Raw genomic sequence first — 115,343 nt, forward strand, 5'->3', positions numbered from 1 at the left:
TATAAAGTGGGTTGGGCTTTTTTTATTATTTACGTCCGCTGTAATTTTTTTCTAATGAATAAACGAGCAGACTGCCAACTAAAATATTAGCGAAATATACCAGTAAGGCAGAATTATCGAGAAAAAAATTTGATACTAAAAAAGTAGCGACAATTAGAAAAGTAAAAATAAGTGTTTTTTTAAAGCTAGACTACGTTTTATGCAAGTGTATAAAAACAAGCAGCTACCAATAAAAGCAAGTGTAACCCAGACAGATTTTGCAAGATCAGATAGGGTGACAAAACCTATATTAGAGCCGAGGATTAAGATAATACTTATGACCAACAAATTTCTATTCTTCAATAATATCCCTCAATCTATTTTAAAATGTACTGCTTCAATAGCTTTAACTTCAATCATGTATTGTTCGATGTTGTGACATTTAATTTCTTCAATCTTTTTTGAAAAGTGTATAGCTGTTTTTTTGCGATACTATTCGTCAGGTCTAAGATCTCAAAGTAAAGACCATCAACAATTAAAATAATCTGTTGATGTAGTTAGATATTAACTAATTCGTTGATCATAGGAAGATCGTTCAGTTCTTCCTCAATCAATCACTGTAACAGCAATCAATCGTTTTACTTGTTCTGAATCACCGGTTGGAATAGGAACGACGGTTGCTCGATCAAGAATATTCTGTGTCAATGCACGAATCGCTTCTGGATCATTTGCTTTATCCGCAGGCATTTGCCAGTGTGAAGGTGTGGGGTAACGTGTAACCGTTCCATCATGATTACTTGCATAAACAACAAGTCCCTGATACGAATATTTCCCAGAAAGAGTAACTGTTTCAGTTGGATAAGTAAGACTTCCATTGTCATAAGGGTCAATTGGCTGACCTGCTGGACTAAGGTGAACATGTAATTCAAAATCATCTGGCATAGCAGCACCCATGAACGTTAACCAAACACGTGCGTACTCAATTTGCAAGTCAGAATAACCAGCTAGAGGATCCGCTTGAGTTACTTGGGAAGAGCTTGTGTCAGTGAATGGTTGTTCACTAGGATTAGTTGAAGTAATTGCTGGTTCATTCGTTTGAGACTCTACCAGAGAAGAAGTCACTTGAGTAGAGGAACTACTTGTTGTTGAGGTGTTGGAATTTTGTGCTGTGCTGACCATAGTGCTTGAAGAAACAGCTGAACTTATAGTTGTGGTTGATAAATTAGGATTGCTTGTAGCTTTTTTAGTATGTTTTTTTTTAGGACTGCAGCCAACTAAAAGCAAGGCCAAGGCAGCAGAAAGCAAAATAGGACTTATTTTTTTCATAAAATCATCTCCAAATTTATGTTATTAAAAGTATAACATAATAGATCATATTTCGTATCAAGTGTCTGAATTTGCTTAGGTCATGTTACGAAAAAAAATAATATATAGTCAGTTTTTGTTCACAAAGCAACGGTAAATGTTGAGAGAAAGATTTCGTGTTTATAGAATAAAATAGAAACGAAAGGATGGATGAAGATGTTGTTGATAGATAGATTTAATGTAAAGGGAGTTAATCAAAATGAATAAAAAAATAATTGATTGCTTAATAAAGGAAAGAGGCTAATTTTTAATTAGTAGATTCATAATATAAGTAGCTTGGTATATTTTGTTGGCGGAGTCCATTCGTTGTATGAGGTGAAAAAACGTTCATTATTGAATTTTGTTAAAAATGAATACTGATAGAAAAATGATTTAGAGTCAAATCTTCATTTAGAAAAAAGTGATCCAAGAAGTCGATTCTTGGATTTTTTAGTGGATTTGTTCCCCAATTACAGTTAGTATGCTTTTATAAGAGTGGTCGAAAAGAAGGTCGAAAAATGGTACGACTTTTCGATGTAAGGAGAAAGAAAATTAATGAATGAAACAACTAATTCCGCAGAACACAAAACTTCTGCGTATATCCATATTCCATTTTGCGAGCATATCTGCTATTACTGTGACTTCAATAAAGTTTTTTTAGAGGGACAACCAGTTGATGAGTATGTCGAAATGTTACTAAAAGAGATGGAATTGATGATGGAGAAACATCCTATAGCTGATTTAGAAACACTTTATATTGGTGGGGGCACACCAACTTCACTGTCTGCACAACAATTAGATCGTTTGTTAGCAGGTGCCCGCGATATTTTACCTTTTCGATCTGGAAAGGAATTTACTGTTGAAGCGAATCCAGGTGATTTAACTCGTGAAAAACTACAAGTCATGAAAAATTATGATGTGAACCGTTTATCTATGGGAGTCCAAACATTTGATAATCGTTTGTTAAAGAAAATTGGTAGGAAACATACTGCAGAAGATGTATACCAAACAATGTCATTTTTAGAAGCAGAAAACTTCTCTAATGTAAGTATCGATTTGATTTATGCTTTGCCTGGACAAACACTTGAAAATTATCGTGATACATTGGAGAAAGCACTAGCGCTAGATTTACCGCATTATTCTTTATACTCATTGATTTTGGAAAACAAAACGATGTTCATGAATTGGGTGAGACAAGGGCGATTGGAGTTGCCTGATCAAGAAACAGAAACGCAGATGTTTGAGGAAACGATTGAAGCAATGGAACAACATGGTCGTCATCAATATGAAATCAGTAATTTTGGGCTGACTGGTCATGAATCACAACACAATCTAATGTACTGGAACAATGATCATTACTTTGGTTTTGGTGCAGGGGCAAGTGGTTATCTAGATCAAACACGTTATCGAAATAAAGGACCAATCCAACATTATTTACGTCCGCTGCGTGAAGGAAATTTACCAATTTTAGAGAAAGAAAAATTATCACGAAACAATCAGATTGAAGAGGAAATGTTTTTGGGTTTACGTAAAAAATTCGGAATCAGTAAACAACATTTTTATGATCGTTATCAGCAAACGATAGAGTCACTCTACCAGTCAACGCTGGATACGTTAGTGAAAGACGACTTGTTGGTGAATACGGATGAAAGAATTTATTTAACCTCTAAAGGTACATTTTTAGGGAACGAAGTGTTTGAAAAATTTTTGTTACCAAAAACGGAAATTAATGAATAAAAATTGTTTAAATTTAATTAAATAAAAAAAAAATCACAATAATTGCGTAGTGAGAAGTCAAACAAACATTGATTTCTCGCTTTTCTTTGAATAAAACCTATCGTTAGCACTCGGGGTGAGAGAGTGCTAAAAAGTGATGTGTTTTTCTTGACAGAAAGCAGGTGGCTTGTTATATTAGTAAGTGGGTTAGCACTTAGAAGATAGGAGTGCTAATGAGAGGTGATGGAAGATGTTAACACAGCGTCAAAGTGATATTTTGCGTCTGATCATCCAAAACTATACGAGTAGTGGCGTACCCGTTGGTTCCAAAACGCTAATGGCTGAGGGAATTGAAGCAAGCTCAGCGACGATTCGTAACGATATGAAGACGCTAGAAGAAGACGGACTACTATTAAAAACTCATTCTTCCTCTGGTCGAATTCCATCTGCGGCGGGATATCGTTACTATGTGGATTATTTATTAAAACCAACTCGTGTAACAAATGATGATTTGCAAGTGATTAGGCAGTCTTTAGGGCAAGAATTTCATGAGATCAACGAAATCATTCGTCAATCAGCTGAAATTTTATCTGAACTGACAAGCTATACGACATTCTCGTTGGGACCAGAAGTGAAAGATCGCCGATTAACTGGTTTCCGAATCGTACCGTTAAACCATCGGCAAATTATTGCTATCGTGGTGACGGATAAAGGCAATGTTGAAAGCCAGGTATTTACTCTTCCAGCAAATCTGGGGAGTCAAGATTTAGAAAAAATGGTTCGGCTTGTGAACGACCGCTTGGTGGGTGATCCACTAATGACGGTTTATCAAAAATTACGAACAGAGATCCCAATGATCTTACATAAATATTTCCAATCAACGGAAGGTATCTCTTATTTATTTGAGGCTGTTTTAGGTCAAGTATTTGAAGATAAAATTTATGTGAGTGGACAAATGAATCTACTTGATTATGAACCTCATCAGGATTTGAATCAGTTTAAGTCGATGTTTTCTTTAATGAGAGATTCCGACGAACTTACTCAAATGATTGTTCCAATGGATAGTAATATCCATATTAAGATTGGCTCTGAATTAGGTAATGATTTGCTACAAAATATGAGTATGATTCAAGCAAGTTATGAAATTGATGGACATGGTCGAGGGACCATTGCTTTACTCGGACCAACAAGCATGCCTTATTCACGAATGTTTGGTTTGGTTGATGTCTATCGAAAAGAATTAGCAAATAAGCTGGCTGATTACTATCGTTTGCTTGATTTGTCTGGCTCATGATTGTAAGTCCGCATTTCTAAGATTGATAGCAGCTAATCTGATTTTTAGTATGAACAATCAAGACAGCTGACTGAATAATGAAAGGAAGACTGTATCGTGAAAGAAAACCAAGAGGAATTAGAAAAAGAATTAAAAGACATCCAGCAAGATTTGGAAGTCGATACAGAAGCTGCGGAAGACTCAGGTGTTTCAGAAGTTGAAGCGGAAAATGTTGAAATCGTCAACTTGAAAGCTGACTTAGAAGAAATGGAAGATAAATTCCTACGCGCCCGAGCTGAAATTGCCAATATGGCCAATCGCGGAAAAAATGAACGTGAACAATTGCAAAAATATCGTTCACAAGATTTAGCTAAAAAATTATTGCCTTCAATTGACAACCTAGAACGAGCACTAGCAACAGAAGTTTCAGATGAACAAGGTGCGAGTTTGAAAAAAGGTGTTGAAATGGTATTAGAAGGTGTTCGTTTTGCACTTAAAGAAGAAGGAATCGAAAAAATTCCTGCAAAAGGCGAAACATTTGACCCAATGCTTCACCAAGCAGTCCAAACTGTTCCTGCATCTGATGAGGTGCCGGCAGATACGATTGTGGAAGTTTTGCAAGAAGGATATAAATTACACGATCGCGTATTAAGACCAACGATGGTCATTGTCGCGCAGTAATTCGTGCAACTATAAAATAAATTTTATTTAATGAGGAGACGTTAATATGACTAAAATTATTGGTATTGACTTAGGTACAACAAACTCTGCAGTTGCTGTATTAGAAGGAAACGAAGCAAAAATCATCGCAAACCCAGAAGGAAACCGCACAACACCTTCTGTAGTTTCATTTAAAAATGGTGAAATCCAAGTTGGTGAAGTGGCAAAACGTCAAGCGGTAACTAACCCAAATACAATTTCATCAATCAAACGTCACATCGGCGAACCTGGATATAAAGTAGAAGTGGAAGGGAAATCTTACACACCACAAGAAATTTCTGCAATGATTCTTCAATATATCAAAGGTTTTGCTGAAGATTATTTAGGTGAAAAAGTTGAAAAAGCAGTTATTACTGTTCCTGCATACTTTAATGATGCGCAACGTCAAGCAACAAAAGATGCTGGTAAAATTGCTGGTTTGGAAGTTGAACGTATTGTCAATGAACCAACAGCAGCAGCTTTAGCTTATGGTTTAGATAAAACAGACCGCGATGAAAAAATCTTAGTATTTGACCTTGGTGGTGGTACATTTGACGTATCGATCCTTGAATTAGGTGATGGTGTCTTTGACGTATTATCAACAGCTGGTGACAACCATTTAGGTGGGGATGACTTTGATAACAAAATCATTGATTACATGGTTGCAGAATTCAAAAAAGAAAACGGCGTAGACCTTGGTCAAGACAAAATGGCTTTACAACGTTTGAAAGATGCTGCTGAAAAAGCGAAAAAAGATTTGTCAGGTGTTTCAAGCACTCAAATCAGCTTACCATTCATCACAGCTGGCGAAGCAGGACCTTTGCATTTAGAAATGACATTGACTCGTGCAAAATTTGATGAATTGACAGCTGACTTAGTTGAACGTACAAAAATTCCAGTACGCCAAGCATTAAAAGATGCTGGTTTATCACAATCTGAAATTGATGAAGTTATCTTGGTTGGTGGTTCAACTCGTATTCCTGCAGTTGTTGAAGCTGTAAGAAAAGAAACTGGTAAAGAACCAAATAAATCAGTAAACCCTGATGAAGTTGTTGCAATGGGTGCAGCAATTCAAGGTGGCGTTATTACTGGTGATGTAAAAGATGTTGTTTTACTTGACGTAACACCATTATCATTAGGTATTGAAACAATGGGTGGAGTCTTCACTAAATTGATTGATCGTAATACAACGATCCCAACAAGTAAATCACAAGTATTCTCAACGGCTGCTGATAACCAACCAGCTGTAGATATTCATGTTTTACAAGGTGAACGTCCAATGGCTGCTGATAACAAAACATTAGGAAGATTCCAATTAACTGATATTCCTGCAGCACCACGTGGTATCCCTCAAATCGAAGTTACTTTTGATATTGACAAAAACGGGATCGTCAATGTATCAGCGAAAGATCTAGGTACTTCAAAAGAACAAAAAATCACAATCAAATCTTCATCAGGTTTATCAGACGATGAAATCGAACGTATGGTAAAAGATGCTGAATCTAATGCAGAAGCTGATAAAGCTCGTAAAGAAGAAGTGGATCTTCGCAATGACGTAGATGCTTTATTATTCTCAGTTGATAAAACATTGAAAGAATTAGAAGGTAAAGTAGACGCAGAAGAAGTGCAAAAAGCAGAAGCAGCTCGCGATGAATTAAAAGCAGCAGTTGAAGCAAATAACATTGAAGAAATGAAAACAAAACGTGATACTTTGAACGAAATCGTTCAAAACTTAACAGTTAAATTATATGAACAAGCTGCACAACAACAAGCGCAAGAAAATCCTGAAGCAGCACAAGGCGGAGCAGACGATGTCGTTGATGCTGACTTTGAAGAAGTCGACGGTGACGACAAATAATTAGTTCCCTAGTGTGCTAGGAGTAGACCGGAACAGGAAAGTTGGACTTAGCTGGCATCTGTAGAGATTCAGCTAAAGTCATCTTTTCTGGACTGTCTACCTATTCGTAAAAAAGAGAAGGCTATGGGGAAAGTCGATTCGACTTTTTGCCACAGTCTTTTTCTTTTGAAAGAATGCATGTAGCAGTTTTGGTTTCAACTAAAATGTGATATGATTACAAGCGATGTGAATTTGATGTATTAGAACCAATAGGAGGAAAGCCTATGGCAACGAAACGTGATTATTATGAAGTCTTAGGAATTTCAAAAGGGGCTTCAGAAGATGAAATAAAGAAAGCTTATCGTAAACTTTCTAAGAAATATCATCCTGATATTAACAAAGAAGCAGATGCAGAAGAAAAATTTAAAGAAGTATCTGAGGCTTATGAAATTTTAAGTGATCCGCAAAAGCGGGCTGCGTATGATCAATACGGTCATGCTGGGACAGATCCAAATTATGGCGCTGGAGGCGGAGGCGGCTTCGGTGGTTTTGGCGGGTTCTCTGGAGGCGGAGGTGGCTTCGGTGGTTTTGAAGATATCTTTGACTCTTTCTTTGGAGGAGGCGGAGGTCGTTCAGTCGATCCAACGGCACCTCGCCAAGGAGCTGATTTGCAATACACAATTGATTTGAGTTTTGAGGAAGCAATCTTTGGTATTGAAAAAGAAATCAAATATAACCGTGAAGAAGTTTGCCACACTTGTCATGGAAATGGCGCAAAACCAGGTACGGAACCAATTACATGTCAAAAATGTCATGGCTCAGGAACAATCAATGTTGAACGTCAAACGCCACTAGGGCGCGTGATGAGTCGTCAAACGTGTGATGTGTGTCACGGTACCGGAAAAGAAATCAAAGAACCATGTCCAACTTGTCATGGATCAGGTCATGAAAAGAAAGCTCACTCTGTGAAAGTAAATGTACCAGCTGGTGTCGAAGAAGGACAACAAATGCGTTTAGCTGGCCAAGGTGAAGCAGGTGAAAACGGTGGGCCATTTGGTGATTTATATGTAGTCTTTCGTGTGGAAGAAAGTAATATTTTTGATCGCGATGGTTCGGAAATCTATTACGAATTACCATTAAGTTTTGTGCAAGCAGCTTTAGGAGATGAAGTTCAAGTTCCAACTGTTCACGGGGATGTTAAATTAAAAATCCCAGCAGGGACACAAACAGGAACAAACTTCCGTCTTCGCGGAAAAGGTGCACCTAAACTACGTGGTGGCGCAACAGGTGATCAACACGTGAAAGTGAAACTAATCACGCCGAAGAACTTAAATGAACAACAAAAAGAAGCGTTACGCTCATTTGCTGAAGCAGGTGGAATGAAAGTCGAAGAACAACAAGAAGATGGTTTTTTCGATAAGATGAAGGATGCTTTTGGCGGAAAAAAGCGTAAATAATAAAACGGTGAAGGAGACAAGTGGGTCCCTTCACCGTTTTATTGCTTATACGTTTCATGTCGTAAATTTTTTGAAAACAAACAAAGTTGCCGATACACTCGTAATTTCTTTGGCAATGAACAGTAAAAGTGATAAAAAGAAGAGCCCAGTAACGAGCAGTTCTTCTAAAATACGAATCAAAAAAGCATTGGCCAAATCTTGTTCAAGATTTGATCAATGCTTTTTCATGTTTTGAAACTGTTTCAAGTTCTTTTGTTAAATATCTAAAACTTTATCTAGGAAATCTTTTGTGCGTTCGTTTTGTGGATTTTCAAAAATTTGTTCAGGTGTTCCGTCTTCAAGGAAGTTTCCGCCGTCAATGAACATGACGCGATTAGCAACTTCTTTGGCAAAGCCCATTTCGTGAGTAACGATAACCATCGTCATTCCTTGTTTCGCAAGTTTTTTCATGACGTTTAAAACATCCCCGACCATCTCTGGATCAAGCGCAGAGGTTGGTTCATCAAAAAGCATGATGTCTGGGTTCATTGCTAATGCACGGGCAATCGCAACGCGTTGTTTTTGTCCGCCGGAGAGCATTTCTGGTGACATATCTTTTTTGTCAGCTAAGCCAACTGTATCTAATAACTTGATGGCTTTTTTTTCTGCTTCTTCGCGAGTTTCTTTTTTCAAATCCATTGGCGCAAGAATAATATTTTCTAAAACAGAAAGGTGAGGGAACAAGTTAAAGTGTTGGAACACCATTCCGATATGTTGACGAACAAGATTGATATTTGTGTTTTTATCCATTAAGTGAGCGCCGTCGATGATGATGTCCCCGTCCGTTGGCTCTTCTAGACGATTTAAACAGCGTAGAAAAGTACTTTTTCCTGAACCAGAAGGGCCGATGATACAAACAACATCACCTTCGTTGATTGAGACGTTGATATCGTTTAATACGGTATTGTCACCATATTTTTTTACAAGATGTTCAACTAAGATTTTTTCTGACATCTTACTTCACCTTCTTTTCTAAAACTTTCGCTAATTTTGTTAAAGCAGTAATCAAAATTAAATACATGACTGCGATAATCAAGTAAACATACGTACTTTGTGTGGTGCGAGCAACGATAATTTTACCAGCTTGTAGTAATTCGACAACTCCGATTGCAGAGATGATTGTTGTATCCTTCAAGGAGATAACAAATTGGTTAACGAATGAAGGGAGCATGATTCGAATTGCTTGTGGCAAGATGATTTTTTGCATTGTCCGGTTATAAGACAAACCTAAGCTTCTTGAAGCTTCCATTTGTCCGACAGGAACGGCATTGATACCGCCACGAACGATTTCTGCAATATAAGCACTCGCATTTAATGTCAATGTAATAACGCCTGCAATGAAATCAGGAATTGTAAATCCAACGATTCCAGGTAAGCCAAAGAAAATGAAGAAGGCAAGTACCATCATTGGAATTCCACGGATGACATCAACGTAAATGCTTGCTATCGTGCGTAGTACGCGGATAGGTGAAGCACTGAATAATCCAAAAATGACACCCACTACTAGTGCTAAAGCGAAAGAGACTAGAGCAAGAACGATTGTCATCCAAAAACCACGTAACAATGGTTTGTAATTGTTTTTGATTAAACCGATGATTGTTGATTCGTCTTTCGTTGAGTCTGCTGACTCATTTGAAGTAGCTACATATTTATCGATGATTTTGTCATAGGCGCCTGTACGCTTTAGCTCTTTAAGACCTTCATTGAACATCGTTAAAAGTTCAGGGTTTTCACCTTTTTTAACTGCGAAGGCATACTTACCACCAGATTCTTTTGGCATTGGGGTATCAATTTTTTGACCTTGTTTGATAGCATAACCAAGAACAGGATAGTCATCCATGATTGCGTCGATCGCACCAACTTTCAAACCGTCATATAATTGATCAGCAGCGTCGAAGTACTTGATTTTATAGCCATATTCTTCTTCATGATTGCTCAGAAATTCAGCACTTTCGGTTCCAACTTTGGCGCCAACTGTTTTCCCTTTTAAATCTTTGTAGGATTTGATTGATGTATCGCCTTGCTTTACGCCCAACTGGATTCCGCTATCAAAATAAGTATCAGAAAAATCGTAACTTTGCTTACGTTCATCTGTGACGGTCATTCCGGCAATCATGCCATCCGCTTGTCCAGACTCTAACGCTTGTAATGCAGCGGAAAATCCGCGATAGTCCATTTGGATATTGAAGCCTTGAAGCTCGGAAATCTGTTTCATTAACTCAACATCGATTCCTTCATACTTACCGTCCGTGTTTTGAAACTCGAATGGTGCAAAGGCAGAGTCGCTAGCAACGACGTATTTGTCTTTTTTCGGCTGAGCCATCTGCATCGACTCGGCGGTACTTGATTCCGTATTGTTTGTTTCTGCATGGGCAGGATTACTAGTTGCAAGTGTGATAAATCCTACCATTATGAAAATGAACGAGTAGAATAAATGCTTTCTTTTCATAATTACCTCCTAAATTCTCAATATCTATTTATTATAGGTGAAAAGTAATGAATCAGACAAGTTCTGAAGCTTAAAAAAATGAAAAAAACGATAAAATCTAACATCTCATGTAAGAATTTGTGACATAAGATGTTGAGGTAAAGGAGTGGCGAAAGTATGTTCGGTGTGTTATAATTTTTTAGTAAGGAATGCCTTTGCTTTCCTTTTCTTTTTGCAAGTCATAAAATGAAAAGGAATGAATGAAAAGGGGGACGAAAAATGATTGAAAGAGATACCTCTCAACAATTTGAGCTTGTCTCGAAGTACCAACCAGCAGGAGATCAACCTGAAGCAATACGCCAATTAGTGGATGGTGTGGTTGGTGGGAAAAAAGCGCAAATCTTATTAGGTGCAACCGGTACGGGGAAGACCTATACGATTTCAAATGTGATTAAGGAAGTAAATAAACCAACATTGATTATTGCACATAATAAAACTTTAGCTGGACAATTATATGGAGAATTTAAAGAATTCTTTCCAAAAAACGCGGTTGAATATTTTGTTTCTTATTATGATTACTATCAACCAGAAGCGTATGTTCCATCTAGTGATACTTATATTGAAAAAGATTCGAGTGTCAATGACGAGATTGATAAACTGCGTCATTCGGCTACGAGTTCCCTTTTAGAGCGGAACGATACAATTGTGATTGCCTCTGTTTCTTGTATTTTCGGATTAGGTTCGCCGTTTGAATATCAGAAACAAGTTGTTTCCATTCGACAAGGTGCAGAACTTGATCGTAATCAATTGATTCGGAATTTAGTCGGGATCAATTTTGAACGAAATGATATTGATTTTCAGCGCGGTCGGTTCCGAGTGCGCGGTGACGTGGTGGAAATTTTTCCGGCTTCACGTGACGAACGTGCTTTGAGAGTTGAGTTTTTTGGAGACGAAGTCGAACGAATTCGTGAAGTAGATGCGCTAACTGGCGAGGTGCTTGGAGAAACAGGGCACGTTGCTATTTTCCCTGCTACTCACTTCGTGACAAATGATGAACATATGGAACAGGCGGTTGCTAACATCAAAGCCGAACTAGAGATGCGCTTAAAAGTGTTACGAGACGATAATCAGTTACTAGAAGCGCAACGCTTAGAACAAAGAACAAACTATGATATCGAAATGATGCTGGAGATGGGTTACACTTCAGGCATTGAAAACTATTCCCGACATATGGATGGCCGAAAAGAAGGGGAGCCACCTTATACGTTACTTGATTTCTTCCCAGAAGATTTCTTGATTGTCATTGATGAATCACATGTAACGATGCCACAAATTCGTGGAATGTATAATGGTGACCGGGCGCGTAAACAAATGTTAGTTGATTATGGATTCAGATTGCCTTCAGCACTTGATAATCGACCGTTAAGATTAGAAGAATTCGAGCAACATGTCCATCAAATCATCTATGTTTCGGCTACACCGGGACCTTATGAACATGAGCAAACAGATACAGTGATCCAACAAATTATTCGTCCAACCGGTTTATTAGATCCAGTGATTGAAGTTCGTCCTATCATGGGCCAAATTGATGATTTGGTTGGTGAAATCAATGACCGAGTAGAGAAAAATGAACGTGTCTTTGTAACGACATTGACGAAAAAAATGTCTGAGGACTTGACAGATTATTTTAAAGAGCTTGGTATCAAAGTTAAATATTTGCACAGTGATATTAAAACTCTTGAACGAACGGAAATTATTCGTGACTTACGTTTAGGTGAGTTTGATGTTTTAGTAGGGATCAACTTATTGCGTGAAGGATTAGATGTTCCAGAAGTTTCATTGGTTGCTATCTTAGATGCGGATAAGGAAGGGTTCTTGAGAAGTGAGCGTTCGCTTGTCCAAACAATTGGGCGTGCAGCACGAAATTCAGAAGGAAAAGTAATCATGTATGCTGATAAAGTAACGGACTCGATGCGTTCGGCAATGGACGAAACGGCACGGAGACGTTCGATACAAGAAGCATATAATGAAGAACATGGAATCGTACCAAAAACGATTATTAAAGAAATTCGTGATTTGATTTCTATTACGAAAGAGGCAAAAGATGATGCCAAAGGAACAGTTCAAGTTTCTTATAATGAAATGAGTCGAAAAGAAAAAGCTGATTTACTGATGAAATTGGAAAAAGAAATGAAAGATGCTGCGAAAGCTTTAGATTTTGAAGCTGCCGCTAATTTACGCGATACGATTTTAGAATTGAAGGCAGCTGAGTAAAGAGCAGGAGGACAAGATGGCTAACGATAAAATTATTATTCATGGCGCCAGAGCGCACAATTTAAAAAATGTAGATGTAACAATTCCAAGAGATAAATTTGTAGTAATTACAGGGTTATCTGGTTCTGGGAAAAGCTCTTTAGCTTTCGACACACTTTATGCAGAGGGACAACGGCGTTATGTCGAAAGTCTCTCCGCTTATGCTCGTCAATTTTTGGGGCAAATGGATAAACCAGATGTTGACAGCATCGATGGCTTAAGTCCAGCGATTTCGATTGACCAAAAAACGACAAGTAAAAATCCTCGTTCGACGGTGGGAACGGTAACGGAAATCAATGATTATCTACGTTTGCTTTTTGCACGTGTGGGTCACCCAATTTGCCCTAATGATCACATTGAGATCACCAGTCAATCGGTTGAACAAATGGTAGATCAAGTGTTAGAGTTACCAGAACGGACAAAGATCCAAATTTTAGCACCAATTGTTGCAAAGAAAAAAGGACAGCATAAAAAAGTGTTTGAACGAATTCAAAAAGAAGGCTATGTCCGAGTACGAGTGGATGGGGATACTTTTGATATTACTGAGGTTCCCGAACTGGAAAAGAACAAAAAGCATGACATTGCTATCGTTATTGACCGAATTGTGGTGAAAGAAGGTATTCGCTCACGCTTGTTCGATTCTTTTGAAGCAGCATTACGCTTGGCAGATGGCTATGCACTGGTGGATGTGATTGGCGAAGAAGAAATGTTATTCAGTGAACATTACTCATGTCCTTATTGTGGGTTTACAGTTGGCGAATTGGAGCCACGATTATTTTCATTCAATGCGCCATTTGGAGCTTGTCCAGATTGTGACGGACTTGGTTTGAAACTAGAAGTTGACCAAGATTTAGTTATTCCTGATCGTGCCAAGACTTTGGCTGAAGGAGCCATTGTTCCATGGAACCCAATCAGTTCGCAATATTATCCTCAAATGTTGGCGCAGGCGTGTGAAAGTTATGGAATTGATATGAATACACCGTTTGATGAGTTACCAACAGAACATCAAGAAATTGTTTTGAATGGGACAGATGAATTATTCCATTTCCATTACGAAAATGATTTTGGTGGTGTGCGTGATGTCGAAGCATCTTTTGAGGGTGTGTTAAAGAATATTGCTCGTCGTTATCAAGAAACAAGTAGTGATTTTACGAGAGAGCAAATGCGTCAATACATGACGGAATTAACTTGTCAAACATGTAAAGGATTACGTTTGAATCCGCAAGCGTTATCTGTCAAAATCAACGGAACAAACATTGGCGAAACAAATGAATTATCCATCAAAAAAGCAGTTGATTTCTTCTCAGGGCTAACATTGTCTGAACAAGAAGCGATGATTGCTAAACCGATTTTAAAAGAAGTGAATGATCGATTATCATTTTTAGAAAATGTTGGGTTGGAATACTTAACCTTGAGTCGGGCTTCTGGAACATTATCTGGTGGGGAAGCACAACGAATCCGTTTAGCTACCCAAATTGGGTCAAATCTTTCTGGTGTTCTGTATATTTTAGATGAACCATCAATTGGGTTACATCAACGTGATAATGATCGTTTGATTGGCTCACTGAAGAAAATGAGAGATTTAGGCAATACCTTGATTGTTGTGGAACACGATGAGGATACGATGCGAGCAGCGGATTATTTGATTGACGTAGGACCAGGTGCTGGTGAGCAAGGTGGTCAAATCGTTGCAGCGGGGACACCTGCAGAAGTTGCGAAGGACCCGCATTCATTAACAGGACAATACCTATCAGGGAAAAAGAAAATTGCTGTACCAACAACACGCCGCCAAGGAAATGGGGAAGCAATTAAAATTACCGGAGCAGCAGAAAATAACTTGAAAAATGTGACAGTGAAGTTTCCGCTAGGAGAATTTGTAGCGGTCACTGGTGTCTCTGGCTCTGGGAAAAGTACCTTAGTCAATGGTATTTTGAAAAAAGCTCTTGCACAAAAATTGAATCGAAATTCAGCTAAACCGGGTAAATTCAAAACGATTTCTGGTTATGATAGTATCGAAAAAATCATTGATATCGATCAAAGCCCCATCGGTCGTACACCGAGAAGTAACCCAGCAACGTATACAAGTGTCTTTGATGATGTTCGTGATCTTTTTGCACAAACAAATGAAGCCAAAATGCGTGGCTACAAAAAGGGACGCTTTAGCTTTAACGTAAAGGGCGGCCGATGTGAGGCTTGTCGTGGTGATGGAATCATCAAAATCGAAATGCACTTTTTACCTGATGTTTATGTTCCTTGTGAAGTATGTCATGGAAAACGATACAATTCTGAAACATTAGAAGTACGGTACAAAGGGAAAAATATTGCTGATATTTTAGAAATGACTGTTGAAGATGCTGTAGAATTCTTCCAACACATTCCTAAGATTCATCGTAAATTAAAGACAATCGTGGATGTCGGATTGGGTTATATTACGATGGGGCAACCAGCGACGACATTATCCGGTGGAGAAGCGCAACGGATGAAATTGGCCAGTGAATTGCATAAAATATCCAATGGTAAGAACTTCTATATTCTCGATGAACCGACCACAGGGCTACATGCAGATGATATTGCGCGTTTGCTAGATGTTTTGCAACGTCTAGTGGATGCAGGAAATACAGTATTGGTGATCGAACATAATCTGGATGTCATCAAAACTGCGGATTATATCATTGATTTGGGACCTGAAGGAGGCGATGGTGGCGGAACGATTTTAGCCACTGGGACACCGGAAGATATTGTTAAAGTAAAAGATAGTTATACTGGACGATATCTAGAAAAAGTAATGGAAGAAAAGGTCTAAAAATTAAAAAATGGTGATATGGTTAAAAAAACTTTAAAAGATGATAAAACACTTGTTTTTTTAGATAGCATCTTCTAAAATACATTACAAGGTAGTTCTTTCTACACTGAATTGGTATAGATAAAAACTTCCTATAAGTTCAATCCGTTCAAAAAAGAATTGAGCAATCGGAGGAGTTTCCTTTGATTGCTTTTTTCTTTATGGTATGATATTCCTTGTGTAGTTAAATAAAGAATCAGTAGATTAATGAGTAAGTGAGAGATTGTGATGAATAGTAATGTAAATGAAGAATTTGTTCCTATACTATTAGGAAGTGATATGAACGTCTATGGTATGGCTCGTTCATTTAATGAAGCTTATGGAAAAGTGTGCCAAGCCTATGCTTCAAACCAACTTGCACCAACCCGCTATAGTAACATTGTGAGTGTTGAAGTGATTCCTGGTTTTGATAAGGATCCAGTTTTTATCGAAACGATGTTACGTTTGGCAAAAGAAAAATATTCAGATCAAAGCAAAAAATATTTGTTGATTGCTTGTGGAGATGGATATGCAGAGTTGATATCTCAGCATAAAGAAGAACTCTCAGCATACTTTATTTGTCCGTATATTGATTATTCATTATTCAAACGGTTAATCAATAAGGTAAGTTTCTATGAAGTTTGCGAAGAATATCAACTTCCTTATCCGAAAACATTGATTGTTAGAGAACCAATGTTAGTGGATGGTCGTTTGGAACAAGAGTTACCATTTGAATTTCCAGTTGCGTTAAAACCAGCGAATAGTGTAGAGTATCTTTCTGTTCAATTTGAAGGACGAAAAAAAGCATTTATTATCGACAATCGTGAAGAGTTTGATTTGATTTTAGGTCGAATTTACGAAGCTGGATATACGAGTGAGATGATTGTTCAAGACTTCATTCCAGGAGATGATAGCAACATGCGTGTGTTAAATGCCTATGTTGATGAAAATCATCAGGTTCGTATGATGTGCTTGGGACATCCGCTTTTGGAAGATCCAACGCCCGCGTCAATTGGTAATTATGTGGTTATTATGCCAGATTACAATGAAAAAATTTATCAGACAATCAAGAAATTTTTAGAAACAATCGAGTACACTGGCTTTGCGAATTTTGACATGAAGTATGATCCACGTGATGGTGAATATAAATTATTTGAAATTAATTTACGCCAAGGACGTAGTAGCTTCTTTGTTACGTTGAATGGGCTGAATTTAGCACGTTTTGTTACCGAAGACAGAGTATTCCATGAACCATTTACAGAAACTATTTATGGTACAAAAGATTCTGCGGATGCAAAACTGTGGATGGGCGTACCAAAAAAAATCTTTTTAACATATGCAAGAGAGAATGAAGATAAAAAAATTGCAGAAAAAATGATCCAGGAAAAACGTTTTGGCACAACTGTATTTTATGATGGCGATCGTTCATTAAAACGTTGGGTGTTAATGAAATATATGTTCCATAACTATATTCCTCGATTCAAAAAATACTTTCATGTGAAAGAAGGCTAGTCATGGAAAATTTTTTCAGTATTTTGGGCGGTATGGGAACAATGGCAACGGAAAGTTTTGTCCGCTTGATCAATCACCGCACGAATGCAACTAAGGACCAAGAATATCTAAACTATGTATTGTTCAATCATGCAACGGTACCTGATCGAACTGCTTACATTTTGGATCGTGAAAAGGAAAATCCAATTCCTTATTTGCTCGATGATATTGAAAAGCAAAACCTACTACAGCCCAATTTTATCGTATTGACTTGTAATACAGCACATTATTTTTTTGATGAGCTACAAGCAGCAACGACTATTCCTATCTTGCATATGCCAAGAGAAGCGGCCAATGAATTAGTTCGTCAACAAACGACTGGTTCAGTAGCCCTGTTGGGTACAGAAGGCAGCATGAAGGCAGGAATCTACGAGCGTGAAGTGAGACAATTAGGCTTTGACGTAGTGATCCCTGATGAGAACCTACAAGCAAAAATCAATCATTTGATTTATCATGATATCAAAGAATCAGACTACTTGAATGAAGCTTTATACTATGAAATTTTAGAAGAAGTGGTTAAGCGATTAAACTGTGAAAAAATCATTTTGGGGTGTACCGAATTATCATTGATGCAAGAATTTGTTTCGGATAATACGTACCCAGTCATTGACGCGCAATCGATTTTAGCTGATCGAACAATTGAGCTAGCAGAGAAATTTCGAGAACAGACTTCTAAATAGTAGTAACAATTAATTGAATCGCTAACGATAGAAAAACTTGGAGCAAGTATCATCATTTGTGGTATTTGGTCCAAGTTTTTTGTAACAAGAACTTATTTTTCCATGAAAATTCCATAATTAGGGAAGATATAGCTAGCGATGATACGCCCGGAATGATATAATTTAAAAGACAATTAGAGAGGGGCTCGTGAAGATGGCTGAAAATTTACAACTCGTAATTATTACAGGAATGAGCGGCGCAGGCAAAACTGTGGCGATACAAAGTTTTGAGGACATGGGATATTTTTGTATTGACAACATGCCTCCACGATTGATTCCTAAATTTTGGGAACTAATCAAAGAATCTGGAAAAGTAACAAAAATGGCATTGGGCGTTGATTTACGTTCCCGTTCATTCTTCGAAGAAATTCAAAAAATGTTGATTGAAATTGTTAATACAGATTTCATTGACACTTCGATTCTGTTCTTAGATGCTTCTGATGAAGAACTAGTAGCTCGTTACAAAGAGACTCGTCGTACCCATCCGATGGCAATGGACGGGCTAGTAACCGAAGGGATCCGTAAAGAACGTGCAATTTTAAATGAACTAAAGGTGCAAGCCTCTGTTGTGATTGATACGACAACGATGACACCACGTCAATTAAGAGAAAAAATCATTGCTACGTTCAAGACACAAGAAGATCAAGGATTTCGAATTGAATTTGTTTCTTTTGGCTTTAAATACGGATTACCAATTGATTCAGATATTGTGATGGATGTGCGCTTTTTACCAAATCCTCATTACATCCCAGAGTTGCGTCCATTAACCGGAATGGATCAACCTGTTTATGATTATGTGATGTCATTCACTGAAACAGAGGATTTTTATAGTCAATTTCTTCATCTGTTGGAGACTGTTTTGCCCGGCTATGTCAAAGAAGGAAAAAGCAGTTTAACTGTTGCGATTGGTTGTACTGGTGGACAACACCGATCAGTTGCTTTAACAGAGCGTTTATCAAAAGCGTTGAGTGAAAATTATAAAGTGAACGTTACACACCGTGACAAAGATAAACGGAAAGAGACGGTGAATCGTTCTTGAACATGAAAACCTATCGAATTAGAAAACCAAAAATTGTAGTCGTTGGAGGCGGAACTGGTCTTCCAGTTATTTTAAAAAGCTTGCGCAATCAAGGAGCTGATTTAACCGCAATTGTAACAGTGGCGGATGATGGAGGAAGTAGTGGTGCCATTCGAGAATCCATTTCAATGGCACCGCCGGGTGATTTACGAAATGTATTAGTTGCACTTTCTGATATGCCCCAATTCTATGAAGATATTTTTCAATATCGTTTTAAGAAAGAGGATCAGTTCTTAGCTAATCACAGTATTGGAAATTTGATTATTGCAGCTGTTTCAGAAATGAGAGGCAGCACTTATGATGCGATACAGTTGCTGTCAAGAATGATGCATGTAGATGGGCATATTTACCCATCCTCTGAAACACCGTTAACACTCCATGCGGTATTTAAAGATGGAACAACGGCTGTTGGTGAATCAAAAATTGCGTTAGATCGTAAAACGATTGACCATGTCTTTGTGCGAAATACAACAGATGATCAAGTAGCAAAAGCAGCACGTAAAGTTGTGAATGCTATTGTGGAAGCTGATATGGTTGTACTTGGTCCAGGAAGTCTATTTACGAGTATTTTACCAAACTTAGTTATTCCTGAAATTGGCGAAGCAATCGTTCAAACAAAGGCAGAAGTTGTTTACATTTGTAACATTATGACGCAAAAAGGTGAGACAGAACATTTCACTGATGCGGATCACATACGTGTATTGCACGAACACTTACATGAAAAATTTATTGATACGGTGTTGGTGAATACAGAAAAAGTACCAGAAGATTACATGGATCCTGAAGTCTATGATGAGTATCTTGTTCAGGTTCAGCATGATTTCAATGGGCTTAGAAATGAGGGCTGTCGTGTCATTTCAACTGATTTCTTGGAGTTGAAGAATGGCGGCGTGTTCCATGATGGCGAAAAAGTAGTTGAAGAACTTTTTCGATTAGTTTTTGGCTCGAAATATTAGATTAGGATTGTGAAAGAAAGGAGGAGAATAGAATGTCATTTGCATCTGATGTAAAAAAAGAGTTGACTGGTTTAGAAGTTCATCGTGAACATGCAAAAGCAGAACTTGCTGCTTTGTTGCGAATGAACGGCTCTTTAGGCATCGTCAATCAGCAGTTCATTTTAAATGTTCAAACAGAAAATGCTGCGATTGCCCGACGTATCTATTCTCTTTTAAAAGATCATTATAATGTTCGAAGCGAGTTACTTGTTCGAAAAAAAATGAAATTAAAAAAGAATAATGTCTATATCGTTCGCTTGAAGCAAGGGACGAAAAACGTATTGATGGACTTGGATATCATGGATGGCTTGATGTTTAATGGCCATGTGTCTGATGAAATCATGGGAAATGCACAGAAAATGCGTTCTTACTTACGTGGTGCATTTATGGCTTCGGGTTCAGTAAATAATCCAGAGACGAGCCGTTATCATTTAGAAATTTTTTCCATTTATGAACAACATAATCAAGATATTTGTGACATGTTGAATTACTATGGCTTGCATGCACGAACACTTGAAAGACGTAATGGCTATATTTCCTACTTAAAAGGAGCAGAAAAAATTGCTGACTTTTTGACATTGATTGGCGCGACAAATTCAATGTTGCGTTTTGAAGATGTTCGTATCGTTCGTGACATGAGAAATTCGGTGAATCGTTTGGTTAATTGTGAAACGGCGAATTTAAACAAGACGATTGATGCGGCTTCTAAACAGATTGAGAATATCGAGTTCATTGAAGCGAGAGTTGGTTTGCATGCTCTACCAGAAAAGTTGCAAGAAATTGCTGAATTAAGGTTACAACATCCGGAAGTTAGTTTGAAAGAATTAGGTGAGATGATACCTTCAGGAGCAATCTCAAAATCCGGAATCAATCATCGAATACGAAAGATTAATGATTTTGCTGACAAGCTGAGAGAAGAAGCTGTGTGATTGCTCTAGTAAAAAAGTATGGATTGCACAACTAATAAAAAAGGTGAACCAAGACGAAATTTCGTCTTGGTTCACCTTTTTTATTAGTTGAGTAAAGATGTTAATTCATCTAACGTGATTGCTTCGTCAAAAATAGTTTGATCGAGTAAAATCGTTGGGACAAATTGAATGTGGGCAGCATTTGCTTCATCAATAATTGCTTTTGCCCTTTCCATATCTGGCTGATAAGTTAATCCTAATTCTTGTCTTGCGTATTGCGCAACTTCTTCTAAAGAAAGATTTTTCCATTGCTCTTGTGTTTCAAAAATTTGTTTGATTTCTACTAAAGCTTTTTTGCCATCGTTCGCAGTAATATGATGGTGCATGACGTTTCCCCGTTGTAAACTTTCTTTTTCTTTATCAAATAGCTTAATTAGTCGATTCACTTTACCCTCTTGGACCCATGATTCGAGAGTTGAAAAAGATTCTTCAAACCATTTTTTACAATAAGGACAAGCAAGGTTGAGGAACTCAATCGTTGTTTTTGGCGCTGTTGTATCTCCGTAGTAGATCCCTGTTGTTTTGTTTGTTTTTGTTGCATCGATTACTGAAATATCCATAGAAACACCTCCAAACACATTTTACCGATTCAAAATCAAAAAAGATAGCGTTTTGTTTTAGAAGGATTTCACAAAATGTTTCTTATTAAAATAATGTTTTGTTGAAGTATGTGAATAAATGCTCGAAATTTATTTTTATTCCCCTCAAATTTACGGTATAATGAAGCAGATTACTCGAGAGAAACTGAACAAGGATGATGATAAATGCGAAAAATGAAAACCATGGATGGGAACACAGCCGCAGCATATATTTCCTATGCGTTTACCGAGTTAGCTGCTATCTATCCAATTACACCAAGTTCAACAATGGCAGAATTAGTCGATCAATGGTCGGCAGCAGGAAAGAAAAATCTATTTGGGCAACCAGTTAAAGTTATCGAAATGCAATCAGAAGCCGGCGCTGCTGGTGTGGTTCATGGCTCCTTAAAAACGGGTGCTTTGACGACTACTTATACAGCATCGCAAGGTTTATTATTGATGATTCCAAACATGTACAAAATAGCTGGTGAATTATTGCCAAGCGTTTTTCATGTGGCAAGTCGAGCAGTAACGACCAATGCGTTAAATATTTTTGGAGATCATGGCGATGTGATGGCTGCTAGACAAACGGGATTTGCCATGCTATCAGAAAGCAGTGTCCAAGAAGTCATGGACTTATCACCGGTTGCACACTTGGCCTCAATCGAAGCAGAAATTCCTTTCATGAATTTTTTTGATGGCTTTCGAACGAGTCATGAAATCCAAAAAATCGAAGTGTTGGAATATGATGAGTTAGCTCCGTTGATTAATCAAGAAAAATTAGCAAACTTCCGTCAACGGGCAATGAATCCAAATCATCCAACAGTTAGTGGAACCAATCAAAATCCAGATATCCATTTTCAACAACGAGAAACGATTAACCAATATTATGAAAAACTTCCGGAAATCGTTCAAAAATATATGCAAGAAATCAATCAGTTGAGAAATACCAATTATGATTTGGTTACGTATCATGGTGCGGAAGATGCGGAAGAAATCATCATTTCCATGGGATCTGTTGCTCAGACAATTGAACAGACAGTCGAATATCTAAACAAAAACGGCCGTAAAGTTGGCTTTTTGAATATTCATTTATATCGTCCTTTCCCAGTTAAAAACTTGCTGGAAAAATTACCAAATACGGTCAAATCAATTGCGGTTCTTGATCGAAGCAAAGAGCCAGGAGCTGGCGGAGAACCATTACTACTTGATGTTCAAAGTGTGATGTATGACGCAGAAATACGTCCAACAATTATTGGCGGACGTTATGGTTTGGGTTCAAAAGATGTTACTCCTGATCAAATCGTAACAGTCTTTGACGAATTACAAAAAGAAAAATCGCAAATGAAAACACGCTTTACGATTGGGATTGTTGATGATGTTACGTACACCTCACTTGAAAAACGTGACACACTTGATTTAACGAACCCAACAACGTATCAAGCAAAATTCTGGGGATTTGGCTCAGATGGAACAGTTGGCGCGAATAAATCTGCGATAAAAATCATTGGCGATCATACGAATAAGTACGCACAAGGTTATTTTCATTATGATTCTAAAAAATCAGGCGGTTTGACGGTTTCACATCTTCGTTTTGGGGATACACCAATCCGTTCGACCTATTTAGTTGAACACGCTGATTTTATCGCTTGCCATACGCCAGCATACTTGCATAGTTATGATTTGGTTAAGGGATTGAAACCTGGTGGGACGTTCTTATTGAATACGATTTGGAGCGATGCACAACTTGAAACCCATTTACCAACAAAACTAAAAAAATATTTAGCACAAAATGACATTCAGTTTTATACAATCAATGCAATGAAACTTGCACAAGAAGTAGGTCTTGGTCGCCGAATCAATACAGCAATGGAAACAGCCTTTTTTAAATTAGCCAATATTATTGATTTTGAAGAGGTCTTGCCAATTTTAAAAGAAGAAGCGCTAAAAAGTTATGGTCATAAATCAATGACGATCGTGGAAAAAAATACGCAAGCGATTGATCGAACAGTGGAACTTCTTCATAAAGTGACTGTTCCAGAAAGCTGGAAAACCCTTGAATTACCTAAAAAAGTCGCTCGTAAACAGTCAAGCTATGTAGAAGAAATTCTCGTACCTGTGAATGCGCAAGAAGGCAATGGATTGTCAGTAGGAACATTAGTGCGAAATGGAATGACAGCAGGTGAAATGCCAGTAGGAACAGGTGCTATTGAGAAGCGTGGCGTAGCGCTTGAAGTTCCTGAATGGATCAGTGATCGTTGTACCATGTGTAATGAATGTGCATTTGTTTGTCCGCATGCAGCAATTCGTCCATTCTTAGCAGATGAAGAAGAGATGGAAGAAGCACCGGAAGGGTTCATCGTTCGCGAAATGCGAGGGGCAGATGGACAGAAATATCGGATCCAAGTTTCTGTGGAAGATTGTACAGGCTGTGGACTCTGTGTTGAAGCTTGCCCTGCTAAAGGAAAAGCATTAGTGATGAAACCTTACGAAGAACAAAAAGAACAAGCGGTCAATTGGGCGTTTGCTATGACATTACGTCAAAAAGAAAATCCGGTTAAAGGAAAAAATACTGTGTTATCAACGCAATTCAACCAACCGTTATTGGAATTCTCAGGTGCTTGTTCTGGTTGTGGCGAAACACCTTATGTGAAATTATTGACTCAGATGTTTGGAGATCGAATGATGATTGCTAACGCAACAGGTTGTTCTTCGATTTGGGGTGGGGCATCGCCTGCGTCGCCGTATACGACGAATGAATGTGGTCAAGGGCCAGCTTGGTCAAATTCCTTATTAGAAGATAATGCTGAATTTGGTTATGGTATGTTATTGGCTGCGCAAACGCGACGTGAAGCTTTAGCTAAATCGATGAGTGAAGTTTTACCAAAAGTTTCGTCAGAATTACGTCGATTGATGGAAGATTGGTTGAATCATTTGTTTGATAGTGAAGGCACACAACAACGGGCGGCAAAACTTCAAGCTGCAATAGAAGAGGAACTTCAAACTGTACCAGAGCTAGCAATGATTTATCGCGAAAAAGATTTGTTTGTAAAAAATAGCCAGTGGATGATTGGTGGCGATGGTTGGGCATACGATATTGGTTTTGGCGGTATCGATCATGTGATTGCTAGCGGCGCAGATGTCAATATTTTGGTTTTGGACAATGAAGTTTACTCCAATACTGGTGGACAAACATCGAAAGCAACACCAGCTTCAGCGATTGCTAAATTTGCTGCCAGCGGGAAATATGCAGCAAAAAAAGATTTAGGTAAAATGGCGATGACTTATAATAATGTTTACGTTGCACAAATTGCCTCAGGCGCAAACCAAATGCAAACAATCAAAGCGTTCGAAGAAGCCGAAAAATTCCCTGGACCATCTCTGATTATCGCCTATACACCATGTATCACTCATGGCTTGTTTGGTGGGATGAAAGAATCTATCAAGGAAGCAAAAGAAGCTGTCTCTTCAGGTTACTGGTCATTGTATCGTTATAATCCAACTTTGTTTGAAAAAGGAAAAAATCCAATGACATTGGACTACAAAAAACCAGATTTTTCAACGATGACAGAGTTTATGCGTAAACAAGTTCGTTTTTCTTCGTTAGAAAACACAAATCCGCTAATGGCTAAAGAACTATTTGAAAAAACTGTGCATGATGCAAAAAATCGCTTTTACAGTTATGCACTGATGTCTGGTGAGTTAGAAAAAATCAAAGCGAAGTTAGAACCTGAATCGTTTTCGGATAAATCTGAGAAAGAACAAAAAGAAAAACGTGTACGGAAAGAACGGCCTGTTGATCTTGAAGCACAAGAAAGACGAGCAAAGCGACGCGAAGAACGTACGAAACGTCGGAAAGAACAAGAATGATGAAATAAAAGATTTGCTAATGACGCCTCAACGGTGAAAATTAGCAAGTCTTTTTTTGACGAGAAAATAAATTGTAACTTTCTTGAAAAAAATGTGTTTTTATCTGGAAAAACGAGGCAGAAAACTCTTTAAAGAACAAACATATGATATAATAGGAAAGAAATCTCAAAAGAGAAGAGAGGCTTTTTATGTCATTTCAAATCGGGGAACTTTTTAATTTGAATTATTGGCAGCAAATGCTTTCTGGTGATTTTTTATCACTAAACTTTTTTGTGAACATACTTGATATTCTGGTTGTCTGGTACTTAGTGTACAAGCTGATCCAGCTGCTAAGAGGAACGAAGGCCATTCAATTGCTAAAGGGAGTTGCAATTTTTATTGTGATTCGGATTTTAGCAGAAATAATTGGACTTCATACGCTATCCTGGTTGATGAATCAAGTCATTACCTATGGTGTTATCGCAGCAGTCGTCATTTTCCAACCTGAAATTCGTCGCGGATTGGAGCATCTTGGAAGAAGTTCGCTATTTAAACAAACGAAGAGTGAACAACAAGAAGATGAAAAAATGATTTTGTCATTCGATAAAGCGATCCAATATATGTCCAAGCGAAAAATTGGTGCATTGGTCACAATCGAACGTCATACAGGATTAGATGAGTACATTGAAACTGGAATTGCGTTAGATGCAGATATTACGGGGGAATTACTGATTAATATCTTCATTCCAAACACACCGCTTCATGATGGGGCCGTTATTGTAAAAGACGGTAAAATTGCAGTGGCTAGCGCATATTTACCTTTATCTGAGAGTATGTTGATCCCGAAAGAGTTTGGGACTCGTCACCGCGCAGCTGTCGGTATCAGTGAAGTCAGTGATGCGATTACGATCGTTGTCTCTGAAGAAACAGGAGATGTCAGTATCACTTTAGATAACGAATTGATTACTGGTTTATCTCAAGAAGAATATTTAGCAATCTTGCGTCGTGAATTGATTGCAGATGAAAAAACAAAGAACAGAAAAAATGTTCTTCAATCCTTCCTAGATGGCATGACTAAGGGAGGGGGTCGTAAATGATCTCAAAAGAAAAAAGAACCAGTATTCTTTATGGATTTATTGCGTTATTGTTTAGTATTGTTTTGTATTTCAATGCAAACAATCAATCAACCCAAAGTGTCTTATCTGGTTCTGAATCGTACACGCAAACTGTGAGTGACGTGCCTATTCAGTTATCTTATGATTCTGAAAAATATTATATTCACGGTTTTGTCACTACGGCAAAAGTGAAACTTACTAGCGCCAATCGCGTTCAGTTAAATGCGGAATCAAATATTGATACGCGAACGTTCCGTTTGAGCGCGGATTTAACTAAGTTAAGCGAAGGAACCCATGAAGTTTCACTAAGAGTCAGAAATCTTAGTAGCGCAGTGAATGCAAAAGTTGAACCAACTACAATCACGGTGACGATTGAAAAAAGGGTGAAAAAAGATTTTGAAGTAACAACAATCTTACCATCTGAAACGACACCTGCAGGTTATCAATTGGACACAGTTTCCGAAACACCGGAAAAAGTGACGATTACAACGGGTGATAAAACGTTAACAGAGATCAATCAAGTAGTTGCTCAAGTCAATGCATCTGACGTGACAGATGATGGTATCAATAGTAATGTAGCTGTGCAAGCTTTAAACAGTGCAGGAGAAGCGTTAAGTATCATTGCTGATCCAGTCAGTGTAAAAGTCCAAGCAGATGCAATCAAACCGACAAAAACAGTTCGACTTTACGGAACGCAACAAGGAGTTCGAGCTGAAGGTGTGAAAAGCTATGACTTTAATTTTTCGAAACTAGAAGCAGAAGTAACGGGAACAAGTGAGCTGTTGGAACAACTGGGAGATAGCATTACCGTTCCAATCGACGTGACAGGAATTACACATCGCTTGACGAGAGAGTACGAGATACCGGTCAGTGATGGGTTAAGCGTTTCGCCGGAAAAAGTGAGTGTCGAAATCACACCAGTGTTAGAAGAAACGACAAGTAGGAGTTCGTCTTCACGTTCAGAAGGTACGACAGATCGTTCGTCAACAACACAATCTGGAACAAACACAACGAGAACGACCACACCCTCGACTTCAGATACATCGACAAGTTCAGATACACAGACTTCGAGTACTGAAGAATCGACGAATGAAACGGTTGATTCAACCCAAAACTGATGGATGAAAGCGAACAATTGAATGGGAAAATTTCTTAGAAAATGAAGTTAAAGGAGCAAGTTAATCGTTATGGGTAAATATTTTGGAACGGACGGTGTCCGTGGAGAAGCAAATAAAGAGTTAACACCGGAATTAGCGTTCAAATTAGGACGTTATGGAGGATATGTTTTAAGTCAACACGAAGTTGAAGGAAAACGTCCTCGCGTTTTAGTTGGTCGTGATACTCGTATTTCTGGACAAATGCTTGAATCGGCTTTAGTCGCAGGTTTGTTATCAGTAGGGATTGAAGTCTTCCAATTAGGTGTGATCTCAACACCGGGTGTAGCTTACTTGACTCGTTTGCAAAAAGCAAGCGCTGGGGTAATGATTTCTGCATCACATAACCCTGCACAGGATAATGGCATCAAGTTCTTTGGAGCAGACGGATTCAAATTGGTTGATGATCAAGAATTAGAAATCGAAGCTTTGCTTGATGCGCCAACGGATGAGCTACCAAGACCTTCTGCTGAAGGATTAGGAACTGTCGAAGAATTTCCAGAAGGATTATTGAAGTATTCACAATTTTTAGTCCAAACAATCAATGGTGATTTATCTGGACTGACTGTTTGTGTGGATGCAGCAAATGGAGCGACAGCAACTTCTGTCAATCGTTTGTTTGCAGACTTGGAAACTGATTTCTACACAATGGGAACAAAACCAGACGGGTTGAATATCAATGATGGCGTCGGCTCAACACATCCAGAAAAATTGGCTGAGATGGTTGTTGAAAAAGGTGCAGATGTTGGTTTAGCGTTTGATGGTGATGGTGACCGAATCATTGCGGTTGATGAATTAGGAAACATTGTTGATGGCGATAAAATCATGTTTATCTGTGCGAAATATTTAGCAGAAAAAAATCGTTTGAAAAAAGATACTATCGTAACAACTGTTATGAGTAACTTAGGTTTCCATAAAGCAGTTGAAGGAATCGGTTTGAAAGATGTAATCACTCAAGTGGGTGATCGCTACGTAGTGGAAGAAATGCGTAAAAATGATTATAACTTTGGTGGCGAACAATCTGGTCACATGATTTTCCTAGATTTTAATACAACTGGTGATGGAATGTTGTCTGGGATTCAATTGTTGAATATTATGAAACAAACAGGCAAAAAATTATCAGAGCTTGCTAGCGAAGTAACGATTTATCCGCAAAAATTAGTGAACATTCGTGTCAGCGATAAAAATGGCGCAATGGATGTTCCTGCAATCAAGGCAGTGATTGATGAAGCAGAGGCTGAAATGAATGGTGAAGGTCGTATCTTAGTTCGTCCTTCAGGGACAGAACCGTTGTTGCGTGTCATGGCAGAAGCGCCAACGGATGAAAAAGTGAATTATTATGTTGATAAAATTGCTGCAGTCGTTAAAGCAGAAATTGGGATCGACTAATTGAAAAAAAGAGTCAAAGCGGATTTTCGCTTTGGCTCTTTTTCTTGCTGATGTCTTGCCTGAAAGAAACTTCTATACACAAAATGCAAAATAGTTTTGCTCTTTTGTGCATGATTATCAAAAAAGAAGTAGCCGTGAATTTTTCAGGGCTACTTCTTTTTGCGTTGATTGGGGAAGGCTAGAATTAGAATACTTTATTCAACGGTTACAGATTTTGCTAAGTTACGTGGTTTGTCCACGTCGAACCCTCGTAACAAGGTTGCATAATAAGCAAGCAATTGCGTAGGGACAACCGTTGTTAGCGGCGTGAAGAATGAATGAACGGTTGGTAAGATTAACTGATCCTTTTCTTTTGCTAACGCTTCTGTTGAAATGACTAGCGTGTTTGCACCACGGCTTTCAACTTCTTTTAAATTTCCGCGAGTGTGAGCACCAGTGATGGGATCACTAATGATTCCAATTACCGGAGTACCTTCTTCAATCAAGGCGATCGTTCCATGTTTCAATTCTCCAGCAGCAAAACCTTCTGCTTGGATATAGCTGATTTCTTTTAATTTCAATGCTGCCTCAAGAGAAACGTAATAATCAGAGCCACGTCCAATATAAAAAGCGTTTCGTGCATCATTCAAGTATACAGTAGCCAGTTGCTCCAAATATTCTTTTTGAGTGATGATTGTTTCCATCGCACTTGCTGCTAAACTTAGTTCATGAGCTACATCGAAATCCAAAGAAAGCATGTTTTTATTTTGATCACCAACAGCTTTTGCTAACAATGTTAAAACAGCGATTTGAGCAGTATAAGCTTTCGTTGAAGCAACAGCAATTTCTGGCCCAGCATGTAATAAAACAGTGAAGGAGGCTTCTCTTGATAACGTAGATCCAGCTACATTTGTAATTGTTAACGAAGGAAGCTCAAGCTGATTGATTTTCACTAATACTTGTCGACTGTCAGCGGTCTCGCCACTTTGACTTAGAAAAATGAAAAAGGGTTTTTTAGAAAGCAAAGGCATATGATAACCAAATTCACTTGCTAAATGGACTTCAACTGGTATTCCTGTCAATGTCTCTAAAGCCTGCTTTCCAGCAAGACCGGCATGGTAACTAGTACCACAAGCAACGATATAAATACGATCGCTGTCAGCAAGTGTTGTTACTAGTTCTTGGTCAAGTGCAATCTGATTTTCAGCCGTTACATACGTTTGCGCGATTTTACGCATGATAATCGGTTGTTCATCAATTTCTTTGAGCATGTAATAAGGATAGGTTCCTTTTTCGATATCAGAAGCATCAACTTGTGCTTCAAAAGAATCACGAGTGATTACGTCTCCTTGGTAATTTTGGATGATTACGTCATTTGCCGTGATAAGAACCATTTCTTGATCTTCGATTTCAACAAATGTTTTTGTTTGAGCTAGCATGGCCATTGCATCGCTGGCAATGACGTTGAAGCCGTCGCCTAAACCAATCAATAGAGGACTTTTATTTTTGGCAACATAGATGACTTCAGGTGTTGTGCGATCCACTAAACCAAATGCATAAGAACCTTTTGTTAGTTGAAGTGTTTTTAAGAAGGCTTCTTTCGTTGACAATCCATCATTAGCAAAAACTTCAATTAAATGTGCAATGATTTCTGTATCTGTTTCGCCGATAAATGTATGGTCAGCCAAATACGTTTCCTTCAGTTCTTCAAAATTTTCAATCACACCGTTGTGAACCAAAACAAAACGACCGCTTTGAGAAGTATGAGGATGGGCATTTTTTTCTGAAGGGATGCCATGAGTTGCCCAACGTGTATGACCAATCCCAATTGTCCCAGTAACTTCTGGTGTTAAGCGATTCTTTAAATTCTGGATTCGTCCTTGTGACTTAATTAAATAATCAGCAGAGTCATTTGCAACAAAAATACCGGCAGAGTCATACCCGCGATACTCTAATTTTTCTAATCCATTCACTAATCCAGGAGTAACATTTTCTAATCCAATCATTCCAACAATTCCACACATAAAAAAACATCCTACTTTCTTCAATAAATTGTCTGATGTTTCCAACTGCATGAGTATGTTTTTGTTCGATTCTCACAAATCGTTTTTTTCATACTCTGTAGAGTGCAGCTCCCTAGGGTCACCCGCCGAAACTTTCGATAAACCCTCTCCTCGTCATCTGGTTACCCAGATCTGGCGCTATCCTTAATGGTCTACTATTCTCCTTTTTCAAAAAAGTTTTGGAAACATTTAAAATAATAACTTTTATTGGTTATATTTGTCAACAAAAATCTTTTTTTGTCTAATTGGTATATATCTAATTTTCGTTTTTGGAGAAAGAGCCACCAGAATTTTATCGAAAATTGACTATTATCTTTTCCAGTAGTTCGGTACAATGGAAACAATCATAAATGTCTAATTTTTAGGAGGAGAAAATGGAAGCCAAAATAGAAATTCTTACGTTAGGTGAGTTAAAAAAACAACTGAAGGTACTCGAAGAGCTGCCAGAAGTAACAGATGAAACAAAAATTTTCTTAGATACTGGTTGGGACAGTATCCAAGAGCTAGCACCAGATGCGCTTGCTGTAGCAAAAGCACAAAAGTTTGTTGTTCATGATGAATTGACGAATGAAGCATTTGCGGGCTATGCACTAGAAGAAAAAGCGGAAAAAATGAATGCAGAAGAAGCAACAGAAACAGTAATCGTCATTAAAAACCTATATTAAAATTGTGAAGTAAGGAGAAAAAGATGAATAAAAAACGATGGATAGCTGTGGCAATTGCTGCGGGCTTGTTAGTGGTTTCGATGGTAGCTTCAAGTATGACACGACCTGTGAGTGACGAAATCCAGTTGGATAGTTTTAATCGTTTGTTGTATGGGGAAGATGATTTAACAGCAAATGTTCTTGAACCTGGTGATGAATCCGAACAGATTGTTAAGTTAACTGTTGATGGAACGATTCAAGGTGGAGGGTCTTCTGGTATTTTTGCATCCGAAGGGTATGACCATGACAATTTTATGAAACAGTTAAAAGAAATTGAAGAAGATGATACGATTAAAGGTGTTTTCTTAGAAGTGAATTCTCCTGGAGGAGGCGTTTATGAAAGTGCTGAGATTGCGAAAGAATTAAAGAAAATCCAAAGCGAACGCAAAATTCCTTTGTACGTTAGCATGAGAAGCATGGCTGCAAGTGGTGGATATTACATTTCAGCTAGCGCAGATAAAATTTATGCGACTGAAGAAACGATCACTGGTTCAATTGGTGTGATCATGTCTGGTTTAAACTATTCCGGTTTATTAGAAAAACTTGGCGTAGAAGACACGACAGTCAAAAGTGGTGCACTAAAAGATATGGGATCAAGCACTCGTCCGGAAACAGCAGAGGACCAAGCGGTATTACAAGCTTATATTGATAGTGCTTATGGTCGATTTGTTTCGGTAGTCAGCGAAGGACGCGATATGCCGGAAGCAGAAGTGAAAAAAATCGCTGATGGCCGTATTTATGATGGGGTTCAAGCGAAGGAAAATGGATTGGTTGACGAATTAGCATTTCCAGATGAAGCACTAGCAGCAATGAGAAAAGACCAGAAACTAGAAGATGCACAGCTGATCGAGTACAGTGCTTCTGGCACTGGATTTGCCAATACTTGGTTTGGTTCAAAATTAGCAGAGTTCCAAGGAATCAAGGCTTCAGAAACGAACCAAATTTTATCCGTTTTAGAAAACCTTGGTACGGCAGAATCTCCTAAAGCGATGTATTACTACGGAGGTGAATAACATGGCAGAAACTCCGGAAAAACAACCGATAAATGAACCGTCCGAAACAGTAAATGAACCAAAAGTGAATCCACAACCAGCTGTTGGACCAGATCAAGGATTTTCTCAAAAGGTACTGAACTCTTTTCGTAAAGAAGAATTGACAGAAGAACAAATCAAAGAAAAGCAAGCGGAATGGCAAGAATATACAGAGAGTCCTCCAGAAAAGAAAAAAATGAATGACTTTCCAACATATTTTTACGCTGGATTTTGGATTCGTTTCTTTGCTTTTTTGATTGATTTGCTCTGTATTGGTGCAATTACACGCTTAACTCTTGGCGTGATAAGCAATTTGGGCTGGATAACAATCAATGATTCCTATCTAAGTGTGTATGGGTTGTTAGGATTAGTGATTTATCTAAGTTATTTTGTTCTCTTGACAAAATTAAATCATGGGCAGACGTTAGGAAAAATGATTTTCGGCATTCGGGTCATCAGTTTTGATGAAATGCAATTGAGCTGGTCAACTGTTTTGGTGCGTGAAGCGGCTTGTCGATTTATTTTGAAATTTCCTTTACTCTTTATTGGATACATCCCGACGATTTTTAGTCAGAAAAAACAACATTTAGGTGACTACTTCTCAAATACAAGTGTTGTAACGGTTAATTTAATCAAAGCATTTAATCAAGAAATAAATGCTTGATTTCTAGAATTTGTTATTTTTGTTTGAGAATAGTTAAAAAGAAGAAAGGCTAGGACAAAAAATGTTCTAGTCTTTTTTTGATTAGTAGCTGCGATAAAACAGCGAGATAAAAGTATTGCTTTTGAAGATAAAATTAAAAGCTACAGAAAAATCAAAAAAATTTCTTTGAAAAATTCTTTCTTGCGTGATAATTATAATTTTGATTGTCACGCATTTTTTGTTTTGTTAAAATGGAAAAGGTTAGGAGGAGTGACATGGTTGGACCAGTTGATTTTCCAGAGAAATATGAGAATTTAATGCGTGTCGCTCAGCAAGCGCTCGCGCAACAAAATTTGGAAAAAGCAAAAGAATTGTTCACCCGCGCGTATGAATTGGAGCCAACGTTTGAAGCAAACAGTTTGCTTGTTTATTGCTTATATGAGTTAGATGAGAAGCAAGAGGCTTTGAGCCAAGCAGTGATCCATGAAGCGGAATATTTGAAGCAAGAAGAATTTGCCACTTTTTATTTTGATTTACTGATTGGTGCAAAAGATTGGTTGTATGCACGAAAATTAATTGCAGCTACGAATTTTTCCGATCAATTTGAACATGCAATGATTGAAAAAATCCAGCAAGCAGAAAACTTTTCTGGACAATTAGCGAGGCAAAAAATACGTCAAACGCATCAAAAATTGGTGAGCATCGCAGAAATGTCGCCAACGGAACAATTAACATTGATTGGTGAGCTCGAGCAATTACCCTATCACGAATTTATCCAAGTAACAAAAAAAGTATTGATCCGTACAGATATCCATTTATTTGTGCGTGCAAAACTTCTAGAGCTTCTAGTACAAGTTGGAGAAAGCAAACCAGTAGCTTTTTTGACAATTGATGAGCAACTGATTGAAGTCGTGCCACAAAATTTACCAAAACCAGCCCAACAAAAAAGCTATTGCTGTTTAAGAAACTTAGCCCAAGCTTATGAAAATCAAGATGCATTGTTGAGTGCAGGATTAAAAGAAGAGTTCATGATGCAAGCGGCAATCACGTATCCAGTTTTTGATACTTATATTGGTGAAGCTGCAAAGTGGTTTGAGGGAACGATCAATGTATATCAAGAAACAACAGAAACCTGTTTCACTGAAGCAGAAAAAGCAAAGTTTTTAGCAAAACGAGAAAAAATCTTATATTTGATGCAACAATTTCTTTAAACAAGAATGAAAAAACGTCAAAAGAAAGAAAAAAACTAGTGAAAATCAGGGATTCAGGCTATTCAATATGTTTACAATTTTAAAGCGTTAGTGTACTATTTAATGGTATGCATGAAACGCTTTTGATGTATAAAATGAATTTCAAAACTCGGAGGGAAATAAATGACTGCAACATTTGAAAAAAAAGGCACAAATGATGGTGTTTTAACATTTACGATTGCGCAACCAGAAATCCAAAAAGGACTAACAGCTGCGTTTAATAAAGTTAAAGGAAACTTAAACGTTCCTGGTTTCCGTAAAGGAAAAGTTTCTCGTCAAGTCTTCAACCGTATGTACGGAGAAGAAGCTTTGTATGAAGATGCATTGAACGCTGTATTGCCAGAAGCTTATGAAGCTGCTGTAAAAGAAGCTGGAATCGATCCAGTATCTCAACCAAAAATCGACGTTGAAAGCATGGAAAAAGGCCAAGACTGGACAATCACTGCTGAAGTAACAGTGAAACCAGAAGTTAAATTAGGTCAATACAAAGATTTAGTTGTTGAAAAACAAGACCGTGAAGTAACGGATGCTGATGTTGATGCACGTCTTAAACAAGAACAAGATGCACAAGCAGAATTAGTTATCAAAGAAGATGAAGCTGCAAAAGACGGCGACACTGTCGTAATCGATTTCGAAGGATTCATTGGTGACGAAGCATTCGAAGGCGGAAAAGGGGAAAACTACTCACTTGAATTAGGTTCTGGCTCATTCATTCCAGGATTCGAAGAACAATTAGTGGGTCACAAATCAGGCGACAGCTTAGATGTAAACGTGACTTTCCCTGCTGAATACCAAGCAGAAGACTTAGCTGGTAAAGATGCAACATTCAAAGTAACGGTTCACGAAGTAAAATCAAAAGAAGTTCCTGAACTAGACGATGAATTTGCAAAAGATGTTGATGATGAAGTTTCAACATTAGCAGAATTGAAAGAAAAAATCCGTAAAGAATTAACAGAAGCTAAAGAAAAAGCTGCTGAAGATGCAAAAGACGAAGCTGCTATTCGTTTAGCTGTTGATAATGCTGAAATCGTTGAATTACCACATGTAATGGTTCATGACGAAGTTCACCGTTCAATGGATGAATTCTTAAACAACATGCAACGTCAAGGAATCTCTCCTGAAATGTACTACCAATTAACTGGTTCTACAGAAGACGACTTGCATAAACAATTTGAAGGTGAAGCTGACTTGCGTACAAGAACAAATCTTGTAATTGAAGCAATCGCTGCTGCTGAAAACTTAGAGGCAACAGAAGAAGAAATCACTGCAGAAATCAACGAATTGGCTGAATCTTACAATATGCCAATCGAACAAATCAAACGCGTGTTGACTGAAGACATGTTAAGCCATGACGTAACAATGAAAAAAGCGATTGATTTGATTACTGGAACTGCAACAGAAGCTAAGTAATAATTATAGATGTAACAGATTTGATCCATCGGTCAAAAATGTGAAAATTTGCTGGAAAGGCTGGGACTTGATTTAGTTTTTTAAATTATGTCCCAGCTTTCCTTTTTAATAAAAGACGCAAAAAAAAAGGCTGATTTTCGGTGCTTTTGCTTTTTTTTATTTTATGTTATGATAGTTGAAGACTGCAAAGTCGCTGATAGTTTCTTGCATTTTTTTGCAAGCTAAGGGGTGAAGACCATGTATGATAATCCAAGTGGTAATGAGACCGTACGTTGTTCTTTTTGCGGCAAGACCCAAGAAGAAGTGAAAAAAATCGTAGCAGGTCCTGGGGTCTACATCTGTAATGAATGTATCGACCTATGTAAAGAAATAATTGACGAAGAATTTTATGAAGAAGCAGTACGTGAGTTCACTGAAGTACCTAAACCTCAAGAAATTCTTGATGTCTTGAATGATTATGTGATTGGGCAAGATCGTGCAAAACGATCATTAGCAGTTGCAGTTTATAATCACTATAAACGTGTCAATCAACAAGCAAGCGAGACTTCAGAAGATGTAGAATTACAAAAAAGTAATATTTGTTTAATTGGTCCAACAGGTTCTGGTAAGACATTCCTTGCACAGACATTAGCTAAAACATTGAATGTGCCATTTGCTATCGCAGATGCCACAAGTTTAACAGAAGCGGGTTATGTTGGAGAAGATGTTGAAAATATCTTACTCAAACTATTACAATCAGCTGATTACAATGTTGAGCGCGCTGAAAAAGGAATCATTTACATCGATGAAATTGATAAGATTGCACGCAAAAGTGAGAATGTTTCAATTACTCGAGATGTATCTGGTGAAGGTGTCCAACAAGCCTTGTTGAAAATTCTAGAAGGTACAGTTGCGAGCGTACCACCTCAAGGAGGGCGCAAACATCCGCATCAAGAATTTATCCAAATCGACACGACAAATGTCTTGTTTATCGTCGGTGGTGCGTTTGATGGAATCGAAACGATTGTAAAAAATCGAATGGGTGAAAAAACAATTGGTTTTGGTACCAATAATCAAAAAATCTCTGATGAAGAAAGTGTCATGCAGCATATTATCCCAGAAGATTTATTGAAATTTGGATTGATTCCAGAATTTATTGGACGTTTACCTGTGATGGCAGCGTTAGAAAAATTAACAACAGCTGATTTAGTTCGTATTTTGACAGAGCCTAAAAATGCGTTAGTTAAACAATACCAAAAACTTCTTTCTTTAGATGATACTGAATTAGAATTTGAACCAGAGGCACTACAAGCAATTGCCAACAAAGCAATTGAACGTAATACCGGCGCGCGTGGCTTGCGTTCAATCATTGAAGAAATCATGATGGACGTGATGTTCGATATTCCTTCAGACGAAACTATCGAGAAAGTGATTATCACCAAAGAAGCAGCTGAATTTACGGGTAAGCCGACAATCATTTATAAAGATACAGAGAAAAAAGCTGGATAATGTGAAAGAGGTTGGGACATAACTTTCGAGCTATGTCTCAGCTTTTTTTTAAAGGAGAGAAATTATGAAAGTTCATCAAGCCGATATCGTCATCAGTGCGGTTGCTCCGAAACAATACCCTGAAACGCAATTACCAGAAATTGCGCTAGCAGGGCGATCAAATGTTGGAAAATCTTCCTTTATCAATACACTAATTGATCGAAAAAACTTAGCTAGAACTTCAGGTAAACCAGGAAAGACACAAACGCTAAATTTTTATTTGATTGAAGATGCGTTACACTTTGTGGATGTACCTGGATATGGTTATGCGAAAGTTTCGAAAACGGAACGGGCGAAGTGGGGGAAAATGATTGAGACTTATTTAACAACGCGTGAACAATTACGAGCTGTTGTTTCTTTAGTCGATGTGCGTCACAAGCCCTCGCAAGAAGATATCCAAATGTATCAATTTTTAAAGTATTATGATATTCCTGTAATTGTAGTGGCAACTAAAGCTGACAAAATTCCAAGAGGGAAATGGAACAAACATGAGAGTGAAATCAAGAAGGCGCTTGATTTTGACCATAATGACCAATTTATTTTATTTTCTTCCGTAACAAAAAAAGGAAAAGATGAAGCCTGGAAAGCAATTGAAGATGCCATCGGCTATCAAGCATAAAAAGAACCCCCGCAACTGTTAAGTTGTGGGGGTTCTTTTCGTTCTATTTCTTCGTTTTAGTAGCTTTCTTCGCTTTATTTGAGTCAGGAGTTTCTGGTTTTAAAAAACGGTTGATATCTTCATTAGAAGCTACTTTTTTCTCTGGATCAACTGCAAATGACTCGAAAAGTTTGTCGAGATTGTCCGTACGTTCGAATTTTAGTCCCATTTCTATCACCTCATTGATAGTGTACCATGTAATTCTTAAAAATCTACTATAATTTATGAAGTCGAAAAATTTTGGATTTTGACATTTATTAGTTATAATTGGATTATAAAAAGATTTGAAAGAGGTGAGAAAAATGTTTGGCGAAGAAAAACTATTAATGACTATTCAGATGAATAACTTAAAGGAACAAGATAAATTACAGGAAATAACTGACTGGAGTATACTGGTCCGTTTATTGATTCAGCCGACATTTTTTCGACCTTTTCATGGAGCAACTGAATCCTTTCATTTAAAAAAATTCCAATTAGCGTTAGAGTTAGCTGCAGAGAATGAAAAAATCTTTTTCGTCGTGGGAGATGAAGGAAATGAATGCAGTTTTCATTATGAAAATCAGCAGTTATTGATTAAGAATGTGATCGATCGACAGGTCTTTAATGACAAAGAAACGTTAATTCGTGACTATCTTCGGATGAAAATGGCGAAGCATGGTGTGTTTGCCTATCTGCGTGCTTACGGTGAATTCTTGGCACATAATACAAAAGAACTTGATCGACGAACATTATTTGAAACACAAGAAGAAATTGCTGGTCTTCCAAAGATGAAAGGGCAACATGGAGAAGTAATCGTTGATTGTAATCATTTTGCTGGCTATGATTTGTTTTATCGTGGCTTGTGTTTCACATCTTGTTGGGAAATGTATTACAGTTCTGCTTATTACAAGGTTATTCCAAGACCAATTTTTCTTGACGTCCAGCAGGTGGAAAGTATTGCTGAACTAGAAAATCAGGTGCTGAGGATTCAGCTTTACAAAAATCCATTTAACTGGCGGAAAAAAGAAAATCTGCGTTTTCAATCTTACTATCGTGATCAACTGGGTTTTGATCACTTGGCTTGGGACAATGGTGTAGGCTTACTGAAAGAACCCTTTATTGAATACGCATACACCGATCGAGTAATCCAATCTGTTCAGTATCAAAATCAAAATATGCAACCTGTACCTAAAAAAGCAGCAACTTTTTTTGTTACAAGAAGTTATGATATCGAACAAAATCAGTATCGTGAACGTCGCGTAAAAGGAGCTTTAAATGCTCAAGCTTATTTTCCTTGGGTCGATGAAAATCGCGCACAAATGATGTGTTATAAAGTGATTGATCCGACTGTCGCAATGGACGAAGGAATTCAAGCGTATTGTTATTACATTCGGGAATATTTAGAAGTAGAAGTCCAAGATGAAAAGTATCAAGATTTTCAAGTTGTTTTGAGATTGTATATTCCGCCAGAAGCTTTAGCAAATTTACCAATTGCTGAGATGAAGAAGCAATTAGCAGATGTCAAAATAAGTCGGCAAAAAAAGAAAAAAGGAACAATCTTCTTTGACTTAAAAAAAGGAGACAATCATTTAAGAGTCGTTTTCTTGGATTATCGTAAATTAGAAGCATTAACAACTATACAGAGAGCATGAGGTGGAGAAAATGGATAAAAAATTATATTATCGTGTGATGGGACCGACAGTTGTTTTAGCCGCATTAGTTTTATTTATCCCGAATTTTTCGATTCGTTCATTGGTTGGTTTTTTGATTATGTTTTCTGGTTTGGGAACTTACTATCGACTGTCACGGAAAGTAAAAGTACAACCGATTTATATCAAGAAAGAGAAATAAAGAATAGCAATTTTAAGAGAGACATCATTAAGATGACTCTCTTTTTTTGGTTTTTCAAAAATATTTCATCCGTTGAACGTTTTAGAATTTTGTTGAATGTTTTTGGATGTTTTGTGTTGCAAGCCAATAATTAATATGTTACTATTTGTCGTGAGGAGGTTGTGGAAATGCTTACAGAAGAACGTAGACAGAAAATTTTAGACTTGTTAGATCAGCATAAAATTGTTAAGTCACAAGATCTGGTAACCTTGTTAGATGCGTCTGAATCCACTATTCGTCGTGATTTACAAGAGTTGGAAAATGAAGGCTTTTTGGAAAGAATCCATGGTGGTGCCAAAAAAGACCAACTTTTGGGCTTTGAACAAGCGATGAGTGAAAAAACGCTCAAAAACGTTCAAGAAAAACAAGAAATTGCTCGTTTAGCTGCTGATTTGATTGAAACAGATGATGTTATCTATCTTGATGCTGGCTCAACAACGTTGGAAATGATTCCATTTTTACAAGGAAAAAACGTGACAGTTGTTACCAATTCGGTCAAGCATGCTGCTAATTTAGTTGACTTACAAATACCAACAATCATTTTAGGTGGTCAAGTCAAGTTGTCAACGAATGCAGTTTTGGGTTCAAGTAGTGTGGAACAGTTGAGTGCATTTCATTTTAACAAAGCATTCATGGGAATGAACGGCGCGCATTTGGTCCAAGGCTTTACGACACCAGATCCGGAAGAAGCAGCGCTTAAACGAATTGCAATGAGACAATCCGAAGAAGCGTTTGTTTTGATTGATCAAACGAAATTTAATAAGTTATCTTTCACTTCTGTTGCTCCTTTAGCGGCAGCCACAATCGTAACCGAGCGTTGTCCATTAGAATTTGTCGCAGATTATCGCGACCTGACAACAATTAAGGAGGCTATTCAATGATTTACACAGTAACACTTAATCCATCAATTGACTTTATTGTTCGTGTGGATGGATTAAAATTAGGCGATTTGAATCGCATGACAGAAGATTTTAAATTACCAGGGGGTAAAGGCATCAACGTTTCTCGTATCTTAAAACGTATTGATTCAAATTCAACTGCACTTGGGTTTTTAGGCGGATTTACCGGCGAATTTATTTCTGATTGGTTGAAAAAAGAACAAATTCATACTTTGTTTACCAAAGTACATGAAGATACACGCATCAATATCAAATTGAAATCAGATGCTGAAACAGAAATCAATGGATTAGGTCCAGTTATCTCTAATGAAGAAATCAATGAATTGAAGCAAGCGTTAAGTACAGTTGAAGCAGGGGATATTGTCGTGTTATCTGGAAGTACACCTGCAAGTCTTAGAAAAGGTTTTTATCAAGAGTTGATTGAAATCATTCGTGACAAAGGTGCTGACTTCGTGATCGATACTACGGGAGAAGATTTAAAAAATGCTCTGTCAAAAGAACCGTTATTAATCAAACCAAATAATCATGAATTAGCAGAGCTGTATCAAACAAGTTTTGAGTCCATTGAAGACATCATTCCTTATGGTCGTAAATTATTGGCAGAAGGTGCACAAAATGTATTGATCTCAATGGCTGGTGATGGTGCATTGTTGTTTACTAAAGAAGGAGCCTATCAATCGAATGTTTTAGTGCGACCTTTGAAAAACTCAGTAGGCGCCGGAGACTCAATGATTGCTGGATTTATTGGTTCATTTAGCCAACATCAGGATGCAGTTGAAGCGTTCAAATGGGGCGTTGCTTGTGGAAGTGCAACAGCATTCTCTGATGATTTAGCATCTCGCGAAATGATTGATTCACTATTACCTGAAGTTGAAATTACAAAAATCGACTAAATTTTAAGGAGGATAACCATGAATATTAAAGATTTGATGGTCAAAGAAGCAATGATCATGGATTTGCAAGCCACTGATAAAGCAGGGGCTATTGATGAAATGGTACAAAAAATGTACGATGCTGGCCGCATATCAGATATCGACACATATAAACAAGGAATTTTAGCACGTGAAGCGCAAACATCTACAGGTTTAGGTGATGGAATCGCAATGCCACATGCAAAAAATGCTGCTGTTAAAGAAGCAACCGTTTTATTTGCAAAAAGTAAAGCAGGTGTTGACTATGAAGCACTCGATGGTCAACCAACTTATCTCTTTTTCATGATTGCTGCTCCAGAAGGCGCAAATGATACTCACTTGCAAGCTTTAGCTGCATTATCACGCTTGTTGATCAATCCAGATTTTGTGGAAAAATTAAAAGAAGTTCAAACACCTGATGAAGTGCAAGAACTTTTCCAAACAGCTGAAGACGAAAAAGAAGCAGAAGAAAAAGCAGAACAAGCTGCCCAACAAATTGAAACATTAACTGATTCAGACCGAAAATTTGTCGTAGCTGTGACAGCTTGCCCAACTGGAATTGCGCATACGTACATGGCAGAGGATGCTTTGAAGAAAAAAGCAAAAGAGATGGGTGTAGATATCAAAGTTGAAACAAATGGTTCTGAAGGAATTAAAAATCGTTTGACTGCAGAAGATATCGCACGTGCAGACGGCGTAATCGTTGCAGCAGATAAAAAAGTCGAGATGAATCGTTTTGATGGGAAAAAATTAGTGAATCGTCCAGTAAGTGATGGCATTCGTAAATCAGAAGAACTGATCAATCTTGCAGTTGAGGGAAATGCACCTGTTTTCCATGGTGATAGTAAAAATGATTCGTCAGATGAAGGAAATGCTGATGGAACAATCGGGCAACGAATCTATAAAGATTTGATGAACGGGGTTTCACATATGCTACCATTTGTAATCGGTGGTGGGATTGCGATTGCACTTTCCTTTATGATTGACCAATTTATGGGTGTGCCACAAGATCAATTGGCAAACTTAGGGAATTATAATCAAATAGCAAGCTGGTTCAATCAAATTGGGCAAGCAGCATTTGGATTTATGTTACCTGTTTTAGCTGGATTTATTGCATCAAGTATCGGTGACCGTCCTGGATTAGTTGTTGGTTTTGCTGCAGGAGCATTAGCTAATGCTGGCGGAGCTGGTTTCTTAGGTGCATTGATTGGTGGTTTCTTGGCTGGTTATGTCATTGTCTTCTTGCGTAAAGTCTTTAAGAATTTACCAAAATCATTGGATGGAATCAAAACGATTTTGTTCTATCCAGTCTTTGGGCTATTGATTACTGGGTTCTTGATGTTGATGGTCAATGTGCCAATGAAAGCAATCAATGATGGATTGAACGGTTTCTTGACAAGTATGAGTGGTTCAAATGCCGCATTACTTGGTGCTTTGTTAGCTGGAATGATGGCTGCCGATCTTGGTGGACCAATCAACAAAGCAGCTTACGTGTTTGGTACAGCAACACTTGCAACAACTGTTGCAACTGGTGGTAGTGTCGTTATGGCATCTGTTATGGCAGGTGGGATGGTTCCACCATTAGCAATTTTCGTTGCAACTGTATTATTCAGAAATAAATTTAGTAAAGCAGATCAAGATGCTGGTTTAACAAACATTGTAATGGGACTATCCTTTGTAACAGAAGGCTCAATTCCATTTGCTGCTGCTGACCCAGTTCGCGCAATTCCAAGTTTCATCGTAGGTTCTGCTTTAACTGGTGGTTTAGTTGGCGCTTTTGGTATCAAATTATTAGCACCACATGGTGGGATCTTCGTTGTCTTCTTACTTAGTCATCCTGTATTGTACTTAGTCTTTATTGCGATTGGTGCAGTTGTCTCAGGTGTGATTTATGGATTATTAAGAAAAACGCCAGAAGCTGTTGAAGCTTAATTTTAAATAGACGAATCATGGCAACTTCTTATCACTCTTTCTTAGAGAGAGTGATAAGAAGTTTTTTTGTCTGGGCAATTATTGGTTGTTTCTTCGACGGTATCTTTGAAAACCTATGGAGACGACAAAAACAACAATTCAATTGAATAAAGATTGAGAGCAGGTTTATTCAACGGAAAAAGTGGCGACTGTTTGTCATTCAGAAACGAGAATAATCGAAACCACCTCAAAAAATAAATAATAGACTAGGCATTTATTGAGGTGAACTTGGCAAAATTTTAGTTTTTAGTAATCGATATCAACTATGTATAAAAAAACGAGTGAGTATGAATAAAAAATTCATACTCACTCGTTTCAAGATGAAATGCTAATTAGATTTCATCTTGATTTCTTTTTTGATTGATACCATATTTGCTTCATCTGTCAAAATGACTAGAATATCTCCAACCTTCATTACTGTATCACCGTGTGTAATCAATTCTTTTTTTCCTCGATAAATTGAAATAAGCAGCATATTTTTAGGCCAATTAAAATCACGAACCATCATACCATCTAGTTGGCTTTCAGCTGTAACGGGAAAATCAAAAGTTGTTTTCTTCCCAGATAATTGCTTGGGTTGACTACCAATTAGTCGTTCAAGTAAAGATTCATAAATCGGATGCCCACCCAATAAATCATTTACGATATAGGCAACCAAAGAAGCAACACCAAGTGGCATCAAATGATTGAGGGAGCCAACCATTTCAGTCACAAGGATAATTGCAGTCAAAGGTGCTTTGCCGATTGCTGTAAAGTAACCTGCCATAGCAATCACAACGAAATCTTTCACAAAAACAGGATCCATTCCAAAATAAAGAACAAGCAATTGTCCATACAGACTACCAATCAGAGCGCCTAGTGTCAAAATGGGCAAGAAAATCCCTCCTGGCAAATTACCACCATATGAAACCATGGAGAAAACAAAGCGAATGATTAGTAATAAAATAATTCCTTGAAGTGGTGGCGTAATTTGTCCCAATTGGACGACGATTTGATTACCTCCACCTAAAATCGTTGGCCAAAAGTAGCCTATCGGTAAGACTAAAAGGAAAGGCACAAGTCCATGATAATACTCAGGTAAGGGGACTCTTTTATAGAATCGCGGCAAAGCGAGCAATGTTTTTTGATACATAAAACCAAGGAGTCCTAAAATAATTCCTAAAACAATCAAAGCACCATAATAATGAAAAGGTAAAGAAGGCAGTGCCCCTAAATAAAGTACAGGTTTCAGTCCAAAAAAATAAAGTGAAACAGCATTTGCGACGATTGCTGAAGTAAAAGAAGTCAGCCAAACTAAAGGCGAAAATGAATGGTGAACCTCTTCAATGACAAATAGCAATCCAGCAACAGGTGCATTAAACGCTGCGGCTAAACCAGCACTAGCACCACTTGAAATCAAAATTTTCTCTTCGGAACTAGATGAATGGAAAAGTTGACTCATGCCTTGTCCCACCGTTGCTCCTAATTGGATTGAAGGGCCTTCCCGACCCAAGAATAGACCTGATCCCACAGAAAGGATTCCGCCAACCATTTTTTTCCACAAAACAGAAAACCAATGATAGGTTAATTCACCTTGTAATTGTCCCTCGACTTGGGGAATCCCACTTCCTTTGATTGCAGGTTCACGCTTGATCAATTGACCAACTAAAAAAGCAGCAACCACTGAAAAAAGTAATAAGCCAAAGAGAATGCTGGGTGTTTTCTGACTTTGTTGATATAAAAATTGGATTTTTTTGCTTAGTGTTTCAATCCCTAATCGAAACAAACTAACCACGAGACCCGCAAATAAACCGACAAGTATCCCTTTTAAAATGAAAAGAATACGTGTGTCATCGAATGTTATTCGTTTAAAGCTTTTTTCCATAGTAAACTTATCCCTCACTTTCCTTTACTTTAGCATGAAATTGGTGCTCTGACGAGCCGCAAAAAAATTGTTTCAGAAATTCTGATGATTTTCAGCTAGCTAGTTTAATGAAGAGTGGTAAAATGCTATAATTGATGAGATTGATAAAAGAAAGGATGTTGTGAATGTCATCCAAGCAAGAATTATTACAGGGGATGAATCCTCGCCAAAAAGAGGCTGTTCTTCATACGGAAGGACCACTGTTATTGATGGCGGGTGCAGGAAGTGGGAAGACCCGCGTACTTACGCATCGAATTGCCTATTTAATTGAAGAAAAAGAAGTGAATCCTTGGAATATCCTAGCGATTACTTTTACCAATAAAGCCGCAAAAGAAATGAAAGAGCGTGTGAACGCAATTTTGGAATTTGGTGGCGAAGATGTCTGGGTTTCAACATTTCACTCAATGTGTGTGCGTATTTTGAGAAGAGATGTTGATTTTATTGGGTACAATCGAAATTTTACGATTATTGATTCTTCCGAGCAGCTTACCTTGATGAAACGTATTTTAAAAGAACTTAATATTGACCCAAAAAAATACGATCCCCGTGGAATCTTGGGGACTGTTTCTCAAGCCAAAAACAAGTTGCAAATGCCTGAAGACTTTGAAAAAATGCAAGGTAGCTATTATGAAGAAATTGCTGCTAAGTGTTATAGAGCTTATCAAAAAGAATTGCAATACAATCAATGCATGGATTTTGATGATTTGATTATGAATACGATTCGTTTGTTCAAGGAACATCCGGACTCACTAACGTATTATCAAAATAAATTCCAATATATCCACGTGGATGAATATCAAGATACCAACCATGCCCAATATACATTAGTCAATTTGCTAGCAGGACGCTTCCGTAATTTGTGTGTTGTCGGAGATGCTGATCAAAGTATCTATGGCTGGCGTGGTGCAGACATGCAAAATATTTTGGACTTCGAAAAAGATTATCCGGATGCGAGTGTGATTTTACTTGAACAAAATTATCGTTCAACCAAAACAATTTTGGATGCGGCTAATCAAGTGATTGAAAACAATACCAACCGCAAACCAAAAAATCTATGGACTGAAAACCAAGAAGGCGCTAAAATCACTTACTATCGTGGCGATAATGAACGTGATGAAACACGTTTTGTCATTGAAAAAATGCAACAGGAAATGCGTGAAAATGGTCGAGATTACGGTGACTTCGCGGTACTATACCGAACAAATGCGCAATCACGTGTAATGGAAGAAACGCTGTTAAAAGCTAATATACCTTATAAAATGGTTGGCGGACACAAATTCTATGATCGAAAAGAAATCAAAGACATTTTGGCGTATCTTAATGTGATCGCCAATCCACAAGACTCGATTAGTTTTGAACGAGTGGTCAATTCACCTAAGCGAGGAATAGGCCCTGGTTCCATTGATAAGTTGCGTCAATTTGCCTCAATTCATGAATGGGCTTTGTTAGAAGCAGCTCAAAACGTGGACTTAGCAAATATTAGTGGGAAAGCTGGTCGACAATTAGCAGAATTTGGAGCGATGATTGATGAAGTCACACAAATGGTTCCTTACTTATCTGTTACGGACTTAACGAAAGAAGTCCTGGAACGCAGTGGCTATCAAGAAGAATTGAAGATCCAAAATACACTTGAGGCACAAGCTAGACTAGAAAACTTGGAAGAATTCTTAAGTGTTACGCAAGAATTCGATAAACAATTTGAAAAACAAAATGAAGAAATGGCAGATGCACCTGAAGAAAAATTAACAGTTTTCTTAAATGATCTAGCTTTGGTTTCAGATATCGATAGTTTAGAAGAAGAGACAACCCAAGTGACTTTAATGACGTTACATGCAGCTAAAGGATTGGAATTTCCAGTAGTCTTTTTGATTGGACTGGAAGAAGGTGTCTTTCCACTTTCTCGTGCGTTGATGGAAGAAAGTGAACTTGAAGAAGAACGCCGTTTAGCTTATGTAGGGATTACTAGAGCTGAAGAAGTCTTATACTTGACCAATGCCTTTTCGAGAACGTTATATGGCCGAACGCAATATAATCGTCCTTCACGATTTATTGACGAAATTGATCAAGAGTTATTAGAGACTCAAGGAATGCGACCAACACCAAATAAAACTTCACCATTTACGACGAGAACTACTACATCTAGCTATCAACAGCCAAAAGTGACGACTGTTTCATCAAAAACAGCGACGGGTGGCGAAAATAATAGCTGGAAAGCTGGCGACAAAGTCAAACATAAGAAGTGGGGCACAGGGACAGTTGTTCGAGTAAATGGGAAAGCTGCAGATCTTGAATTGGATGTTGCTTTTCAAGGACAAGGAGTCAAACGGTTATTAGCGGCATTTGCACCAATTGAAAAAGTTTAATAGTGGAGGAAAATGATGACACAAGAGATGACGATTGATTACGCAACAAAAAGAGCAGAAGAGCTGCGTGCACAACTAAATCGTTGGTCCCGAGAATATTATGTAGAAGATCAGCCAACGGTAGAAGATTCTGTTTACGATAAAAATTATGCAGAATTAGTAGCAATCGAAGCAAATTATCCGGAACTAATCACTGTAGACTCACCAACTCAAAGAGTAGGTGGCGGTATTCTTGCGGGCTTTGAGAAAGTCACACATGATATTCCACTCTATAGTTTGAATGATGTCTTTGACAAAGAAGAATTGTTTGCCTTTGATCAACGTGTGCAAAAAGCGATTGGTCATCCTGTGGATTATTGTTGTGAGCTGAAGATTGATGGACTTTCTGTTTCTTTGCGCTATGAAAATGGCCTATTCGTTCGTGGGGCCACTCGTGGTGATGGAACTGTAGGTGAAAACATTACTGAAAATGTGAAAACAGTTCGTTCTGTACCATTACGTTTGAATGAACCGGTTTCAATCGAAGTTCGTGGTGAATGTTTTATGCCAAAAAAATCATTTGTCGAATTGAATGAAAAGCGAGAAGCTGCGGGGCATGATGTTTTTGCTAATCCGCGGAATGCTGCCGCTGGTTCATTAAGACAACTGGATTCAAAGATTGCAGCTAAACGTAACTTGGATACTTTTTTGTACACTGTAGCAGATTTTGGGCCAATGAAAGCAAAGACGCAGTACGAAGCTTTGCAAGAATTGGCGAAACTTGGTTTTCACACAAATCATGAAGCACAGTTGTGTCACTCAATTGAAGAAGTTTGGACATATATTGAAAAATTTCATGACCAACGAATTGGGTTACCTTATGAAATTGACGGAATTGTAGTGAAAGTCAATGATTTTTCACTTCAAGATCAGCTTGGTTTCACCGTCAAAGCACCACGTTGGGCGACTGCGTATAAATTTCCACCTGAGGAAGTCGAAACAATCATTGAAACAATTGAATGGACTGTGGGGAGAACAGGTGTCGTTACACCAACAGCAGTCATGACTCCTGTTCGTGTTGCGGGAACGACAGTGAGTCGGGCTAGCCTGCATAACGGGGATTACATCAAAATGAAAGATATTCGACTGCATGATACAGTATTGATTTACAAAGCAGGAGATATCATTCCAGAAGTGGCTCGAGTGGTTGAGGACAAACGACCACAAGATAGTGAACCTTATCCATTGCCAACGTATTGCCCTGAATGTGAAAGTGAGTTAGTCCATCTGGATGGAGAAGTGGCTCTTCGCTGTATCAATCCAAAATGCCCAGCGCAAATGAAAGAAGGGCTCAATCACTTTGTCTCCAGAAATGCAATGAATATCGAAGGTTTAGGTCCAAGAGTACTTGAACAAATGTATGATAAAAAGTTAGTCGCAGATGTTGCAGATCTATATAAGTTAACAGAGGAAGAATTATTGACGTTAGATAAGATCAAAGAAAAAGCAGCGAATAATATTTTAACGGCAATTGCCAATAGTAAAGAAAATTCCGTTGAACGTTTGATTTTTGGCCTGGGAATTCGACATGTCGGAGCAAAAGCGGCGAAAATTTTGGCCGAGCACTTCGGTAATTTAGAGGCAATCAGTCAAAGCAATTTTGAATCAATTGTTGCGCTTGATAGTATGGGATCTATTATTGCAGACAGCATCGTGACCTACTTTAGTAATGAAGAAGTACATGAATTGATGGATGAATTAAAGACTGCTGGGGTCAACTTTGAATATAAAGGTATTCGATTGGAACAGCTAGCTGAAGTTGAATCACCGTTTAAGGATAAAACAGTTGTCCTGACTGGAAAGTTGACTCAATTTACGCGAGAAGAAGCGAAAGCAACGATTGAAAATCTTGGTGGGAAAGTAACTGGAAGTGTCTCAAAAAAAACAGATATCGTTGTAGCAGGTGAAGAAGCTGGAAGTAAGCTGACAAAAGCAGAATCACTAGGAATTGAAATCTGGACAGAAGAGAAGATGGCAGAAGCGTTAGCTCAAAGTCATTCTGTGGAAGTCGAAAATTAAGCTTTTTCAGATAAATTTCAATAAATAATTTCAGAGGTTGCACACTTGTGGTAGAATAGAGAGCAAAGTTTTTAACTCGTTTAAGAAAGAAGGGGTAGTATGGCGATTAGTGAAGAACAAGTCAAACACGTTGCCAAATTAGCAAAACTTGCATTTGATGAAAAAGAGCTTGCAAGTTTTACAGACCAATTAGGTAAGATCATTGATATGGTGGAAATGCTTGAAGAAGTAGATACAGAAGGTGTTCCATTCACATCAAACGTGGTAGAAACAGTGAATGTAATGCGTCAAGACCGTGCACAAGCAGGTTGGAGTCGCGATGAATTATTAAAAAATGTGCCAGAATCTGAAGATGGTTTCATTAAGGTACCCGCAATTATTGATAATGGGGAGGCTGGTGCGTAATGACAGAATTATACAACCGTTCATTAGAAGAATTGCATGATATGCTTGTTTCTAAAGAAATCACTGCACAAGATCTAATGAGAGCAACATTTGAACGTATCAAAGAAACAGAACCAGAAATCGAAGCATTTATTACATTGAATGAAGAAAAAGCACTTGAATTAGCAAAAGCATTAGATGAAAAAGGGATTGATGAAAACAATGTGTTAGCAGGTATTCCAATTGGGATTAAAGACAACATTGTAACAAAAGATTTGTTAACAACAGCTGCATCAAAAATCCTTTATAATTTTGACCCAATCTATGATGCAACAGTGATGGATAAAGTATATCAAGCAGATATGATTCCTGTGGGTAAACTAAACATGGATGAATTTGCTATGGGCGGCAGTACAGAAACTTCTTACTTTAAGAAAACAAAAAATGCTTGGGATCATTCTAAAGTACCCGGTGGTTCATCAGGTGGTTCTGCAGCAGCAGTTGCTGCTGGGCAAATTCCTGTCTCTCTGGGAAGCGATACAGGTGGAAGTATTCGCCAACCGGCTGCATTTAACGGAATCGTTGGGATGAAACCGACTTATGGACGTGTTTCACGTTTTGGGTTGATTGCATTTGCTTCTTCATTAGACCAAATTGGACCAATGACAAGAACTGTTAAAGACAATGCATTAGCATTAACAGCAATCAGCGGTTATGACGAAAAAGATGGGACATCATCAGGTGTTTCTGTACCTAACTTTGCTGAAGGCTTGACTGGTGAGATCAAAGGAATGAAAATTGCTTTGCCAACAGAATATCTTGGTGAAGGTGTAGCACCTGGTGTTAAAGAAGCTGTGTTGAAAGCGGCAGAAACATTCCGTTCATTAGGCGCAACGGTCGAAGAAGTTAGCTTACCACATTCAAAATATGGCGTAGCAGTTTACTATATCATTGCTTCATCTGAAGCAAGTTCAAACTTACAACGCTTCGATGGTATTCGTTTTGGCTACCGTTCTGAAAATGTGAAAGACTTAGAAGATGTGTATGTTAACTCACGTTCAGAAGGCTTTGGTGACGAAGTGAAACGTCGGATTATGCTAGGAACATTCTCATTGAGTGCAGGATATTATGATGCTTACTTCAAGAAAGCTGGTCAAGTAAGAACGTTAATCAAACAAGACTTTGAAAAAGTTTTTGCTGATTATGATCTAATCATTGGACCGTCTTCACCAACCGTGGCATTTGGCATCGGTGAAAATATCAATGACCCAATTACGATGTACATGAGTGATATTTTAACGATTCCTGTGAACTTAGCAGGCCTTCCTGGTATGTCAATTCCGGCTGGGCTTTCAGAAGGCCTTCCTGTTGGCTTACAACTAATCGGTAATTATTTTGAAGAAAAAACAATGTATCAAGCAGCGTATGCTTTTGAACAAGCAACTGAACTTCATAAGCAACAACCTGCTATTCTAGGGGGGCAAGGCGAATGAACTTCGAAACAGTCATTGGACTTGAGGTCCACGTTGAATTAAAAACAAATTCTAAAATTTTCTCACCAGCGCCTGCGCATTTTGGAGCAGAACCTAACAGCAATACGAACGTGATTGACTGGGGTTACCCTGGTGTGCTACCAGTAATGAACAAGGCAGCTTTAGAGTTTGGAATGAAAGCAGCTTTAGCGTTGAATTGTGAAATCTCAAAAGATACACATTTTGACCGCAAAAACTATTTCTATCCTGATAATCCAAAAGCTTACCAAATTTCACAATTTGACCAACCAATCGGTCACGATGGTTGGATCGAGATTGAAGTTGAAGGACAAAAGAAAAAAATCAGAATCGAACGTGTTCATTTAGAAGAAGATGCTGGGAAAAACATGCACGGTATCGGTGGTTATTCATACGTTGACTTAAACCGTCAAGGCACACCACTAATCGAAATTGTTTCAGAAGCGGATATGCGTTCACCAGAAGAAGCATATGCTTATCTTGAAGCATTGCGCTCAATCATCCAGTTCACTGAAGTGAGTGATGTGAAAATGGAAGAAGGTTCTATGCGTTGTGATGCCAATATTTCTTTACGCCCTTATGGACAAGAAGAATTTGGAACAAAAGCAGAATTAAAAAACTTGAACTCACTTTCATTTGTGAAAAAAGGACTAGCTTTTGAGGAAAAACGTCAAGCAAAAGTTTTACTTTCTGGTGGCGAAATCCAACAAGAAACTCGCCGTTTTGATGAAACAACGAATAAAACAATTTTGATGCGTGTCAAAGAAGGATCAAGTGATTATCGTTACTTCCCAGAACCAGATATTCCAAAATTTGTGATTGATGATGAATGGATTCAACGTGTTAAAGCTACGTTGCCAGAATTACCTGCGTCACGTCGCCAACGTTACATCAGTGACTTTGGGTTACCTGAGTATGATGCAATGGTCTTAACGTTAACGAAAGAAATGTCTGACTTCTTTGAAGCAACTCTAGAAAATGGCGCAGATGCAAAACAAGCTTCTAACTGGTTGATGGGTGAAGTTTCCGCCTACTTGAATAGTGAAAAACTAGAATTAGCAGAAACACAATTGACACCAGAGAACTTGGCAGGCATGATCCGTTTGATCGCTGATGGAACAATCAGTTCAAAAATCGCGAAAAAAGTGTTCCGTGAATTGATCGCAAAAGGCGGCGACGCACAAGGAGTCGTTGAAGCTAATGGATGGATTCAGCTATCTGATCCAAGTCAATTACTGCCAATTATCAATGAAATTTTAGATAATAACGAACAATCTGTTGAAGACTTTAAAAACGGAAAGGATCGTGCAGTCGGCTTCTTAGTAGGACAAATCATGAAAGCAACAAAAGGACAAGCAAATCCAGGTGTTGTGAACAAACTACTAAAAGATGAATTGACGAAACGTTAAGAGGAAAATCATGAAAAAAGCACGTGTCATTTATAATCCAACTTCAGGTAAAGAATTGCTGAAAAAAAACCTCGCTGATATTCTTCAAGCACTGGAAGATGCAGGTTATGAAGCAAGTGCTTATGCAACAACTCCCGAAGAAAACTCTGCAAAAAACGAAGCAACAAGAGTCGGAAAACTAGGCTTTGACTTGGTTGTAGCAGCAGGTGGAGATGGAACAATCAATGAAGTTGTGAATGGAATCGCACCATTGAAGAAACGACCTAAAATGGCGATTATCCCAGCTGGAACAACGAATGATTATGCACGAGCACTAAAAATCCCTCGTGATAACATTAAGGCAGCTGCCGAAGTCATCAAAAAAAATCAGACGGTCAAAATGGACATTGGCCATGCCGAAAACAGTTACTTTATCAATATTGCAGCAGGTGGCTATTTAACGGAGTTAACTTATGAAGTACCATCTGAACTAAAAAGTATTTTTGGTTACTTGGCTTATCTCGCAAAAGGAGCAGAGATGTTACCTCGAGTGAAGCCAATCAAAATGCGTTTGAAGTATGATGAAGGGGAGTATATTGGCAATGCGTCCATGTTTTTCTTAGGATTAACGAATTCAGTCGGTGGCTTTGAGCAAATTGCTCCGGATGCAAAGCTTGACGATGGGAAATTTTCATTGATTATTGTCAAGACAGCCAATATTTTTGAAATTTTACACATTGCAGCACTGATGTTGAATGGCGGACGTCACGTCGAAGATCATCGTGTGATTTATACAAAGACAAGTGAATTGTATGTTGAAACGGAAGATGATACAAATCGTCCTGTGATGATCAACTTAGATGGTGAATATGGTGGCGATGCACCAATGCATTTCTCTAATTTACATCAACACATTGAATTTTTTGCGAATACGGACAAGATTCCCGATGCCGCTATTACGGGTGTAGAGGAAGAAGAATTCGAAGAAGTTGGCAAAGAATTCGTGAAAGAAGTCGAACGATTAACAGACGAAGATATTGACGGTGATGGTAAGATCGCTGACGAGGAAAAATAGACAGACAACCGGTACTGATACTAGGAACCTAGGTCAGTGCCGGTTTTAGTTGTTGTGAAAAACAATAATTTATAGTAGAGTCAGAACTAGAAAAGTAAGAAGCTAAAGGAGTAAATAATGAGCGAACAAACAGTGAAAAAAAATGAACGTTATACCGTAAAAATTATTGATTTGAGTTATGAAGGAATGGGCGTAGCTAAAATTGATGGCTACCCGTTGTTTATTGAAAATGCGTTGCCTGGAGAAGAAGTTGAAGTACTTGTCTTAAAGGCGGGAAATAAATTTGGCTATGCAAAAGTCGAAAAATGGTTAACAACTTCACCAGATCGTCAACCTGTTGAAGACAAAACGTTGATTCGTACAGGTATCGCTCCACTTGCACACTTGAGTTATGAAAAACAATTAGTGTTCAAACAACACCAAGTTGAAAATGTGATGGAAAAAATTGCGAAGTTACCCGAAGTACCCGTTCTACCAGTAGTAGGGATGGCTTCACCAGTTGCTTACCGAAATAAAGCACAAATTCCTGTTCGTAAAATTGATGGCCATTTGGCCACTGGTTTTTATAAGAAAAACAGCCATGATTTAGTTTCGATTACAGATTTTTATATTCAAGATCCAGAAATCGATAAAGCAATCGTTGTTGTGCGTGACATCTTAGAACGTTTCCAAGTTCGTGCGTATAATGAAGCTAAAAACGAAGGACAAATTCGTCATATCGTTATTCGTCGTGGACATTATTCACATGAAATGATGGTTGTTTTAGTGACACGTAAAGAAAAATTCTTCAAAGCAAAAGAGATTGCTAAAGTAATTCATGAAGAGTTACCAGAAGTTGTTTCAGTCATTCAAAATATCAATAAAGAGAAAACAAATGTCATCTTTGGTAAAAAAGAAGTTGTTTTATTTGGAAAAGATTACATTGAAGATCAACTATTAGGTAAGACTTTCCGAATTTCTGCGAAATCATTTTATCAAGTCAATACACAGCAAGCAGAATATCTTTATCAAACGGCGATTGATTTTGCAGGCTTGAACAAAGAAGATGTTGTAATCGATGCTTATTCAGGAATTGGTACCATTGGATTATCATTAGCTGATCGTGTGGCGGAAGTTTATGGAATGGAAATCATCTCTGAAGCGATTGAAGATGCACAGTTTAACGCACTAACTAATAAAATCGAAAACGCTCATTATGAAGTAGGAAAAGCTGAGAAAGCAATGAAGAAGTGGCAAGATAAAGGAGTTAAACCTTCTGTTATTATGGTTGACCCACCACGTAAAGGACTAGATGGAAGTTTCATTGAATCAGCAATTGAAATGAATCCTTCTCGAATCGTCTATATTTCATGTAATCCAGCAACTTTTGCGCGTGATGCAAAATTATTTGCAGAAGCAGGTTATGAAACAACAAAAGTGCAACCTGTTGATTTGTTCCCGCAAACGCATCATGTGGAGTTGGTGGCGTTACTAACAAAGAAGAAGTAGAGTAAGGTTGTAAAAGGCTTGATATAAATGTTTTTATGATAATCGAGATTTTAGGCGAGATGAGAATCTTGCTTAAAATCTCTTTTTTTGTTTGTTAGGAAATAGATCACTGATTTAAAAATGGTATACTTATAAAGTATTTGGAGGGAAGACTAATGTATTCCCTTAATAGAGGAGCTGTTACCGCTGAAATATGTTCCCACAAACTAGTAATATACAAAAATTTCTTTGGAACAATTCCTATATACTAGCAACAACCCAAAATGCCAAAAGACATCAATTTTATCATGTCAAGTTATGTGGAAGTTGGTGGCATTGTTTACTCGAGTGGCGCGTTGATATACTAATGATTTGAGCGATTCGGGATAATTCTCGAATCGCTCTTTTGTATTCTCTCAAAACTATTTGTTTGAATGGTAGTTTTGACTATTAGGAAATGACAGTGATTAGTTGGTAATGGTTCATAAAGATATCCATGTTACAATATACTTGGATTGATGAAAAAAATAGGATAAGGAGTGGCCACATGGATATAAAACAAAAGATATTAAATGCATGGATTACCATAGAGCAGTTTTCAGCAGGAGATATTGATTTAAAAAAGGGTGAAAATGTAAGGTACAATTACCACCATATTGTGAAAATTGGACCTCATTTTTTACTGAAAAGTTAAATGATCTTAAAATGTATCAAAAGAAATCCGAGAAACAATTAAGCGATGCTGGATTTACTCTTTTCTTTGATGTCTTTAAATTTGAAGAATTAATCAATGATTTGTCTGATAAATTTCATCTTGTTGATGAGTATAGAGAGGATAATAAGACAAAAAAATTTACATATTGCGTAACGTTCATGGTTAATCAAGATAGTTTTAAGCTAGTCGATCATTCATCATTTTACACAATGAGTGGATATGCGCATCGTAAAGGGAAACTCCCAGCTGACATTTCTGAAATAGAGGACCAGATAAGTAGTCACTTAGCCGAATTATTTGAACATGATTTTGAAAAGGGAATGTCTCAATTAGTGGCGCGAGAAGTACAGTGGTCTAGCCAAAACTATTATGAAATTCAGAGTGATATAACACAGAACGATCCTTTTTTACATTCTTTCTATATCGATGATTTAGAGTTGGCTAAAAGATTTGATTCGGATAACTTAAATCGATATTTATTCGGTTTTTTAGGTGAAAAAATTAATTTAGATAGCAATAAGGAATCTAAAAATTTTAATAAAGAAGAAATTGCTGAAATTCTTCAACCCAAGAATGATCCTTTGGGCCGCTTTCCATCTAATCCGGATCATCCACTCTCTTTAATGCAACAAATAGCTGTGAACGTGGCACTTAATGATAAAAATGATATTAGTGGTGTTAACGGTCCTCCAGGAACAGGGAAAACAACGCTTCTCAAGGATGTTTTTGCTGAATTAATTGTTCAACAAGCAAGTGAGATTTGTGGTTTAAAAGACAGGCATATCGAAGAAACAGAAATGTATTATAAAAAAGGCAAGATTGCAAAATTAAAAGATTGTATCGCTGATAAAAATATTGTTGTTGCGAGTTCTAATAATGGAGCAGTTCAAAACATTGTGAATGAACTGCCGCAGCAAGAAAAAATAGATAAACAATTTTTGAATGATGTTTTATCAGTCGATTATTTTACAGATATAAGTAATAATGAACCGACTGATGAAAATTGGGGCACATTTGCAACGGAGGGTGGTAAGAAAACAAATATAAAAAAAATGATTGAAATTGTTAAACAGATGTCTGATGAATTATGTTCGGAAGATTTTGTATCAAATAAAAATATATACACCGATTTTATTAAACAATATAATCTTGTTAAAACTTTGAGACAGAACGCGCAAGTGATAGCGAATACTCATAAGAAGTTTTTGAATTTACAGGAGAGGCAAAAGTCCACAGAAAAGATATTTCATGAAGAACTTCCTAAACGAGAAGTCGAGAAAGAAGAGAAAATTAAGAGGTTACAGAAAAAAATTGATTTTTTGTCAATGTCGGTTGAATTACACAATGCTAACGTAGCATCAATTAAGAATGATATGGCACTCCACGCGAAAAACATGGAATTATTAAAATTGAACATGGAGGCAGTGAAACAGCAGAAACCATTTGCATTTTGGCTGTTAAAAATCGTTCATCATCGTTCCGCCAAAGCGTATACAGAACAGTGGGCAATGATATCTAGTTCAATAACAAATTCACTCGATGAACAAAACTTTTTGAAAAAAACTTATGAGGTTGAATATAACAACGCATCAAAATTAAAAAAAGAGCAGGAAACTTATATTGTTGACAAAGAACGAATAGATATTTCATTTAATTCCTGGAAACAAGAAAATGAAGATGCCTTAAAGGATTTAAAATATAAAGTAGATTCTTTAAAAAAAGAAATAAAAGAGTCTAAATTTAAGCCGCTTGATTTATCACAGTCATATGCAGATTTACAACAAGATAATCCCTGGTTCAATAAACAATACCGTATTGAACAATCTAAATTGTTTATTGCTGCAATAGCTGTAAGAAAGCAGTTTTTATATGAAAACAGAAAAAGCTTAAAGGCTAGCGTGAATATTTGGAATAGAATGCAAGATTATACCATTCCTCAAAAGAAGTATCTTATCTCATTGGCATGGAGTTGGATAAACTTTGCTATTCCTGTGGTAAGTACTACATTTGCTAGCTTTGGTAGAATGTTTAAAGACATGGGAGTTGGCTCCATTGCAAATCTATTTATTGATGAGGCAGGGCAAGCCACACCACAATCAGCAATTGGGGCAATATTTAGAAGTCGCCGAATTATGGCAGTTGGAGATCCGGCACAGATAACACCAGTTGTATCATTGAGCACTGGTATTATCGGATTAATTGCTTCACAGTCTGCTAATTCAAAAAACATCGAAAATGTCGTGAACGGCTATTCATCTGTTCAGACTCTTGTAGATGAGGCAAGTCAGTTTGGGTATCGGAAGACAAATAATGAATGGATTGGGATTCCGCTTTGGGTTCATCGTCGTTGCTCGAATCCAATGTTCAGCATTTCAAATGAGATTTCTTATGGGGGGCAGATGGTGCTTGCAAGGGAAAAGTCTCAACTAGGTAAAGGTTGCTGGATTGATATCGTTGGGAAGTCTAATAACAAATTTGTTGAAGAACAGGCAATACGTTTGAAAAATGACATTTTAAAACGAACAGAGAACTCAGGAGAAACGAAGCCAAGCATCTATGTGATTTCTCCTTTTAAAAATATTGTAGAGCAGCTGAAGAAATATTTGAGTGGAATTAAGGACTTTAAAAAGACAAATATAGGTACAGTTCATACTTTTCAGGGGAAAGAAGCAGCTGTTGTCTACCTTGTTTTAGGTGCAAGTTTTGAAGAAAAAGGTGCTGCGAGTTGGGCTGTTTCTGAGCCTAATTTGATGAATGTAGCAGCTACACGAGCCAAGGAAGAATTCTATATAATTGGAGATAAAAAAATGTATAGATCTCTCAAGTCAGAAGTTGTAGATAAGACTTTAGCAGTTTTTGATAAACAATAAAGTAATTCGAATATCACAATTACTATGACTTACGAGCTAGAATTTATATTATCCAGGTCTTGATTTTTAAAAATCAAACGAATGCAAAAAAGAATCCACCCAAGCTGATTGCTTGAATGGATTCTAGAATTGATTTTTCAAGTTTGATACTCACTAATATCATTTGATGAAGAGCCAATCAAAAAAATATAGGTCTGCCGAGAGTCTAATTCTGAGCTAATTCTTCTTTTTTTAGTTCTAGCAGTTCAATCAAATCTTTCTTAAACTCATTTTCACTTTGTTCAGGTTTCTTTTTCATCGTTTCAATGATTTTAAATGAGAAGGCATCTTTTCCATCAGCCTTCCATTCGGCAGCTATTATCAGTGAAAATGGCTGATTCATCTTCTTCATAAACTCAAAGCGATTTTCGACTTTCAAAACATCTTGAGCGTAGTCAAGCCAGAACGTTCCAGATTTGGTATTGGAAATCTTGTAGATACCACCAATTTGCTCACGTTCTCGGTAAGCCATTTTCATTTCTTTTTTATCCATTATTTTCACAACCTCGCGATAGCTATTTCGTTTAAGTATAGCATAAAATGGAATCATGAGGTTCTAAACTTCTTTTACTTATAGAGGAAAGGGGAAATAATTTGCGTCAAGAATGTCTTTTGTACTAATTGTGGTAGTACCACGAGGTCTTATTATAAGCTGAAAATTAGTAGGGGATTGCCTGTTCTTAAGGCTAATTGTAAGAGTCACGATATGTCAGCAACACGCGTAGTTGATTGATTTGTACTTCTTTTTTTAGCCACACCAAAAAAAAGAATGATTTTACTTGTTTTTTATTGTATATTAAACAAGGAGAAAGTTGCTACTGTTGCAGGATAAATAAAGGTGGAATAAAAATGAATTCAAAAGAAAAAATGTTAGAATTGATTAAAAAGAAACAAGGCGGAGGCAGATCAGAACAAAAAGATACGCCTAAAAATGATCGCCGAAACATGCGTAAAGGACCTAAAATCTTTAATAAGTAATCGGCGAATTAAAAGGAGTTATGACAATTTAATTGTCATAACTCCTTTTTTGTATAAACAGATTGGAAACTTATTCCTTTAAAAAGTAAGTAGAATATGCTCAAAATTGGCGGAGCACTCGGCCACAAATTTTCTTACTTCTTGAAAGTACTCATTGACTCCAAATCTTTTTGAACATTCTTAATAAAGGTTGCAAAAATTTTTGGTTGTATACTCCGTTTTTTTAAGCGTGTTAATCAATTAACTGGTGGAATCAAAACCAACTCGTTCACCAACAAGCTGAATCGATAAATCAGATTGATTAGGAACCTTTTTGCTTGGGGAATGCGAAAGTCAATCCTTGGTGTAGGTGAACCAATAGCATCATCAGTGTTGGAAAGAGTAATAGAGGTTGAAGCAATTATTTGTTTCACTCTCTATATTGATTAAATGAGTGAGTTTTTTCATAAGTAAAAGAGGATTTTATTGCTCTTTAGCAACTCATTACGAAAAAATAAAATTTTGGAAAAATCCTAGAATCTGTCTGACATTTTAGCAGAAGTATGCTATTTTAAAAAGGAAGTAAAGGAGGAGAAAAATGAATTTTTTAGTTGTTTTAAAAGATGAATCAGTTGAACGTTCCACTTTTATTTATGTTCAATTAAATCAAGAAAAAACGTTACTGCATTTTTCACCAGAATTCCATTTAGAGGGATTAACCTTAGGGGAAGTTTATCAAACAAAAGGCATGTCAGCTATCCTAGATTTTTTTGGAAAGGAGCTTGACCTACCAGTCAAAGAGTTTATCGAAATCTCGTTAGCAGAGTGGGATCGAGTAACCACAGATTTATTTCCAACAGGTCTTGATGTGGAAACTGAGGAGGGTATCCTACATTTAAGTCCGACAGAGCTGCAACATCAGATGCGTTACCGAGTCGATGAGGAAGATTCTTTTTCGATTTTCAAACGGCAACAAAAGATTTTGAAAAGTTTTTTGAAACGACTGAGCAAAAAAAGAAATCTTTTGAGAACCACACAACTTTTGAAAAAGTATCCTAATCTGATGCAGACGTCTATTCAATTTCCGCAGATTTTGTCACTGATTCATCGTTATTTACAAGTCCAACAATTACCATCGCGAAAACTTTCACTACCTTTAGCAGACACGTTTCGGGTGGTCAAGCGAGCTGAAGAGAAAAAAGTGATCGTCATCGATTTTACGAGAAATCGAAACATGTTGCATCAAGTAACTATGGGAAAAGCCAATTAGGGCTTTTCCTTTTGCACTTTTTATTCTATTAAATAGTCAATGGAGGAGAAAATGGCCCAAGTTTGGTTACAACGAATGATTAAAATGTATCAAAAATATCAACAACTCATGAAAGGAAGATATGCAAAATTTGACGAATTGAATCGCTTTTTACTAATCTTTTCGCTTCTGTTTAGTTTGTTAAGTCGCTGGTTACCTTACGGGTCTGGTAGAGTATTATCTTTATTATTTTTAGGAGTTTTGCTCTATCGTTTCTTATCAACTAAAATTTATCCGAGATTGAATGAAAATCAACGTTTTTTTAAAAAATGGCGAACGATAAGCAACTTTTTTCAAACAGTCACCAAAAGAAAAACAAAGACAAATAAGAAAACGGCTTACCAAACGTACACGTACTTTTCTTGCCCAAATTGCCAACAAAAGCAACGTGCTCCACAAGGTCGTGGGAAAATTCGAGTAACTTGTAAAAAATGTGGTACACGATTTGAAACAAACGTATAGGAAGTGGAAAAAATGAAAATGGTTTTGTTACGTCATGGTGAGAGTGAAGCTAATTTTGAAAATTACTGGACAGGCTGGTTAGATGTGGCATTGACTACGAAAGGTGAGCAGCAAGCGAGTGAAGCGGGGACCAAAATGAAGGAAGCTGGTTTAGTATTTGATGCTGTCTATACTTCAGTTTTGAAGCGAGCAATTAAAACATCACAATACACTTTAGAAGAAATGGGGCAATTGTGGATTCCAATTACCAAAACTTGGCGTCTAAATGAACGTCACTATGGCGAACTAGTTGGTAAAAACAAAGACGAAATGAAAGCTATCTATGGAGAAGAACAAGTCAAAATTTGGCGTCGTGACTATCGTGAAGTACCACCACTTGTTAAAGAAAATCAGTTTGATCGAAGATATGATTTCTTGGATCCTCGTTTGATTTCTCATGGAGAAAGTTTAGAAATGACGGTTAAACGTCTGATACCTTTGTGGGAAGATTCGTTTGCACCCAAACTTCGTGAGCAACAAAATCTCTTAGTGGTTGGACACGGAAACAGTGTGCGTGCGTTAACGAAATACTTGGAAAACGTGCCAGAAGATCTAATGGATACGATTGATATTCCCAATGCGCAACCGATCCAATACACATTTGACGAACAGCTAACAATCATTGATAAAAAGATTTTATAAAGACTTCAGATGTTTTATCCGAAAAAAAGAGGAGTAGGAGCAATGATAAAGAATTTTATTTGGGACTTTGATGGTACATTATTTGATACATATCCTGCAATGGTTGATGGTGCTTGGCGTGCCTTACAAGATTTTGGGATTACAGCGGATAAAAAAGAAATCTATTTTGTGATGAAAAAGTATTCAACGAGTCAATTACGGCAAAACTATCAGTTGTCTGAGGAGAAATTTATCCCCTTATTTCATCAGTATGAAACAGCGAGTCAAGAAGTATCAGCGCCTTTCCAAGACACAAAGATGGTTTTAGAAAAGTTGAAAGCACACGGTGGACGACACTTTATCCTGACCCATCGTTTAACTCATTCAACTTGGGAACTGTTAAAAGACTTTGGACTAGACGAATTAGTTGAAGAAGTTGTTGGAATAGATCAAGAATTTCCTAGAAAACCGGATCCTTCTTCATTACATGCGATTATTAAAAAATTTCATTTACAAAAAACAGAATCAATGATGATTGGCGATCGTCGATTAGACATTGAAGCCGGTAATAACGCGGGAATTGCCACTTGCTTATATGATATCGATTATTTTTTAGGTGATATTCCTGCAACCTATGTTGTGAATGAATTGAAGCAAATCATTGAATTACCAGAGATTATTTAAAATATTGTCCGCTTTCAATTTTCATATGCTATAATTTTTGTAGAGGAGTGATGATATGGAAATTAGAAGACAAAAAGAAGTGGTTGAGGCTTTTCACTACGATCAAAAGCCTAAAGATCAAGAAATCCAAACTGACTTAAAAGTTGGTTTTTCGCCGTTGAATGAAACGATTGACAATTATCCAGAAGAACATAGTATTGTGGGTGCTCGTTTAGAATTTCGCTTAGTATTCGATCAATATGTACTATCTGGAAGTGTTAGTCAAATCAATCATATTTTGAATCGTAAAGTTCAAGGACAGGCAGATGTTACACAAGAAGAAGTAGATGAGTTAGTCGCTCCTTTATTTGACATTGTTAGTCGTATGGCATACGAAATTACAGAGATTGCTTTAGATGAACCAGGTGTCAAATTGAATTTTCAATCAGAAAAAGAAGCATAAGAAAGAGTAGTAGTGATAGTTTTAAACTATCGCTACTACTCTTTTTCTATTACTAAATGTAAGCAAAAAGCATGCCATTTGGCAAAAAATGAGCTAAAATGAACAAGTCACTGAAAAAATACAAATTTTTTTCAGGGGAATGGTTGAAGAATCATTCCCGGGAACCTTTACTTCCTTTGATGGACTTGTCATTAAAAAATTTTAAGGAGGAAAAAAATGACAACACTCATCACAGTTTTAGTGGTTCTAGTTTTTGCGGCATTATTATATGTGTTTTATCGTATGCAAAAGCGCCATACTAAATTTTCAACGCGTGTTTTTACAGCGCTAGGTATCGGGATCGTTTTTGGCGGTCTATTGCAACTTATCTTTGGGGTCGATAATCAAATCGTCACTCAATCAATGGATTGGATTGGAATCGTTGGGAATGGCTACGTTGCTTTCTTGCAAATGTTAATTATGCCATTGGTTTTCATCTCCATTGTCGGCGCATTTACCAAAATGAAAGTTTCGGAAAAATTAGGTAAAATCAGCGCAACAGTTTTAACAACTTTGTTAGCGACAACAGCAATCTCTGCACTAATTGGGATTGGGACAACGATGCTCTTTAACTTACAAGGGGCAAAATTTACTGAAGGAGCGGCTGAAACAGCACGTATTGCTGAATTAGCTACTAGACAAGAAACTGTTGAGAACTTATCGATTCCTCAACAAATCTTATCATTTATTCCTAAAAATGTTTTTGCTGATTTAGCGGGAAGCCGACCAACAAGTACAATTGGTGTCGTGATTTTCGCTGCATTTGTTGGTGTTGCCTATCTTGGGGTTAAACGTAAAGCACCAAAAGAAGCAGCTTTCTTCTCAGATTTGATTGATAGTTTATATAAAATAGTTATGCGAATCGTGACATTAGTTCTACGCTTAACACCATATGGCGTACTTGCTTTGATGACAAACGTGATGGCCACAAGTGATTTTGCAGCAATCGTGAACTTAGGTAAATTCGTACTAGCTTCATATATTGCTTTGCTTGCTGTATTAGTTGTTCATTCGCTTATTTTGATGTCAGTCAAAGTGAATCCAATTAATTACTTCAAAAAAGCTTTTCCTGTATTGAGTTTTGCTTTTACTTCACGTTCGAGTGCAGGCGCATTGCCATTGAATATTGAAACACAAACGAAAGCTCTTGGGGTTGATGATGCAACAGCGAACTTCTCTGCAAGTTTTGGTTTGTCAATTGGGCAAAATGGCTGTGCAGGTGTTTACCCAGCAATGTTGGCAACAATTGTTGCACCAGCTGCGGGTATCAATGTATTTAGTTTAGAATTCATTTTGATGTTAGTAGCGATTGTAACGATCAGTTCATTCGGTGTTGCTGGTGTCGGTGGGGGCGCAACATTTGCTTCATTAATCGTGCTAGGCGCAATGAATTTACCAGTAGCAATCGTCGGTTTAGTTATCTCTGTAGAACCATTGATCGACATGGCTCGTACTGCAACAAACGTCAGTGGTAGTATGGTAGCTGGGATTGTTACAAGTGCTCGTATCCATGATTTGGATCGTGATGTTATCAATGATGAAACAAAAGTGATTGATGTAAATGCATAAAGCTTAAGAAAAAATTAGAGCTAGCTATTATTTTGATAGTTAGCTTTTTCATTTGCAAAATTAAATATTCCGAAAAGTGAAAACGCGAAAATAAAAATAAAAAACCATTCTGTTAAATAGACAAGTCTAGAGTTTATGAGAGGGATATGGTAAACTAGCAACGATTATTCACCATTTAAAATGGATTTAGGAGGAACAAGATGTTTACAAATGAAATAAAAATCATGCTTTATGTCGATGATGTTGAAAAAAATGCAACATTTTGGACAAATAATGGTTTTGCAGAACTAGATCGACAAGAAATGGATGGTACATTGATTGTTGAGATTGGCCCAGCAGTCGACGCACAAGCCAAATTAGTTTTATATGATCGCAAATTTATCGAGGCACATTCACCAGAGGTTGCGTCAAATTCACCTTCTTTAATGTTTGCAAGTGAAGATGTTTTTGGTTTATATAAAAAAATGCAAACAAATAAAGTCACACTAGGTGATCTAGTCCAAATCGGCGAAGAATACGTTTTTAATTTTGCTGATCCAGACGGCAATTATTTTGCAGTGACTGGCAAATAAGTTGAAACTTTTGTAGATGGTTATCATAGAATCTGCAAAAGTTTTCTTTTTTTGATGATAAAATAATTATGTAAACTTAAATACATTTAACCATTCAATCTTGCGTAAAAATGCACAAGCAAATAAATCGTCAAATACCTGATCCTTTCTTATACTATTTGGGAATCATTAGAATGAAGGGATGTCACAGTATGGATTACCAAGTTTTACTTTATTATAATTACACAACAATTGAAGATCCAGAAATGTTTGCGAAAGAACATTTAGCCTTTTGTAAGTCATTGAACTTGAAGGGGAGAATTCTTGTCGCAACGGAAGGGATTAATGGCACGTTGTCAGGAACGCTTGCAGATACGACTGCTTATATGGATGCAATGAAAGCAGATGCACGTTTTGCAGATACTTTCTTCAAAATCGATCCAAGTCCTGAACACGCATTTAAAAAAATGTTTGTTCGTCCACGTTCGGAATTGGTTTCTCTTAAATTAGAGGATGATATCGATCCGAAAGATACCACTGGAGCTTATTTATCACCGCAAGAATTTAAAGAAGCAATTCTTGATGAAGAAACTGTTGTGATAGATGCGAGAAATGATTATGAATATGATTTAGGTCATTTTCGTGGGGCTGTTCGACCAGAAATCCGTAGTTTTAGAGAACTACCTCAATGGATTCGCGACCACAAAGAAGAATTTATGGACAAACGTGTCGTTACTTATTGTACAGGTGGTATTCGTTGTGAAAAATTTTCTGGCTGGTTAGTTCGAGAAGGCTTCAAAGACGTTGGGCAGCTGCATGGTGGAATTGCGACATATGGAAAAGATCCCGAAGTTCAAGGTGAATTATGGGATGGACAAATGTATGTCTTTGATGAACGAATTGCGGTTGAAATCAATCATGTCGATAAACAAGTAGTCGGTAGAGATTGGTTTGACGGAACCCCCTGTGAACGCTATGTGAATTGTGCAAATCCTGAATGTAATCGTCAATTTTTGACTTCGGTAGAAAATGAAGCGCGACATCTTGGCGCATGTTCAAAAGAATGTGCGCAACACCCAAACAATCGTTACCTTAAAGAACATTCGTTAACAGATACAGAAATTGCAGAAATCTTGGTGGCAAATTTTAAATAAATCAAATGTTTAAATCGTTAAGGAATCAAAGGTTACCATCAATTATTGCCACTAAATAGTCGCTAAAAGAAAAGCAAAAACCTGTTTTTCTTTTAGCTCTTTTTTTGTTGGAATCACTTGCAAAATTACGCTATACTTTTTGAGAAAGGATGCGGTGGTTATGAAATCTTTGCTCTATGCAATTAGCGATGTACATGGAGAATATGAATTGTTTCAAGCGTTAGTAAGTGAATATGATCCGACAATTCATCAATTAGTTTTGATTGGTGACCTAAACGATCGCGGACCGAAAACAAAAGAATGTTTTTTGCTTGGGATGAAATTAGCGAAAGAAACTGGTGCCATTTATTTACGTGGAAATCATGAGGAGTATTTCTTACAATTTTTACAATCACCAGAAGATTGGTATGATGCATATTTGCGTAACGGCGGGAAAGAAACCTTTGAAAGTTTATTACATCCAGGTGCGACAGAAGAGTATTCTCCAACAGAAATCGCAATGATGATTCGTTCAAGATATGATGAATTAATTCAATTTTTAGTGGAGAGACCCTTGTATTTTGAGTGGAAGCACTATTTATTTGTTCACGCAGGAGTAGATTTAACGAAAAAAGATTGGCGAGAAACCAGTCCAAGAGATTTTATTTGGATTCGTGAACCTTTTCATAACGGAAAAAATCTAACGGGCAAGACGATCGTTTTTGGTCACACAATTACACCATTGTTGCATGGCGATATGCAAACAACAGATTTGTGGCTAAGCGACAATAAAATTGGGATTGATGGTGGTGCGGTCTTTGGAGGCTCCATCCATGGCGTGATTTTTGACGAACAAGGAATCGTTCAAGATATCGAGTATCAAAATAATCAGGGACCATGGCAACCAGATTTTTGATTTGAGATTTGTGAATAAAGCGCGAAACATAAATTTTCCAAAAAGTGTAGGACATCTTGTCCTATGCTTTTTATTTTGTCATCCCGCCTTTTTTTATTCCATAAAAAAAGTATGCTAAAATAGACAAGCGACTAACAAACTAAAGGAGAACATCTTGATGACAGAAAAACTAAATCAAACAATTATCCAGCTTGTCCAAAAAGAATTAGCAAGCTATAACAAAAAACAATTAACAACGGTTCTTCATTTATTGAGTGAAGGAAATACAGTTCCTTTTATTGCACGCTACCGAAAAGAAATGACAGGGAGCTTGGATGAAGTCCAAATTCGTGAAATCGAAGATCGTTACGCATACTTAGAAAATTTAGAAAAAAGAAAAGTGGAAGTTTTACGCTTAATTGATGAACAAGGAAAATTGACGCCTGAATTAGAAGCGGGGATCCTTCAAGCAGTCAAAATGCAACAAGTAGAAGACCTATATCGCCCATATAAACAAAAACGCCGTACAAAAGCAACGATTGCCAAAGAAAAAGGATTAGAGTCACTTGCCGAATGGTTATTGCAATTGAATGACCAAAAAGTTGAAACTTATGCGCAAACATTTATTAATGAAGAAAAAGAAGTTTTGTCCGTAGAAGATGCGTTGCAAGGAGCACATGAAATCATTGCGGAACAAGTCAGCGATACTGCTAAATTCAGAACTTGGATTCGTTCTTACACTTATAATAAAGGTAGTTATGTAAGTTTAGTAAAAGATGCAGACTTAGACGAAAAAGGTGTTTATGAGATGTATTACGACTTCTCAGAGCCTGTTCATAAAATGGTTTCTCACCGCATTTTAGCAACAAATCGTGGCGAAAAAGAAGATATTCTGAAAGTCAACCTGCAAGTAGACGAAACAGCAGTAATGGATTATTTGGAACGTCAATTAGTTGGTAATCCAACTTCACCTGCAGCAAGTTATGTGCGTGAAGCCTATCAGGATAGTTACAAACGATTTATTTCTCCAGCGATTGAACGTGAAGTTCGCAATGAGTTAACTGAAAAAGCGGATGAACAAGCTATTGCGATTTTTGGTGAAAATTTGCGAAACTTATTATTACAACCACCTTTAAAAGGAAAAGTTGTGTTAGGCTTTGATCCAGCTTATCGTACAGGTTGTAAATTAGCGGTAGTTGATGCTACAGGGAAAGTCTTGGCAATCGAAGTCATCTATCCACACAAACCAGCTGCTCAAGCAAAACGTGAAGCAGCAAAAGGTCAATTTGTAAAACTAATCAATCAATATCAAGTAGATATGGTCGCAATCGGAAACGGAACAGCTAGCCGAGAATCAGAATTATTTGTGGCGGAACAATTAAAAACTGTAAATCACACAGCATATTATGCAATTGTCAATGAAGCTGGTGCCTCTGTTTACTCTGCAAGTGAAGTCGCTCGAACGGAATTTCCTGATTTACAGGTTGAGGAAAGAAGTGCTGTTTCAATTGCACGACGTTTGCAAGATCCATTGGCAGAATTAGTCAAAATTGATCCGAAAGCAGTAGGCGTTGGGCAGTACCAACACGATGTTTCCCAAAAAAGATTGGCAGAACAATTAGACTTTGTGGTTGAGACAGTTGTTAACCAAGTGGGTGTGGATGTAAACACGGCTAGCCCCCAACTTCTACAACATATCTCTGGGTTGAATAAAACAATTGCACAAAATATTGTTACTTATCGTGATGAAAATGGTGCATTCAATGCACGCACGCAATTGAAAAAAGTTCCAAGATTAGGGCCAAAAGCATACGAACAAGCCATTGGATTCTTGCGGATACCTGATGGGAAAAATATATTAGACAATACGGGTATTCACCCAGAAAGTTATGCGGTAGCAAAAGAAATTTTAACTATGAACCAATTAACTGAAAAAAATCTGGGCACTGCTGAAGCAACAGAAGTCTTAAAACAATTAAACCCAGAAACTCTAGCTAAAACTATGGAGATTGGTGAAGAAACATTGACCGATATTTTAGAAGGATTGACACAGCCTGGTCGTGATATGCGAGAAGAAATGCCAGCACCATTATTGCGTCAAGATGTTTTAAGTATGGAAGACTTGAAGGCAAGTATGGAATTAAAAGGGACTGTCCGAAATGTTATCGACTTTGGTGCTTTTGTGGATATTGGTGTCAAGCAAGATGGACTCGTTCACATCTCAAAATTGAGTAAAAAATTTGTTAAGCACCCAACTGATGTAGTTTCTGTTGGAGATGTCGTAACTGTATGGGTAGAACAAGTCGATGTGAAGAAAGGTCGTATTAGTTTAACCATGCTTTCACCATATAAGGAGTAAAAAGTGACACAAGAGGAATTACAAAGGCTAGTTGAAGCTATTTCGATTGAGTGGTTTCAACAGCCGTTTACACATGAAGCTATGTTTAACGCACGCCTGAAAACAACAGGTGGACGTTATCATTTGAATGATCATCATTTAGACTTCAATCCGTCGATGTTTGCGCAATCTGATGAACAAACAGTTGTCGGAATCATTAAACATGAATTATGTCATTACCATTTGCATTTAGCTGGGAAAGGCTATCGTCACCGAGATAAAGACTTTAAACAATTGTTACAACAAACTGGCGGGTTGCGTTATGCGCCAGCTGTAGCAAAAAAAACCAGTAAACTTGAATGCTATCAATGCGTAGGTTGTCAGGCAATGATTTATCGAAAACGGAAAATTGATACGGAACGTTTTCGTTGTGGACGCTGTCGTGGAAAATTAGTTTGGCAAGAAACAAAACGGCTAAATAACGATAACGACTAAATAGATAAGGAAAGGAGTATTGTTCGGATGATTGATAATTGGAATCAGCTACTAACATTTTTAGCGGATCCACCAGCTATGGATGCAGCTAGACACAGACAAACAGCTCCTCTCCTGATTCTTGCAGGAAACGGGTTACCAGTTTTGGTTGATCATGCAGCCGACCTTTTGCGAAAAAAACAGATTGAACAAATTTTTTTAGTAGGCGGAATAGGTCATGCGACACCAATACTTCGAAGAAACTTTGAAGAGCAAGGATTTTTATTTTCTGAAACACTTAGTGAAAGTGAGATGTATCGTCGCTATTTACAAGAAAAATATCATTTTTCAGATGCGCAGTTACTCGTTGAGCCACACTCCACAAATTCTGGTGAAAATGCTCAATTTGCGTTAGACAAACTGCAAGAGTTGCAGTTATCCCCACGAAAAGTTTTATTGATGAATGATCCTATATTACAGCGGCGAACAAGAGCAACTTTTGAAAAAGTATGGGAAAACACAACTGTTGAATTTGAAAACTATGTACCAATTGTTCCACAATTAGCATGTTGGAGAGATGAAGATACGAATACTATCATGACATTCACTCAAACAGAATTAAACTATCAATGGCCATCAGATTACTTTAAATCATTAGTTTTAGGAGAGATTGCTCGTTTACATGATGATGAATATGGCTATGGTCCTAAGGGGAAGGGCTATCTTAAGCATATCGAGATTCCGGCAGAAATTTGGACAGCTTATCAAGCCATTTTATCTCAGACAAAATGGCAATTTTCTCGCACTTAACTCATTATTTTGCAAGAAAAAGCATTTGCGAACAAATTTGGTTGAAATTTTTATTTGTTTATAAGATAATGAAAATCGTGTTGAATATGTGAATGAATAATGGATGATAGATAAGAGAAGAGGATTCAAATGACAAAACAAGAAAAATTATATCATTTTGTTGGTATCAAAGGTTCAGGTATGAGCTCATTGGCACTTGTATTACATGAACAAGGATTAAATGTCCAAGGATCAGATATTGAAAAGTATTTCTTTACACAAAGAGATTTAGAAAAAGCAAATATAACAATCTTGCCATTTAGTGCAGATAATATCAAACCAGGTATGACAGTCATCGCTGGAAATGCGTTTCCTGACACACATGAAGAAATTCAACGTGCCAAAGAACTTGGACTTGAAGTAATTCGTTACCATGATTTTATTGGTGATTTTATTCAAAACTATACAAGTATTGCGGTAACTGGCTCACACGGTAAAACAAGCACAACTGGTTTACTTTCACATGTATTGACAGGTGTTCGCCCAACCAGTTATTTGATTGGTGATGGTACGGGTCATGGTGATCCACGTGCAGAATTCTTTGCATTTGAAGCGTGTGAATATCGTCGTCACTTCTTAGCTTACTCACCTGATTATGTGATTATGACAAATATTGACTTTGATCATCCTGATTACTATACAAGCATTGAAGATGTACACAATGCATTCCAAACAATGGCACACCAAGTGAAAAAAGCCATTTTTGCGTATGGTGATGATGAATATCTAAGAAAATTAGAAGCAGACGTGCCGATTTATTACTATGGTATTAGTGATAATGATGATATCCAAGCACGAAATATCGAACGCACAACAACTGGTTCAGCTTTTGATGTGTATCATGAAGATGAATTTATTGGTCATTTTGTGGTTCCGGCTTTTGGAAAACATAATATTTTAAATGCCTTGAGCGTCATTGCAGTTGCCTACTTTGAAGACTTAGATCTTAAAGAAGTATCAGAAGAAATGTTGACTTTCCCTGGTGTAAAACGTCGCTTTAGCGAAAAAATCGTTTCAGATATGACAATTGTTGATGACTATGCGCATCATCCAGCAGAAATTCGTGCAACAATTGATGGTGCACGTCAAAAATATCCAGACAAAGAAATCATTGCTGTCTTCCAACCACATACATTTACGCGAACGATTGCGTTGATGGATGAGTTCGCTGAAGCATTAGACTTAGCAGACCGCGTATACTTATGTGATATTTTTGGCTCAGCTCGTGAAAAACAAGGGGATGTTAAGATCGAAGACCTTGGCGAAAAAGTTCAAAAGGGTGGGCAAGTTCTGAAAGAAAATAATGTTTCACCATTGTTAGATTACCACGATGCAGTGGTTATCTTTATGGGAGCGGGTGATGTTCAAAAATTTGAACAAGCCTATGAAAAACTATTAAGTAACACGACAAGAAACGTCTTGTAATCACTAACAAATGACGAAATCAATCAAAAGCGGCCAAAAAAGTTTTGCCTTTTTGGCTGCTTTCTTGTATACAAAAAGTGCAGTTTCCATAACTTGCCTTTTTGCTTGGTTTTGGTACAATTGTTCTTGAGTAAAATAAAACTGGAGGGTTTCTATTTTGAATATAGGTAAACCGAGAAAATTAGGAAAAACAATAAATGAGTTAGAGGAAGGCGACTCGTTGTCTTTAACAGAATCAATTGAAGACAATCAACTGTTGCTTTATTTAGGATTAACAAATGATGCGAATCCATTATATATTCAACATGATTTTGCACAAAAAACGGAGTATCAACAACCAATTGTGCCATCTGTGATGTTAATGGGTATCATTACAAGTGCTGTTTCTAAGCATTTGCCTGGTCCAGGCTCGCACGTTGTGAATTTTTCTGTGAATTTTATTGAACCAGTTTTCCACTACGAAACATTGACTTTCCAATTTGAGGTCATAAAAGTAGATAAAATGAAAGACGTCGTTACGATTTCTGTTGAAGCAGAAAATAGCGAAGGCAATCGTGTACTCGACGCTGTGGTGATGGTTCAGCCACCTGTTGATCCAGAACTAGAAATTGCATTTGAAAGTGAAGGTGAATTAAATGAATAATCAAAGCGTAGCAAGTGAAGGAATTAATCGTTTCTATTCTAAAGTGTATGGTTACTTAGGGGTAGGATTGGCGCTAAGTGCATTGACTTCATATTTAGCACTATCCGTTTTTCCACAACAAGTAGCGACATTTATTAATGGTTTTCCATTAGGTTTTATGGGACTTTGGATCGTTCAAATCATTTTAGTATTGGTCTTAAGTGCGAAGGCTCAAAAAAATCCAAGTTTAGCTATTGGAGGTTTCATTGCCTACTCCTTACTAAATGGTTTGGTACTAGCTGTGACACTTGCTTTTTATGATATTGGAACAATTACGCAAGCATTTTTGACAGCAACAGGCATGTTTATCGGTATGTCATTTGTGGGAATGGTTACTAAAAAAGATTTGAGTGGGATTGGTCGCGCAGGATTAGCTGCATTGATCGGCGTGATCATTGCCATGTTTGTCAATATTTTCTTACTTCATAGTAGTGCAGTGGATTTCTTCATCTCAATCTTGTTAGTCTTGATCTTTGCTGGAATCACTGCTTATGATAATCAAAATATTCGTAAAGTTTATATTCAAAGTAATGGAACAGCGAACAGTGGTGTGGCAGTGTTCATGGCTCTACAATTGTATTTAGACTTTATCAACTTGTTCCTTGCATTTTTACGAATTTTTGGACGAAACAATTAATTTTTAACATTGAGGCGGGTAGGAGATAAACATTTTCTCCTATCCGTTTTTTCTTTTCGCTTTCCAAGACATTCTTTGTTAGAATAAATAAGAACTTTACGGACGAGGAGCTAATTGATATGACAAAAAATAAATTATTATTGGTCGACGGAAACAGCGTCGCCTTCCGCGCATTTTTTGCGTTGCATAACTCACTAGAACGGTTTAAAAATCGAAATGGGTTGCATACCAATGCAATTTACGCTTTTAATACAATGTTTGAGAATGTGATGCAAAAAGAACAACCGACACATGTATTAGTTGCCTTTGATGCAGGAAAAACAACTTTCCGTACAGAGATGTACGCTGAATATAAAGGTGGACGTTCAAAAACACCTGGTGAATTTAAAGAGCAGATGCCTTACATTCGTGAATTGTTAACTGGGCTCGGTATAAAATATTATGAACTACCAAACTATGAAGCGGATGATATTATTGGTACGTTGGCAGAAAAAGTAGATAAAGAAGTATTTGATGTTGTTATTCTTTCAGGAGATCGAGATTTAACACAATTAGCTACTGATGATGTCAAAGTAGATATCACTGTGAAAGGTGTTAGCGACATCGAAAGTTATACACCAGAACATATCGCTGAAAAGTATGATGGATTGACGCCTAAACAAATCATTGACATGAAGGGTCTAGCTGGTGATGCTTCTGATAACATACCCGGTGTAACCAAAATTGGTGAAAAAACAGCGATCAAATTACTTAAAGAATATGGCTCGGTTGAAGGAATCTATGAACATATTGCTGAAATGAAAAAAAGCAAAATGAAAGAAAATCTGATCAATGATCAAGAACAAGCTTTTCTCTCAAAAAAATTAGCGACAATCAATACGGATGCACCTGTTGATGTTGCAATTGACTCATTGAGATATGAAGGAAAAGACTTAGAAAAATTAGTACCATTCTATCAAGAGATGGAATTCAAGCAATTTTTGGCTAAGCTTGATATTCATGAGGAGGAGCCAGAGTTATCAGATGTTTTATTTGAAGTAGTGACAGCTTACCAACCAGAAATGTTTACTACAGATATGGCGCTTTATGTCGAAATGTTAGGAGAAAATTATCATACAGAAGACATTGTTGGTGTTTCTTGGGGAACGAAGGAAAAAATTTATGTGACCAATGATCTTGGCATTTTTGAAAGTGCAGCATTTAAAGATTGGTTGAGTGACGGAACACGTCTGAAAAAAGTTTATGATGCAAAGAGGACATATGTTGCTTTAAATCGTTACACGGGTAAGACGCAAGGAATTGATTTTGATGTTCTTTTGGGCTCTTATTTGTTAGATACTAATGATAAAAGCAGCGATATCGAAGGTGTAGCTGCGCATTATGGGTATCAAGATATTCGATCAGATGATGCAGTTTATGGAAAAGGTGCAAAAAAAGGGTTGCCAGAAGAGGAAGAAGTTTTCTATGCGCATCTTGCACGCAAGGTGGCGGCAATCAACGCATTGACACCAATCTTGAACAAAGAGCTAGAAGAAAAAAATCAAGCAGATTTGTTTTATAAAATGGAACTACCATTGTCACAGATTTTAGCAGAAATGGAAATTAGTGGAATCAAAGTCGATGCTTCACGTCTACAGGAAATGAAGATCGAGTTCTCAGAACGTCTAAAAGAAATTGAAGAAAAAATTTATGCGGAAGCTGGCGAAGAATTCAACCTAAATTCACCTAAACAATTAGGTGTTATCTTGTTTGAAAAAATGGGTCTGCCTGTTATTAAGAAAACTAAAACAGGGTACTCGACAGCAGTCGATGTGTTAGAACAATTAAGAGAACAAGCGCCAATCGTTGATGACATCTTGGTCTATCGTCAAATTGCAAAAATTCAATCTACTTATGTAGAAGGACTATTAAAAGTGATTCAATCTGATGGCAAAGTGCATACTCGTTATGTTCAAACACTGACCCAAACTGGCCGCTTGAGTTCGGTTGATCCGAACCTACAAAACATTCCGATTCGTTTAGAAGAAGGTCGGAAAATTCGTGAAGCATTTGTTCCAAGAAAAAAAGATTGGCTGATTTATTCTTCTGACTACTCTCAAATCGAGTTACGTGTCTTAGCACACATTTCTGATGACGAACATCTGAAAGCTGCCTTTTTGGAAGGGCAAGATATCCATGCAAGTACGGCAATGCGTGTCTTTGGAATTGAAAAAGCAGAAGATGTAACACCAAATATGCGTCGCCAAGCAAAAGCCGTTAACTTTGGAATCGTATATGGTATCTCAGACTATGGTTTGTCACAAAATCTTGGTATTTCCCGAAAAGCGGCACAACAATATATCGACACTTATTTTGAAAAATACCCAGGTGTGAAGTCATACATGGAACGTATTGTTCGTGAAGCAAAAGATCAAGGCTTTGTGGAAACACTGTATCATCGTCGTCGTTACTTACCAGAAATCAATTCAAGAAACTTTAATTTGCGTTCATTTGCAGAACGAACGGCTATCAATACACCAATTCAAGGTAGCGCAGCTGATATTTTAAAAATTGCGATGATTGATTTGGCGCAACGATTGAAAGATGAAAAACTAGAAGCAACAATGTTATTACAAGTACACGATGAATTAGTTTTTGAAGTTCCAGAACACGAATTAGAAACATTAGATCGATTAGTCAAAGAAGTGATGGAAAATGCTGTTTCGCTTCATGTGCCGTTGATTACTGATAGTAGTTGGGGCAAAACATGGTACGAAGCAAAATAAAAAAGAAAAAGGTGAAGAAGAAACATGCCTGAATTACCAGAAGTTGAAACGGTCCGTAAAGGGCTAGAACGTTTGGTCACAGGAAAAAAGATCCAAAAAGTGCAAGTCTTGTGGCCCAAAATTATTGAACAACCAGAAGCACCGATTTTTGAGGCAACGTTGATTGGTGAAACCATTGAATCAATTGGGCGTCGAGGGAAGTTTCTGATTTTTCATTTAACTAATTATGAGTTGATTTCCCACCTACGAATGGAAGGAAAATATTCTTTTGTGGAAGAAAATCAACCATTAGATAAACATACGCATGTCATTTTCTTTTTTGATGATGGCAGTCAGCTTCGCTATAATGATGTTCGGAAATTTGGACGGATGACACTAGTGTCAAAAGGACAAAGTGATACTTATCGTGGAATCATGAAATTAGGTCCAGAACCGCTACCAGATTTATTTACTTTGTCAGCATTTGAATCAGGTCTTAAAAAATCACACAAAGCAATTAAACCGTTGCTGTTGGATCAGCGTTTAGTCACAGGATTAGGAAATATTTATGTGGATGAAGCTTTATGGGAAGCCAAAATCCACCCAGAACAGCCTGCCAATACATTAAAAAGAAAAGAAATCGAGGCACTTCGATTAGCAATCATTGATGTCTTGGGTCGAGCAGTAGAAGCGGGCGGAACAACGATTCGGAGCTATCTTAATGCGCTTGGAGAAGCGGGTAGTTTTCAAATGGCACTTCATGTTTATGGTCAAACAGGCCAGCCATGTGTCCGTTGTCAAACACCAATTGTCAAAATAAAAGTTGCACAAAGGGGGACTCACTATTGTCCAAAATGTCAGCAACTAAAATTGCCGAAGTAGGTTTCGTTTTAGGGTTAACTGGAAGTATTGCAACAGGTAAAAGTACAGCAGCTGAAGTTTTTAAAAAACATGGGATTCCAGTAATCGATGGTGACGTAGTGGCAAGAGAAGTTGTCGAACCTGGGACTGACGGTTTGATGGCAATCGTTGAAGTATTTGGCAAAGAAATCTTGAATGAAGATGGTACACTAAATCGTAAAAAGTTAGGTACTGTCGTATTCGCAGACGATGAATCGCGACAAACCTTAAATCGTGTGTTGAATCCGTTCATCCGTGGACGTATCAAACAACAAATTGCTGAGAAAAAACAGCAGAATCCATTAGTTGTTGTTGATGTACCTTTACTGTTTGAAGGACACTATGAACGTTACATGGATGCTGTAGCAGTTGTTTACACCACAGAAGCGATTCAGCTCGAACGACTGATGAAACGAAACCAATTAACAGAAGCTGAAGCTTTAAAACGAATAAAGACACAGTGGTCGATCGAAGTGAAAAAAGAACGAGCGGATATTTTGTTTGATAATACTCGAACAAAAGAAGAATTAGTCCAACAAGTTGAGTCGTGGTTAAAGGAACAATCATTTATCACAGATTAAAAAATAAAAAGGCAAAGTGCTTCGTTAGCTGAACGGAGAGCTTTGCTTTTTTAGTTTGGAGGCTCTGATTTCGTTCGCAAAGCGTGTAAAACTAAAGTCACGCGTTTAATTGCGTGGCTGAAAGACGTAGCTAGTCGTATATTTTGAGTATCTTGTTTATTTTTGTTATGCTAAAGATAAGAATAAGGGAGGGATTTGTATGGGAAATATCAAGAATCAAAAAGATAAAGTTGTTGGATCTGCCAAAGAAAAAATTGGTAAGTTACTTGATAAAGATGAATTAAAAAATGAAGGTCGTGTACAAGCTGAGATTGGTAAAAAGAAAGCAGATCAATATAAAGAACGAATTGCTGAACTGGAAGATCAACAAGCAGAAAAAGAAGCGCGTCAACAAGACCTGACACAAGAACGAAAAAAAGAAATGTCTGATCGAACAAAAAAACCACTCCCAGACGCTGAACACATCCCTGATGAACAAAAAATCGAAGAGCAACGGTTAAAACATTACACTGGTATTGAAGAAAAATTGTAGTTTTTGAAAACGTGAGTGATGTTTTCGAAAAGAAACAGTTGAAAATCATTCATAGTTTCGTTTTGACCGTCAAATGAGTTGTGATAAATTTTTGTCACAGCTCATTTTTTTGGAATGAATAGATAAAAACGATTTATTAACGATGGAAACTGCATCTTTTTAGTTGGGAAAGTCGCTTAACATAAAAGTTTCATGTTATAATGCAACTAACTATGAAAGAGCAAAATGTTCTTTTTATAAAACTTAAATGATACATGAGGTGAACTAAATGAGATGTCCAAGATGTCAACATAATAATTCCCGTGTTATTGATAGCCGTCAAGCAGATGATGGTCGGGCGATTCGTCGTCGACGTGAGTGTGAAAATTGCTCATTTCGTTTTACAACATTTGAAAGAATCGAAGCTGCACCACTGCTAGTTATCAAGAAAAACGGTGAGCGTGAAGAGTTTAATCGAGATAAGATTTTAAGAGGATTGATTCGTTCAGCCGAAAAGCGTCCAGTTGCTATGGAGCAAATGGAGCAAATTGTGAACCATGTAGAAAATCGTGTCCGAAGTTTGGGCGAAAATGAAGTATCAACCAATTTAATTGGGGAATATGTCATGGAAGATCTTGTGAATTTGGATGAAATTGCCTATATCCGTTTTGCAAGTGTGTACCGCCAATTTAAAGATATGTCTGTGTTCTTAAAAGAACTGCAAGATATCGTAGAGAAGGCAAAAGAAAATAACAATTCTAAAGATACCGAAGACGAAAGTACAGAATAAAGGGGGCATTTCCTTGGAAAATGCTTGGAAAGAGCTTCAACCAAAAAATATCTACCAAGGAAGAAAGCAGAGTCCTTTAAAAGAAGAAAATCGAAATGCGTTGCTCTATCTTTACCAACCTTTGATTGGTGGAGAAGCGCTTAGTGTTTATCTCACTCTTTTGACAGAAATTTCTTTAGAGACTGGCCAAGGACCAGAAGGACTTCACGCAGATTTATTGAGTAGTCTTGGTTGTGGCATCCCTCAATTTTACGAAGCACGAAAAAAACTTGAGGGAATTGGCTTATTAGATGTTTATTACAAAGAAGATCCTAGCCTAGGTGCATGTTTCCTTTATGAACTGTTGGAACCGATGTCGGCGAAACAGTTCTTTATGGATTCTGTTTTAAGCTTTTTACTATTAGAAAAGGTTGGTGAGCGTCGCTTTGATCAGTTAGTTAAGCGTTTCGAACCAAAAAAACTTTCAACAAAAGGCTATCAGAAAAAAACCAAAAAATTTTTAGAAGTGTACCAATTTAACGAGGCTTCCTTTGCCGCTGATAAACAGCAAATCGAGAAGTTGGAAGAAATATTTACTGAGCAAGTAGCAACGAAACGATTACCTGAAAAAAGTACGATTGACTGGGCTTTTTTGACAAACTGGTTGCAAAAAAAACATATTGATAAACCAGATGAACCAACCATCAAACAACTCGAAATGTATCAACAATTATACGGGTTGGATGATCTAGCTTTAGGTGAAAAAATCGTTGAAGCGTACGACTTTACAGAACAAAAAGTATCTTTGAAAGAACTTCAAAAAATCTTTTTAGCAAACCCTGTTAGTCAATCACTTGGGATAAAAGTGCCTGTAGAAAATTCAGACAGTACCGAAATCACAAACACAAAAGCTGAATCAGTTCCTAATCAAGGACAGCTGTCTGCAGCCTCTGTGCAGTTAATCAAAGAAGCTCAAAGTGTTCCACCAATGAAATATTTAGAGTCAATCAAAAAAGAAAAAAATGGGTATGTATCTAAATCAGAAACGTGGTTGATGCAAGAGCTTGTTTCTCGTTCAGGGCTTCCAAGTAGTGTTATCAATGTGCTATTGAACTATGTATTAGTTATCAAAAATCAAGCAAGTTTAGGGACAAACTATGTTAATACGATTGCTAATGAATGGGCACAGCAGAAAGTCATGACAGCAGAAGATGCCATTGCCCATATTAAAAAGAAAAGCCAAGAAGGCACGGAGAAAAAGCAAACGAGAAACTACTCAAATACTCGTCGAAACGTGCGGCGGGAAAAATTACCTGATTGGGTAAATCAACCAAAAGACGAGAAGAAGATCAGTCAAGAAAAACAAGCGGAAATTGATCGTCGCTTTAAAGAATACCTTGCTAAAAAGGAGGGTGACAACTAATGGAAGATGTTGGAAGAGAGTTAAAAAAAATCATTAGCAAACGTAATTACCAAGAAAAGTATGCCGAAATGATTCAAGAAGCATTGAATGATTCAGATGTTCAAGCCTTTTTGGCAGAACACCAAGAACGATTAACACAAGCAGATATTGAAAAAAGCTATGCAAAACTTTATGAGTTTGTTCAAGAAAAGCGAAAATATCAGAAAAATGATCCAACAATGATTGCACCAGGATACGAACCAAAACTAGTGTTGAACTTTCATTATGTGGATGTCACCTATGTGCCGACTGAAGCATTGATTGCTCGACAAAAACAAGAAGAAATACGTAGTCGGGTGAAAGCAATGGACATGCCTAAGGATATTCAAACAGCTACCTTTGAAGGATTTGAGCAAACAAGCGGCCGTAGCGATGCCTTTTTTGAAGCATTCAATTTTGTGGAACAATACACAAATGATCCTAAAGGTTACCATAAAGGGTTATATCTAGTTGGGAGCTTTGGAATTGGTAAAACGTATTTGTTAGGTGCAATCGCCCATGACTTAGCCGTTGCAGGGTACACAACGACACTTGTTCATTTTCCAACATTTGCAGTTGAAATGAAACAAGCGATTGGGAAAGACCAAGTTTCAGATAAATTGGATGCGGTAAAACGTTCTCCTATCCTAATGATGGACGATATTGGAGCCGATGCCATGAGTAGTTGGATTCGTGATGAAGTATTTGGCGTTATTTTGCAATATCGAATGCAGGAACAACTACCGACCTTTTTCTCATCAAACTTTACAATGGATGAGTTAGAAAAACATTTGTCTGTCACACAACGTGGAGATGAAGAGCCATTAAAAGCTAAACGCATTATGGAACGAATTCGTTATCTAACAAAAGAAATCGAGATGACTGGGAAGAACCGTCGAAACAGCTAAAAGTGAATAAAAGAATGGGAGATGTGGTTTATGAAGCGAATAGTATCTTGCTTGACCTTAGCGACAACCTTTTTATTATTAACTGCTTGTGGCAATCAGTCTACTAATAATGGACAAACAACTGAAACGACTTCTACTTCATCAGCACATGATCAAAGTGTTTTTACTGGGACAGTCGAAGAAGTGATTGAAAGCGACGAAGAGGATCAAATCATTCGTGTAAAATTAGTTGACGTCAAGGCAAAAATTGATCCTGAGAATATTGGGACTTCATTTGCGAATGACGGTGTCATCTTGAATGCGCCAGCAGATAAAATCAAACCTAGTGTGGATGCTTTGTCTGAAGGGACAGAAGTCGAGTTAACCTTGGCTAAAACACCTGTGATGACAATGTCGTTACCACCGCAAATTCCAGGGAATTCAATTATTCAAGTTTTGGCTATCCAATAATTGAGTGAGTGAAGCAACCGGTTTTTTAATTTCGCAAGAGTGGCGAAGTTGAAAAATCGGTTTTTAGGTTGGTACAGTAAGAGTGGGGACTCGAATCCTTTACTTGTATTTTGTCAGAAATAATAGGGTAAAGGAATGAAATAGTTCAACTGACTTATGAACGAAATCATAATGTGATGTTCAAGTGAAAAGAATAAAAAATTTGAAAGAGGGCTATCGAGAAAAAGGATTTTCTATCATATCCCTCTCCTTATTTTATGGAGGAAATGCTATAATGATTGGAAAAGGAGTGAGGTTATGAACCATTTAGATTTATCGCGACGCTTAGCTGCTGTTGGAGAATTTGTTCCTGCAAAAGCTCGTTTAGCAGATATTGGCTCAGATCACGCCTATTTGCCGGTTGCTTTGATGCTAAAAGGAAAAATTGAGTTTGCAGTTGCTGGTGAAGTGGTGAAAGGTCCATTTGAGTCTGCGCAAAAACAAGTTAGAAAAGATGGCTTAGAAGGGCGCATTATTGTTCGTTTGGCGAATGGTCTGGCAGCAATTGAACCTTCAGATGAAATTACCGCCATCACGATTGCTGGTATGGGTGGCGCATTGATTCGTGATATTTTAGAAGCAGGGAAAACACGTCTAACTCAAAAAGAGCGTTTGATTCTTCAACCCAATATTGGTGAGCGTACGCTTCGAGTCTGGTTGGAAGAAAACCAATATCAGATTATTGAAGAAGTTATTTTAGAAGAAAATAAAAAGATCTACGAGATTATCGTGGCGGAAAAAGCGACTAGTCCAGTAACTTATTCTCCAGAAGATCTGATGTTTGGACCTCTTTTACGAAAAACAAAGAATGCTATTTTTAAAGCAAAATGGCAAAGAGAACTTGCGCAACGTGAAGCCATCGTTCAGCAAATGATTCAAGCAAATAAAGGTGCCGAAATCAGCGAACGCCAACAAACATTTGAAGCTGAAATCAAACAGATTCAGGAGGTGTTGAAATGATTCATGCACAAACGTTCATTAATCGCTTTGAACAGTATTGTCCTCAATGGCTCGCAGAAGAAGGCGATCCAGTCGGCCTACAAATTGGTACATTGAATAAACCAATTCAAAGAGTCATGATGACGTTAGATGTTCGTCCAGAAGTAGTCGAAGAAGCAATTGCTAAAAAAATCGATTTACTGATTGCCAAGCATCCACCGATTTTTCGTCCAATCAAGCAATTGACTACTGATGATCCGCAAGAAAAAATGTATGCAGACTTATTGAAACATGAGATTGCCGTTTACGCTGCACATACAAATATGGATATTATTTGGGACGGGTTAAATGACTGGTTTTGTGAGCGACTAGGTATTCAAGTCGAAAGCTATTTAGTAAAGACACATGAAGTAAGGTATAAAAAATTAGCGGTTTATTTACCTGTCGAGAATGCAACAACTATGCGTGAAGCGCTTGGACAGGCTGGTGCAGGTCAATTAGGCAACTATTCAAACGCAAGCTTTACCTCAGTTGGGCAAGGTCGTTTTACACCTTCAGAACAAGCACGTCCAACGATTGGGACATCTGGCAAAGCAGAAAAAGTTCAAGAAGCAAAAGTGGAAGTGATTTTTCCAGAAACAATTGAGCAAACAGTTCTTCAAGCCATGAGAGCACATCATCCATATGAAGAAATCGCTTATGACTTGTTTTCTGTTGATGCACCAACAGAAAGTTTTGGATTAGGGCGTGTCGGAACGTTGCCAAAAACATTAGACCTAACAACATTCATTGAAAAAGTCAAAACGTCACTTCAAGTTGATGACTTACGTATCGTTTTGCCACCTCAATTAACTGAGCCAAAAGTTCAACGAATTGCGATTTGTGGTGGAAGCGGTGAAAAATTTTATCCATCTGCATTGAAGCAAGGCGCAGATGTTTACATTACAGGTGATCTCTATTATCATACAGCACAAGACATGCAAAGTGCAGGTCTGATCGCAATTGATCCTGGCCATTATATTGAGTCATTATGTAAAGAAAAATTTGTTGAAAAATTTGAATCTTGGAAACAAGAAGAACAATGGGATCTTGATTTTTTTGTTTCTGAAACAAATACAAATCCATTCCAGTTTCATTAAAAAGGAGCAGATAATATGTACGAAAATCTTTTACCACGTTTTTTAAAATATGTGAAAACTGAAACACGCTCAGATGCAACAAGTACAACAACACCTTCAACAGCTACGCAAATTGCTTTTGCACAAGAACTAAAAAAAGAATTAGAAGAACTAGGCTTATCTGATGTTTTTTACAATGAGGAAAATGGCTTCGTAATGGGAACTTTACCCAGCAATGTAGATTATCCTGTTCGTTCAATCGGCTTTATTTCCCACATGGATACGGCAGATTTCAATGCAGTTGGTGTTAATCCACAAATCATTGAAAATTATGATGGTGAGTCAACAATTGTTTTGGACGAAGCAGGACAATACACGTTGAATACCAAAGATTTTCCCAACTTGAAAAACTATGAAGGACAAACATTGATTACAACTGACGGCAGTACATTGCTTGGTGCAGATGATAAAGCAGGGATTGCTGAAATCATGACAGCAATGGAAATCTTGCTTAAAAATCCAACAATTCCACATGGCGAAATCAAAGTAGCTTTTGGTCCTGACGAAGAAATTGGTGTCGGCGCAGATAAGTTTGATGTTGACCAATTTAATGTGGATTTTGCTTATACGATTGATGGAGGTCCATTGGGCGAATTGCAATATGAAACATTTAGTGCAGCTCAAGCGAACTTAACGATTCTTGGAAAAAACGTTCACCCTGGAACAGCGAAAGATACAATGATTAATGCTTTACAATTAGCTATTGATTTTCATAACCAGCTTCCTGCAGATGAAGTTCCTGAAAAAACAGAAGGTTATGAAGGTTTCTTCCACCTAATGGCATTAACAGGTAACCCAGAAGAAGCTACAATGAGCTATATTATCCGCGATCACAATCGTGAAAAATTTGAAGCACGCAAAGCTTTGATTTCAAACATCCAAGAAAAAATGAATCAAGCATTTGATCAAGAACGAATCAAGGTTGATATGTTTGATCAATACTACAATATGAAAGAAATCATCGAAAAAGATATGAGTATTGTTGAACTAGCTAAACAAGCAATGCTGGATTTAGCCATTGAACCTGTGATTGAACCAGTTCGTGGTGGAACAGATGGTTCAAAAATTTCTTATATGGGTATCCCAACACCAAATATTTTTGCTGGTGGCGAAAATATGCACGGACGTTTTGAATTTGTTTCGTTACAAGTGATGGAAAAAGCAACCGATGTCATCGTAAAAATTGCTGAGTTGAACACAAAAAAGTAACAAGTAATTTTTGATGTCAACTGAAGTCATCAAAAAAATTTTAAAAGTTGAGGCAAGTGAGTGAATCATTTGTCCCAACTTTTTTTGTGTGCTGTTAAAGCTGTCTTATTCAAGTTTGTTAATAAAAATTAAATCAATAATCTCAATTTTTTTCATTTTTGGTAAAAAAAAGTAAAATAAGGTAGAAGGTGGCGAGAAACATGAAAAATTTACTAGTTTTTTATAACAAAAGTTCAGGAAAAGATGAAGGAGAGGCGTTGGCTAAATGGTTTCAACAATATGCGCAGAACAAGCAGCCTGATTTAGCTGTCCGGTTAACTCAAACTGGACCTGAAATTCATGATGAAACATTGATTGAAAAAGCTGAATCATTTGATGCAGATACGTTGATTATCATTGGTGGCGACGGAACGATTCATCATATTGTCAAAGCTTTTCAAAAGACAATCGGAAATTATCATATTGGTTTATTACCAGGAGGAACGGTGAACAATCTTGCTCGCGTACTAGAAATTCCTTTAGAGAAAGAAGCAGCTGCTGATGTCATTTTAGCAGCACACACGAGAGCTATAGATTATGGAACAGTCAACGATTCAGTTATTATTATTTCAACGTTAACAGTTGGGTTATTAGCTGATACAGCAATGCGTGTGAGCCAAGAAGAAAAGCAAAAATTTGGGCCATGGGCATTTGCTAAACGATTCATTAAACTGGTCGTGCAAAAACGTCGTTATCGTTTAACAATCCAAACAGATGATAAAAAATGGGAACAAAAGGCGCAACTACTAACGGTTACTATGACGAACTCAGTAGGTGGATATACAAATTTTGATGATTTAGCAAGCCCTGATGATGGAAAATTTCACGTGACGATCATTCCCAAATTAAATTTCTTTTCTTACATCTTTTACTTACCACGGATTATTCGAGGAAAATTCTATACTGTTCCGGGAATTGATTATTACACAACCAGTGAATTACAGCTTGCCAGTGAAAAGAAAGTGGGTACGCGAACAGACGGAGACACGACAGATGATTTACCAATTAGGATGACAGTGGTACCAAAAGGGTTGACTGTTTATGTACCAATCAATAAATAGTCTTTACATTCAATAGTAGTTTAGGGTAATCTTAAAAAGTACGATTTGAAAAGGAGAAAAGATGGAAGCTTTGATACACAACCCTTTATGGTTCTATTTGATTATTGTTAATTTGTATTTGTTTTGTCTGATGGGCTATGATAAACACCAAGCAAGAGTTGGTGCATGGCGCGTTCCTGAGAGTAATTTGATTTTTGTTAGTCTGCTTGGTGGTGGATTAGGTGGATTGGTTGCTCGTAAAGTTTTTCACCATAAGACATTAAAGAAAAAATTCACGATTGGTTTTACTGCAGGCGTGATTGTTGATGTAATTTTGATTTATTTTTTCCATTAAGGAGTAACGGATGTCGAATAAACGAACAAAAACGAAATTATTTTTAAACTTGCTATTATTCTTATTGATTCTTGGTATCATCTACTATTTGATTCAACATTCATTAGCAGATATTTTAGCAGAATTATTATCAACAAGTTTTGTTGTATTACTTGGTGTTCTTTTTCTGGGAACAATTTACCAGATAGCGGAAGGTCGTTCCATTAAAGAAATTGCGAGACCTTTTGCTCCAGAGTTTTCAACGAAGGATGGTTTTTGGACTTCCTGCTACGTGGCATTTTATCGAATTGTTTCTTTTGGTACAGGAACGTTGATTTCTGAAGTCTACTTTTATAACAAAAAAGGGATGAGGTTTTCGCAAGGCGTAGGGGTAACAGCTTTACACATGATTATGTACAAGATGGCGGTAATCACCTACGCAGTAATTGGTTTATTGATCCAATTTTCATTGTTTTATACGAAAGCACCAAAAATGATCCCTTTTATTTTAGCAGGGATCATTTTAACAATTGTTATTGTGAGTGTCTTGTTAGTTTTATCAATAAGCATCAATGTTCAAGTATTGTTTGTAAAAATAGCTAATCGACTGTGTAAACGAAACAAGACCCGAGCACTAGTTGATAATTGGAATATCCAGATTTATTCGTTACGCGAAACAGTGCAAACAATCGTAAAAGATCGAACAGCATTGGGCTGGATTTACTTTTGGAATTTAGTCAAGTTACTCTTCTGGTACATTATCCCTTATTTGACTCTAGTGGAGAATCACCCATCAGTGGACTTTTTACTAACTTTTTCTTTTGTTAGTTTCTCTGTAGTCTTAGCAGGAGTCTTGCCAACTCCGGGTGGGATTGGTTCATTTGAATTTGTGTATTTGTTATTATTCCGTCCACTTGTTGGAACAGTTGATGCGGTATCTTCATTATTATTGTATCGCTTTAGTTCATTTGTATTACCATTTATTTATGGCATGTTCTATGTTCTCATTGAACGTCGAGCGGTTATCAAACAAGAAATTAATGAAGTTAGACAGAAAAAAGTTAGTGAGTCTAGCCGAGAAGAAATATAAAAAATCTAAAGGTGGAGAACGTATTTCAATTGTTCTTTTACTTTTAGATTTTTTTTTGAAAAGTCAGAGTTTATTTTTTGACCAATATTGACCAAAAGAGTATAATGTTTGTTGTAGGATTGATAGGTAAGACACAATCATCCTTGAACTTTCAATATAGGAGGTAGTTTATATGAATATTGAAAAAATGACAACTACGCTTCAAGAAGCGATTGCAGAGGCACAGCAAGTTGCTGTGACACGAAAACATCAAGAAATTGACATTGCACATCTTTGGAAGATTTTTTTACAACCAAGTCATTTTGGTCGGAATTTCTATACGGATGCGGGAGTTGATGTTGATCAATTTGAACGCGAAGTTGACCGCTTATTAGATGAATATCCAAGTGTTTCAGGCGGGAATATTCAGTATGGGCAAAATTTAAGCCAAAATTTATTTAGCTTGTTAAATGAAGCAGACCAATTAAAAGAAAGCTTTGGAGATGAATTTCTATCAACAGAAATCGTTATCCTAGCATTGATGAAATTAAAACATTATCCTTTAACAACTTATTTAGTGAAACAAGGAATCACAGAAAAAGAACTTCGAAAAAATATTGAAGATATGCGAGGAGGGGAAAAAGTGACCTCAAAAAATCAAGAAGAACAATACAAAGCATTAGAAAAGTACGGTGTTGACTTAGTACAACAAGTCCGTAGTGGCAAAATGGATCCAATCATCGGACGTGATGAAGAAATTCGAGATGTGGTTCGAATTCTTTCACGAAAAACAAAGAATAATCCCGTTTTGATTGGGGAGCCTGGGGTTGGTAAAACAGCAATCGTCGAAGGCTTAGCTCAGCGAATCGTTCGTAAAGATGTTCCAGAAAACTTGAAAGATAAAACCATTTTTTCATTAGATATGGGTGCATTGATTGCTGGAGCAAAATTCCGCGGTGAATTTGAAGAACGATTGAAAGCTGTCTTGAAAGAAGTAACAAAAAGTGAAGGCAGAATCATCCTATTTATTGATGAAATCCATAACATCGTTGGGGCTGGTAAAACAGAAGGCAGTATGGATGCTGGAAACTTACTAAAACCAATGCTTGCTCGCGGCGAATTACATTTGATCGGCGCCACAACTTTAGATGAATATCGGCAATACATGGAAAAAGATAAAGCTTTGGAACGCCGTTTCCAAAAAGTATTGGTGAAGGAACCAACGGTTGAAGATACGATTAGTATTTTACGTGGTTTGAAAGAACGATTTGAAATTCACCATGGGGTCAATATCCATGATAATGCTTTGGTTGCAGCTGCTACTTTATCTGATCGTTATATAACAGATCGCTTTTTACCCGATAAAGCAATTGACTTAATTGATGAGGCAAGTGCTACGATTCGTGTTGAAATGAATTCAATGCCTACGGAACTTGATCAAGTGACCCGTCGATTAATGCAATTAGAGATCGAAGAGGCAGCTTTGAAAAAAGAATCAGATGATGCAAGTAAAAAACGTTTGAAAAATCTGCAAGAAGAACTTGCGGACTTACGTGAAGAAGCAAATGCGATGAAGATGCAATGGGAAACAGAAAAAGAAGAAGTAAATACTGTTTCAACAAAGCGTGCGGAAATCGATAAAGCCAAACATGAATTAGAAGACGCAGAAAATAATTATGATTTAGAACGTGCAGCTGTCTTACGTCATGGAACGATTCCTCAATTAGAAAAAGAATTAAAAGAACTAGAGGCCAAAGCTAAAAATGATGACATCAAAATGGTTCAAGAATCCGTGACTGAAAATGAAATCGCACAAGTTGTTGGTCGATTGACAGGAATTCCAGTAACCAAATTGGTTGAAGGTGAACGTGAAAAACTAATCAAGCTAAATGAAACATTGCATAAGCGTGTTATTGGTCAAGATGAAGCAGTGGATGCCGTAAGTGATGCAGTCATTCGTTCACGTGCTGGATTGCAAGATCCAAATCGCCCACTTGGTTCATTCTTATTCTTAGGACCAACTGGGGTAGGTAAGACCGAATTGGCTAAAGCATTGGCAGAAAACTTGTTTGACTCCGAAGATCATATGGTTCGAATCGATATGAGTGAATACATGGAGAAACATTCTGTGTCACGATTAGTCGGAGCGCCTCCAGGTTATGTTGGCTATGAAGAAGGCGGTCAATTAACTGAAGCCGTTCGTCGAAATCCCTATACGATTGTTTTACTTGATGAAATCGAAAAAGCACATCCAGATGTCTTTAATATTTTATTACAAGTGCTAGATGATGGGCGCTTAACAGATTCCAAAGGGCGAGTGGTCGACTTTAAAAATACTGTGTTAATTATGACAAGTAACATTGGGTCACAATTATTATTAGAAGGTGTGACAGCGGAAGGCACGATTCCAGAAGCAGTGGAAGAACAAGTACGCACCATTTTGCGTGGAAACTTTAAACCAGAATTCTTGAACAGAATTGACGATACGATTCTATTTACACCGTTGAGCTTGGAAAATGTTAAAGGAATCGTCAACAAGATGGTTGCTCAATTAGCTCGTCGTTTAGAACATCAAGAGATTCAATTAGACATCAGCGAAGCAGCAAGAACGTGGATTGCAGAAACGGCATATGAACCAGCTTATGGTGCACGTCCATTGAAACGTTTTATTACAAAAGAAGTAGAAACACCTTTAGCAAAAGAAATCGTTGCAGGTCATGTTTTACCAAAATCAAAAGTAACGATTGACTTTCTTGCTGGAAAACTTCACTTTTCAACAGAAGAATTGCCAGAAGAATAATTGATGAAAAAAAACACTTCAATCGAAATGATTGAAGTGTTTTTGTTATGGTATTAGTGTAAATAAACGAGATTTATTTCTTTACTTTTTCTAAACGATAACTTTTGAAGTAAGCCAAATTTTTTCGACTATTTGCCCAAGCGAAGATTCCCATGAATAGGGCGCCCATTGTATTCGTAAATAAATCGCCCATTGTGTCCATCAAAGCAGCTCGACCGATAAATAACGTTCCGTTAGAAGCAGCAAATCTTTGTAAATTCATTCCTAAGAATTGATCACAAAGAAACTCCCAAAATTCCCAAAAAACACCACAGGTTCCAGCAAAAGCAAAGCCAAATAAGAGAAATAACCAAGGACTAGTTTTTTCAATCGGCGCGTCTTTCATTAAATAACCAATCAAACCATAACCTAACGCGGTCAGAACCATTGGGCTAACAGCGTGAAGGATTTTGTCCCAGAAAGGAATGATGCTGATCAAATGTAATCCTGTTCCTAAAAAGACAGAAATGAAAAGGAAAAACCAATAAAACAAAACAATCGCAGCAGGAATTTTTATTTTAACTAGTTTGAAAATGATTTGTGGTAGGAAAATCAAGACGATACCAGCTAAAGATTCGACAATGAATGTGATTCCTTGCGTAGTAGAATACTTTTGCGTAACAAATTCAAAAATATTGTAACCAACAACAAACACCCCAAACGCTAGTAGGGCAATTTGTACCTTTTTTAACTCATTAATAATCATTGAGGCACCTCCTCAGTTAAGTACTTTTCAATTTTTTCCAATAATTCGGTTTCTGAAGCGACCACTTCACCATTCAATTTGATCAAGCCAACAGTATAAAGGTTCAAATAATGAAATTGGTTTTCTGCAACTTCTTGCAAAGCAACAATTTTTTTAGGGTGTGTGCCACCTTGTTGACGAGTATCTGTGTATAAACCAATCACAGGGATTCCCTTTGCATAAGCTACACCAATTTCAGATGCCACTCCAGCATCAATCGTTAATCCATCGAGTAAAGCAACCATTAATTGGCTTTCCAAGACTTTTTCGGTATCTGCCAATGCAATCATTTGACTATCAGCATAAGCCATTTTGTCATTGATTGCTTCATTTTCTTGTGGTAAATAAACAGCAATTTTTGGTGAAATCTTGCGAATTTGCGCAACAAGATTTGCGTTGTATAAGAGATCGCTTTTAGCGAACATAGGTCCAGCAAAATAAATGTTCATTGTGTATTCATCCTTTATTTTATATTTTAGAAATAATCACTAAAGTAAGCTTCCGTATCTGGAATGATTCGCTCAAGTGATCGTAAAGTTTCTTTGTCAGTTGTGATTCGTTCGATCCGAGAAAGGTACGCAGCTCGGCGGTAATTCATCATCAAACAAGTCAACGTTTGGATATCCAAGTAAACAGCTTCACCAATTGGTTCATCAAGAACCTGTACTTGATCTTCCTCATCCCAAATCAAGCCAAAGATACCGTTGTTCCAAGGCGCAATCGGGTCTGTCAAAACAAGATGGAAAGGTTTGGCTGTGCTAGCAAAAGGAAATTTTTGTAAGAATTCTTTGGCATCAACGATTCTTGCCATAAAATAAGGTTCGATTTGTTCCGTAATTTGACTATCTTCAAGTAAAAAAGCCAGTGGCTCGTTCTTATAAATATCACCTTTAACCCAATAAATCATGGAAAAATGTGCAGAAATAAAATTCCATAAGCCATTACGAGCTTCTTGATTCAAATAAAACATTTCTTTTACATGAAATACTTCTTCTGCTACCCAGTAAAATAAGACACCAAGTGGTTCTTGATTGGCACCATAGTAAACAGCAGCAGTTCGTTCTTCTTCATTTTCAAAGCGCCAATATTCTTCCCAATGAAAACCACTGCGAAAAAGTGCGCCATGATTTTGACGTGCAAATTTTTCATAGACGGCATAAACATCTTCGTGATCAACTGGTAAGCGTTCAACCATTCCGTTAACGGGTACTTGTTTAGGTAACTGGGTATCACGTATTTTAAAGGAAAGTTTATCGGACATGATTTCCCAACCTTTACGACGATAGTACGGAATATTATAAGGGTAAAGATAAGAAATCCATTGCTTCTTTTTTCTCATATTATCTAAAGCAACGACAATCAAGTCTTGCATTAACCCATGGTTCGCATACTCGGGATACGTACCGACTCCTGTGACGCCACCCATTAAGTAAGGCGTACCATGAATGTTGACTTCACATGGATAGATAGCGATTTGTGAAATTAATTGGTTGTCATAAAACCAACCAAATACTTCTGATAGTTCTAAGATAGGGCGTTTTGATTTGATAAATTCTCGCTTACTTTCAAACCCACTTTCCTCAATATCAGATTCCGTCACTTGAAAAACGTAGGACAATAGTTCGTTAAATTGGTCTACGTTTTCTTCTGTAACTGGTTTTAACTCAAGATTTTCTCTGAAATCTTTTTGATCCATTCTTTCATCTCCATTTATTTGATTGTTTTAAGTATAACAAAAGTTAGAAAAAAAAACTTCTAAACGGTCACTAATGAAAAAGGCTTTAAATTCCTGTATTTCGTTGGTATAATGGAAAGTGCTGATTAAATGAAAAGAGGAGACGCTATGGATATAAATAAAATGAAGCAACGCCAAGAGCAAATTCGTAATTTCTCGATTATTGCTCACATCGACCATGGAAAATCAACGTTGGCCGATCGTATTTTAGAAATGACGCACACTGTGACGTCTCGTGAAATGCAAGATCAGCTGTTAGACTCAATGGATCTCGAACGTGAACGTGGTATCACGATAAAGCTAAATGCAGTTGAATTAAACTATACAGCCAAAAATGGAGAAACATATATTTTCCATTTAATCGATACACCAGGACACGTCGATTTTACTTATGAAGTTTCACGTAGCTTGGCTGCTTGCGAAGGGGCAGTTTTAGTCGTAGATGCAGCACAAGGAATCGAAGCACAAACATTAGCCAATGTTTATTTGGCTTTAGATAACGATTTAGAAATTTTACCAGTCATTAATAAAATTGATTTACCTGCGGCAGATCCAGAACGCGTGCGTAAAGAAATCGAAGATGTGATCGGTATCGATGCTAGCGAAGCTGTACTTGCCAGTGCGAAGGCTGGAATTGGGATTGAAGATATTCTTGAACAAATTGTAGAGTATGTTCCTGCACCAACTGGTGACTTAGATGCGCCACTGAAAGCATTGATTTTTGACTCTGTTTACGACAGTTATCGTGGTGTCGTTTTAAATGTTCGGATCACGGATGGGGTTGTAAAACCAGGGGATAAGATTCAAATGATGAGTAACGGAAAAACTTTTGATGTCACAGAAGTCGGCGTATTTTCACCAAAAGCAGTTGCCAGAGATTATTTGATGGTAGGTGATGTAGGCTATATTACTGCCAGCATCAAAACTGTGCAAGATACACGAGTTGGTGATACCGTTACGCTTGCTGACAATCCAGCTGAAGAAGCTCTCCCTGGGTATCGTAAAATGAATCCAATGGTTTATTGCGGTTTGTATCCGATTGAAACTTCTCGTTATAATGATTTACGGGAGGCTTTGGAAAAATTACAATTAAATGATGCTGCGTTACAATTCGAACCAGAAACGTCACAAGCACTTGGATTTGGTTTTCGCTGTGGGTTCTTAGGATTGCTACACATGGATGTGGTGCAAGAACGTTTGGAACGCGAATTTAATTTAGAATTGATTACAACAGCTCCCTCAGTAATCTATCATGTGAATAAAACAGATGGATCAACAATCGTAGTAGACAATCCAGCTGACTTTCCAGAACCTGTCACAATCCAGGATGTTGAAGAACCTTTTGTAAAGGCACAAATCATGGTTCCAAACGAATTTGTTGGTGCAGTTATGGAATTGTCTCAGCGTAAACGTGGCGAGTTTATTACAATGGATTATCTTGATGATTATCGTGTGAATGTTGTCTATAACATTCCATTGTCTGAAATTGTTTTTGATTTCTTTGATAAATTAAAATCAAGTACAAAAGGTTACGCGTCACTTGATTACGAAATGTCAGGTTATCAAAAGAGCAAGTTAGTGAAGATGGATATCTTGTTGAATGGTGAGAAGGTTGACGCACTTGGATTTATTGTCCACCGAGACTTTGCTTACGAACGTGGAAAAGCGATCGTTGAAAAACTGAAGAAACTGATTCCAAGACAGCAATTCGAAGTTCCAATCCAAGCTGCGATTGGCCAAAAAATTGTGGCTCGTTCGGACATCAAAGCGTTGCGTAAAAACGTTTTGGCTAAATGTTATGGTGGAGATGTTTCACGTAAGCGCAAGCTTCTTGAAAAACAAAAAGAAGGTAAGAAACGCATGAAACAAATCGGTAGTGTCGAAGTCCCTCAAGAAGCCTTCATGGCTGTCCTGAAAATGGACGACCAGGATAACGCGAAATAGCTTTTTATCAACTGAAAACCCTGATAAATCAATCTTTTTGAGTGGTATAAAATTCGTGATTTACCCGTTTAAAAAAGTTTAAACTGTCATACGGTTGTCACGGCTTAATAAAAAAGGACAAAAAAGGAATAATTTCCTTGAGGATTTTTACTTGTCAGCGTATGATGAAAGCATCTCATAAGGAGGTGCTTTTTTCATGCAAACAAATAAAGATGAGTTAATCAAAATGGGAAATAATTTAAAAGAAGCTAGGTTATCTAAACAATTAACTCAAGAAAAATTGGCAAGGTTATCAAATATATCACAAGCTACAATCGTAAAATATGAAAATGGATTACGCAGTATATCTAAAAAGAACGATAGAATTTTGAGTGATGTTCTCGGTGCTGAATCGTTTATTAAAGATATGACTCAAAGAAAACAACAAGTCTTGATTGATTTAGAAAAATATCAAACTACAAATAATTTTTCTCGTGAGGATTTATCTAAGAAGTTAGGAATCGAAATATCTCTTCTAAATAAATTTTTAAATCAAAGTCGACCATTGTCAAAAAATGCAATTGTGAAAATCACTCAGTTATTGTCTAACGATGGTAAAGAAATTTTGATGGATATAAAACAAGATGACGGTTCGTTTAAATTACCCATCGTCGATAAAACAGCGATGGGAAAACGAATCCAAGAGATTCGGAAAAATCGAGGTGAAACACTGGAAAAATTTGGTAAGAACTTTACCCGACCAGCAGGTAAGAATGTTGTGAATAGATGGGAAAAAGGTGCGAACATTCCTGATATTGAAAGATTAATGAATGTTGCCTATCTTGGGAAAGTGACTGTCCCTTATATTTTGTATGGGGAGACTTTTTGCAAGATGTTGAAAAGGGGAAATACGATTAACCAATTTGAAAAGTTGGATCCTTTCCGAATGGGACTAAGATTCAGGAAGATTCGAAGGGATTATCGTTTAGAAAGAGAAGACTTTGGAAAGTTTTTTTCACCACTGATTACAAAATGGTCGATGGATAGATATGAGAATGGAAAAGATATCCCAAATACGGATCGTATTATTCAGTATGCCTATATAGGAAAAGTCTCTTTGGAGTTTTTGATATATGGTATCTGACAATTTTTGAAAAGAATAGTTTTAAACATTTGAGACATTCAGAGATGGGTGTCTCTTTTTTATTACCCAAATGGGAAAGGAGATTATTTATATGAAAAAGCCGAGATTTAAAAATTGGCGATTATTTGCGACTTTAGCTCTATTAAGTCAAACAATTGGCGGATCAATTGGTCCTACGATTGCTCTGGCCGATGAAATTACTCATCCACAAACGGTAACCGTGGAACTTGATTTAGCACATCAGTATGCTGTCGAAGGAACTTTCAGTGATGGACACCAAATGTCAGAGGTCACTGTTCCACATTATGCTATCTACAATGGCGTGAAACAAGATATTTTCTGTATTGAACCAGGAGTTCCAATTTATAATGAGTTCACTCCTGGGTATGAGAAAAATCCATTGCCTGATATGCCGGAGAAAGCCAAATTAGTTTCCGTTTTATGGAAAAAAGCCGGCACAGATGTAGATACTCATATTGTGGCACAGAAGATGATCTGGCAAGAAGTTAACGGCTACACCCTTCACTCAATCAAACGTTCGGATGGTAGTGCCGTAAATATTGCAGCTATTGAGGCAAAAATTAACAAAGCAATCGCGAACTATCAGAAGAAACCAAGCTTCCATAATAGCACGGCTAAAACAGTGTTAGGTCAATCAACTACTGTAACGGATACAAATAATTTGAATTTGTCAGAATTCGATGAGGTTGTGGAAAATACCGCAAATATTGATTATCGTGTTAATGACAATCAATTGGTCATCACACCGAATGCCAATTCAAAAGAAAGCGGTGTGTTGACACTTAAGAAATCTGTTGGAACTGGAACACCGGTTGCTTATAAGATGGCTGGTCAACAAACCCTGATGGCTGGGGCGATTGATAAACCGAACACTTACACGGTCAAAATTGATGTGGAAACTGAGGGGTCTTTAAAAATCAAAAAAGTCGATAAAGAATCAGGTAGTGTTGTACCAGGAACGGTTTTCCATTTAGACTTTGGAAAAACTTTGCCTGCAAAAGACGTGACTACCGATAAAGAAGGCATTGCGACATTGGATGGAATTCCTCATGGTACAAAGGTAACCATTACTGAAAAATCAGTGCCGGCGCCTTATACGATTGATACTACACCCATGACCGCTACGATTAAAGCGGGCGAGACCATTTCAGTGACTTCAAAAAATACGCGAGAAAAAGGTCAAATCATTCTGGATAAAACCGGGAGTGAAACAGGAAGTGATCTTTGGAACGACAATTACTCTTTAGCTGGAAACACGTTTGCTATTCGCAAGGACAATCCCACTGGTGAAATTGTTCAAGAAATGACCACGGATGAAAAAGGTCATGCGGAAACACCAAAAGAGATTGCTAACGCGTTGGAATTGGGAACCTATTATGTGACCGAAACCAAAGCATCTAATGGTTTCGTGAATACTTTCAAACCCGTAAAAGTTGAATTGAAGTATGCTAATCAAACGGTGGCTCTTGTTACCACTAACGTAAAAGGGCAAAACCAAGAAATCACTGGTGAAACCACTTTGACGAAAGAAGACAAAGATACCGGTAATGAAACTCAAGGAAAAGCTAAGTTTAAAGGAGCTGAATATACTCTCTTTACTGCAAAAGATGGTCAAGCGGTTAAATGGGGTGAGGCTTTTAAGCCAGAATTAGTGAAAGGAACGAAAGCTTCTGATGAAACGGTGACTTTGACTTTAGATGAAAAGAATCAAGCTGCCGTTAAACACTTAGCTATCAACGAGTATTACTGGCAAGAAACCAAAGCACCTGAAGGATATACTTTGGATGAAACGAAGTATCCTGTATCCATCAAAAAGGTGGATGATAATGAAAAAAATGACGTAATTATCCGAGATGTTACGGCAAAGGAACAAGTCATTCGCTTTGGCTTTGATTTCTTCAAATTCGCTGGATCAGTTGCGGGAACTGCCGAAACTGGCTTCAATGATCTGACTTTTAAAGTATCGCCATTGGAAGGAACCAATGAAATCACAGGCACTGAAGATGAAGCGACTACAGCTTATAACGAGCAACTAGGTTTTGATGGCTATGGCAAGTTTGAAAATCTTCCTTATGGGGATTATTTACTTGAAGAAGTAGAAGCCCCAGAAGGATTTCAAAAGATTACGCCTCTAGAAATCCATTCCACTTTTAAAGAAAATAAAGAGGATTACACCAAGAGTGAATATGTCTTTACCATTACTGAAAAAGGACAAACACAACCAATTAAAACGGTGACCGTTCCTTACGAGAAACTGACGAACGAAGAATTTTCTGTTAGTTTGAACCGTTTGATGCTTTATGATTTGCCTGAGGAAGAAGATAGTCTAACTTCCCTCGCGACCTGGAAAGACGGAGACAAAGAATTGACCACTCTTAATTCTACCGAACTAGTCGATAAACTGAGTTACAATCTACATGAAATCAGAGAAGACTGGTATGTGGTAGCGCAAGCCATTGATGTAGAAGCCACAAAAGCTGCCCAAGAAAAAGATGAAAAAGCCAAACCAGTCGTAATTGCCGAAACAAGCGCAACGTTGGCGAACAAAGAGAAAATAGGAACATGGGAAATTCTGCATAAATTAACCGCCGAACAAGTTTTGGATAAAACCATCGTCTTGTTCAACTATGTGTATGAAAACAAGGAAGCCTTTAAAGCGGGCGATGAGCCAGTAGCGAAGGATGCTAGTTTGAACAATCAAGCCCAAACTGTCAATTGTACGGTGGAACGCCATGTTTCCATCCAAACAAAAGCCCACCTAGAAGACGGTTCGCAAACTTTTACTCATGGTGATGTGGTGGATATGTTTGATGATGTATCCATTACTCATGATATACTGGATGGCTCAAAAGAAGCTTTCGAAACAATTCTGTACGCCTTATTACCAGATGGCACGAACAAAGAAATTTGGAAATCTGGCAAGATTGATTACGAAGTGAACGACAAAGAATTGACCAAAACCGTGCTTGCGGAAAAAGTGGATACAAGTAAATATCCAGAAGGTACAAGTTTTACCTTTAAAGAAATTAACTATGATAAAGATGGAAATATCAATGGAAAACACAATGAAGATTTGAAAGAAAAATCTCAAACCTTAACACCAAAAGAAGTGCCAACCACACCAAGTACGCCAGAACAACCAGAAACACCAACTGTTCCAAGCGACTCTCAAGAATCTAGTCCTATAGTGAAGACATTCCCACAAACTGGGGAGAAAAGTTCCAATGTATTACTGTTCATTGGCTTTACCTTGATCTTTGCGACGGCTGGCTATTATTTCTGGAATCGCCGGAACTAAGGTGATGCGATGAAACAAGTAAATAGGAAAACTCAACGTGCGCGACCGCCTCCTAAAAAAGTGGTCGCGCTATTTTTGTATCCAAAACTAACAATGAAAAGAGGAAAAAAATATGGAATTGAAATTTGTTGTGCCAGATATGGCCGAAACATTTGGAAAGATAAGTTATGCCGGTGAAGGTGAAATTTTAACAGAAGGATATGGTCGGAATACCACAGTGATTGGTCGCAGTTATCATTTATATTCCAGTAAACAACGGGCTGATGATATTGAAGTGGTGGTAGCTGCGGAAGCTGGCGAAAAGGATTTTGACCAAGACCAACCGTTAAAAGTCGTGAATCCTCACTTGGTTGCCAAAGGCTATGAGATTGAGAATCGTGGGTTTACTGATTACGTGTTGTATGTCGATGATTTAGTGAAAGCATAGGAGGAAAAGAAGATGAGATTAACAGAAGGTATTGTCGTAGATTCAGGATTAACGTTTGGGAAGTTGCGCTTTTCTGCATTACGTCGAGAAGTACGGAAACAAAACGAGGATGGAACAGTTAGTAACGAGGTAAAAGAACGAACCTATAATTTGAAATCCTCCGCGCAAGGTCGAATGATTCAAGTTAGTATTCCGGCAAATGTGCCCCTACGCGAGTTTGCTTATGATGCAGAGGTAGAGCTGGTCAATCCAATCGTGGATACCGTTGCCAATTATGTTTTTCGAGAAGGAACCACCGTTAATTGGTTCATTAAGGCAGATGATTTAGTCTTGAAACGGCAACCGAATCAAGGAAAGAAATAGGTGAAGAATATGGAAATCAATGTGGAACATATTTTAGATTGTCTCGATCGTTATGGCAAAGGAGAACTAACCAAAGAGCAAGTCAACGAGGATTTGACGATAGACGAAAAAGTATTTCTTATTATGAATCAGGATTTTTTTGAAACCAATGAAGAAGATTTTGACGTACTCAAATGGTTGGATGAGGAAGAGTCCTTCTTTATGGTTGTCGAAGTAAATGAAAATTTATGTCGCCAGGCAGAATCTGTCTTGGAAGAAATCGGTGTAGAGATGCCGGATGCCATTGAAAGTTTTTTAACACAATTGGTTGAAACGAAACAACTTCCCGTGTCAGTAAATGACTAGCATAACTTTTTGAAATTGCCCAATAAAATCCTATTGGGCAATTTTCCATTGGAGGTGGAAACCATCAAAATGTACAAAGGGCATCGCATACGCGCAGGAGATCGGCACTTGGTTTATCACTTTGTTCTTGGCTGGCTAATCGCTTTATTCATCGGTTGGATGAGCGTCTTTTATTTTCATGAGTTTAGACAATTTGAGATTTTTAAGCTATCACTTTCCACTATTGAAATTGTTTTGTCCATGAAAGATTTAATCTGCTTACTAGGAAGTCTCGCTCTTTCAGGAAGCATGATGTTACTTTATATTCATTTTTTTCCTGATTATTGGCGAAGTTTATGGCATCGACAAAAGCTAGCCCGAATGATTCTAGAAAACCATTGGTATGAAGTAAAGCAAACTCAAAGTGAAGGCTTTTTCAAAGATTTGAATAGTAGTCGAACCAGAGAGACTATCAGTTACTTCCCCAAAATTTATTATCGAATGAAGGATGGCTTACTGTCTATTCGCGTTCAAATTTCACTGGGAAAATATCAAGATCAACTCTTGAAATTGGAAAAGAAGTTAGAAAGTGGGTTGTATTGTGAGTTAGTAGAAAAAGAACTCAAAGACTCTTATGTGGAATACACCTTGTTATACGATATGATTGCCAATCGAATTGGAATTGAAGAAGTAGTGGCAGAAAATGGGGCGTTGCGATTGATGAAAAATCAAGTATGGGCGTATGATTCCTTACCTCATATGTTAATTGCTGGCGGTACAGGTGGAGGGAAGACCTATTTCTTACTCACCATTATCGAAGCACTATTGAAGTCAGATGCAGAATTGTTTATCCTCGATCCCAAAAATGCCGACCTAGCCGATTTAGGTACAGTAATGCCTCACGTATACTCCCAAAAAGAGGAAATCTCTACTTGTGTGGAAGATTTCTATGAACGCATGATGGCTCGTAGTAAGGAAATGAAAGAAATGCCCGACTACAAAACAGGAGAGAATTATGCCTATCTTGGACTTCCGCCAACCTTTTTAATCTTTGATGAATACGTGGCTTATATGGAAATGTTAACGACTAAGGAGAGTGCGGTAATTTTGAATAAGCTCAAGCAAATTGTGATGCTAGGTCGTCAGTCTGGCTTCTTTCTGATTCTGGCTTGTCAAAGACCGGATGCAAAATATTTAGGAGATGGGATTCGCGATCAATTTAACTTTCGCGTGGCTTTGGGTCGCATGAGTGAGCTCGGGTATTCCATGATGTTTGGCGAGGTCGATAAAAATTTCTTTATGAAACGCATCAAAGGTCGAGGTTATGTGGATACAGGAGGAAGTGTAATTAGTGAGTTTTATACGCCACTTGTACCAAAAGGATATGATTTCTTGGAATCCATCAAACAAGTAGCGCAATCAAAAGAAAAATGACAGCTACAGAGAAATCTAGTCTTCTAGGGTATCAGGCTAAAAGTATGATAAACTAAGGATAAAAGCGTCAGGAGGTGCAATAAAAATGACAGAGAATTATTCTTTACAGTATGCTAAAGAGAACAAAAAAGTATTAATTTCTTCTATTACTGATGGGAAAGAAAAAGAGGAAGAAAAGACTGCCATTTTTATGGCTGGAAGTCCTGGTGCTGGAAAGACTGAGGCTGCACAAACTTTGACGGCATTGAATGGTAATCTTTGTGTAATCGATGCTGATAAATTTCGTGAACTATTTCCGGGCTATGCTGGGAATAATTCAGATGAATTTCAACGAGGATCAGCACTTTTGGTAGATGCTGCTCTCGATTTAGTTCTTAAAAAGGGTTATAGTTTTATTCTTGATGGCACGTTTGCGACTTCTAAGGTAAATCAAAATATTGAACGGGCACTCAAAAAGAATTATAATGTGCTTGTTTATTATGTATATCAAGATCCATTTATTGCTTGGGACTTTACTAAAAAACGAGAAGAAGTTGAAGGCCGTTTTGTTCCTAAAGAACGTTTTATCAATGCTTTTTTTCAATCGAGAAAAAATTTGATGCAGGTGAAAAAGCAATTTCAAGAGAAAGTAACCATCAATATCTTAGTGAAGGACTTTCAAAATACGATTTCTGATTTTCTAATGGACATTGATAATGTTGAACTAGCATTACCAATCAGTTATACGAAAGAAAGATTGGAGGAAGAACTACATGACTGAGAAAGAAAAAGTTGAAGAAATTATGGAGAAGTATAACCGTAACTTTTCTACACTACAAAAGAATGCCTCTGCGAAAGAGCTGAAGACAGTCTTTAAATTTGTAGCAGATGAATCCAATCGAAAACAACGAGAATTGATTGGTTTGGATAAAGAAAAATAAATTTGAAATTGAAATATTTTTAAGAGCCAAGGGCAAAAATGTTCTTGGCTTTTTTCTTTGCGATGAATGAGGTGATTTATGACATTTTTAGATTTATTCGCCGGGATTGGTGGCTTTCGCTTAGGTATGGAACAAGCGGGTCACCAGTGTATCGGCTTTTGTGAAATTGATGAATTTGCTCGGCGGAGTTATAAGGCAATCCATGATACAAGGAAGGAGGTGGAAATGCATGACATCACAAGTGTATCAGACGAGTTTGTTCAATCCCTCGGACCAGTGGACATCCTTTGCGGTGGATTTCCGTGCCAAGCTTTTTCAATTGCGGGAAAGCGGCAAGGATTTTCCGATACTCGAGGTACTTTATTCTTTGAAATCGCTCGGTTCGCCACTCTTCTCCAACCTAAGTTTTTATTCCTTGAGAACGTCCGGGGATTGCTCAATCACGAAGGAGGGGCTACGTTCGAGACGATCCTCCGAACGCTGGATGGATTGGGGTATGATGTGGAATGGCAGGTGCTTAACTCAAAGGCCTACGTTCCCCAAAGCCGCGAGCGGGTCTTCCTTATCGGACATTCTCGAGACGCATGTACCGAACAAGTATTTCCTATCATTGGATCGTCTCCAACATCTGATCAAAACATCAGAAACTTGGTAAATATCAATCCTTCCAATCGAGGAATGGGTGGCCAAGTCTATGGTTCAGATGGGGTTGCCCTAACCTTAACCGGTGATGAAGGAATCAAAATCGCATTGCCGGTAAAGGATGGAATTTCTGTAGCCGGTATGTTATCAGGAAATTTTGAACAAGGCAATCGTGTTTATGAGGTAACTGGAACTGCCCCCACTTTGTCAACGAAACAAGGGGGAACGAAAATCATGATTCGGAAAAATGAAACAGAATATCAAGAGGTGAAGCCAGGGGACAGTGTGAACTTGGCTTTTCCTAATTCCACAAGTCGTCGAGGCCGTTTGGGAAAACAAAGTGTGCATACCTTACTAACAGGAGACCAACAGGCAGTCGTCACAGATCAGTACCAGATTCGGAAGCTAACACCTAGAGAATGCTGGCGACTTCAAGGATTTCCCGATTGGGCCTTTGACCGGGCCTCTCAAGTCAATTCAGATAATCAGTTGTATAAACAGGCCGGAAACTCTGTAACAGTTCCGGTCATTTTTGATATTGCTAGAAGATTAAAGGAGGTAAAAGCACATGATTTATGATGAGTTGATTGGAGAAATCTACTGGGTGATTGGCAAGATTCAGTCAGATCCGGAACTGGAAGAAGAACTGTACCGGCTCAATTTTGATATTCGAAAAAATGGGGTGAAGGTCCCTGGTGATTCATATGTAATGGACGAGGAAACCGATGCTCGAATTGAGTTGAATCAGGTTATCAGTGAATTCGAACGGATTGCGGACCTTGCCAAAGAACCGGATATCCGCCAATACTTGTTTGAGATAAAAGCAGAATTGGAAATTGAGGGTATTACTGCGGAGTAACAACCAGATAAACCACTGATAGGCGCTGACCGCGGGGGATTTGCGAAGCAGGAATCCTCCGTGGTGCTGTGCCTGTTCATGGACGGCGCCAGCCGGCCATGATGTCTCACCCCCCGTATCTAACAGGGGGGTACAAAAACACAAAAAATAAGCAAGTAACCATTAAGAATTACTGGTGTAGCAAGGATATTAAGTAATTTGTATAGGTGTTAACTCATTTGAAAAAGTTAACACCTTGAATTTGGAGGTGAGAACTTGGCACAACGGAATTTAGATTATCGGCTATTAAAAGACCGACGCAACGAATATGGTATTTCGCAAAATAAATTGGCTACCGCTTGCGGGCTTAGTCGTCCCTATTTAAACCAGATAGAAAACGGTGGCGTAACACCATCCGCAAAGACCATGAGAAAAATTTTTGACCAATTGGAAAGTTTCAATCCCGATTTGCCTTTGACATTACTGTTTGACTATGTAAGGATTCGTTTCCCCACAACGGATGCACGAAAAATTATTCAAGAAATTCTCCATTTGAAATTTGAGTATATGCTTCATGAAGATTACGCCTTTTACTCTTATCAGGAACAATATGTCATGGGAGATATTGTGGTGATGTTGTCTCATGAAGAAGATAAAGGTGTTCTTTTAGAATTAAAAGGGCGTGGTTGTCGACAGTTTGAAACTTTTTTACTTGCTCAAAAGCGTAGCTGGTACGATTTTTTCGAAGATTGTCTAAAATCCGGTGGCGTGATGAAACGCTTAGACTTAGCAATCAATGATCGAGTGGGGCTATTGGATATTCCTGATTTAACGAAAAAGTGTCAGAAAGAAGAATGTATCTCCTTGTTTCGTACCTTCAAAAGTTATCGTTCCGGGGAACTGTTGAAAGCCGATGAAAAGGATGGCATGGGCAATACCTTATATATCGGCAGTCTCAAAAGTGAGGTTTATTTTTGTTTGTACGAAAAAGATTATGAACAATATATCAAGTTAGGGATTCCATTAGACCAAACTGAAACGAAAAATCGCTTTGAGATTCGACTGAAAAATGACCGCGCTTATCATGCGATTCAAGATTTGTTAAAAGGTCGTAGTATTGAAAGTACCACATTTTCCATTATCAATCGGTATTTGCGATTTGCGGATAAAGTAGATGGAAAACGGCGAACCAACTGGCCCTTGAATGAACAATGGGGTCGTTTTATTGGACGGAATCGGAAAGAGATTCAACTCACTTCTGAACCCAAACCGTATACCATTGAACGAACCTTGAATTGGCTAGGCAGACAAGTTGCCCCTACGTGGAAAATGGCTAAGGAGTTGGATCGTTTGAATCAGACAGCCTATATCCAGGATATGGTACAGAATGCACGCTTATCAGACCGGCACAAAAAGATTTTGGAACAACAAAGTATGGCAATTGAAAACTTGATTGTATGAAAAGAGGAATATTGATGGAAATTGTAAAAGATATTTTATTGGGATTTAGTGGCAGTCTGCTTGGTGTTACGATGCATTCAAGTGCAGAAGCAGACCGAGCAATGGAAAAGAAAGGAAAGTGACGAGATGAATTTCGGACAAAATTTGTATCAATGGTTTTTAACCAATGCCCAATCCTTAGTCTTACTGGCAATTGTGGTCATTGGGTTATTTTTAGGATTTAAGCGGGAGTTTTCTAAATTGATTGGCTTCTTGGTGATTGCCTTGATTGCGGTCGGTCTGGTCTTTAATGCTTCTGGTGTGAAGGATGTCTTACTCAATTTGTTTAACCGAATTGTCGGTGCGTAAGGGGGATTCACGATGGAACAGATGCGTGTTTATATTGCGAACCTTGGAAAATACAATGAAGGTGAGTTGGTGGGGGCATGGTTTACCCCACCTGTCGATTTTGATGAAGTGAAAGAACGGATTGGATTAAATGACGAATACGAAGAGTACGCGATTCATGATTATGAGTTGCCTTTTGAGATTGATGAGTATACGCCAATTGAAGAAATTAATCGTTTGTGTGGCTTAGCGGAGGAACTAGAAGGAACGCCAATTGGTGAAGTCGCTTCTGAGATTCAGCATGCTTTCTTCAATTCTTTTGAGGAAATGGTAGAGCATGTGGATGATATTGTCTATTATCCAGATTGCGATGATATGAGTGATGTAGCATATTTCTTGATTGTAGAAAATGGTGAATTTGGAGAAGTACCAGAACACTTGAAGACGTATATTGATTTTGATGCGTGTGGTAGAGACTTGGAGATTGGGGGAAATTATTTGGTAACGAGTCGAGGTGTTTTTGAGTATCCATATTAACAAAATTATTGAAGGGTAGTTGATTTCTAAACTATCCTTCTTTTTAAAGGAATGATTTGATGAAAAAAATAAAAAGTTACACCAGTATTTGGGCAGTTGAAAAGATCATTTACGCAATTAATGACTTTCAGCTGCCTTTTCCTGTGACCTTTAATCAGATGGCTTGGTTTGTTTTATCCTTGCTGTTTGTCATCGTATTTGCCCATGTGCCTCCACTATCTATGATAGAGGGGGCCTTTTTAAAATACTTAGGCATACCGGTAGCGGTTACTTGGTTTATGTCGCAAAAGACGTTTGACGGAAAGAAACCATTGGGATTTTCACGATCCTTTGTCAGCTATCACTTACGATTTAAGGTCACTTTTGCGGGAAAGAAAGTCAAAGAACAAAAGAAACGATGGGACGAATCAATCACCTTAGTAAGGAGTGTGAACTATGTACCCGATTAAGTATATTGAAAATAATCTTGTCTTTAATCAAGAAGGCGAATGTTTTGCCTATTATGAATTAGTGCCTTACAACTACTCCTTTTTGTCACCAGAACAAAAATATCAAGTACATGATAACTTTCGCCAATTGATTGCACAAAACCGTGAAGGTAAGATTCATGCCTTACAAATTGCTACAGAAAGTAGTATTCGCGCCACACAAGAACGATCGAAAAAGGAAATTACCGGGCGATTAAAAGAAGTGGCGAAACAACGAATTGATTTACAGACAGATGCTTTAGTATCCATGATTGGCGATAGTCAGATTGATTATCGCTTTTTTATTGGCTTCAAACTGATTGTGACAGATGAAGAGGTCAATCTAAAGAATCTCAAGAAATCTTTCTTTTCTGGACTTCAAGAATTTGTCTATGGAGTGAATCATCATTTAATGGGCGATTTTGTTTCCTTATCCAATGAAGAAATTCGTCGCTATTCTAAGCTTGAAAAATTAATGGAAAGTAAATTGGCTAGAAGATTTAAAGTCAGACGAGTCACACCGAGTGATCTGACGTATTTGATTGAACATATCTATGGCGAAAAAGGGACACCATTTGAAGAATACGAATTTCAGCTACCAAAGAAAAAGCTAAAATTAGAAACACTGGTGAAACGTTATGACCTACTGCGTCCTAGTCGTTGCTTGATTGAAGAAAAGCCTCGGTACTTACGTATGGAACATGAAAATCATGAATCGTATGTAGCGTATCTAACAATTAATACGATTGTAGGAGAGATGGAGTTTCCTTCCTCGGAACTTTTCTATTACCAGCAACAACAATTTACGTTTCCGATTGATACTTCAATGAATGTAGAAATCGTGACGAACAAAAAGGCGCTAGCGACCGTTCGCAATAAGAAAAAGGAACTGAAAGATTTAGACAACCATGCCTATCAATCTGACAATGAGACGAATTCCAATGTCTTAGATGCGTTGGATTCCGTGGATGAATTGGAAACCGCCTTGGATCAGTCGAAAGAATCTATGTACAAACTAAGCTATGTGGTTCGGGTGAGTGCGGATTCTGTGGATGAATTAAAGCGGCGTTGTGATGAAGTGCTTGATTTTTATGATGATACCAATGTAAAAATAGTCCGGCCCTTTGGCGATATGATGGGACTACATGAAGAATTCTTACCTTCTAGTAAGCGATACATGAATGATTATATCCAGTATGTTACGTCGGATTTTCTCGCCGGACTTGGATTTGGCGCTACACAGATGTTAGGCGAGTTAGAAGGTATTTACTTTGGCTATAACGTAGATACGGGGCGCAATGTTTACCTGAAACCGGCATTGGCCTCACAAGGGGTAAAGGGTTCAGTTACCAATGCGCTAGCTGCCGCTTTCCTTGGTTCACTTGGTGGTGGGAAGTCCTTTAGTAACAATCTCTTAGTCTATTATGCCGTCCTTTTTGGTGGGCAAGCTGTGATTGTCGATCCAAAGGGAGAACGCGGTGGTTGGAAAGAAACCTTGCCAGAAATTGCGGATGAAATCAATATTCTTAACTTGACCAGTAAGTCAGAAAATCAAGGTTTACTTGATCCCTACGTGATTATGAAGAAAAAGAAAGACTCAGAAAGTTTGGCGATTGATATCCTGACCTTTTTAACAGGAATTTCCAGTCGAGATGGGGAGAAGTTTCCCGTTTTACGCAAGGCCATTCGAACCGTTACCCAAAGTGAACAACGAGGATTATTACAAGTAATCGTTGAATTGCGTAAAGAGGGTTCGTCAGTCGCGGAAAATATCGCGGATCACATCGAGTCTTTTACCGATTATGATTTTGCCCATTTGCTTTTCTCAGATGGGTCAATTACTCAATCGATTAGTTTAGATAAACAGTTGAATATCATTCAAGTTGCGGATTTGGTTTTACCAGATGCGGAAACGACTTTTGAAGAATACACTACCATGGAGTTGTTAAGCGTTTCGATGCTAATCATCATTTCGACTTTTGCCTTGGACTTTATCCATAGTAATCGAGAAGTTTTCAAGATTGTGGACCTGGATGAAGCTTGGAGTTTTCTTCAAGTAGCGCAAGGGAAAACATTATCGAATAAGCTCGTTCGTGCTGGGCGGGCCATGAATGCCGGTGTTTACTTTGTCACGCAAAATAGTGATGACTTACTGGATGAACGTTTGAAGAATAATATCGGGTTGAAGTTTGCTTTTCGTAGTACCGATATTCATGAAATCAAGAAAACCTTGGAATTCTTTGGCTTAGATCAAGAAGATGAAAGCAATCAAAAACGTCTGCGAGATTTGGAAAACGGCCAATGCTTGATGCAAGATTTGTATGGAAGAGTTGGCGTAGTTCAAGTTCACCCTGTATTTGAAGAACTCTTCCATGCCTTTGATACCCGTCCACCTGTTCAAGAGAGAATGGAGTGAGGAGATGAGAAAGAAACTTTTTCGGATTGCAGGAATAATCGCAATCAGTCTCTGTGTCATGTTACTTCTTCTCAGTCTGATTGGAACGGTGGCTGAGGCAACAGTTCTGGTTGATGATACAGTTGAAGCCGGAAATCTCTATTCCCAATATTCACTTGGTAACTATCAGTTGGATTTCTTTGTGGATAGTTCGTGGGATTGGCTGCCTTGGAATTGGGGTGATGGCTTAGGCAAGAGCGTGATGTATGGCCTGTATGCCATTACCAATTTTATTTGGACGGTTAGCCTCTATTTATCAAGTGCCACGGGCTATGTAGTTCAAGAAGCTTACAAGTTAGATTTCATTTCAGACACGGCTGAAAGTATTGGAAAAAATATTCAAACTTTAGCCGGCATTACCGAAAATGGATTACAGACATCAGGATTTTACTTTGGATTTCTATTATTAATGGTTTTAGCCCTAGGGGTGTATGTGGCGTATACCGGTCTACTCAAACGAGAAACTACCAAAGCAGTCCGGGCTGTCATTAATTTTGTGATGATTTTTCTACTTTCAGGTTCGTTCATTGCCTATGCGCCTACCTATATCACAAAAATCAATGACTTTAGCTCAGATGTCAGCGAAGCGGCTCTTAGCCTTGGAACCGAGATCGTTGTACCCAATTCAGAAAGCCAAGGAAAAGATAGTGTGGATTTGATCCGGGATAGCTTGTTTTCGATTCAAGTCCAACAACCTTGGTTACTATTACAATTCGATGATTCCAATATAGAAGAAATTGGCGAAGACCGGGTCAACAAGATTCTATCTGTGAGTCCAGATGAAAATAAGGGCAAGGATCGGGAAGAAGCGGTCAAGGCAGAGATTGAAGACAATGACAATGCGAATCTAAGTATTACCAAGACCATGAACCGCTTAGGGACCGTGGTCTTTTTGGTATTGTTCAATATTGGTATTTCCTTCTTTATTTTTCTTTTAATAGGGATTATGTTGTTCTCGCAAATTCTCTTCATTATCTTTGCGATGTTTCTGCCGATTAGTTTCTTATTGTCCATGTTGCCGACTTATGAAAGTTTAGGAAAGAAGGCGATTATTCGCTTATTCAATACGATTATGATGCGAGCGGGAGTGACATTAGTCATTACGACTGCATTTAGTATCTCCACGATGTTTTTCAATATTTCAGCGAACTATCCCTTCTTCATGGTAGCTTTTTTGCAAATTATGACCTTTGTCGGTATCTATTTCAAATTGGGTGACATTATGAGTATGTTCAATCTCCAAAGCAATGATAGTCAGTCAATGGGCAGACGGGTTATGCGAAGACCTCAAATGTTGATGAACCGTAAATTGCGGCAACTTAATCGAAATGTGGGACGAACTTTAGCTTTTGGCGGTGGTGCAGCAGTCGGAAATAAATTGGCAAAGGAACAATCAAAATCCAAATTTAAGCCATCCGGTTCTTCTCTACGAAAGAATTCACGATTACCTAACGATCACGAGGTACCATCTGACTTGAATAAGGAAAAGCCAACTTCAAATAATAAGAAACAATCTCGAATGAATTTGGCTGGGAGAAAAATCGGCAAAGTTCTGGATACCCAAGCTTTGGTGAAAGATAAGACCAAACAAGTAAAGGATGGAGTATGGAATGCGCCAACCAACCTGAAATACAATCTCCATCAAGGAATCGAAAAGACGAAAAAAGCACCAGAAGAATTCAAACGCGGACTTGTCCAAGAAAAAGCAAATCGAGCGGAATTGCGAGAAAAACAGCGACAACGTAGAGATGAGAAAATGGCTGAAAAGCGCAAAGCATTGAACGAAACAGGGAATCGTCATGGGAAAAGAAGGGGAAATGTTCCGATAAAAGCGGAGGTCCAACCTCAGAAAGGTAGGATACCGAAAGAAGAAGTATCAAAACGAATTGTGAAAGGCAATCTGAATCCTGAAATCAAACGGAAGCTAGCTAGTCAGGAAATTGTTTCAAAAAGAATAAGTCAACCATCTAATAAGAAAAATTCTTTCCAACAAGTGAAACGGCGGTCTACTCTGCCCAAGCGAACTAATCAAAAAGTACAAAAAAGAATGAACTCTCGTCCAAAATCAAGGTCAGGTGAGAAAAAATGAATGTAAAGAAATTAAGTATCATTTCGTTAACCTTTCTGACAATCTCCTTTATGGGAATCTTGATGTGTGTGGGTTTGTTGTTTGGTGAAGACAGCGAAGGAAGTGGCAGTTCAGGTGCTTCTCCTGGCGGAACTAGCGTCTCAGAAGAAGTTTTGAAACACCGGGCAATGGTGGAAAAATATGCCAAAGAATCGGATATAACAGAGTATGTCCCGATTCTTTTGGCGATTATTCAAGTGGAATCTGGTGGGAAAATGGAAGATGTTATGCAGAGTTCAGAGTCGGCAGGCTTACCACCGAATTCATTAAGTACCGAGGCATCCATTAAACAAGGTTGTCTCTATTTTGCGTCTTTGGTTAATCGTTCCAAAGAGCTAGGGTGCGATCAAGATAGTATCATTCAGGCCTATAACTATGGCGGTGGATATTTGGATCATGTCGCGAAAAACGGGAAGAAGCATAGTTTTGCTTTAGCTGAATCATTTTCAAAGGAAAAATCGGGTGGCCAAAAAGTAGACTACCCCAACCCAATCGCGATTAAGGAAAATGGTGGGTGGAGGTATAACTATGGCAATATGTTTTACTGTTTATTAGTGAAGCAATATCTAACTACAACACAGTTTGATGACAAAATAGTCCAAGAAATTTTTGATGAGGCATTTAAGTATGAAGGAACGGACTATGTGTTTGGTGGCTCAAGTCCTGAAACGGGATTTGATTGTAGTGGCCTGACCCAATGGTGCTATGCCAAAGTTGGTCTGAACCTTCCTCGGGTGGCTCAGGATCAGTATGATGCCATGACACATATTGATCTAAAAGATGCCAAACCAGGTGATTTAGTTTTTTTTCATTCGACTTATGATGCCGGTACGTATGTGACCCATGTGGGCATTTACGCAGGCGAGAATCGTATGTTTCATGCAGGAGACCCAGTGGGATGGACGAATCTGACAGAAAACTATTGGCAGCAGCATCTTATCGGAGCTGGCCGATACAAATAAGAGAAAAGAGGAAAAATAATGAAGATAAAAATTGAACGGAATCAGAAGGAAAAGACCCCAAAAAAGAAGAAAGAACGAGTCGTTTCAAAGGGCAAGCATCGGAAAACGGTGCTTGCCCTTTGGCTTTTACTGTCTGGTAGCCTTGCTTTTGGCATTTATAAAAACTTCACTGCCATTAATCAGCATACAACTCATGAAAAAGTGGTTATGAAGGAAAAGGTAGTGAATACTTCTGGCGTTGAAAGTTTTACGAAGGATTTTGTGAAAGAATATTTTTCCTGGAAGAATAACAAGGAAGTAATTGAAAAGAGAATGAGTAATCTCGGACAGTACCTCACAGAAGAAGGTCTCACTTTGAGCCGAGATATGGTTCGAGCGGATATTCCCACTAGTTCTGAAGTTCAATCAGTAAAAATTCTAGATGTTGAAAAGAATTTAGAAGAATTTACCGTTTCGTTTTTAGTGGAGCAAAAGATTACAGAAGGGAAAAAGACACAATCAATTTCTTCTGCTTATCGAGTGACAATCTTTGAAGATGAAAAAGGGAATCATATTGTGACGAGTTTGCCTACCATGATTGCAAAACCAGACAAGGCAAAATACGAGGCAAAACAAGTAGAAAGTGATTCGGAAATTGATGCCAAAACCACAGAAGAAATCACTGAATTTCTAGAGACATTTTTCAAGCTTTATCCAACAGCATCGGAAAAAGAACTTGAATACTACGTGGAAGATGATGCGATGCAACCAATCAATGCAAATCTGAAGTTCGTAGAATTAGTGGGTCCAGTTTATTTAGGTGATGGGAATGATACTCAGGTGAATGTCGATGTGAAATATCTGAATGATTTGTCAAAAGTAACCAATAAATTTCAGTATACGCTACGATTGCAAAAAAAAGAGAATTGGAAAATTGTTGATTATAAATAATATTGTTAATTTGGAAGAAATAACACAGGCATTATACTATTTGATGGTGTAATGTCTGTGTGGTGTCTCTTTTTTTCAGTATAAAATGAACTAAAATTTTTGTAGAGTAATTCACTCCAGTATACTGTGGAATAGCAAAATTGAATTGACTACACTAAACATAAAAAATCTTCATC

Annotated in this window: 99 protein-coding genes; 88 read left to right on the plus strand and 11 right to left on the minus strand. The window is 37.7% G+C overall.

The window, feature by feature from the left end; all coding sequences use genetic code 11:
- Positions 1–585: 585 nt before the first annotated feature.
- Positions 586–1,305 (minus strand): hypothetical protein, encoded by a 720-nt coding sequence (locus tag JZO71_RS00940; protein ID WP_206897725.1) that lies wholly within the window; start codon positions 1,303–1,305, stop codon positions 586–588.
- 573 nt (positions 1,306–1,878) lie between these two features.
- Between JZO71_RS00940 and hemW the strand changes: the two genes are divergently transcribed.
- The 5 genes from hemW to dnaJ all read left to right on the plus strand — a co-directional run bounded on the left by hemW (position 1,879) and on the right by dnaJ (position 8,305).
- Positions 1,879–3,060: a radical SAM family heme chaperone HemW gene (gene hemW / locus JZO71_RS00945; RefSeq protein WP_206897726.1), complete on the plus strand. Its 1,182-nt coding sequence runs from the start codon at positions 1,879–1,881 to the stop codon at positions 3,058–3,060.
- A 229-nt stretch (positions 3,061–3,289) separates the two neighbouring features.
- Positions 3,290–4,333: a heat-inducible transcriptional repressor HrcA gene (gene hrcA, locus JZO71_RS00950; RefSeq protein WP_206897727.1), complete on the plus strand. Its 1,044-nt coding sequence runs from the start codon at positions 3,290–3,292 to the stop codon at positions 4,331–4,333.
- Between the two features lie 96 nt (positions 4,334–4,429).
- Entirely contained in the window at positions 4,430–4,993 is a 564-nt protein-coding gene (gene grpE / locus JZO71_RS00955) for a nucleotide exchange factor GrpE (protein ID WP_206897728.1), read from the plus strand.
- Positions 4,994–5,039: 46 nt separating this feature from the next.
- Positions 5,040–6,869 carry a molecular chaperone DnaK gene (gene dnaK, locus JZO71_RS00960; RefSeq protein ID WP_206897729.1) on the plus strand — a complete coding sequence of 610 codons (1,830 nt, stop codon included), beginning with the start codon at positions 5,040–5,042 and terminating at the stop codon, positions 6,867–6,869.
- A 263-nt stretch (positions 6,870–7,132) separates the two neighbouring features.
- The gene (dnaJ, locus tag JZO71_RS00965; RefSeq protein ID WP_206897730.1) at positions 7,133–8,305 is read left to right on the plus strand and encodes a molecular chaperone DnaJ; all 1,173 of its coding nucleotides are present in this window, start codon (positions 7,133–7,135) and stop codon (positions 8,303–8,305) included.
- Between the two features lie 255 nt (positions 8,306–8,560).
- Here the strand turns inward: dnaJ and JZO71_RS00970 are convergent, their stop codons facing one another.
- Together JZO71_RS00970 and JZO71_RS00975 are read right to left on the minus strand one after the other, a co-directional pair.
- The gene (locus JZO71_RS00970) at positions 8,561–9,298 is read right to left on the minus strand and encodes an amino acid ABC transporter ATP-binding protein (RefSeq protein ID WP_206897731.1); all 738 of its coding nucleotides are present in this window, start codon (positions 9,296–9,298) and stop codon (positions 8,561–8,563) included.
- Between the two features lies 1 nt (position 9,299).
- Positions 9,300–10,793: an amino acid ABC transporter substrate-binding protein/permease gene (locus tag JZO71_RS00975; RefSeq protein ID WP_206897733.1), complete on the minus strand. Its 1,494-nt coding sequence runs from the start codon at positions 10,791–10,793 to the stop codon at positions 9,300–9,302.
- A 258-nt stretch (positions 10,794–11,051) separates the two neighbouring features.
- Here JZO71_RS00975 and uvrB point away from each other — a divergent pair, with 258 nt between their 5' ends.
- The 7 genes from uvrB (at position 11,052) to whiA (ending at position 21,178) form a co-directional block, all read left to right on the plus strand.
- Positions 11,052–13,046: an excinuclease ABC subunit UvrB gene (gene uvrB / locus JZO71_RS00980; protein WP_206897735.1), complete on the plus strand. Its 1,995-nt coding sequence runs from the start codon at positions 11,052–11,054 to the stop codon at positions 13,044–13,046.
- Between the two features lie 16 nt (positions 13,047–13,062).
- A complete protein-coding gene (gene uvrA / locus JZO71_RS00985; protein ID WP_206897736.1) occupies positions 13,063–15,888 on the plus strand; it encodes an excinuclease ABC subunit UvrA in 2,826 nt (941 codons plus the stop codon).
- 264 nt (positions 15,889–16,152) lie between these two features.
- On the plus strand, positions 16,153–17,418 hold the full coding sequence (locus JZO71_RS00990; protein ID WP_206897738.1) for a D-aspartate ligase: 1,266 nt from the start codon (positions 16,153–16,155) through the stop codon (positions 17,416–17,418).
- Positions 17,419–17,420: 2 nt separating this feature from the next.
- Positions 17,421–18,137, plus strand: coding sequence for an amino acid racemase (locus tag JZO71_RS00995; RefSeq protein WP_206897739.1), 717 nt, complete (start codon positions 17,421–17,423; stop codon positions 18,135–18,137).
- A gap of 193 nt (positions 18,138–18,330) precedes the next feature.
- Complete coding sequence (gene rapZ, locus JZO71_RS01000) at positions 18,331–19,215, plus strand: RNase adapter RapZ (RefSeq protein ID WP_067484287.1); 885 nt, start codon at positions 18,331–18,333, stop codon at positions 19,213–19,215.
- Positions 19,212–20,210: a gluconeogenesis factor YvcK family protein gene (locus JZO71_RS01005; protein WP_206897740.1), complete on the plus strand. Its 999-nt coding sequence runs from the start codon at positions 19,212–19,214 to the stop codon at positions 20,208–20,210. The genes rapZ and JZO71_RS01005 overlap by 4 nt, the downstream gene beginning before the upstream one ends.
- A 32-nt stretch (positions 20,211–20,242) precedes the next feature.
- Positions 20,243–21,178 (plus strand): DNA-binding protein WhiA, encoded by a 936-nt coding sequence (whiA, locus tag JZO71_RS01010; RefSeq protein WP_206897742.1) that lies wholly within the window; start codon positions 20,243–20,245, stop codon positions 21,176–21,178.
- A gap of 83 nt (positions 21,179–21,261) precedes the next feature.
- Here the strand turns inward: whiA and JZO71_RS01015 are convergent, their stop codons facing one another.
- Complete coding sequence (locus JZO71_RS01015) at positions 21,262–21,777, minus strand: DsbA family protein (protein ID WP_206897744.1); 516 nt, start codon at positions 21,775–21,777, stop codon at positions 21,262–21,264.
- A gap of 204 nt (positions 21,778–21,981) precedes the next feature.
- Here JZO71_RS01015 and nifJ point away from each other — a divergent pair, with 204 nt between their 5' ends.
- The 4 genes from nifJ (at position 21,982) to glmM (ending at position 29,302) form a co-directional block, all read left to right on the plus strand.
- On the plus strand, positions 21,982–25,665 hold the full coding sequence (nifJ, locus tag JZO71_RS01020) for a pyruvate:ferredoxin (flavodoxin) oxidoreductase (RefSeq protein ID WP_206897746.1): 3,684 nt from the start codon (positions 21,982–21,984) through the stop codon (positions 25,663–25,665).
- A 188-nt stretch (positions 25,666–25,853) separates the two neighbouring features.
- A complete protein-coding gene (gene cdaA / locus JZO71_RS01025) occupies positions 25,854–26,741 on the plus strand; it encodes a diadenylate cyclase CdaA (protein ID WP_067484300.1) in 888 nt (295 codons plus the stop codon).
- On the plus strand, positions 26,738–27,877 hold the full coding sequence (locus JZO71_RS01030; RefSeq protein WP_206897748.1) for a CdaR family protein: 1,140 nt from the start codon (positions 26,738–26,740) through the stop codon (positions 27,875–27,877). Before cdaA ends, JZO71_RS01030 begins: the two co-directional genes overlap by 4 nt.
- A 69-nt stretch (positions 27,878–27,946) precedes the next feature.
- The gene (gene glmM, locus JZO71_RS01035) at positions 27,947–29,302 is read left to right on the plus strand and encodes a phosphoglucosamine mutase (RefSeq protein ID WP_206897750.1); all 1,356 of its coding nucleotides are present in this window, start codon (positions 27,947–27,949) and stop codon (positions 29,300–29,302) included.
- A gap of 194 nt (positions 29,303–29,496) precedes the next feature.
- Here glmM and glmS read toward each other — a convergent pair whose 3' ends face one another.
- Complete coding sequence (gene glmS, locus JZO71_RS01040; protein ID WP_206897751.1) at positions 29,497–31,305, minus strand: glutamine--fructose-6-phosphate transaminase (isomerizing); 1,809 nt, start codon at positions 31,303–31,305, stop codon at positions 29,497–29,499.
- 413 nt (positions 31,306–31,718) lie between these two features.
- Between glmS and JZO71_RS01045 the strand changes: the two genes are divergently transcribed.
- The 7 genes from JZO71_RS01045 (at position 31,719) to yihA (ending at position 38,528) form a co-directional block, all read left to right on the plus strand.
- The gene (locus tag JZO71_RS01045) at positions 31,719–32,009 is read left to right on the plus strand and encodes a hypothetical protein (RefSeq protein WP_206897753.1); all 291 of its coding nucleotides are present in this window, start codon (positions 31,719–31,721) and stop codon (positions 32,007–32,009) included.
- Between the two features lie 23 nt (positions 32,010–32,032).
- Positions 32,033–33,061 carry a signal peptide peptidase SppA gene (gene sppA, locus JZO71_RS01050; protein ID WP_206897755.1) on the plus strand — a complete coding sequence of 343 codons (1,029 nt, stop codon included), beginning with the start codon at positions 32,033–32,035 and terminating at the stop codon, positions 33,059–33,061.
- A 1-nt stretch (position 33,062) separates the two neighbouring features.
- On the plus strand, positions 33,063–33,743 hold the full coding sequence (locus tag JZO71_RS01055) for an RDD family protein (protein ID WP_206897756.1): 681 nt from the start codon (positions 33,063–33,065) through the stop codon (positions 33,741–33,743).
- 254 nt (positions 33,744–33,997) lie between these two features.
- Positions 33,998–34,933: a hypothetical protein gene (locus tag JZO71_RS01060; RefSeq protein ID WP_206897757.1), complete on the plus strand. Its 936-nt coding sequence runs from the start codon at positions 33,998–34,000 to the stop codon at positions 34,931–34,933.
- Between the two features lie 162 nt (positions 34,934–35,095).
- Positions 35,096–36,382: a trigger factor gene (gene tig, locus JZO71_RS01065; protein WP_206897758.1), complete on the plus strand. Its 1,287-nt coding sequence runs from the start codon at positions 35,096–35,098 to the stop codon at positions 36,380–36,382.
- 237 nt (positions 36,383–36,619) lie between these two features.
- A complete protein-coding gene (gene clpX / locus JZO71_RS01070; RefSeq protein ID WP_206897759.1) occupies positions 36,620–37,870 on the plus strand; it encodes an ATP-dependent Clp protease ATP-binding subunit ClpX in 1,251 nt (416 codons plus the stop codon).
- A 64-nt stretch (positions 37,871–37,934) separates the two neighbouring features.
- Positions 37,935–38,528: a ribosome biogenesis GTP-binding protein YihA/YsxC gene (yihA, locus tag JZO71_RS01075; RefSeq protein ID WP_206897760.1), complete on the plus strand. Its 594-nt coding sequence runs from the start codon at positions 37,935–37,937 to the stop codon at positions 38,526–38,528.
- Positions 38,529–38,571: 43 nt separating this feature from the next.
- Here yihA and JZO71_RS01080 read toward each other — a convergent pair whose 3' ends face one another.
- A complete protein-coding gene (locus tag JZO71_RS01080) occupies positions 38,572–38,736 on the minus strand; it encodes an SPJ_0845 family protein (protein ID WP_206897761.1) in 165 nt (54 codons plus the stop codon).
- 133 nt (positions 38,737–38,869) lie between these two features.
- On the opposite strand from JZO71_RS01080, the gene JZO71_RS01085 reads away from it, so the two are divergent.
- The 5 genes from JZO71_RS01085 (at position 38,870) to JZO71_RS01105 (ending at position 44,178) form a co-directional block, all read left to right on the plus strand.
- Positions 38,870–40,198 (plus strand): hypothetical protein, encoded by a 1,329-nt coding sequence (locus JZO71_RS01085; protein WP_206897762.1) that lies wholly within the window; start codon positions 38,870–38,872, stop codon positions 40,196–40,198.
- A 10-nt stretch (positions 40,199–40,208) separates the two neighbouring features.
- Positions 40,209–40,397, plus strand: coding sequence for a hypothetical protein (locus JZO71_RS01090; RefSeq protein ID WP_206897763.1), 189 nt, complete (start codon positions 40,209–40,211; stop codon positions 40,395–40,397).
- Between the two features lie 167 nt (positions 40,398–40,564).
- Positions 40,565–41,317: a DeoR/GlpR family DNA-binding transcription regulator gene (locus JZO71_RS01095; protein ID WP_206897764.1), complete on the plus strand. Its 753-nt coding sequence runs from the start codon at positions 40,565–40,567 to the stop codon at positions 41,315–41,317.
- Positions 41,314–42,228: a 1-phosphofructokinase gene (pfkB, locus tag JZO71_RS01100; protein ID WP_206897765.1), complete on the plus strand. Its 915-nt coding sequence runs from the start codon at positions 41,314–41,316 to the stop codon at positions 42,226–42,228. The genes JZO71_RS01095 and pfkB overlap by 4 nt, the downstream gene beginning before the upstream one ends.
- Before the next feature lie 18 nt (positions 42,229–42,246).
- Positions 42,247–44,178, plus strand: coding sequence for a PTS fructose transporter subunit IIABC (locus tag JZO71_RS01105; RefSeq protein ID WP_206897766.1), 1,932 nt, complete (start codon positions 42,247–42,249; stop codon positions 44,176–44,178).
- Positions 44,179–44,545: 367 nt separating this feature from the next.
- Here the strand turns inward: JZO71_RS01105 and JZO71_RS01110 are convergent, their stop codons facing one another.
- On the minus strand, positions 44,546–46,081 hold the full coding sequence (locus JZO71_RS01110) for a ClC family H(+)/Cl(-) exchange transporter (RefSeq protein WP_206897767.1): 1,536 nt from the start codon (positions 46,079–46,081) through the stop codon (positions 44,546–44,548).
- 164 nt (positions 46,082–46,245) lie between these two features.
- Between JZO71_RS01110 and pcrA the strand changes: the two genes are divergently transcribed.
- The 9 genes from pcrA (at position 46,246) to JZO71_RS01155 (ending at position 59,951) form a co-directional block, all read left to right on the plus strand.
- Positions 46,246–48,483, plus strand: coding sequence for a DNA helicase PcrA (gene pcrA, locus JZO71_RS01115; protein WP_206897768.1), 2,238 nt, complete (start codon positions 46,246–46,248; stop codon positions 48,481–48,483).
- Between the two features lie 15 nt (positions 48,484–48,498).
- Positions 48,499–50,541, plus strand: a complete 2,043-nt coding sequence (ligA, locus tag JZO71_RS01120) for an NAD-dependent DNA ligase LigA (protein ID WP_206897769.1) — start codon at positions 48,499–48,501, stop codon at positions 50,539–50,541.
- Between the two features lie 99 nt (positions 50,542–50,640).
- Positions 50,641–50,946: an Asp-tRNA(Asn)/Glu-tRNA(Gln) amidotransferase subunit GatC gene (gene gatC / locus JZO71_RS01125; protein ID WP_067484390.1), complete on the plus strand. Its 306-nt coding sequence runs from the start codon at positions 50,641–50,643 to the stop codon at positions 50,944–50,946.
- On the plus strand, positions 50,946–52,418 hold the full coding sequence (gene gatA, locus JZO71_RS01130; protein ID WP_206897770.1) for an Asp-tRNA(Asn)/Glu-tRNA(Gln) amidotransferase subunit GatA: 1,473 nt from the start codon (positions 50,946–50,948) through the stop codon (positions 52,416–52,418). Before gatC ends, gatA begins: the two co-directional genes overlap by 1 nt.
- Entirely contained in the window at positions 52,415–53,845 is a 1,431-nt protein-coding gene (gene gatB, locus JZO71_RS01135) for an Asp-tRNA(Asn)/Glu-tRNA(Gln) amidotransferase subunit GatB (RefSeq protein WP_206897771.1), read from the plus strand. The genes gatA and gatB overlap by 4 nt, the downstream gene beginning before the upstream one ends.
- 10 nt (positions 53,846–53,855) lie before the next feature.
- On the plus strand, positions 53,856–54,899 hold the full coding sequence (locus tag JZO71_RS01140) for a diacylglycerol kinase (RefSeq protein ID WP_206897772.1): 1,044 nt from the start codon (positions 53,856–53,858) through the stop codon (positions 54,897–54,899).
- A 117-nt stretch (positions 54,900–55,016) separates the two neighbouring features.
- Positions 55,017–56,387 (plus strand): 23S rRNA (uracil(1939)-C(5))-methyltransferase RlmD, encoded by a 1,371-nt coding sequence (gene rlmD / locus JZO71_RS01145; RefSeq protein ID WP_242590336.1) that lies wholly within the window; start codon positions 55,017–55,019, stop codon positions 56,385–56,387.
- A gap of 526 nt (positions 56,388–56,913) precedes the next feature.
- Entirely contained in the window at positions 56,914–57,060 is a 147-nt protein-coding gene (locus JZO71_RS01150) for a hypothetical protein (protein ID WP_206897773.1), read from the plus strand.
- Between the two features lie 11 nt (positions 57,061–57,071).
- Positions 57,072–59,951, plus strand: a complete 2,880-nt coding sequence (locus tag JZO71_RS01155; protein ID WP_206897774.1) for a DEAD/DEAH box helicase — start codon at positions 57,072–57,074, stop codon at positions 59,949–59,951.
- Between the two features lie 205 nt (positions 59,952–60,156).
- Here JZO71_RS01155 and JZO71_RS01160 read toward each other — a convergent pair whose 3' ends face one another.
- The gene (locus JZO71_RS01160; RefSeq protein ID WP_206897775.1) at positions 60,157–60,483 is read right to left on the minus strand and encodes a GIY-YIG nuclease family protein; all 327 of its coding nucleotides are present in this window, start codon (positions 60,481–60,483) and stop codon (positions 60,157–60,159) included.
- 356 nt (positions 60,484–60,839) lie between these two features.
- Here JZO71_RS01160 and JZO71_RS12510 point away from each other — a divergent pair, with 356 nt between their 5' ends.
- From JZO71_RS12510 to clpB, 31 genes are all read left to right on the plus strand, one after another.
- On the plus strand, positions 60,840–60,968 hold the full coding sequence (locus JZO71_RS12510; RefSeq protein ID WP_067481724.1) for a hypothetical protein: 129 nt from the start codon (positions 60,840–60,842) through the stop codon (positions 60,966–60,968).
- Between the two features lie 577 nt (positions 60,969–61,545).
- A complete protein-coding gene (locus tag JZO71_RS01165; RefSeq protein WP_206897776.1) occupies positions 61,546–62,217 on the plus strand; it encodes an LCP family glycopolymer transferase in 672 nt (223 codons plus the stop codon).
- A 51-nt stretch (positions 62,218–62,268) separates the two neighbouring features.
- Positions 62,269–62,718 carry a hypothetical protein gene (locus tag JZO71_RS01170; protein ID WP_206897777.1) on the plus strand — a complete coding sequence of 150 codons (450 nt, stop codon included), beginning with the start codon at positions 62,269–62,271 and terminating at the stop codon, positions 62,716–62,718.
- 12 nt (positions 62,719–62,730) lie between these two features.
- Positions 62,731–63,399, plus strand: coding sequence for a 2,3-bisphosphoglycerate-dependent phosphoglycerate mutase (locus JZO71_RS01175; RefSeq protein ID WP_206897778.1), 669 nt, complete (start codon positions 62,731–62,733; stop codon positions 63,397–63,399).
- Positions 63,400–63,444: 45 nt separating this feature from the next.
- Entirely contained in the window at positions 63,445–64,062 is a 618-nt protein-coding gene (locus tag JZO71_RS01180) for an HAD-IA family hydrolase (RefSeq protein WP_206898059.1), read from the plus strand.
- Positions 64,063–64,117: 55 nt separating this feature from the next.
- A complete protein-coding gene (locus tag JZO71_RS01185) occupies positions 64,118–64,504 on the plus strand; it encodes a DUF1149 family protein (RefSeq protein WP_206897779.1) in 387 nt (128 codons plus the stop codon).
- A 216-nt stretch (positions 64,505–64,720) separates the two neighbouring features.
- Positions 64,721–66,112 (plus strand): L-cystine transporter, encoded by a 1,392-nt coding sequence (locus tag JZO71_RS01190; RefSeq protein ID WP_206897780.1) that lies wholly within the window; start codon positions 64,721–64,723, stop codon positions 66,110–66,112.
- 200 nt (positions 66,113–66,312) lie between these two features.
- Positions 66,313–66,684, plus strand: coding sequence for a VOC family protein (locus tag JZO71_RS01195; protein ID WP_206897781.1), 372 nt, complete (start codon positions 66,313–66,315; stop codon positions 66,682–66,684).
- Between the two features lie 191 nt (positions 66,685–66,875).
- Entirely contained in the window at positions 66,876–67,817 is a 942-nt protein-coding gene (gene trhO, locus JZO71_RS01200; RefSeq protein ID WP_206897782.1) for an oxygen-dependent tRNA uridine(34) hydroxylase TrhO, read from the plus strand.
- A gap of 160 nt (positions 67,818–67,977) precedes the next feature.
- Positions 67,978–68,712 (plus strand): metallophosphoesterase, encoded by a 735-nt coding sequence (locus JZO71_RS01205; protein WP_206897783.1) that lies wholly within the window; start codon positions 67,978–67,980, stop codon positions 68,710–68,712.
- A gap of 157 nt (positions 68,713–68,869) precedes the next feature.
- Positions 68,870–71,050, plus strand: a complete 2,181-nt coding sequence (locus tag JZO71_RS01210; RefSeq protein ID WP_206897784.1) for a Tex family protein — start codon at positions 68,870–68,872, stop codon at positions 71,048–71,050.
- 3 nt (positions 71,051–71,053) lie between these two features.
- Positions 71,054–71,524 carry a SprT family protein gene (locus JZO71_RS01215; protein ID WP_206897785.1) on the plus strand — a complete coding sequence of 157 codons (471 nt, stop codon included), beginning with the start codon at positions 71,054–71,056 and terminating at the stop codon, positions 71,522–71,524.
- A gap of 27 nt (positions 71,525–71,551) precedes the next feature.
- A complete protein-coding gene (locus JZO71_RS01220) occupies positions 71,552–72,313 on the plus strand; it encodes a YdcF family protein (RefSeq protein WP_206897786.1) in 762 nt (253 codons plus the stop codon).
- A 129-nt stretch (positions 72,314–72,442) separates the two neighbouring features.
- On the plus strand, positions 72,443–73,777 hold the full coding sequence (gene murC, locus JZO71_RS01225) for a UDP-N-acetylmuramate--L-alanine ligase (RefSeq protein ID WP_206897787.1): 1,335 nt from the start codon (positions 72,443–72,445) through the stop codon (positions 73,775–73,777).
- Positions 73,778–73,934: 157 nt separating this feature from the next.
- Entirely contained in the window at positions 73,935–74,420 is a 486-nt protein-coding gene (locus JZO71_RS01230; protein ID WP_206897788.1) for a MaoC family dehydratase, read from the plus strand.
- On the plus strand, positions 74,413–75,096 hold the full coding sequence (locus tag JZO71_RS01235) for a Bax inhibitor-1/YccA family protein (protein WP_206897789.1): 684 nt from the start codon (positions 74,413–74,415) through the stop codon (positions 75,094–75,096). Before JZO71_RS01230 ends, JZO71_RS01235 begins: the two co-directional genes overlap by 8 nt.
- A gap of 119 nt (positions 75,097–75,215) precedes the next feature.
- Positions 75,216–77,861 (plus strand): DNA polymerase I, encoded by a 2,646-nt coding sequence (polA, locus tag JZO71_RS01240; protein WP_206897790.1) that lies wholly within the window; start codon positions 75,216–75,218, stop codon positions 77,859–77,861.
- A gap of 24 nt (positions 77,862–77,885) precedes the next feature.
- Entirely contained in the window at positions 77,886–78,722 is an 837-nt protein-coding gene (mutM, locus tag JZO71_RS01245) for a DNA-formamidopyrimidine glycosylase (protein ID WP_206897791.1), read from the plus strand.
- The gene (coaE, locus tag JZO71_RS01250) at positions 78,695–79,321 is read left to right on the plus strand and encodes a dephospho-CoA kinase (protein WP_430733275.1); all 627 of its coding nucleotides are present in this window, start codon (positions 78,695–78,697) and stop codon (positions 79,319–79,321) included. Before mutM ends, coaE begins: the two co-directional genes overlap by 28 nt.
- Before the next feature lie 199 nt (positions 79,322–79,520).
- A complete protein-coding gene (locus JZO71_RS01255; RefSeq protein WP_206897793.1) occupies positions 79,521–79,853 on the plus strand; it encodes a CsbD family protein in 333 nt (110 codons plus the stop codon).
- Positions 79,854–80,121: 268 nt separating this feature from the next.
- A complete protein-coding gene (gene nrdR / locus JZO71_RS01260) occupies positions 80,122–80,622 on the plus strand; it encodes a transcriptional regulator NrdR (protein WP_206897794.1) in 501 nt (166 codons plus the stop codon).
- A gap of 13 nt (positions 80,623–80,635) precedes the next feature.
- A complete protein-coding gene (locus tag JZO71_RS01265; protein WP_206897795.1) occupies positions 80,636–82,024 on the plus strand; it encodes a replication initiation and membrane attachment family protein in 1,389 nt (462 codons plus the stop codon).
- Positions 82,024–82,950 carry a primosomal protein DnaI gene (dnaI, locus tag JZO71_RS01270; RefSeq protein WP_206897796.1) on the plus strand — a complete coding sequence of 309 codons (927 nt, stop codon included), beginning with the start codon at positions 82,024–82,026 and terminating at the stop codon, positions 82,948–82,950. The genes JZO71_RS01265 and dnaI overlap by 1 nt, the downstream gene beginning before the upstream one ends.
- A gap of 30 nt (positions 82,951–82,980) precedes the next feature.
- A complete protein-coding gene (locus tag JZO71_RS01275; protein WP_206897797.1) occupies positions 82,981–83,400 on the plus strand; it encodes a hypothetical protein in 420 nt (139 codons plus the stop codon).
- A 297-nt stretch (positions 83,401–83,697) separates the two neighbouring features.
- Complete coding sequence (locus JZO71_RS01280) at positions 83,698–84,399, plus strand: tRNA (adenine(22)-N(1))-methyltransferase (RefSeq protein WP_206897798.1); 702 nt, start codon at positions 83,698–83,700, stop codon at positions 84,397–84,399.
- Entirely contained in the window at positions 84,396–85,517 is a 1,122-nt protein-coding gene (locus JZO71_RS01285; RefSeq protein WP_206897799.1) for a Nif3-like dinuclear metal center hexameric protein, read from the plus strand. Before JZO71_RS01280 ends, JZO71_RS01285 begins: the two co-directional genes overlap by 4 nt.
- Positions 85,518–85,532: 15 nt before the next feature.
- Positions 85,533–86,765, plus strand: a complete 1,233-nt coding sequence (gene pepT / locus JZO71_RS01290) for a peptidase T (protein ID WP_206897800.1) — start codon at positions 85,533–85,535, stop codon at positions 86,763–86,765.
- Between the two features lie 200 nt (positions 86,766–86,965).
- Positions 86,966–87,865 carry a diacylglycerol/lipid kinase family protein gene (locus JZO71_RS01295; RefSeq protein WP_206897801.1) on the plus strand — a complete coding sequence of 300 codons (900 nt, stop codon included), beginning with the start codon at positions 86,966–86,968 and terminating at the stop codon, positions 87,863–87,865.
- A gap of 61 nt (positions 87,866–87,926) precedes the next feature.
- Positions 87,927–88,199: a DUF1294 domain-containing protein gene (locus JZO71_RS01300; protein ID WP_206897802.1), complete on the plus strand. Its 273-nt coding sequence runs from the start codon at positions 87,927–87,929 to the stop codon at positions 88,197–88,199.
- A 10-nt stretch (positions 88,200–88,209) separates the two neighbouring features.
- Positions 88,210–89,268, plus strand: a complete 1,059-nt coding sequence (locus JZO71_RS01305; protein WP_206897803.1) for a lysylphosphatidylglycerol synthase transmembrane domain-containing protein — start codon at positions 88,210–88,212, stop codon at positions 89,266–89,268.
- 172 nt (positions 89,269–89,440) lie between these two features.
- A complete protein-coding gene (clpB, locus tag JZO71_RS01310) occupies positions 89,441–92,047 on the plus strand; it encodes an ATP-dependent chaperone ClpB (RefSeq protein ID WP_206897804.1) in 2,607 nt (868 codons plus the stop codon).
- Between the two features lie 73 nt (positions 92,048–92,120).
- On the opposite strand, the gene JZO71_RS01315 is transcribed toward clpB, so the two are convergent.
- From JZO71_RS01315 to JZO71_RS01325, 3 genes are read right to left on the minus strand one after another with little or no spacing between them, the layout of a single operon-like run.
- The gene (locus JZO71_RS01315) at positions 92,121–92,792 is read right to left on the minus strand and encodes a DUF2238 domain-containing protein (RefSeq protein ID WP_242590338.1); all 672 of its coding nucleotides are present in this window, start codon (positions 92,790–92,792) and stop codon (positions 92,121–92,123) included.
- Positions 92,789–93,280, minus strand: coding sequence for a nucleoside 2-deoxyribosyltransferase (locus JZO71_RS01320; RefSeq protein WP_206897805.1), 492 nt, complete (start codon positions 93,278–93,280; stop codon positions 92,789–92,791). Before JZO71_RS01320 ends, JZO71_RS01315 begins: the two co-directional genes overlap by 4 nt.
- 26 nt (positions 93,281–93,306) lie before the next feature.
- A complete protein-coding gene (locus JZO71_RS01325; protein ID WP_206897806.1) occupies positions 93,307–94,527 on the minus strand; it encodes a GNAT family N-acetyltransferase in 1,221 nt (406 codons plus the stop codon).
- A 147-nt stretch (positions 94,528–94,674) separates the two neighbouring features.
- Here JZO71_RS01325 and lepA point away from each other — a divergent pair, with 147 nt between their 5' ends.
- From lepA to JZO71_RS01425, 20 genes are all read left to right on the plus strand, one after another.
- Complete coding sequence (gene lepA, locus JZO71_RS01330; protein WP_206897807.1) at positions 94,675–96,510, plus strand: translation elongation factor 4; 1,836 nt, start codon at positions 94,675–94,677, stop codon at positions 96,508–96,510.
- A 196-nt stretch (positions 96,511–96,706) separates the two neighbouring features.
- The gene (locus JZO71_RS01335) at positions 96,707–97,633 is read left to right on the plus strand and encodes a helix-turn-helix domain-containing protein (RefSeq protein WP_206897808.1); all 927 of its coding nucleotides are present in this window, start codon (positions 96,707–96,709) and stop codon (positions 97,631–97,633) included.
- A gap of 91 nt (positions 97,634–97,724) precedes the next feature.
- Complete coding sequence (fss3, locus tag JZO71_RS01340; RefSeq protein WP_206897809.1) at positions 97,725–100,952, plus strand: fibrinogen-binding MSCRAMM adhesin Fss3; 3,228 nt, start codon at positions 97,725–97,727, stop codon at positions 100,950–100,952.
- A gap of 112 nt (positions 100,953–101,064) precedes the next feature.
- Positions 101,065–101,379: a YdcP family protein gene (locus tag JZO71_RS01345; protein WP_086269165.1), complete on the plus strand. Its 315-nt coding sequence runs from the start codon at positions 101,065–101,067 to the stop codon at positions 101,377–101,379.
- A gap of 12 nt (positions 101,380–101,391) precedes the next feature.
- A complete protein-coding gene (locus tag JZO71_RS01350) occupies positions 101,392–101,742 on the plus strand; it encodes a YdcP family protein (RefSeq protein WP_086269166.1) in 351 nt (116 codons plus the stop codon).
- A 9-nt stretch (positions 101,743–101,751) separates the two neighbouring features.
- Positions 101,752–102,087, plus strand: a complete 336-nt coding sequence (locus JZO71_RS01355) for a type II toxin-antitoxin system RelB/DinJ family antitoxin (protein ID WP_086269305.1) — start codon at positions 101,752–101,754, stop codon at positions 102,085–102,087.
- Between the two features lie 69 nt (positions 102,088–102,156).
- Complete coding sequence (locus tag JZO71_RS01360) at positions 102,157–103,500, plus strand: FtsK/SpoIIIE domain-containing protein (RefSeq protein WP_206897810.1); 1,344 nt, start codon at positions 102,157–102,159, stop codon at positions 103,498–103,500.
- An 85-nt stretch (positions 103,501–103,585) separates the two neighbouring features.
- Positions 103,586–104,260 carry a zeta toxin family protein gene (locus JZO71_RS01365; RefSeq protein ID WP_206897811.1) on the plus strand — a complete coding sequence of 225 codons (675 nt, stop codon included), beginning with the start codon at positions 103,586–103,588 and terminating at the stop codon, positions 104,258–104,260.
- The gene (locus JZO71_RS01370; protein WP_002298811.1) at positions 104,253–104,420 is read left to right on the plus strand and encodes a hypothetical protein; all 168 of its coding nucleotides are present in this window, start codon (positions 104,253–104,255) and stop codon (positions 104,418–104,420) included. Before JZO71_RS01365 ends, JZO71_RS01370 begins: the two co-directional genes overlap by 8 nt.
- A gap of 78 nt (positions 104,421–104,498) precedes the next feature.
- Positions 104,499–105,641, plus strand: coding sequence for a DNA cytosine methyltransferase (locus JZO71_RS01375; protein ID WP_206897812.1), 1,143 nt, complete (start codon positions 104,499–104,501; stop codon positions 105,639–105,641).
- Positions 105,631–105,921, plus strand: a complete 291-nt coding sequence (locus tag JZO71_RS01380) for a hypothetical protein (RefSeq protein ID WP_002390861.1) — start codon at positions 105,631–105,633, stop codon at positions 105,919–105,921. The genes JZO71_RS01375 and JZO71_RS01380 overlap by 11 nt, the downstream gene beginning before the upstream one ends.
- A 255-nt stretch (positions 105,922–106,176) precedes the next feature.
- Complete coding sequence (gene mobT, locus JZO71_RS01385; RefSeq protein ID WP_206897813.1) at positions 106,177–107,361, plus strand: MobT family relaxase; 1,185 nt, start codon at positions 106,177–106,179, stop codon at positions 107,359–107,361.
- Positions 107,358–107,483 carry a DUF3789 domain-containing protein gene (locus JZO71_RS01390; RefSeq protein WP_206897814.1) on the plus strand — a complete coding sequence of 42 codons (126 nt, stop codon included), beginning with the start codon at positions 107,358–107,360 and terminating at the stop codon, positions 107,481–107,483. The genes mobT and JZO71_RS01390 overlap by 4 nt, the downstream gene beginning before the upstream one ends.
- Before the next feature lie 4 nt (positions 107,484–107,487).
- Entirely contained in the window at positions 107,488–107,709 is a 222-nt protein-coding gene (locus tag JZO71_RS01395; protein ID WP_002298822.1) for a hypothetical protein, read from the plus strand.
- Positions 107,710–107,721: 12 nt separating this feature from the next.
- Positions 107,722–108,225 carry an antirestriction protein ArdA gene (locus JZO71_RS01400; RefSeq protein WP_016613859.1) on the plus strand — a complete coding sequence of 168 codons (504 nt, stop codon included), beginning with the start codon at positions 107,722–107,724 and terminating at the stop codon, positions 108,223–108,225.
- Positions 108,226–108,284: 59 nt separating this feature from the next.
- Complete coding sequence (locus tag JZO71_RS01405; RefSeq protein WP_206897815.1) at positions 108,285–108,674, plus strand: conjugal transfer protein; 390 nt, start codon at positions 108,285–108,287, stop codon at positions 108,672–108,674.
- Positions 108,661–111,108 carry a conjugal transfer ATPase TcpF gene (gene tcpF / locus JZO71_RS01410; protein WP_206897816.1) on the plus strand — a complete coding sequence of 816 codons (2,448 nt, stop codon included), beginning with the start codon at positions 108,661–108,663 and terminating at the stop codon, positions 111,106–111,108. The genes JZO71_RS01405 and tcpF overlap by 14 nt, the downstream gene beginning before the upstream one ends.
- A 4-nt stretch (positions 111,109–111,112) precedes the next feature.
- Positions 111,113–113,236: an FUSC family protein gene (locus JZO71_RS01415; RefSeq protein ID WP_206897817.1), complete on the plus strand. Its 2,124-nt coding sequence runs from the start codon at positions 111,113–111,115 to the stop codon at positions 113,234–113,236.
- On the plus strand, positions 113,233–114,237 hold the full coding sequence (locus JZO71_RS01420) for a bifunctional lytic transglycosylase/C40 family peptidase (RefSeq protein WP_206897818.1): 1,005 nt from the start codon (positions 113,233–113,235) through the stop codon (positions 114,235–114,237). The genes JZO71_RS01415 and JZO71_RS01420 overlap by 4 nt, the downstream gene beginning before the upstream one ends.
- A gap of 18 nt (positions 114,238–114,255) precedes the next feature.
- A complete protein-coding gene (locus JZO71_RS01425; RefSeq protein WP_206897819.1) occupies positions 114,256–115,167 on the plus strand; it encodes a conjugal transfer protein in 912 nt (303 codons plus the stop codon).
- Positions 115,168–115,343: the final 176 nt, after the last annotated feature.

Origin of the sequence: Candidatus Enterococcus courvalinii (genome assembly GCF_017315945.1) — a bacterium.
Taxonomy (GTDB): domain Bacteria; phylum Bacillota; class Bacilli; order Lactobacillales; family Enterococcaceae; genus Enterococcus_B; species Enterococcus_B courvalinii.

What these genes read in the sequence shown, in the direction of transcription:
- clpX (WP_206897759.1), top strand. Translation starts at nt 36,620, where the DNA reads ATGTATGATAATCCAAGTGGTAATGAGACCGTACGTTGTTCTTTTTGC.
- JZO71_RS01185 (WP_206897779.1), top strand. Translation starts at nt 64,118, where the DNA reads ATGGAAATTAGAAGACAAAAAGAAGTGGTTGAGGCTTTTCACTACGAT.
- JZO71_RS01160 (WP_206897775.1), bottom strand. Translation starts at nt 60,483, where the DNA reads ATGGATAAAAAAGAAATGAAAATGGCTTACCGAGAACGTGAGCAAATT.
- JZO71_RS01030 (WP_206897748.1), top strand. Translation starts at nt 26,738, where the DNA reads ATGATCTCAAAAGAAAAAAGAACCAGTATTCTTTATGGATTTATTGCG.
- gatC (WP_067484390.1), top strand. Translation starts at nt 50,641, where the DNA reads ATGGCGATTAGTGAAGAACAAGTCAAACACGTTGCCAAATTAGCAAAA.
- cdaA (WP_067484300.1), top strand. Translation starts at nt 25,854, where the DNA reads ATGTCATTTCAAATCGGGGAACTTTTTAATTTGAATTATTGGCAGCAA.
- coaE (WP_430733275.1), top strand. Translation starts at nt 78,695, where the DNA reads ATGTCAGCAACTAAAATTGCCGAAGTAGGTTTCGTTTTAGGGTTAACT.
- JZO71_RS00970 (WP_206897731.1), bottom strand. Translation starts at nt 9,298, where the DNA reads ATGTCAGAAAAAATCTTAGTTGAACATCTTGTAAAAAAATATGGTGAC.
- JZO71_RS01320 (WP_206897805.1), bottom strand. Translation starts at nt 93,280, where the DNA reads ATGAACATTTATTTTGCTGGACCTATGTTCGCTAAAAGCGATCTCTTA.
- trhO (WP_206897782.1), top strand. Translation starts at nt 66,876, where the DNA reads ATGGATTACCAAGTTTTACTTTATTATAATTACACAACAATTGAAGAT.
- JZO71_RS01155 (WP_206897774.1), top strand. Translation starts at nt 57,072, where the DNA reads ATGTATCAAAAGAAATCCGAGAAACAATTAAGCGATGCTGGATTTACT.
- JZO71_RS01060 (WP_206897757.1), top strand. Translation starts at nt 33,998, where the DNA reads ATGGTTGGACCAGTTGATTTTCCAGAGAAATATGAGAATTTAATGCGT.
- JZO71_RS01350 (WP_086269166.1), top strand. Translation starts at nt 101,392, where the DNA reads ATGAGATTAACAGAAGGTATTGTCGTAGATTCAGGATTAACGTTTGGG.
- yihA (WP_206897760.1), top strand. Translation starts at nt 37,935, where the DNA reads ATGAAAGTTCATCAAGCCGATATCGTCATCAGTGCGGTTGCTCCGAAA.
- mutM (WP_206897791.1), top strand. Translation starts at nt 77,886, where the DNA reads ATGCCTGAATTACCAGAAGTTGAAACGGTCCGTAAAGGGCTAGAACGT.
- JZO71_RS01360 (WP_206897810.1), top strand. Translation starts at nt 102,157, where the DNA reads ATGTACAAAGGGCATCGCATACGCGCAGGAGATCGGCACTTGGTTTAT.
- JZO71_RS01170 (WP_206897777.1), top strand. Translation starts at nt 62,269, where the DNA reads ATGGCCCAAGTTTGGTTACAACGAATGATTAAAATGTATCAAAAATAT.
- JZO71_RS01205 (WP_206897783.1), top strand. Translation starts at nt 67,978, where the DNA reads ATGAAATCTTTGCTCTATGCAATTAGCGATGTACATGGAGAATATGAA.
- JZO71_RS01220 (WP_206897786.1), top strand. Translation starts at nt 71,552, where the DNA reads ATGATTGATAATTGGAATCAGCTACTAACATTTTTAGCGGATCCACCA.
- gatA (WP_206897770.1), top strand. Translation starts at nt 50,946, where the DNA reads ATGACAGAATTATACAACCGTTCATTAGAAGAATTGCATGATATGCTT.
- rlmD (WP_242590336.1), top strand. Translation starts at nt 55,017, where the DNA reads ATGAGCGAACAAACAGTGAAAAAAAATGAACGTTATACCGTAAAAATT.
- JZO71_RS01275 (WP_206897797.1), top strand. Translation starts at nt 82,981, where the DNA reads ATGAAGCGAATAGTATCTTGCTTGACCTTAGCGACAACCTTTTTATTA.
- JZO71_RS01285 (WP_206897799.1), top strand. Translation starts at nt 84,396, where the DNA reads ATGATTCATGCACAAACGTTCATTAATCGCTTTGAACAGTATTGTCCT.
- pcrA (WP_206897768.1), top strand. Translation starts at nt 46,246, where the DNA reads ATGTCATCCAAGCAAGAATTATTACAGGGGATGAATCCTCGCCAAAAA.
- JZO71_RS01015 (WP_206897744.1), bottom strand. Translation starts at nt 21,777, where the DNA reads ATGGATATTTCAGTAATCGATGCAACAAAAACAAACAAAACAACAGGG.
- JZO71_RS01110 (WP_206897767.1), bottom strand. Translation starts at nt 46,081, where the DNA reads ATGGAAAAAAGCTTTAAACGAATAACATTCGATGACACACGTATTCTT.
- JZO71_RS01095 (WP_206897764.1), top strand. Translation starts at nt 40,565, where the DNA reads ATGCTTACAGAAGAACGTAGACAGAAAATTTTAGACTTGTTAGATCAG.
- JZO71_RS01425 (WP_206897819.1), top strand. Translation starts at nt 114,256, where the DNA reads ATGAAGATAAAAATTGAACGGAATCAGAAGGAAAAGACCCCAAAAAAG.
- dnaK (WP_206897729.1), top strand. Translation starts at nt 5,040, where the DNA reads ATGACTAAAATTATTGGTATTGACTTAGGTACAACAAACTCTGCAGTT.
- hemW (WP_206897726.1), top strand. Translation starts at nt 1,879, where the DNA reads ATGAATGAAACAACTAATTCCGCAGAACACAAAACTTCTGCGTATATC.
- fss3 (WP_206897809.1), top strand. Translation starts at nt 97,725, where the DNA reads ATGAAAAAGCCGAGATTTAAAAATTGGCGATTATTTGCGACTTTAGCT.
- JZO71_RS01150 (WP_206897773.1), top strand. Translation starts at nt 56,914, where the DNA reads ATGGATATAAAACAAAAGATATTAAATGCATGGATTACCATAGAGCAG.
- polA (WP_206897790.1), top strand. Translation starts at nt 75,216, where the DNA reads ATGACAAAAAATAAATTATTATTGGTCGACGGAAACAGCGTCGCCTTC.
- JZO71_RS01315 (WP_242590338.1), bottom strand. Translation starts at nt 92,792, where the DNA reads ATGATTATTAATGAGTTAAAAAAGGTACAAATTGCCCTACTAGCGTTT.
- ligA (WP_206897769.1), top strand. Translation starts at nt 48,499, where the DNA reads ATGACACAAGAGATGACGATTGATTACGCAACAAAAAGAGCAGAAGAG.
- JZO71_RS01355 (WP_086269305.1), top strand. Translation starts at nt 101,752, where the DNA reads ATGGAAATCAATGTGGAACATATTTTAGATTGTCTCGATCGTTATGGC.
- JZO71_RS12510 (WP_067481724.1), top strand. Translation starts at nt 60,840, where the DNA reads ATGAATTCAAAAGAAAAAATGTTAGAATTGATTAAAAAGAAACAAGGC.
- JZO71_RS01405 (WP_206897815.1), top strand. Translation starts at nt 108,285, where the DNA reads ATGAAAAAAATAAAAAGTTACACCAGTATTTGGGCAGTTGAAAAGATC.
- nrdR (WP_206897794.1), top strand. Translation starts at nt 80,122, where the DNA reads ATGAGATGTCCAAGATGTCAACATAATAATTCCCGTGTTATTGATAGC.
- JZO71_RS01175 (WP_206897778.1), top strand. Translation starts at nt 62,731, where the DNA reads ATGAAAATGGTTTTGTTACGTCATGGTGAGAGTGAAGCTAATTTTGAA.
- JZO71_RS01190 (WP_206897780.1), top strand. Translation starts at nt 64,721, where the DNA reads ATGACAACACTCATCACAGTTTTAGTGGTTCTAGTTTTTGCGGCATTA.
- JZO71_RS01140 (WP_206897772.1), top strand. Translation starts at nt 53,856, where the DNA reads ATGAAAAAAGCACGTGTCATTTATAATCCAACTTCAGGTAAAGAATTG.
- JZO71_RS01090 (WP_206897763.1), top strand. Translation starts at nt 40,209, where the DNA reads ATGGATAAAAAATTATATTATCGTGTGATGGGACCGACAGTTGTTTTA.
- JZO71_RS01055 (WP_206897756.1), top strand. Translation starts at nt 33,063, where the DNA reads ATGGCAGAAACTCCGGAAAAACAACCGATAAATGAACCGTCCGAAACA.
- JZO71_RS01195 (WP_206897781.1), top strand. Translation starts at nt 66,313, where the DNA reads ATGTTTACAAATGAAATAAAAATCATGCTTTATGTCGATGATGTTGAA.
- lepA (WP_206897807.1), top strand. Translation starts at nt 94,675, where the DNA reads ATGGATATAAATAAAATGAAGCAACGCCAAGAGCAAATTCGTAATTTC.
- uvrB (WP_206897735.1), top strand. Translation starts at nt 11,052, where the DNA reads ATGATTGAAAGAGATACCTCTCAACAATTTGAGCTTGTCTCGAAGTAC.
- whiA (WP_206897742.1), top strand. Translation starts at nt 20,243, where the DNA reads ATGTCATTTGCATCTGATGTAAAAAAAGAGTTGACTGGTTTAGAAGTT.
- JZO71_RS01165 (WP_206897776.1), top strand. Translation starts at nt 61,546, where the DNA reads ATGAATTTTTTAGTTGTTTTAAAAGATGAATCAGTTGAACGTTCCACT.
- JZO71_RS01375 (WP_206897812.1), top strand. Translation starts at nt 104,499, where the DNA reads ATGACATTTTTAGATTTATTCGCCGGGATTGGTGGCTTTCGCTTAGGT.
- JZO71_RS00975 (WP_206897733.1), bottom strand. Translation starts at nt 10,793, where the DNA reads ATGAAAAGAAAGCATTTATTCTACTCGTTCATTTTCATAATGGTAGGA.
- uvrA (WP_206897736.1), top strand. Translation starts at nt 13,063, where the DNA reads ATGGCTAACGATAAAATTATTATTCATGGCGCCAGAGCGCACAATTTA.
- rapZ (WP_067484287.1), top strand. Translation starts at nt 18,331, where the DNA reads ATGGCTGAAAATTTACAACTCGTAATTATTACAGGAATGAGCGGCGCA.
- JZO71_RS01325 (WP_206897806.1), bottom strand. Translation starts at nt 94,527, where the DNA reads ATGGATCAAAAAGATTTCAGAGAAAATCTTGAGTTAAAACCAGTTACA.
- JZO71_RS01345 (WP_086269165.1), top strand. Translation starts at nt 101,065, where the DNA reads ATGGAATTGAAATTTGTTGTGCCAGATATGGCCGAAACATTTGGAAAG.
- JZO71_RS00940 (WP_206897725.1), bottom strand. Translation starts at nt 1,305, where the DNA reads ATGAAAAAAATAAGTCCTATTTTGCTTTCTGCTGCCTTGGCCTTGCTT.
- JZO71_RS01085 (WP_206897762.1), top strand. Translation starts at nt 38,870, where the DNA reads ATGTTTGGCGAAGAAAAACTATTAATGACTATTCAGATGAATAACTTA.
- JZO71_RS01335 (WP_206897808.1), top strand. Translation starts at nt 96,707, where the DNA reads ATGCAAACAAATAAAGATGAGTTAATCAAAATGGGAAATAATTTAAAA.
- tig (WP_206897758.1), top strand. Translation starts at nt 35,096, where the DNA reads ATGACTGCAACATTTGAAAAAAAAGGCACAAATGATGGTGTTTTAACA.
- JZO71_RS00995 (WP_206897739.1), top strand. Translation starts at nt 17,421, where the DNA reads ATGGAAAATTTTTTCAGTATTTTGGGCGGTATGGGAACAATGGCAACG.
- JZO71_RS01045 (WP_206897753.1), top strand. Translation starts at nt 31,719, where the DNA reads ATGGAAGCCAAAATAGAAATTCTTACGTTAGGTGAGTTAAAAAAACAA.
- JZO71_RS01380 (WP_002390861.1), top strand. Translation starts at nt 105,631, where the DNA reads ATGATTTATGATGAGTTGATTGGAGAAATCTACTGGGTGATTGGCAAG.
- JZO71_RS01105 (WP_206897766.1), top strand. Translation starts at nt 42,247, where the DNA reads ATGAATATTAAAGATTTGATGGTCAAAGAAGCAATGATCATGGATTTG.
- dnaJ (WP_206897730.1), top strand. Translation starts at nt 7,133, where the DNA reads ATGGCAACGAAACGTGATTATTATGAAGTCTTAGGAATTTCAAAAGGG.
- JZO71_RS01395 (WP_002298822.1), top strand. Translation starts at nt 107,488, where the DNA reads ATGAATTTCGGACAAAATTTGTATCAATGGTTTTTAACCAATGCCCAA.
- JZO71_RS01370 (WP_002298811.1), top strand. Translation starts at nt 104,253, where the DNA reads ATGACTGAGAAAGAAAAAGTTGAAGAAATTATGGAGAAGTATAACCGT.
- gatB (WP_206897771.1), top strand. Translation starts at nt 52,415, where the DNA reads ATGAACTTCGAAACAGTCATTGGACTTGAGGTCCACGTTGAATTAAAA.
- murC (WP_206897787.1), top strand. Translation starts at nt 72,443, where the DNA reads ATGACAAAACAAGAAAAATTATATCATTTTGTTGGTATCAAAGGTTCA.
- pepT (WP_206897800.1), top strand. Translation starts at nt 85,533, where the DNA reads ATGTACGAAAATCTTTTACCACGTTTTTTAAAATATGTGAAAACTGAA.
- glmS (WP_206897751.1), bottom strand. Translation starts at nt 31,305, where the DNA reads ATGTGTGGAATTGTTGGAATGATTGGATTAGAAAATGTTACTCCTGGA.
- JZO71_RS01420 (WP_206897818.1), top strand. Translation starts at nt 113,233, where the DNA reads ATGAATGTAAAGAAATTAAGTATCATTTCGTTAACCTTTCTGACAATC.
- JZO71_RS01295 (WP_206897801.1), top strand. Translation starts at nt 86,966, where the DNA reads ATGAAAAATTTACTAGTTTTTTATAACAAAAGTTCAGGAAAAGATGAA.
- JZO71_RS01210 (WP_206897784.1), top strand. Translation starts at nt 68,870, where the DNA reads ATGACAGAAAAACTAAATCAAACAATTATCCAGCTTGTCCAAAAAGAA.
- nifJ (WP_206897746.1), top strand. Translation starts at nt 21,982, where the DNA reads ATGCGAAAAATGAAAACCATGGATGGGAACACAGCCGCAGCATATATT.
- JZO71_RS01400 (WP_016613859.1), top strand. Translation starts at nt 107,722, where the DNA reads ATGGAACAGATGCGTGTTTATATTGCGAACCTTGGAAAATACAATGAA.
- JZO71_RS01080 (WP_206897761.1), bottom strand. Translation starts at nt 38,736, where the DNA reads ATGGGACTAAAATTCGAACGTACGGACAATCTCGACAAACTTTTCGAG.
- pfkB (WP_206897765.1), top strand. Translation starts at nt 41,314, where the DNA reads ATGATTTACACAGTAACACTTAATCCATCAATTGACTTTATTGTTCGT.
- JZO71_RS01365 (WP_206897811.1), top strand. Translation starts at nt 103,586, where the DNA reads ATGACAGAGAATTATTCTTTACAGTATGCTAAAGAGAACAAAAAAGTA.
- JZO71_RS01300 (WP_206897802.1), top strand. Translation starts at nt 87,927, where the DNA reads ATGGAAGCTTTGATACACAACCCTTTATGGTTCTATTTGATTATTGTT.
- JZO71_RS01305 (WP_206897803.1), top strand. Translation starts at nt 88,210, where the DNA reads ATGTCGAATAAACGAACAAAAACGAAATTATTTTTAAACTTGCTATTA.
- JZO71_RS01255 (WP_206897793.1), top strand. Translation starts at nt 79,521, where the DNA reads ATGGGAAATATCAAGAATCAAAAAGATAAAGTTGTTGGATCTGCCAAA.
- dnaI (WP_206897796.1), top strand. Translation starts at nt 82,024, where the DNA reads ATGGAAGATGTTGGAAGAGAGTTAAAAAAAATCATTAGCAAACGTAAT.
- clpB (WP_206897804.1), top strand. Translation starts at nt 89,441, where the DNA reads ATGAATATTGAAAAAATGACAACTACGCTTCAAGAAGCGATTGCAGAG.
- JZO71_RS01235 (WP_206897789.1), top strand. Translation starts at nt 74,413, where the DNA reads ATGAATAATCAAAGCGTAGCAAGTGAAGGAATTAATCGTTTCTATTCT.
- hrcA (WP_206897727.1), top strand. Translation starts at nt 3,290, where the DNA reads ATGTTAACACAGCGTCAAAGTGATATTTTGCGTCTGATCATCCAAAAC.
- tcpF (WP_206897816.1), top strand. Translation starts at nt 108,661, where the DNA reads ATGTACCCGATTAAGTATATTGAAAATAATCTTGTCTTTAATCAAGAA.
- JZO71_RS01390 (WP_206897814.1), top strand. Translation starts at nt 107,358, where the DNA reads ATGAAAAGAGGAATATTGATGGAAATTGTAAAAGATATTTTATTGGGA.
- glmM (WP_206897750.1), top strand. Translation starts at nt 27,947, where the DNA reads ATGGGTAAATATTTTGGAACGGACGGTGTCCGTGGAGAAGCAAATAAA.
- JZO71_RS01280 (WP_206897798.1), top strand. Translation starts at nt 83,698, where the DNA reads ATGAACCATTTAGATTTATCGCGACGCTTAGCTGCTGTTGGAGAATTT.
- sppA (WP_206897755.1), top strand. Translation starts at nt 32,033, where the DNA reads ATGAATAAAAAACGATGGATAGCTGTGGCAATTGCTGCGGGCTTGTTA.
- JZO71_RS01415 (WP_206897817.1), top strand. Translation starts at nt 111,113, where the DNA reads ATGAGAAAGAAACTTTTTCGGATTGCAGGAATAATCGCAATCAGTCTC.